Origin of the sequence: Enterobacter sp. FB, assembly GCF_000805795.1 — a bacterium.
Lineage (GTDB): Bacteria > Pseudomonadota > Gammaproteobacteria > Enterobacterales > Enterobacteriaceae > Enterobacter > Enterobacter roggenkampii.
This window is the reverse complement of record NZ_JSZC01000013.1, coordinates 968,951-1,080,492: the sequence shown is the minus strand read 5'-3', so window position 1 is coordinate 1,080,492 and position 111,542 is coordinate 968,951. Positions and strand designations below refer to the sequence as shown.

The window sequence follows — 111,542 nt, the reverse complement described above, 5'->3', positions numbered from 1 at the left end:
CCTGCTGCGCACCCTGGTGCTGCTGTCGCTGTTCAGTTTCGTGGTGAAGTTTGGCCTGATGGTGCAGATAAGCGATCTCTGGCAGTTCCTGCTGTTCCTCTTTCCGCTGTTGACCACCATGCAGCTACTCAAGCTGCAGATGCCGAAGCTGGCGGGCCTTTGGGGACAGCTGATTGTCTTTATGGGCTCGTTTATCTCCGTGACGAATCCACCGGTGTACGATTACGCCGATTTTCTCAATGACAACCTCGCAAAGATCCTTGGCGTGGGGCTGGCGTGGCTGGCCTTCGCGGTGCTGCGTCCCGGCTCCGATGCCCGCAAAAGCCGCAGGCATATCCGGGAGTTACGCCGGGGGTTTGTCGATCAGCTCAGCCGCAAACCGCATCTTCGTGAGAGTGAATATGAATCGCTGGTTTATCATCACGTCAGCCAGCTCAATAACAGCCAGGACGCGCTTTCCCGGCGCTGGCTGCTGCGCTGGGGCGTGGTGCTGCTGAACTGCTCGCACGTGGTCTGGCAGCTTCGCGGGTGGGAAACGCGTTCCGACCCGCTGTCGCAGGTGCGTGACGTTTGCATCTCCCTGCTGCGCGATGTCATGAGCGAACGCGGGGTCCAGCAGCGGCCGCTGGAAGCCACGCTGAATGAACTGCAGCGGATCTGCGATACGCTTGCACGACATCATCTCCCCGCCGCCCGCGATTTGGCCTCGATAATCTGGCGGCTGCACTGCTCGCTGTCGCAGCTGGAACAGGCACCACCGCCGGGTACGATTGGGGATCAGATCACGCCGCAGGCATAACGCGCCCCGCCGCCGCCAAGCGGTTTAGGCTGATCGGACATATTGTCGCCGCCGACGTGGATCATCAGCGCTTTGCCTTTCACCTCATCCAGCTTTTTCAGACGCGGCGCGACAACGGGATCGGTGGCTTTACCGTCGTTATTGACCACCAGCACGGGCAGATCGCCCAGATGTCCCATGCCTTCGGGGCCCTCATGCTTGCCGGAGTGCTGCGGGTCAAGGTGACCGCCTGCCGCTTCCGCAGCCGACGGTTTCCCCTCTTTTAACGCGGGCTGACAGCTTCCTTTGGCGTGAACATGAAAACCATGCTCACCGGGAGGGAGTGCTTTAAGATTCGGGGCGAACTCCAGTCCTTTATCGGTTTCCGTGATTTTCACCGTACCGATGGACTGACCCACACCCTGAGAGGTGACGAGATTCATTTCCACTTCGTCGCTGGCTGCCTGCGCCCCTGCGCAAACAACCAGCGCGACCATTGCCAGAGCAAAACGCTTCATATGACCTCCGCTGGTTATTTTTTGCCCCTTAAGTGTATACCAGGGGCAAAGATTTCACCGGAAAGTCATCTTCTGGCGGTTTATGGCACGTCGTAACCCAGCGCAGCCTTGCGGATGCGGAACCACTGCTGGCGGGTCATCTGCAGCTCTTCAGCGGCCAGTGCAGAACGCACGCGTTCAATTTTGCCAGAACCAATAATCGGCAGCGGTTTTGACGGCAGACGCAGGATCCAGGCGTAAACCACCTGTTCGATGCTCTCCGCGTTCAGCTCGCGGGCGATGGTGTCCAGCTCGTTACGCAGCGGCTGGAATTCATCATCATTGAGCAGGCGTCCGCCTCCCAGGCATGACCAGGCCATCGGGCGAATGCGCAGCTGCTGCAGCTGGTCAAGCGTACCGTCCAGCAGCAGCGGCTGGTGTACCGGGGAGATCTCCACCTGGTTGGTGGCCAGGGTAAACGGCAGACGAGACTGAAGCAGCGCAAACTGCGCCGGGGTAAAGTTGGAAACGCCAAAGTGACGCACTTTGCCGCTCTGATGCAGGTTCAGGAAGGCTTCTGCCACCTCATCGGCATCCATGAGCGGGTCCGGACGATGGATTAACAGCAGGTCGATACGGTCGGTCGCCAGATTGACCAGCGACTGCTCAGCGCTCTTGATGATATGCGCGCTGTCGGTGATGTAATGCCCAAGGGCGTGTTCCGGTTTTGCCGTGGTGGCAATCCCGCACTTCGTGACGATCTCCATGCGGTCGCGGAGTGCCGGAACCAGCTTGAGCGCCTCGCCGAATGCGGCTTCACACTGATAGCCACCGTAAATATCCGCATGGTCGACCGTGGTAACGCCCAGATCGATATGCTCTTCAATAAAGCTCGCCAGCTGGAGGGGGGACATATTCCAGTCCATCAGGCGCCAGTAGCCCATCACAAAACGGGAGAATTCTGGCCCCTGGGGGGCAAGGGTAATTCGCTGAACCATAACATTTTCCTCAAGGACGTGATGTCATGAGTATACGCAATTACCGTGTTAAAAAAGTGAAGGTTGCTGGGGTTCTTCGGTCTCACCGGCTTTGTTTGCGCGTATTTTGCGCAGAAGACGCTGACGGCAGAGGCGTAACACCTCCTGCTTTTGCGTGTCGCTAAAGTTTTGCCAGTTAAAACGCTCGTCGCGGGTACGCATGCACCCGCGGCAATATCCGCGTTCATCTACCTGACAAATCCCCCGGCACGGGCTCTGGATGGGGAAAAACTCCAGCTGCTCTGCCACACTCACCTCCGGATAACCACTCTCACCTACAGTGAAGACGCTAAACGCGCCACGTGCAAGGCCCATACCACAGATTTGTGGCATTAAGGTTTCACTAATCTTCCTTCTTTATACTCGGCCCATCATGACAATGACAGGTTTACCGATCGATGTGGTTAATCAAAAAGTTACAATGTAACGACATTAAATTTACTCTGGGCTGTGCACTCTTTTTTACGTTGATTAATGGGCTGTTTATCCAGCGCAGCTGGGCCATTATTGCCCCTGCGCACCTGCACGACATCCTCTTTGCCGCGTCCGTACCGCTGGTGCTGTTTTGCGGCTGGGTGATTGTCTTTAGCCTGCTGAATATCCCCTATATCCGTAAGCCGCTGCTGATCGTCTTAACGGTCGGATGCGCCGCGGCCACCTACTTTATGTACACCTACGGCGCGGTGATCGATCAGAATATGATTGTGAACGTGTTCGAAACCAACTCTCAGGAAGCGACAGCCCTGGTGACCCCGCAGATGATTCTGTGGATTGTTATCGCAGGCCTCGTTCCCTCCGTGGTGCTGGCGTTGACCCGCATTCGTACCGGGAAATGGTGGTATGCCCTGCTGACGCGCGTCGCCGCGATGCTCGGTGCCCTGCTGGTGATTATCCTGATTGCGGCGCTGTTTTATAAAGATTACGCGTCGCTGTTTCGCAACAACAAAAGCATCGTCAAAATGGTGACCCCGGCCAACTATGTCAGCGCCGTGGTGAAGTACAGCAAAATGCGCTGGTTTGCCGGCGATCAAACGCTGGTGCGGATTGGCGAAGATGCCCATAAAGGACCGTTGATTACCGGCCAGCAAAAGAAAACCGTTCTGGTGCTGGTCGTTGGGGAAGCCTCTCGCGCGGCGAACTACTCCCTGAATGGTTACGATCGTGAAACGAACCCGGAGCTGAAAAAGCAGGATGTGATTAACTTCCCGCAGGCCTCCTCTTGCGGCACCGAAACCGCCGTTTCCGTTCCGTGCATGTTCTCGGGCATGACGCGCAGCAAATACGATGCCGACCTGGCTCACCATCAGGAAGGTCTGCTCGATGTGCTGAAGCATGCGGGGATCAACCTGCTGTGGCGCGACAACGACGGCGGCTGTAAAGGCGCCTGCGATCGCGTACCGCATACCGATATGACGCAGTGGAATCTGGATCAGTTCTGCAAAGACAAATCCTGTATTGATGATGTGAATTTCTACCGTCTGGACAACGTGCTGGATGGTCTGAAGCAGGACACGGTGCTGGTTATCCACCTGATGGGGAGCCACGGTCCGGCATACTATCGCCGTTACCCGGACAATTTCCGGAAATTCACCCCAACCTGTGACACCAATGAAATTCAGGATTGCGACCATCAGGCGCTGATGAATACCTATGACAACACCATCCTGTATACCGACAGCATGGTCAGCAAAACCATTGATGCGCTGAAAGCGCGCCAGGCAAGCATGAACACCGCCCTGATTTATCTCTCGGATCACGGTGAGTCACTGGGTGAAAGCGGCATTTATCTGCACGGTACGCCGTACATGCTGGCACCGGAGCAGCAAACGCACATTCCGTTTATGTTCTGGCTGTCACCGGACTACGCGAAAAACTTTGGCATCAATGAACAGTGTTTACGCGACCACGCTGCAAAAAATGCGGTTTCCCAGGACAATTTGTTCTCGACCGTACTGGGTATGATGGACGTGAAATCAACGGTTTATCAACAGCAGCTGGATATTCTGAACGCATGTCGGCAATAAACTCGCTTGCATTAGACCGAACGGTCTATTAGAGTGCGGCCATGAGCAGAAATACTGAACACGATACCCGCGAACATCTCCTGGCAACCGGCGAGCGTCTTTGCATGCATCGCGGGTTTACCGGTATGGGGTTGAGCGAGTTATTAAAAACCGCTGAGGTACCGAAGGGGTCGTTTTATCACTACTTCCGGTCCAAAGAAGCCTTTGGCGTGGCAATGCTGGAGCGTCATTACGCGGGCTACCACCAGCGTCTGGCGACCCACTTTGCGTCGGGTGAAGGAAACTATCGGGATCGTGTTCTGAACTACTATCAGGAAACGCTGAACCAGTTCTGTCAGCAGGGCATTATCAGCGGATGCCTGACGGTCAAGCTGTCTGCCGAGGTGTGCGATCTTTCCGAAGATATGCGCTCGGCGATGGATAAGGGTGCCCGCGGCGTGATCGCCCTGCTGGCCCAGGCGCTGGAAAAAGGCCGCGACGAAAAAACGCTGGCCTTTACCGGCGACCCCTTAATGCAGTCTCAGGTGCTCTATTCCCTGTGGTTAGGGGCCAACCTGCAGGCAAAAATTTCGCGCAGTGCCTTGCCGCTGGAAAGCGCGCTGTCACATGTGAAAAACAGCATTACTGCGCCTGGCGTATAACGGGCGCTTTTTATTTATCTTATTACTAGTCGACTGGTCTACTCAGGAGTCTTTATGTCAGCTGAAAAACTGTTTACCCCATTGAAAGTGGGTGCCGTCACGGCGCCAAACCGCGTGTTCATGGCTCCGCTGACCCGTCTGCGCAGCATTGAGCCGGGTGACATCCCAACCCCGCTGATGGGCGAATACTACCGTCAACGCGCAAGCTCTGGCCTCATCATCACGGAAGCCACGCAGATCTCTGCTCAGGCGAAGGGTTACGCCGGTGCGCCGGGCCTTCACAGCCCGGAACAGATCGCGGCATGGCAGAAAATCACCGCGGGCGTTCACGCTGAAGAGGGTCGTATTGCAGTTCAGCTGTGGCACACCGGTCGTATCTCACACAGCAGCATCCAGCCTGGCGGTCAGGCACCGGTCTCCGCGTCGGCCCTGAGCGCCAATACCCGTACGTCCCTGCGCGATGAAAACGGCAACGCGATCCGCGTGGATACCTCTATGCCGCGCGCGCTGGAGCTGGACGAAATTCCGGGGATTGTTAACGACTTCCGTCAGGCCGTGGCCAACGCCCGTGAAGCCGGTTTTGACCTGATTGAGCTGCACTCCGCGCATGGCTATCTGCTGCACCAGTTCCTGTCACCGTCGTCAAACCATCGCACCGATCAGTACGGCGGCAGCGTCGAAAACCGCGCCCGTCTGGTGCTGGAAGTGGTGGATGCGGTATGCAAGGAGTGGAGCCCGGACCGTATCGGGATCCGCGTCTCCCCAATCGGGTCTTTCCAGAACGTAGACAACGGCCCGAACGAGGAAGCGGACGCGCTCTATCTGATTGAAGAGCTGGCCAAACGCGGTATTGCCTATCTGCACATGTCCGAGCCTGACTGGGCTGGCGGTAAGCCTTACACTGAAGCCTTCCGCCAGAAAGTGCGCGAGCGCTTCCACGGCGTGATCATCGGTGCAGGCGCCTATACCCCAGAGAAAGCCGAAGACCTGATCGGCAAAGGGCTGATTGATGCCGTCGCGTTTGGCCGCGACTACATCGCCAACCCGGATCTGGTTGCCCGTCTGCAGAAAAAAGCGGCGCTGAACCCGCAGCGTCCGGAAAGCTTTTACGGCGGCGGCGCGGAAGGCTACACCGACTACCCTTCTCTGTAATCTCGCCATTGTTCATTGATAGCGGCGACACTTCGCCGCTATACTAAAACATCGTTTCTGTTCAAAAAGCTTTTTTATTCCATTGGTTAATGAGGAAATTATGCGCCTACTTCACACCATGCTGCGCGTTGGCGACCTGCAACGTTCAATCGATTTCTACACTAACGTCCTGGGCATGAAGCTGCTGCGCACCAGCGAAAACCCGGAATACAAATACTCGCTGGCATTCGTGGGTTACGGCCCGGAAACGGATGAAGCGGTGATCGAGCTGACCTACAACTGGGGCGTTGACAGCTATGAGCTGGGCACGGCCTACGGCCATATCGCGCTGGAAGTGGACAACGCAGCCGACGCGTGCGAACGCATTCGCAAAAATGGCGGTAACGTTACGCGCGAAGCGGGCCCGGTAAAAGGCGGCACCACCGTGATTGCGTTTGTGGAAGATCCGGACGGTTACAAAATCGAGCTGATTGAAGCCAAAGACGCCGGTCGCGGTCTGGGCAATTGATCCCTCAGGGCGCAACGTGCGCCCGTAGTTTTACTGCATCACCCCGCAAAATTTGCCATAATGCGCTCTGCTTTTTCCCCATGTAAGAGACCCTGATGTCCGATAACGCTCAATTTAGCGGTCTGTGCGACCGTTTTCGTGGTTTTTATCCCGTTGTCATTGATGTAGAAACAGCCGGATTTAACGCTAAAACCGATGCGCTGCTCGAAATTGCCGCCATCACGCTGAAGATGGATGAACAGGGCTGGCTTACATCGGACACCACGCTGCATTTCCACGTTGAACCTTTCGAAGGGGCAAACTTACAGCCGGAAGCGCTGGCGTTTAACGGTATCGATCCGCATAACCCGTTGCGCGGTGCCGTCAGTGAATATGATGCGCTGCACGCCATTTTTAAAATGGTGCGCAAAGGCATGAAGGAGAGCAACTGCAGCCGCGCCATTATGGTGGCTCATAACGCCACCTTCGATCACAGCTTTACCATGGCCGCCGCCGAGCGGGCCGCGCTCAAGCGCAACCCCTTCCACCCGTTTGTGACCTTCGATACCGCCGCGCTGAGCGGCCTGGCGCTGGGACAAACGGTGTTATCAAAGGCCTGTATTACGGCTGGCATTCCGTTTGACGGCACGCAGGCGCACTCCGCGCTGTATGACACGGAGCGTACCGCAGAGCTGTTCTGTGAGATCGTCAACCGCTGGAAGCGTCTGGGCGGCTGGCCGCTGCCGATGGATGATGAGGCCGAGCGCCAATCGTAGGTCGGGTAAGCGCAGCGCCACCCGACAAAAAAAAAGCGACCACATAGCAGGTCGCTTTTTTATTTCCGCAGAAAATTACTCTGCGTCCGGCTCTTCCGTTTTGTACTTCGCCGCGGTTTCTTTGATCAGCTGCTGCAGTTCGCCGCGCTGATACATTTCAATCAGGATATCGCAGCCGCCAACCAGTTCACCGTCTACCCACAGCTGTGGGAAGGTAGGCCAGTTCGCGTACTTAGGCAGCTCAGCGCGGATGTCCGGGTTCTGCAGGATATCAACGTAAGCAAAACGCTCACCACAGGCAGACAGCGCCTGAACCGCTTGCGCGGAGAAGCCGCAGCTTGGCAGCTTTGGAGAACCTTTCATATACAGCAGAATCGGGTTTTCAGCGATCTGGCGCTGGATTTTTTCAATAGTGGTGCTCATGTCTTGCTTCCTTTAACTTCTGTTACGGCATTCGTCTGACATTGTAGCGGTTCAGACTGGCATCGGAAAATAACATTTTTGTCACGTATAGACATTCTACTCCGAGTGATGAAAAGTTGCATTGCAAATGGTGTTTACCCCTGCGTCAGTCAGGGTTTTGCTTATGGAATGGGCAAATGTACGACAGAACGATGAATTTTTTTGCACTTGCTAACGAAACAGGATCGTAGATTGAAAAATGCTATTAACTTTCTGGCTTTTTATGGATTAGAATCGACGGGCTTTGTAAATCACACGCGGGTATTATTGATGACCTGCATTTATCAGGGGACTGCCCAGTGGCGCGGATAAATAAAATCTCGATCACGCTCTGTGCTTTACTGTTTACTTCACTCACCTTCACGCCAGTGGCAAACGCCTCTCAGCAGGCGCGGCATTCTGCTGTACAAAAAAACCATCTGGTGAAAGCCACAGAACGTAAGAAAAAAACCACCGCTAAGAACGACAAGAAAAAGACAACCACACAGACTAAAAAAACCGCTTCCAGCAAGACGAAAACCACCTCTTCCCGCACTGCCCACACCGCCAAAAGTAAAGCTTCGCAAACCGCCGCTAACCTCGTGACTGAAAAATGCATCGCGCGTAAAGGCCATAAGGCGAAATGCACCAAGGTCACAAAAATAGCGGAAGTGCATAAAGTGCGCGTCCAGAAAGCGCAAAAAACCGCAATGAACAAGCTGATGGGGCAGATCGGCAAACCGTATCACTGGGGCGGGACTTCACCGCGTACCGGTTTTGACTGCAGCGGCCTCGTCTATTACGCCTATAAAGATCTGGTCAAGTTCCGCATTCCGCGTACCGCCAACGAGATGTACCACCTGCGCGATGCTTCCCCGGTCAACCGTGGAGAGTTGGAGAACGGCGATCTGGTCTTCTTCCGCACGCAGGGCCGCGGGACGGCTGACCACGTTGGCGTCTATGTCGGCAACGGAAAATTCATCCAGTCACCGCGTAGCGGCCAGGATATTCAGATCACCTCGCTCAGTGAAGACTACTGGGTGCGCCATTACGTCGGCGCGCGTCGCGTGATGACGCCGAAAACCATTCGCTAACCCCTGCCCTGCCACACCCGTGGCAGGGTAAGTTCCTCTTTTGCATACCCTTTCAATTTGCTATCCTGTCCTTGTTGTCTGTGTGGTTATTGGCAACACAAAATACAATAAGGAGAGAAGCAATGTCGTTCGAATTACCTGCACTACCGTATGCAAAAGACGCCCTGGCCCCGCACATTTCTGCGGAAACCCTGGAATATCACTACGGCAAGCATCACCAGACGTACGTCACCAACCTGAATAACCTGATCAAGGGCACCGATTTTGAAGGCAAAACGCTGGAAGAGATCGTCCGCAGCGCTGAGGGGGGCGTATTCAACAACGCCGCTCAGGTGTGGAACCACACCTTCTACTGGCACTGCCTGGCGCCGAATGCCGGTGGCGAACCTGCCGGTGAACTGGCTACCGCCATCAACGCTGCCTTTGGCAGCTTCGCGGAATTCAAAGCGAAATTCACCGATGCCGCCATCAAGAACTTCGGTTCAGGCTGGACGTGGCTGGTCAAAGAGGCGGATGGCAAACTGGCTATCGTGTCTACCTCTAACGCAGGCACCCCGCTGACCACCAGCGCGAAGCCGCTGATGACCGTGGACGTATGGGAACACGCTTACTACATCGATTACCGTAACGCGCGCCCTAACTACCTGGAGCACTTCTGGGCACTGGTTAACTGGGACTTTGTGGCGAAGAACTTCGCCGCGTAAGAGACACGCAGAAGGGTTCGCCCTTCTGCGTTTTTGGTTTATTCCGCAGCGCAGGCTGCTTCTGGCTGTTTACGACCCGACATCATCACCAGCAGCAGACCGAGCGCGGCAATAATCGCCCCCATCACCGGCACAAAACTGTACCCCAGCCCACCGGAAATCACGGCCCCACCGGCCGCCGCACCGAGCGCATTGCCCAGGTTAAAGGCGCCAATATTGACCGAAGATGAGAGGCCCGGCGCTTCATGCGCGACACGCATCACGCGCATCTGCAGCGGTGGCACCACCGCGAACGTTGCAGCCCCCCAGACGACCATTGCGATCGCGGCACCAAACTCGTTACGCGCCAGCCACGGAATGGCGATCATGATAACAATCAGCAGGGTTAAGAAGCCCTTCAGCGTTCCGCTCACGGAACGGTCGGCAAATTTCCCGCCGAGATAGTTGCCAATCGAGAAGCCCACGCCAATCAGCACCAGCATCGCGGTAACGAAGAGAGGCGTTGCGTGGGTGATGTCATGCAGGACCGGTGAAATGTAGGTATACAGGGTAAACATCGCCCCTGCCCCCAGCACGGTGGTCAGCAGCGCGGAGAGCACCTGCGGGCGCACCAGCACCGACAGCTCTCTGCGTACGTCAGGGCGTTCACCCGCGCTGCCTTTTGGCAGGGAGAAGAACAAGGCCACCATCGCGACTACGCCCAGTCCGGCCGTCGCCAGGAAGGACATCCGCCAGCCAATGACCTCGCCCAGCCAGGTTGCCGCAGGAACGCCGCCGATGTTAGCGATGGTCAGGCCCATAAACATGGTGGCCACGGCGCTGGCCTGCTTGTGTTTCGGCACCACGCTTGCCGCCACAACCGACCCCAGCCCAAAGAACGCGCCGTGGTTAAGGCTGGTCAGAATACGCGAAAGCATCAACGTGGTGTAGTCCGGCGAAATGGCCGAAAGCACGTTGCCGAGGGTGAAAATCGCCATCAGGAAAATCAGCGCATTGCGGCGCGCGCGGTGTGAAAGAAGAAGCGTCATCAGCGGCGCCCCCACCATCACGCCAATGGCGTAGGCGCTGATTAACATGCCGGCCGCAGGGATCGAGACGTCCACGCCGCGGGCGATAACGGGCAGTAACCCCATCGGGGAAAATTCAGTGGTGCCAATCCCAAAAGCGCCAATCGCCAGGGCCAGCAGGGGAAAATTGATTTTCATGCGTCAACTCCGGATGCCGTGTCATGTGGTGACACAGAACAAAGAAGCGGAAAGCATGACATCAATCACAAAAAATGAGAAGTTAACAAAATGGCAAAAGATTTTTGCCTTAGGAGTAACAATCGGGGGGAGCGGGAGGGAGAAGGCTCTCCCTCCGCGTAAATCAGTGCAGCGCGGCCGTCAGACCCGCCGCGACAATCAGAGCCAGCACAACCACGGTGGTGAACAGCGAAAACTTCAGATCGGAACTCATCAATTTTTCTCCTTTTAATCCCCCCACGAAAAGTGAGCCTGCTCATTTTTGCATAATTTACGTCAAAAATCTTCCTGGATTTAGGCTGATAAACACTTTACCTCTTCCCCTTTTCATCAAGATAGGACAAAATTCCACGCTAAATTTATTAGCGTACCGGCCATTGACCCCCTCCTGACGTCCCGTGTCGTTTTCCCGGCGTGCCGCAATTCAAGATTGCGTGATAAGGGTGAGAGAAGGCAAACGTTTACCTTCAAGTTTTTCAGGAGTTTAGGATATGGTCTGGAGTGACATTTAATGGCAACAATTAAAGACGTAGCAAAACGCGCAAACGTTTCCACTACAACCGTATCACATGTAATTAACAAAACCCGCTTCGTGGCGGAAGAGACGCGCAACGCCGTCTGGGCAGCGATCAAAGAGCTGCACTATTCGCCAAGTGCGGTTGCGCGCAGCCTCAAGGTTAATCACACCAAATCCATTGGATTGCTGGCCACCAGCAGTGAAGCGGCCTATTTTGCCGAGATCATTGAAGCGGTAGAGAAGAACTGCTTCCAGAAAGGCTATACCCTGATTCTGGGCAACGCGTGGAACAGCATAGAAAAACAGCGTGCCTACCTGTCGATGATGGCGCAGAAGCGCGTGGATGGCCTGCTGGTGATGTGTTCCGAGTACCCGGAATCCGTGCTGTCGATGCTCGAAGAGTATCGCCATATCCCCATGGTGGTCATGGACTGGGGCGAAGCGCGCGCGGACTTCACCGACTCCGTTATCGACAACGCCTTCGAAGGCGGTTACATGGCGGGTCGTTACCTGATCGAACGCGGTCACCGCGAGATCGGGGTGATCCCCGGTCCGCTGGAGCGTAACACCGGCGCGGGCCGTCTGGCCGGTTTTATGAAAGCGATGGAAGAAGCGCTGATCACCGTGCCGGAAAACTGGATCGTGCAGGGCGACTTTGAGCCGGAATCAGGCTACCGCGCAATGCAGCAGATCGTTTCCCAGCCGCACCGCCCGACCGCCGTTTTCTGCGGGGGTGACATCATGGCCATGGGTGCGCTCTGCGCCGCCGATGAGCTGGGTCTGCGCGTACCGCAGGATATTTCCGTGATCGGGTATGACAACGTGCGTAACGCGCGCTTCTTCACCCCGGCGCTGACAACCATTCACCAGCCAAAAGATTCGCTGGGCGAAACGGCCTTCAATATGCTGTTGGACAGAATCGTCAACAAACGCGAAGAGTCGCAGTCCATTGAAGTTCACCCGCGCCTGATTGAACGCCGTTCCGTTGCGGATGGTCCGTTCCGCGACTACCGTCGTTAATCCTTTGACGGGGCCAGCTACGCTGGCTCCCGTAACCATTCCCGGTTTAGCGTTTCGCTGTCTCCCAGATAATCCAGCAGCCAGGCCATGGCGGGCGAGACATCATTTTGTTGCCAGGTCAGGCAGCAGGCCGCGTCCGGGAACGGATTCTCCAGCGTCAGTTCAACCCATTCTCCGGTATCGATGCGCGGACGCGCAAAATGAACGGGCACCATCGCGACGCACAGCCCGGCGCTGAGGCACGTCGCCGATGATTCCCAGTCAGGAGCCACCACCCGCCGCTGGTTGTCCAGAAGCCAGGTGATACGCTTGGGCAGTGAACGGGACGTATCCTCCAGCACCAGCGAGGGCCAGTTACGCAGCGTATCGTCGCTCAGCGGCCCGTCCATCGCCGCCAGGGGATGATCGCGTGCCACCACGCATTTCCAGCTCAGCATACCCATGTCGCGAAAGGCGTAACGTCCCCCGACCGGGATCGCCTGCGTCGCGCCAATCGCCATCTCCGCCCTGCCGTCCGCCAGCGCATCCCAGACGCCGTTGAACACCTCCTGCGAGACCCGTAGCTCGACGTCAGAGAAATGACGATAGAAATCCACGATCATTTGTCGGGTGCGTTCCGGCTTCACGATGTTATCTACCGCGATGGCGAGATGTCCCCGCCAGCCGTTGGCGATCTGCTGACACTGTTCGCGGGTGATCTGCATTTTTTTGATAACAGAACGCCCTTCTTTCAAAAACCATGCTCCGGCGGGCGTTAATTCCACGTCGCGATGCCGCCGTTCAAACAGCGGAACCGCCAGCCACTCCTCAAGCTGACGCACCGTGTAGCTGATGGCCGAAGGGACGCGGTGCAGCTCCTGCGCTGCACCGCTAAAGCTGCCGTTACGCGCAACAGCATCGACCACTTCAAGAGAATAATCTGACCACATTTTCTGCCTGCAAAAAATTTGAATGCACCCGCCAAATATTAGCGTTTCACAAGCCGCTTTGCACTCCCTACACTCTGCGCCAACGTACACCTGCCTCCTCAGGAGAATAAAAGAATGCAACCCAGGAAAGGATTTTTAGTCTGGCTCGGCGGCTTAAGCGTGCTGGGCTTTTTGGCCACCGACATGTACCTGCCCGCGTTTGCCGCGATGCAGGAAGACCTGCAAACCCCTGCCGCGGCCATCAGCGCGAGCCTGAGCCTGTTCCTTGCCGGTTTTGCTTTCGCCCAGCTGCTCTGGGGACCGCTCTCGGATCGCTTCGGCCGTAAACCGGTGCTGCTGCTGGGTCTGGCCATTTTTGCCGTGGGCTGCCTGGGGATGCTGTGGGTGCGCGATGCTACCTGGCTGCTGGTGCTGCGCTTCGTTCAGGCCGTGGGCGTCTGTGCTGCGGCGGTGACCTGGCAGGCGCTGGTGACCGACTACTACCCGGCTAACCGCACAAACCGTATTTTCGCCACCATTATGCCGCTGGTGGGCCTCTCCCCTGCCCTGGCTCCGCTGCTGGGCAGCTGGATCCTCGCGCACTTTGACTGGCAGGCCATTTTTGCCACGCTGTTTGCCATCACGCTGGTGCTGATGCTGCCGGCGTTTGCCCTTAAGCCCGCGCATAAAAAAGAGGCGCATGCCGACGCGACGCCGATTACCTTCACCTCCCTGCTGAGCGCCAAAGCGTATCGCGGGAATGTCCTGATTTATGCCGCCTGTTCGGCCAGCTTCTTCGCGTGGCTCACCGGCTCGCCGTTTATTCTGCACGATATGGGCTACAGCCCGGCGGCCATCGGTCTGAGCTATGTTCCGCAGACCATCGCGTTCCTGGTGGGCGGGTACGGCTGCCGCGCGGCGCTGCAAAAATGGGAAGGTCAGCAGATGCTGCCATGGCTGATGGTGCTCTATGCGCTGAGCGTCATCGGTACCTGGGCCGTCGGGTTTATTCCGGGCGCGGGTCTGGCTGAAATTTTGGTCCCCTTCTGCGTGATGGCCGTGGCAAACGGAGCGATCTACCCGATCGTGGTGGCACAGGCATTACGTCCATTCCCGCAGGCGACAGGCCGCGCCGCCGCGCTGCAAAATACCCTGCAGCTGGGTCTCTGCTTCCTCGCAAGTCTGGTGGTCTCGGCGCTGATTGCCACGCCGCTGTTGACCACCACCAGCGTGATGCTGTTCACCGTAGCGCTGGCGGTATTGGGTTACCGCATGCAGGCGTCCGCGCAGCGCGAGCAGGATAACGGCGCGCAGGTGGAAACTTCGCATGCCTGATTGCGCCAGAAATCATGTTACATTTCAGTGATTAGGTTGCTAACAATTTTCTATTGAATCACCAAATTTTGAGGCCTATACTAAATTTGGTTCGATTAAATACGATAAATATTAAGTGTTAACGGGAGCCGGAGTGCTCCCGTTTTACCATGGAAGGCATTTCGGCAAGGGTTATCTCCCTTCCTCTGTTCTACGTCGGATACTAGCCTCGCGGTATTTACCGTGAGATTTCTCACAAACCAAAAAAAGCGTCTACGCTGTTTGAAGGTTCTGATCACATCAGGGTGATGGAGAAGCTATGAGTTCATCGTGTATAGAAGAAGTCAGCGTTCCGGACGACAACTGGTCCCGGATCGTCAGTGAACTGTTAGGTCGAGCAGGCATCACTATCAACGGATCTTCGCCATCCGATCCCCAGGTAAAACATCCCGACTTTTTTAAACGCGTGTTGCGGGAAGGATCGTTAGGCCTGGGAGAAAGTTATATGGACGGCTGGTGGGAGTGCGAACGTCTGGATATCTTTTTTGCCAGCGTGTTGCGCGCCGGTCTGGAAAATCAACTCCCCCGCAATCTGAAAGACACCCTGCGTGTCGCCTCTGCCCGACTGTTTAACTTGCAAAGTAAAAAACGCGCATGGATCGTCGGCAAAGAACATTACGATCTCGGCAACGACCTGTTCAGCCGCATGCTGGACCCTTTCATGCAATATTCCTGCGCCTACTGGAAAGACGCGTCGACGCTTGAGGAAGCACAGCAGGCCAAGCTGCGCCTGATCAGCGAGAAGCTGCAGCTACAGCCCGGCATGCGCGTGCTGGATATCGGCTGCGGCTGGGGCGGGCTGGCGTATTTTATGGCGAAGCACTACGGCGTCAGCGTGGTCGGCGTGACGATCTCAGCGGAACAGCAAAAAATGGCGCGGGAGCGCTGTCAGGGTCTTGATGTGGATATCCGGCTACAGGACTACCGTGACCTGAACGAGCAGTTCGACCGGATCGTTTCCGTCGGCATGTTCGAGCACGTGGGGCCAAAAAACTACGACACCTACTTTGAGGTGGTGGATCGTAATTTGAAACCGGACGGCCTCTTCCTGCTGCACACCATCGGCTCTAAGCGGACCGACAACAACGTTGACCCGTGGATCAATAAATACATCTTTCCGAATGGTTGTTTACCGTCCGTTCGCCAGATTGCCAACGCCAGTGAATCCCATTTCGTGATGGAAGACTGGCATAACTTTGGCGCGGACTACGACACCACCTTAATGGCATGGCATGAACGTTTCCAGAAAGCCTGGCCCGAGATTGCGGACAACTATTCAGAACGATTTAAACGGATGTTTAGCTATTATCTGAATGCCTGCGCGGGGGCGTTTCGCGCACGGGATATTCAGCTCTGGCAGGTGGTATTCAGCCGGGGGATTGAACACGGACTGCGTGTCGCACGCTAAAAAAATAACCCCGGATAGCCGGGGTTATTTTTTATTCTTCTTCTGCGGTCTTTATTATTGCGGCTTCTTTTGCTGCCAGCACGCGCTCCACCGTATCAACCACGGCCTGGGTTTGCGGATCGATTTCGATATTCACGCGATGCCCCAATTTTTTCGCGCCCAGCGTGGTGCGCTGCAGCGTTTCAGGAATTAAATGCACGCAAAAACGCGTTGGCGTCACTTCTCCCACCGTCAGGCTAATCCCGTCAATGCCAATAAATCCTTTATAGAGGATGTATTTCATTAATGACGGGTCCTGCATTTTAAACCAGATTTGACGGTTATTTTCCGAGGTCACGATTTTCGCCACTTCGGCAGTGGTCATGATGTGCCCGGACATCAAATGGCCGCCAATCTCATCGCTGAACTTCGCCGCGCGCTCAACGTTGACGGTATCGCCTACCACCAGCTCGCCCAGGTTAGTGATCCGCAGCGTCTCTTTCATTAAATCAAAGCTAATCTGGTTGCCGTTAATTTCTGTCACGGTCAGGCAGCAGCCGTTATGGGCAATCGAGGCGCCGGTTTCGATGCCCTCAAGCATATATTCCGGCAGCTCAACAACATGAGTACGGAAATTAGGTTTTTCATCAATGGACACCACTTTGGCAGTGCCCTGCACAATACCAGTAAACATGCTTACAACTCCTGTTTTTTCCGAACGGTGATGACACCGTTTAATCCCTCCACAATAACAGTTGGAAAAACAGGTTGCCAGCGGAGCGCATTTTCTGGCGATTTTTTCACTAGATAAATAGCTAAAGCCCGCTACAATAGCTGGCACCCCCCTGCATTTTCTTCTTGCTGCCCGTTTCGGCGGCTTTTTTAGTCTCTCATATAACTACAAAATAAAGGTGTTCACGTGCAGAAGTACATGAATGAAGCGCGCCAGCTATTGGCACTGGCTATACCCGTGATCGTCGCGCAGGTGGCCCAGACCGCAATGGGATTTGTGGATACGGTAATGGCAGGTGGCTACAGCGCCACCGACATGGCGGCCGTTGCTATCGGCACGTCAATCTGGCTTCCGGCCATCCTGTTCGGCCACGGTCTGCTGCTCGCGCTCACGCCTGTTATCGCTCAGCTCAATGGCTCGGGGCGCCGCGAGCGCATTGCCCATCAGGTCCGCCAGGGTTTCTGGCTGGCCGGGTTTGTCTCTGTGCTGATCATGGTCGTGCTCTGGAACGCGGGCCATATCATTCGCGCTATGCATAACATTGACCCGGCCCTGGCGGACAAAGCCGTGGGCTATCTGCGCGCCCTGCTCTGGGGGGCGCCTGGATATCTCTTCTTCCAGGTGGCGCGTAACCAGTGTGAAGGTCTGGCGAAAACCAAGCCCGGCATGGTGATGGGCTTTATCGGGTTGCTGGTCAACATTCCCGTTAACTATGTTTTTATTTACGGTCATTTCGGGATGCCGGAGCTGGGCGGCGTCGGCTGCGGCGTGGCGACGGCCGCCGTTTACTGGGTCATGTTCTTCTCAATGCTTACCTTCGTGAAGCGCGCCCGCTCCATGCGTGATATTCGTAACGAGAACAGATTCAGCACGCCGGACTGGAACATCATGACGCGCCTGGTGCAGTTAGGGTTGCCGATTGCCCTTGCGCTGTTCTTTGAGGTGACCCTGTTTGCCGTGGTCGCCCTGCTGGTCTCCCCGCTGGGCATTGTGAACGTCGCCGGGCATCAGATTGCGCTCAACTTCAGCTCCCTGATGTTTGTCCTGCCGATGTCGCTGGCCGCAGCAGTGACGATTCGCGTGGGCTTCCGCCTGGGGCAAGGCTTGACGCTCGATGCGCAAACCGCCGCGCGCACCGGACTGGGCGTCGGCGTCTGCATGGCCATTTGCACGGCGCTTTTTACCGTGGCGCTGCGCGAGCAGATTGCCCTGCTCTACAACGACAATCCGGAAGTCGTCGCGCTGGCCTCGCACCTGATGCTGCTGGCCGCGATTTACCAGATTTCGGACTCCATCCAGGTGATTGGCAGCGGGGTGCTGCGCGGCTATAAAGACACGCGTTCCATTTTCTTTATCACCTTCATCGCCTACTGGGTGCTGGGTCTGCCGTGTGGGTATATTCTGGCCCTGACCGACCTGGTGGTTGACCGCATGGGACCGGCGGGGTTCTGGATGGGCTTTATCATCGGCCTGACGTCGGCGGCAATTATGATGATGTTGCGCATGCGCTTCCTGCAGCGCCAGCCATCAACGATCATTTTGCAACGCGCTGCACGTTAAATACGCAGTAGCCGCCGCCCGGCGGCTACTTTCTCTTCACTTTGCGCGGTAATACAGCAATCGCGTGAAATCAGAGAGAAAATTGCATTTTCCCTCTTGCCACCTCGGTGCTGTGCCGCTAATATTCGTCCCCGTTGTCACCGACAACACGTTGCGTTCATAGCTCAGTTGGTTAGAGCACCACCTTGACATGGTGGGGGTCGTTGGTTCGAGTCCAATTGAACGCACCATTCTGCGTCCGTAGCTCAGTTGGTTAGAGCACCACCTTGACATGGTGGGGGTCGGTGGTTCGAGTCCACTCGGACGCACCATTTCAGTCCTGAAATGGTGCAAATTCTCCTCAGTTATCCTGAATTTTCTTAATCCCTTATTTTCATCATTATTCTCCTGCTACGCTTTTCCTATGGAAAGAAACACAGGAAACGTGTTGATGAAGAAGATCGCGATTATCGGCTCCGGCCCCACGGGAATTTACACCTTTTATCATCTGCTTAATAACAATACCCCACTCTCCGTTTCCGTCTTTGAACAGGCCGATGAAGCTGGCGTGGGCATGCCCTATAACGATGACGATAATTCCCGGCTGATGCTGGCGAACATTGCGAGCATTGAAATCCCGCCCATTTTTATGACCTACCTCGACTGGCTTAAGGAGCAAAGCGACGACCATCTGGCGCACTTTAAAGTTGATAAAGCGAGCCTGCACGATCGGCAGTTCCTGCCCAGGATCCTGTTGGGAGAGTATTTTCGCGACAGCTTTCGTTCAATCGTAAAAGAGGCGAAAAAGCTGGGGTTCCAGGTTGAGGTCCATGAATCCGCGAAGGTCACCGACATCATCCCTTCGACAACCGGCGTGACGATTTCGGTCAACGACCGCACATTAGCGGATAAATTCGACCTGGCGGTTATTGCCACCGGCCACGTCTGGCCAGAGGAGGATGAAGCCACGCGCACGTTCTTCCCAAGCCCGTGGTCCGGCCTGATGGACGCCCGCATTCCCCCTTGCCGCGTGGGCATTATGGGCACCTCATTGAGTGGCCTGGACGCGGCTATGGCGGTGGTGATGCAGCACGGCGAGTTTCGTGACGGTAAATTCATCCTCGACAGCGGCAGCGAAGGGTTAAACATTACGCTGATGTCCCGGACGGGCATTCTCCCGGAAGCCGATTTTTACTGCCCCATCCCTTATGAACCGCTGTCGGTATTGACCGAATTCGTAGTGGAAAGCGAGATAGCCAAAGGACCGGATGGCCTGCTTGACCGAGTCTTTGCCCTGATGGTGAAAGAGCTTGAACTCGCCGACCCGGCGTGGTGCGAGAAAATGTCTCTGTATACGCTGAATGCGGACACCATTCGTGAGGCCTGGTTTGAGGATCGTAAGCGCCACGGGCCCTTTACCTGGGCGGAAGAGAATCTCAACGAGGTTGAACGCAATAAACGCGAACGGCGCACCGTGGCCTGGCGCTATACCGTCCTTCGACTGCATGAGGTGGTTCAGGAGATTGTGCCCCACCTCAACGAAGAGGACAGAGAGCGCTTTAAGCAGGGCCTCACCCGCGTGTTTATCGACAACTATGCCGCCATCCCGCCGCAGTCTATCCGCAGGCTGCTTGCGCTTCGCGAGGCCGGCATCATTAGCGTGGCGGCGCTCGGCGATGATTACACGCTTGATGCCGGCAGCGATCGGACAGTCATCACCACACAAGAGACCGTTTATCGTTTCGACGTCTTTATTGATGCGCGCGGGCAAAAGCCGCTTAAAACAAACGATCTGCCTTTCCCATCGCTGCGCGGACAGCTTGAGGAGACGGGCGATGAGATCCCCGACATCGGCGAGGATTACACGTTAAAAGCGCCAGAAACGGTTCGTGGGCGCATCGCCTTCGGCGCAATACCGTGGCTGATGCACGATCGTCCCTTCGTTCAGGGGCTGGCAGAGTGTGCGGAGATTGCAGAAGCGATGGCGAAGGCGGCTGAAAAACCGGCCTCAGGTATACGGCGTCGGTTACCGTACGTGGAGAACTGACAGGGCTTCCATGCCCTGCAACGCGAGATTATTCGAAGAACACTTCCGGGTTTTCCGACAGCGAGACGAAGCTTTTCGTCGCTTTATCCAGGGCGAGAATTTTGCCGCTTTCAATGTCGTATACCCAGCCGTGCAGGCGAAGCGAGTTATTACGCAGGCCCACCGCGACGGACGGGTGGGTCTTGATGTTGCTGAGCTGCGCAAAGACGTTTTCCTGCACCATCGCATTCACTTTATCGATCGGCTTATCCCAGCTTTTCTTCTCTACCACGGCTTTTGCCGCGTCGGAATAGCGCAGCCAGTGCGATACAGCAGGCATCGGCTCCAGGTTCGCGTTATCGGCAATCGCCTTCATCGCGCCGCAGTTGGAGTGACCGCAGATCACGATGTCGGTCACGCCCAGCGCCACTACCGCGTACTCGATAGTGGCAGAGACGCCGCCTGGCTCCGGCCCGAACGGTGGAACAATGTTGCCAGCATTACGAATAACAAAGAGTTGTCCCGGCTCTTGCTGGGTGACCAGTTCAGGGACCAGACGGCTGTCGGAGCAGGAGATAAACAGCGCTTTGGGATTCTGGCTGGACGCTAAACTGCGAAAGAGCTCTTTACGTTGCGGGAAAATCTCTTTTTGAAAGCTGAGAAAACCTTCAATGATATGTTGCATAGCAATTTCTCTTTTATCTGTTTTCGTTTAGGCATGATCGAGATCACACTCGCAAAGTTTACCCACCGTGCTTCACTTGAGACAAGCAATATATTTCTGGCCCGACCGCTGCACGATGTCATCGGCGTTTGCCGGAATGTTCTGCCCTTCGAACGCGCCGTAAAGACGGGCGAACGATTTTCCCGCCAGGCGCCGGGTCACGTCCTCAACCGTACGGGCAGGCAGCGGAAGCATATTCGGGTAGCTCCACATGAACGACACGGCCTCTTTCCCTGGGGTCACCTGCAAAATGTCTCCCGCCAGTAAAACGCCCTCGCCCTCCTGCCAGTGCAGTACCGTTCCGCCCGCAAAATGCCCGCCGAGACGCAGCAGCGTAACCGACGGTACTATCTCCAGCGCATCGCCATCCCAGAAATAAATCGCCGGGCTGTCGCGCATCACCCACTCGCTATCGCTTATGTGCAGATAGACCGGCGCGTCGAAAGCCGCGGCCCACTCCTGCATCGTGGTGTAATAGTGCGGATGAGAAATCGCAATCGCGCGAAGGCCGCCGAGTGCGGCGATGAGCGTTTGGGTTGCAGGATCAAGGTTGGCGATGCAGTCCCAGAGAATGTTACCGTGGGGGTACGCAGGAGGAGTGCCCGCTGGTTAATGGCAAAAGCGGGTACCGTCTTGATACTGAATAACTGCGGCTCCAGCTGCTGCCATTTGTTGGCGTGTGTCGCCGTTACCGTCGCGTAATCGATCCACGCCTGGCCGCTGGCCGGAACATACTGACGTTCATCCTCGCAAATGGCACATCTCTCCGGCGTTCCCTCATAAGAAGTACCGCAGGTTCTACAGAGTGTAATCATGAGCGCTCCTCAGTGATAAAGCACTGAGTATGGCAGGGATTATCCTTATGTGCTGCGAGGTACATTGCTGGCGTTTTTTACCCTATACTGTGCCAGTATCAAAAACCGAACAGAGCAGGTGCAAGATGGAAATTGATCTCGATAACTTAGTTTTTAACGGTCTGGATGAAGCGGAAGAGCGTAACGCAGAACGTCTGGACGATGCGGATAAAAAAGCGCAGGCGATTATTGCCGACGACGACTGCGGCGACGCCTGCAAGATCTGATAAAAAAGCACCGGAAAACCGGTGCTTTTTTCATTGCGGGTAAGATTACAGCTCAGGCGTCTTTTTAAACCCCGTTAGCATCAGAACCAGGCTTTCTGATGAAGACGCCGGTTCGAACTGGTAATGATTCCCCTGGCGGTCACCGCCGATATACCACGAGATTTCGGTTTTTCCTTCCGCCAGCGCCTTGCGCACGGCTTTGTCCACGTTCACCATCCGGTATTCACGAGAATGGTTCAGATAGAGCACTGCGTCGGAGCGATAGTTACAGGCCGGACGCGAGGCCCATCTTACGGTAGCAGGATCCCAGTCATTGCTGGCCGGATAGAAGAAGATCTGATCGGCACCGTTAGTTTCCACTTTGCCGCCATAAATCCGCACGCGGTATGTAAACTGCGAAGGATCCTGCCCGGCAGGCAGAGGGGGAATGTGGAACTTCACCAGCGACAGCGTTTCGCTGTTTTTCGTGCGCCCCCCGTTCTGCCAGTTATCCTGCACCAGTAAAACCTGCGGTTCGGGCTGGGAGAGGTCTGGCTCCAGGCTGCTGAGCCAGACGTTGGCCTTCGCTCTGGAATAACCATACGGGACGGTGGTGCCACAATCTAACCCGCGGTTCATGCACAGGTCCGTCATAAAGCGCGCGGCGTCTTCCGTCCAGCCGTTCATAAAATCTGCATGCGCCGTATACAGGCTACCCCACCGCTCTTCTCGCTCATCGCCGTGCATGATGGGGTCCATGGAGAGCTGCACTTTGCTGGTATCAAGCGAGCTAATCGTCGGGAGTACGTAAGCAATGTTCATGTTCACGGTGGGAATTTTCACCGGGAAGGTGGACGGGCACTGCCCCTTGACGTCGTAGGTGGCGTTAATCAGACCATGGGCAGGCTTCAGGTTCACTCCATCCCAGCAGTTAGGAAACTGAATGCCGATATTAAACTGCACGGCATCGTTCGCCTTGCGCAAGCCGCAGACCTCACCGGTTTTGGTGGTGTAACCCTTGCCGTTGGCACATAAAAAGGTGATATGTGGATTCGGCGCACTACCGTGATGGTCGCCCGCCAGCAGCGACAGCCCCGCCGGGAAAGGGTGTAGCGGCCAGGCGTCCACGTTCGATGCCTGATAATAGGTTTTTTGATACGCCGGTTTGACGACCGTGCCGTCAGGCAGGCGAAGCGAAGGTGCCCAGTAGGCAGAGCTGTCGGCTTTGTTATCGCAGGTGGTCTTTTCATCCCGGCGCAGGGATTCACGGCTGGAGTCAGCATCCGTTTGCACGTTGCCGAAGAAGTCGTGCAGCATGGCCTCGTTGGGCATGCCGTACATCATAATGGCGTCATCGCCAAGGGTATGGGAATAGCCGCAAACAACATGCGCCTGCGGTGCGGCGTGTGCCGCATGAATTGTGAAAAGTAGCGCAGGGACAGAAAGCGCGCGTGTTAACGTGGTCCGTTTCATCATTTTCTCCATGACTGAAAGGACACATTGGTAACAAAAGCGGGCTAATTAACCGAATGATTCAGCGCGTACTTTTCCGTCTTTTGAGGCTTTACAGACGTCACGCACACCTCATTCCAGTACGTTTCGCGCGTGCGGCGCAGTTCAGCGTGGCGTTTTATCATGGAACCACTCCGGGTCAATGTTGGCAACGTCTACGCCATACAGGCTGGCGACAGGCAGTATCGACTCAAGAACACGTTGCGCGCTGTTCTCCGCATTCGCTGGTCGGGTCGCAAAAAACCGCCGTAACGTGCTGATCCATTTTTTCATCGTTTTACCCTCTCTCGCCGTATCTGCCTTCAGTTAAGCACCCCACTCCCGTGCAGGGGAAATACCAAAATCCACTGTCGATGTGCAGGATCTGCAAATAGCGCCCCGTCCTTTTCACGCTTCATTAACACCTTGTTCACTAATGCTTTTTTGCTCATAGCAAAGAACGATTTCTTATTTGGCGATAGCTTTCCCTTATGGGAGCGTAACGGGGTAAAACAAAAACAACGGGATGGCGTATGACTATGGCAGCAAAAATGAAAGGGTTTAAAAAACGGACGCTGGTTCTGGGCGTAGTGGCAGCCTGGGGCCTGTTTTCAGCGCAGGCGCAGGCCGATCAGCTGGCGGATATCAAGGCAGCAGGGGTGGTGAAAGTCGCCACGTTTGATGCCAACCCGCCGTTTGGCTCGATTGATGCCAAAACGCATGAGATCGTGGGTTACGACGTGGACTTCGCCAAAGCGCTGGCAACATCGCTCGGCGTGAAGCTTGAACTGGTTGCCACCAATCCGGCCAACCGCATTCCGCTGCTGCAGTCCGGCAAAGCCGACCTGATCGTGGCGGATATTACTATCACCCCAGAACGCGCACAGGTCATTGATTTCTCGACGCCTTACTTCGTTACCGGCCAGCAGTTCCTCGTTCCGGCGAAATCTCCGGACAAGCTCGATGACTACAGCCGGGCGCGCATTGGCGCGGTCAAAGGCACGACGGGCGAGCAGGCGCTGCACCAGCGCTTCCCGCAGTCCCGCGTCCTCTCTTATGACGATATTCCGCTGGCGCTGACCGCGCTGCGCAACGGCAACGTACAGGCCATCACTCAGGACAGCACCATTCTGGCCGGTCTGCTGGCGCAGGCGCCGGATAAAGCCAACTTCAAAATCCTGCCCGACCTGCTGAGCAAAGAAGAGATTGGCGTCGGGGTGAAAAAAGGTGAAACGGCGCTGCTGAAAGCCGTCAACGATGAGCTGGTCAATCTCGAGAAGAACGGCCAGGCGGCAAAAATCTACGACGTCTGGTTTGGTCCAGGCACCCCAGCCCCACAGCCTCGCGCCTTTAAAATAGAAGCTAAGTAATATGCTCTCAGGTTTATTTTCACACTCCGCGGCCGGTGCCGCGGATTTTTCACATCTGGAACAGGCCAGCGTCGAGTTTCGCCACGTGGACAAACGCTACGGTGACCATCAGGTTTTAAACGACATTAACCTCACCATCACGCCCGGTGAAGTGGTTGCCATCCTCGGCCCGTCGGGTTCCGGTAAATCCACCCTGATTCGTCTTATCAACCAGCTTGAACCCCTGAGCGGCGGGGAGATCCTGGTCGACAACAAGCCTACCGGCAGGCTCTCCGGTAGCGGGCTGCGCCAGCTGCGAAGCCGCGTGGGGTTTGTGTTTCAGCAGTTCAATCTTTATGCCCACCTCACCGCCAGCCAGAACATCACCCTGGCGCTTGAGCACGTCCACGGCTGGAAGCCGCTCCCCGCTCAGGCGCGCGCGCTGGCCCTGCTGGAGAAAGTCGGGATGCTGGAAAAAGCCCACCATTACCCGGCTGAGCTTTCCGGTGGACAGCAGCAGCGGGTCGCGATTGCCCGCGCCCTGGCCTCGTCACCGCAAATCATTCTCTTTGACGAGCCGACGTCGGCACTCGATCCCGAGATGATTGGTGAAGTGCTGTTTGTGATGAAAGCCCTCGCCCACAGCGGGATCACGATGATCGTGGTGACCCATGAGATGCAGTTTGCCCGGGAAATTGCCGACCGGATTGTCTTTATCGACGGCGGGCAAATTCTGGAAACCGCGCCGCCGGCACAGTTTTTCAGCCAGCCAGCGCATCCGCGCGCGCAGCGGTTCCTGCAAAAGGTGCTGGACCCGCTGCATCAGGAGCATCTGTAATGCCCGCGCTCGACTGGCAGGGAGTACTGACCGGACAGCCTCTGCAGTGGATACTTTCCGGATTTCTCACCACCCTGTGGGTGACGCTGGCGGGGATCGCGCTGGCCAGCCTGCTCGCACTGCTCTTTATGCTCCTGCGCCTGTCCGGTGGACGCGTCGGGAAAGCGATCGTCAGCGGCTGGGTATCGATGTTTCGCAATACCCCGCTGCTGGTGCAGCTGCTGTTCTGGTATTTTGCCGCCTGGAACGGGCTGCCGCAGGCGTTTCGCGACGCGGTCAACGCCGATCACAGCTGGTCCATTCTGCCCGGCGACGTCTGGTGGTTTACGCCCGAATTTTTATGCTCTGCCTGGGGGCTGGGCGTTTTTACCTCGGCGTTTTTGATCGAAGAAGTGGAAGCCGGGTTGCGTTCTGTGCCAGTCGGGCAACGGGAGGCGGCGCTGGCCCAGGGATTCTCAGTATGGCGCGTGTTTCGCTACATCCTGCTGCCGCAGGGACTGGCTAACGCCTGGCAGCCCGTTGTGGGCCAGTATCTCAACCTGATGAAGCTCTCCTCGCTCGCCAGCGGGATTGGCTTCGCCGAGCTCACCTATCAGGTCAGGCAGATTGAAAGCTATAACGCGCACGCGCTGGAGGCATTTACCCTCGGTACCGCACTCTATCTCCTGACCGGTCTGGTCATGGGAATGGTGCTGGTTCGCCTTGGGCCGCAGGCGAAACGTAAACGTCCGATCGTCGTCACCGCAGGGAGTGAAAAACATGATTGCCGGACTTAATGTCATCACCGATAACCTCGATTATCTGCTGTGGGGACGCGCGGCAGCCGGTGAACCGGGGGGCGTGTTGCTCTCGCTGATGATGGCGACTGGAGCAGCCGTTATCGCCCTGCCCGCGGGGATTGCGCTCGCGTGCCTGGCCTGGCGCTTTACCGGGCTCGTGCGCAAAGCCCTCTTTTTATGGGCAGAGCTGATTCGCGGGATCCCGCTCATCTTCGTGATTTTCTGGATGTGGTATCTCCTGCCGCTCATCACCGGGGGCGATCTGCCGGGAGCGCTGACCGTCACGCTGGCGCTGGCCTGGTTTACTGCGGCCACCGTGATGCACTCGGTGCTGGCCGGGCTGAGCGCGCTGCCGACCGGGCAGTACGAAGCCGCGCTGTCACAGGGATTCAGCACGCAGCAAACCCTGTGGCGCGTGCTGCTGCCGCAGGCGCTGGGGAATATTTTGCCGTCGCTGGTGGGGATTTTTATCAGCCTGCTGAAGGATACGTCGCTGGCGTTTATCGTGAACGTCCCGGAGCTGACCACGGTGGCGGGACAGGTCAACAACCGGGTGCAAATCTACCCGGCGGCCATTTTTATCTTTACGGGCGTGGTCTATTACCTGCTCTGCTGCTCGCTTGAGCAGATTGCGAAGCGCTGGCGCCTTACCCGGCCAGCGCTTTAACCACCGTTTCCATCGCTTCGGTTGTCAATTCACTGCGTTTCACGCGCTGGTTCGCCAGCGCGGTACGCAGAACACCGGCAATGACAATATGCTTTGGCTCCTGCCCTAAATCACGCATCTCAAGCACCACCTTTCCGACCACCCGGCACATCTCCTGGTACAGCGCTTCATCTTTGGTCACGTTACCCATCGTCATCACTCCATTGCCTGTTAAACGTTGAGCTTAAATGATTATCCTGCCGGATACAAAAAAGAAGCCCGGCGAGAGACTCACCGGGCTTCATCTGTAAAATCAGTCAATTAGTTGTTTACTGGAATGACCGCGCCTTTGTACTTGGTGCGGATCCAGTCCTGAATCTCTTTCGAGTGCAGCACGTTCACCAGCGCGACGATATCTTTCTTCTTCTCGTCACCGCGATGCACGGTAATGATGTTAGCGTACGGGTTGTTTTCACCGCTCTCAACCGCAATCGGGTCATGAACCGGATCCAGACCCGCGTCAATCGCGTAGTTGGCGTTAATCACCACCGCGTCGCCTTCGTTGTTGTTGTACATCTGCGGCAGCAGAGACGCTTCAACGTTAGGCGTGAACTTCAGCTTTTTCGGGTTCTCGACGATGTCGCTGATGCGCGCGGTGACTTTATCGATGCCCGGCTTCAGCTTGATCACGCCCTCTTTCTCGAAGATGGAGAGAATACGGCCCTCTTCCGAAACCGCGTCACGCATGATGATCTTGCCACCTTCCGGCAGGTCTTTCAGCGACTTGTATTTTTTGGAGTAGATGCCGATTGGCTCAATGTGGATCGCGCCCGCACTGACAAAATCGTAGTCTTTATCGCCCGCATGATCTTTCAGCACGCTGTTCAGGTAAGGAATGTGCTGGAAATAGTTCGCGTCGATGTCATGACCCGCCAGCGCGGTGTTCGGCAGAATGTAGTCCTGGAACGGTTTAATCTCCAGGTCGATACCCTGCTTCGCCAGAATCGGCTTTGCCTGCTCCAGAATTTCCGCATGCGGCGTGTTGGATGCCCCCACGGTCAGGGTGTCGGCCCAGGAGGCGAAGCTCAGGGCGCTCAGGGTTGCAGCGGCGATCAGTGTCAGTGTCTTTTTCATGATGTGGTTCCTGTGTGTTGTTGTTACCCTAAATAGTTCGAGTCACAGGAAGGCGGCAAGTGAGTGAATCCCCAGGAGCTTACATACAGTAAGTGACTGGGGTGAACGAATGCAGCCAACGCGCCTGAGGCTCGAAATATGACGGGTATTAGCGTTTATCTAACAGTGAAGTAATGACATCGCCGCAGAACTGGATAATGAAAACGATGATCAGAATGGTCACCGTTGCCACCAGCGTGACGTCACCATGGTTGCGCTGGAATCCTTCCAGATAAGCCAGATTTCCCAAACCACCGGCGCCAATCACCCCCGCCATCGCGCTGTAGCTCACCAGCGCAATCAGCGTCACCGTAATACCCGAGACCAGTGCGGGTGATGATTCCGGCAGTAAAACCCGAAACACGAGCGTGCTCAGTCGTGCGCCCATCGAGCGTGTGGCTTCGATGACGCCTTTATCCACTTCACGCAGGGCGATCTCCACCAGGCGTGCGTAGAACGGTGCGGCACCCACAATCAGGGCCGGCAGCGCCGCGTTGGCGCCAAGAATGGTGCCGACAACGGTCTTGGTGAACGGGATCAGCAGCACAATCAAAATGATGAACGGAATCGAGCGGAACACGTTCACCACAATCGAAATGACGCTATATACCGTGCGGTTGTGGAACAGTCCGCCGCGCGCGGTTAAAAACAGCGCCAGGCCCAGCACGATGCCCAGGACGAAAGTTGCCACGCCGGACAGCGCAGTCATGTACAGCGTCTCCAGCGTCGCCGCCCAGAGCTGATCCCACTTGAGATGCGGAAAGAAATTCTCAGCCATGTTTAATCACCTCGCCTTCAATATCGCTGTGCTGCAGGTCGGCGAGGATATTGTTCAGTTGTTCATCAGATGCCACGACGTGCACCCAGAGCTGACCAAACACGCCGTGAGCGGTTTGGGTCATTTTTCCGTGCAGAATGTTAAACGGCAGGCCGTAGCGCAGCGTGAGCTCACCCACAATCGGTTTATGCGTGCTGTGCCCGGTAAAGGTCAGCCTGATCACCGTCCCTTCCAGATCGTTTGCCAGTTCGGTATTGAAGGTTTCTTCTTCAGCGTACTGGCTCACCTGACGGACAAACTGCTGCGTAATCGGCTGCTGCGGATGGGTAAAGACGCTCAGCACGTCTCCCTCTTCAACCACCTTACCGTTCTCCATCACCGCCACGCGGTCGCAGATTTTGCGCACCACGTGCATCTCGTGCGTGATCAGCACGATGGTCAGCCTGAAACGACGGTTAATATCCAGCAGCAGATCGAGGATCTGATCGGTGGTCTGCGGGTCAAGCGCGGAGGTGGCTTCATCGCAGAGCAGCACATCCGGGCGATTAGCCAGCGCACGCGCAATGCCCACGCGCTGCTTTTGCCCACCGCTCAGCTGTGATGGATAGGCATGCTCGCGACCTTTCAGGCCAACGAGTTCAATAAGCTCGGCCACGCGGGCCTTAATGTCGGCTTTCGGTACGCCGGCAATTTGCATCGAGAACGCAATATTCTCGCTGACCGTGCGCGACCACAGCAGGTTGAAGTGCTGAAACACCATGCTGATCTTCAGACGCGCCTGGCGCAGGGCTTCACCTTTTGCGGCAGAAATGTTCTGCCCGTTGATGGTTACGCTGCCGCTGCTCGGTTTTTCCAGACCATTCAGCAAGCGAATAAGCGTACTTTTACCTGCGCCGCTGTAACCGATGATCCCGTATATCTGTCCCTGTGCTATCGTCAAATTGACATTATCAACGGCCGTGAGCGCCACCTTTCCGTTATCAAAAACCTTCGAAATATTGCTGAGAACTATCATTCTTATTCGTTATCCGTGCCGCCCGCGGCGGTTTAGCAGTATGGATGTCCAAACGATAGTAAACAGGCGTTATCAGCTTTTAAATGAACAAAAAAGAATGTGTTATAACTTTGGGGAATAAATAGCGGATTTACCGGGTGGGAAGCATTTAGATGAATTTCAGCAATGATTATCTGCCTGATGTATATCTGCTGGCTGACACCCTGCAAAAACGCTCATTTTTGCAGCATTTTATGCGGATATAGCCATCCTCACATCCAGACAACTTTACGTCTTGCTGTCCTGACATCCAAAAACATCATTTATATTCCTTTCTGTTCTAAAAGGCAGTGAATGGTTCTTTCTTGAGAAAATTTCACCGCCCTATCATCCCGTCATGACATCCAGAAAGGAAAACATCATGACGATTTATCACTCCGTCACCGAACTGATTGGTCGTACCCCGCTGATCCAGCTGCATAAGCTTGATACCGGGCCCTGCTCGCTGTTCCTGAAGCTGGAAAACCAAAATCCGGGCGGGTCGATTAAGGATCGCGTTGCGCTGTCGATGATTAACGAAGCGGAACGTACCGGCCAGCTGCAGCCAGGCGGCACGATTATCGAGGCCACGGCGGGCAATACCGGTCTCGGCCTGGCCCTGATCGCCGCCCAGAAAGGCTACTCGCTGATCCTGGTGGTGCCGGACAAAATGAGCCGCGAGAAGATTTTCCACCTGCGCGCGCTGGGTGCCCAAGTGGTGCTGACCCGCTCCGACGTCAACAAGGGCCATCCTGCCTATTACCAGGATTACGCCCAGCGTCTGGCGAACGAACTGCCCGGCGCGTTTTACATCGACCAGTTCAACAACGAAGCCAACCCGTTGGCGCACCGCACCACCACGGCGCCTGAGCTGTATGAACAGCTTGACGGCAAAATCGACGCCATCGTGGTGGGCGTCGGCTCAGGCGGCACGCTGGGCGGCCTGCAGGCGTGGTTCGCCGAGCACTCTCCGCACACGGAATTTGTCCTGGCTGACCCGGCCGGATCCGTTCTCGCCGACCAGGTGGAAACCGGACGCTACCACGACGCGGGCTCCTGGCTGGTTGAGGGAATTGGCGAAGACTTTATTCCTCCGCTGGCCCACATTGAAGGGGTGAATCGCGCCTGGCGCATCACCGACCGCGAAGCCTTCACCACCGCGCGCGAGCTGCTGAAAACGGAGGGCATTCTGGCGGGCTCCTCCAGCGGTACGCTGCTGGCGGCCGCGCTGAAGTATTGCCAGGCGCAAACCACGCCGAAGCGGGTGGTGACCTTCGCCTGCGACAGCGGCAATAAATATCTCTCGAAGATGTTCAACGACGACTGGATGCGACAGCAGGGGCTCATCACGCGTCCTCAGGCCGGCGATCTCTCCGACTACATCGCCCTGCGCCACGACGAAGGTGCCACCGTCACCGCGGCCCCGGACGACACGCTTTCCACCGTCCTGGCGCGCATGCGTCTGTATGACATCTCCCAGCTGCCGGTGCTGGAGAACGGCAAGGTGGTGGGCATTATCGACGAGTGGGATCTCCTGCGGCATATCGGCGGCGACGGCGATCGCTTCGCGCTGCCGGTGACGGCAGCCATGACGCGTCAGGTCGAGTTCCTTGACAAGCACGCGCCGGAAAGCGCCCTGCACGCCATCTTCGACCGCGGCCTTGTGGCCGTCATTAATGACAACGACCGTTTTCTCGGTCTGATTACGCGCAGCGACGTTCTGACCGCCTGGCGCAACCGTCTACAGCAATAAAGGAATCAATGATGAAAAATTTGGCCACCCTCAGCGTCCACAGCGGCGAATTTAACGACCAGCACGGCGCCGTTATGCCGCCAATTTATGCCACCTCGACGTTTGCGCAACCCGCGCCCGGGGAGCATACCGGCTATGAGTACTCCCGCAGCGGCAACCCTACCCGCCATGCGCTGGAAACGGCGATTGCCGAACTGGAAGGCGGCACGCGGGGCTACGCTTTTGCCTCCGGTCTGGCGGCCATCTCCACGGTGCTCGAACTGCTGGATAAAGACAGCCATATTGTCGCCATTGATGACGTTTACGGCGGGACGTACCGCCTGATTGAAAACGTGCGCAAGCGCAGCACCGGGCTACAGGTCAGCTGGATCAAACCGGACGACCTGGCCGGGCTCGAGGCCGCCATTCGCCCGGAAACGCGTATGGTCTGGGTCGAAACGCCAACCAACCCGCTGCTGAAGCTGGCCGATCTGGCGGCCATCGCGGCGATCGCCCGTCGTCATAACGTCATCAGCGTGGCGGATAACACCTTCGCGTCGCCGGTGATCCACCGTCCGCTGGAGTCCGGGTTCGATATCGTGGTGCACTCGGCCACTAAATACCTTAACGGCCACTCTGACGTGGTGGCCGGGCTGGCGGTGGTGGGCGATAACAAGGCGCTGGCGGACAAGCTCGGCTATCTGCAGAACGCGGTGGGCGGCGTTCTGGATCCGTTCAGCAGCTTCCTGACGCTGCGCGGTATTCGCACGCTCGCGCTGAGGGTCGAAAAGCACAGCACCAACGCGCTGGCGATTGCGCAATGGCTGGAGCAGCATCCGCTGGTCGAAAACGTGTACTATCCAGGGCTGGAATCGCATCCGCAGTACCAGCTTGCCCGCACGCAGATGGCGCTGCCCGGTGGCATGATTTCCGTCGTGGTAAAAGGCGATGCGCAACGCGCCACCGAGGTGATTCGCAACCTGAAGTTGTTCACCCTTGCGGAAAGCCTGGGCGGCGTGGAAAGTCTGGTGAGCCAGCCTTACAGCATGACCCACGCCTCAATTCCGCTTGAGCAACGTCTGGCGAACGGCATTGTGCCGCAGCTGATCCGCCTGTCGGTGGGGATTGAAGATCCAAAAGACCTGATTGCCGACCTCAGCCAGGCGCTGCAAAAATAAGCAAAGTGCGGCAGGTCCCTCACCTGCCGCGATAAGTTGTCATCATGGCTTAACGCCTTGATAACAATATTATGTGAAACAGCACAGATTATTTCTGAAACACCGTTTCCATTTTCCTTTTATCTTAAAATCAGCGTATAATGCGCGCCTAATCCCTGGTGAATGGTTTCAGCGCTTGGAATACAAAAAACTACGTACAACTTCTCCTCTCCTTCGTTGGGCTGTCACTCAGGCACACTTTCTTCTGCACGCTCATTTGATGTCTCCTATCCTTAGTGCGTGTCATATACTCTTTTGCAACACAGGTTTGACTCCGCGGCGGTGCGCCCCCGGAGCGAGATTTCCATATCCTTCCCAACTTAAAGACTAAGACTGTCATGAAAAAGACGAAAATTGTTTGTACTATCGGCCCGAAAACCGAATCTGAAGAGATGCTGAGCAAAATGTTGGACGCCGGCATGAACGTGATGCGTCTGAACTTCTCCCACGGCGACTACGCTGAGCACGGCCAGCGCATCCAGAACTTGCGCAACGTGATGAGCAAGACCGGTAAAAAAGCGGCCATCCTGCTGGATACCAAAGGTCCAGAAATCCGTACCATCAAGCTGGAAGGCGGTAACGACGTCTCTCTGAAAGCGGGCCAGACCTTCACCTTCACCACCGACAAATCCGTTATCGGCAACAGCGAAATCGTTGCAGTGACCTACGAAGGCTTCACCAGCGATCTGTCCGTTGGTAACACCGTGCTGGTCGACGATGGCCTGATCGGTATGGAAGTCACCGCTATCGAAGGCAACAAAGTTATCTGTAAAGTGCTGAACAACGGCGACCTGGGCGAAAACAAAGGAGTTAACCTGCCGGGCGTCTCCATCGCGCTGCCAGCCCTGGCTGAAAAAGACAAACAGGACCTGATCTTCGGCTGCGAGCAAGGCGTTGACTTCGTCGCGGCCTCCTTCATCCGTAAGCGTTCCGACGTGGTTGAAATCCGTGAGCACCTGAAAGCACACGGCGGCGAGAAGATCCAGATCATCTCCAAAATCGAAAACCAGGAAGGCCTGAACAACTTCGACGAAATCCTCGAAGCGTCTGACGGCATCATGGTTGCACGTGGTGACCTGGGCGTTGAAATCCCGGTTGAAGAAGTGATCTTCGCGCAGAAGATGATGATCGAGAAGTGTGTGCGCGCGCGTAAAGTGGTTATCACCGCCACGCAGATGCTGGACTCCATGATCAAAAACCCACGCCCAACCCGCGCTGAAGCTGGCGACGTGGCAAACGCCATCCTCGACGGTACTGATGCGGTTATGCTGTCCGGCGAATCCGCGAAAGGTAAATACCCGCTGGAAGCGGTCGGCATCATGGCGACCATCTGTGAACGTACTGACCGCGTGATGACCAGCCGTCTGGACTTCAATAACGACAGCCGCAAGCTGCGTATCACCGAAGCAGTATGCCGCGGTGCAGTAGAAACTGCTGAGAAACTGGAAGCACCACTGATTGTGGTTGCTACTCAGGGCGGTAAATCTGCGCGCGCCGTGCGTAAATACTTCCCGGATGCGACCATCCTGGCCCTGACCACCAACGAAACCACCGCTCGTCAGCTGGTGCTGAGCAAAGGCGTCGTTGCGCACCTGGTTAAAGAGATCGCCTCTACTGACGATTTCTACATTCAGGGTAAAGCACTGGCTCTGGAAAGCGGTCTGGCACAGAAAGGCGACGTTGTGGTCATGGTTTCTGGCGCCCTGGTACCAAGCGGCACCACCAATACCGCATCTGTTCACGTGCTGTAATAATTCCCGAACGAATTAATTTGGATAAAAAGCGCCCATTGGGCGCTTTTTTTATTCCCGGCATTAGCCAAACGCATTCAAAATGCAAATCGGGTTTTTCTATTTAATTGCGAATTATCTAAGATGAATCCGATGATAAATGCCTTTTTTTCCTTAGATTTTTGCCCGAAAAGGGCTGATTCGGTGCTTCTTTGAGCGAACGATCAAAAATAGGTGTATTCCCATCAAAAAAATATTCTCAACCCAAAAAACTTTGTGTAATACTTGTAACGCTACATGGAGATTAACTCAATCTAGAGGGTATTAATAATGAATCGTACTAAACTGGTACTGGGCGCGGTAATCCTGGGTTCTACTCTGCTGGCTGGTTGCTCCAGCAACGCTAAAATCGATCAGCTGTCTTCTGACGTTCAGACTCTGAACGCTAAAGTTGACCAGCTGAGCAACGACGTGAACGCAATGCGTTCCGACGTTCAGGCTGCTAAAGACGACGCAGCTCGCGCTAACCAGCGTCTGGACAACCAGGCTACTAAATACCGTAAGTAATAGTACCTGTTAATAAAATGGCGCACATTGTGCGCCATTTTTTTTGCCTGCGTCAAACGCCTACTGCGTCACCCTCTCCCCTTCATTTTCCGCCACCGCAGCAGACACCCGGCTGTTCTGCACCGACAACACGCTATTGCTGGCTGACGGGCCGCTACCGGACGACACGATAACCGGGATCCCGGCACGACGTGACAGCGCTTTATCAATCAGCGCCTTATCGCTTCCTGCCTGAGAAACAAAGGCCGCAAAGTCGGCAGAATGGGTAATGGGCGAGACCTGCGGATTTTCCCCTTCTACCTGCGCCAGCGGACGGTGGACCTCAATATAGCGTTTACCATCCGGCTCCACGGAAAACTTCACGGGTTCATTAATAATCTGCACCCGCGTGCCCACTCGCACCTGTTCGAACAGCGCCTTAATGTCCGGGGCGTTCATCCGCATACAGCCAGAGCTGACACGCAGGCCAACGCTGTCCGGCGCGCTGGTACCGTGGATAAGATATTCCCCATTCCCCACGCCTAAACGCAGCGCGAAGCGTCCTAGCGGGTTATTTGGCCCGGCAGGGACCACCGGAGGCAGTTTAATGCCCTGCTCCAGAGAGCGTGCTCTGATACCCGGCGTGGGCGTCCAGGTAGGATTCGGGATCTTCTGGCTCACCCGCGTGGTCGTCACCGGCGTTTCCAGCCCCAGTTGCCCAATACCCAGAGGATAAACCTGAACAATATTTTGCCCCGGCGGGAAGTAGTAGAGCCGAAGCTCAGCAAGATTCACCACAATCCCCTCGCGGGGCGTATCCGGCAACAGCATTTGCGACGGAATGGTAATCACGGTGCCCGGCGCAGGGTTTACCGGCGCAATGGTATTGTTGGTTTCCAGGAGCACCTGCGCCGCCGTATTAAACCGGCGGGCGATGGTCTGCAGCTTATTATCCCCTTCCTGTATCGTGTAGGTTTGATTTTGCCCAATCAGACGACTGCCTGCGGGCGGCAACGGATAGTCCATCGCGCGGGCCGAATGAAGGGCTCCGAGCGAACTGAGGAGTAATAGAGTAATGAGAGACGCGCGCTTCATGCTGAGATTCCTTATTCACTGACAGAACGCCAGAAAGCTGAAAAACCAGCGAGGCGGGAACCACCTCGCGAAACAGAATGAATGCAGTTCTATAAGTCTAGCTAAGGATTGCAGCTTTGGCGCGGATGGCGCGAATCATCGCTTCCAGTCCCTGAGAGCGGGACGGGGTGAGGTGTTGGGTTAAGGCCATTTTTTCAAACCACGGACGAACATCGAACGCGACGATATCCTGCGCAGACATCTGCTGGTAAAGGCTAAAGACGACCGCAATAAGCCCTTTTACAATGGCGGCATCGCTGTCGCCGCGCAATTCGATCGTGCCGTCATCCGACTGCGCCATCACAATCCACACCTGGCTCTGGCAGCCCTGAATACTGTTCTCCGGGCTGTGCGCCTCTTCACCGAGCGGCGGCAAACGCTGTCCCAGCTCGATGATATAGAGATACTTCTCTTCCCAGTTTGCGCAACGCGAGAAGTTGCGCAGTAATTTATCTTTGTCCGGCAGCTCTGCCATCTTTCGCCTCTCCGTTAGCCCAGCAGCTGATGAATGCGCTTCAGCCCCGCCACCAGCCTGTCGACCTCTTCCGTCGTGTTGTACATCACCAGCGATGCGCGGCACATTGCCGGTACCTGGTAAAACGCCATCAGCGGCATGGCGCAGTGGTGCCCGGTGCGGACCGCCACGCCGTAGTTATCGAGGAAGCTGCCCACGTCATAGGCGTGGTGTTTCCCAAGATTAAACGCGATTACCCCTTGCCGATCGGCAGGCCCGTAGAGGGTCAAATCCGGCACGCTGGCAAGCTCTGCAAGCGCGTAGTGCATCAGCAGCTGTTCATACTCCTGAATGGCATCAAGACCGATGGCAGAGACGTAAGAGACCGCCGCCCCCAGCCCGATAATGCCCCCGGTGTTGGGCGTGCCCGCCTCAAAACGCCACGGGGCGCGCGCGTAGGTTGTGCCTTCCGTCAGGCTAACGGTGGCGATCATCGACCCGCCCCCTTCCCACGGCGGCATCGCCTGCAGGATCTCTTCTTTCACATACAGCACGCCAATCCCGGTCGGCCCGTAGAGCTTGTGGCCTGAAAAGACGTAGAAATCACACTCCAGCGCCTGGACGTCAACCGCGTGGTGCATCACCGCCTGCGCGCCGTCAATCAGGACCTTTGCGCCCGCCTGATGGGCCTTCTCGACGATCTCTGCCACCGGGTTTTCTGTCCCCAGCACGTTGGAGACCTGGGTAACCGCCACCAGCCGCGTGCGGTCGTCCAGCAAGAGGTCAAGCTGCTCAAGCTGAAGCGTCCCGTCAGCGTTTAGCGGGATCACCCGCAGCTGCGCCCCTACGCGCTCGCAGAGCATCTGCCACGGCACGATATTGGCGTGGTGCTCCATCTGGGTGATGATGATGTTATCCCCCGCGTGGACCTGCGCGTTGCCCCAGCTGTTAGCGACAAGGTTGATCCCTTCGGTGGTCCCGCGAACAAAGACCAGTTCTTCCGGCGAGCGGGCGTTAAGGAAGGCAGCAAGCTGCGTGCGCACGTTTTCCATCCGCTGGGTCGCCTCGGCGCTCAGGGTATGGATACCACGATGCACGGCGGCATAGCCGTGGCGATAGAACTCGGCTTCGGCATCCACCACCTGATTCGGCTTCTGCGCGCTGGCCGCGCTGTCCAGGTAGGCCAGCGGCAGACCGTTTACTTCACGGGTCAGAACCGGGAAATCTGCCCGTACTTTTTCGACGGGAAAACTCATGCTTCGCCTCCAGGCAGGCGCTGACCGATCCGATCCAGCACCTGCAGTTTTAACTGACCATCGTGCAGCGCTTCCGTCAGTTCGGCGGCAAACGCGTAGATAATCATTTTCTGCGCCGCCTGCTGGTCGATGCCGCGAGAGCGCAGGTAGAACATCTGCTCGTCGTCGATCCTTCCGACCGTGGCGCCATGGCTGCATTTCACGTCGTCGGCATAGATCTCCAGCTGCGGTTTGGTGTCCACCTCCGCCAGGCGGCCCAGGAGCAGGTTATTATTGGTCATCTGCCCGTCGGTTTTAATGGCGTGCTGCGCCACGTTAATCAGGCCGTTAAACACCGCGCGCCCTTTGTCACTGACGATGGTTTTGTGCAGCTGGCGGCTGTTGCAGTAGCCCTTGTTGTGCTCAAGCCAGGTGCGCGTATCGCACACTTCTGATTTAACCGGCATCGCCAGGCTGTTGATGCGCAGCGTGGTGTTTTCACCGTTGAGCTGGGTGCTGGTGTTGTGGCGCAGCACCGCCCCGCCGAGCAGGAAGCTGTGGCTGAAAGCTGCGGCATCCTGAGCCAGCACAATATCGTTATGGGCAAAGTGGTGACTCTGCCCATTCTCAAACGCCAGCTTGATGTGGTGAAGTCGTGCATTAGCGGCGACATTCATCGTCAGACGCGATCCGGTAAAGTGCCTGACCTCGTTAAGGCTGACGTAATGTTCGATTACCGTGGCCTCGGCCCCCTCCGCCAGTTCAAGATGATGGCGATAGTGAGCGGTATTGATTTCGTCACCGTCGAGCCCCTGGGTGATATGCAGCAGTAACAGCGGTTTTGCCGGGCGCTGGTTACGCTTAACGTGGATATGCGTCACGCTCTGCGCCAGGCTCTCGGTAAGATGCAGAAACACCTCCGGCTGCACGGGAGCCGCCAGGCTCTGGCGTTCATCATCGAGGGTAATCGTATAACCGCTCTCTTCAGTACTGTCGCTCAGCTCAGGACGGAACTGCCCGTCAACAAACACCAGACGCAGGGCATCAACGTTCAGCGCCAGCACATCACACTGGGCCGGGCTGATATCCGCCAGCCGCGAAACAAATTCGCCGTTCAGCAGGCCATCAAGCGGGGTGTATTTCCAGTTCTCATGCTTACGCGTCGGCAGGCCGAGGCGCAGCATCTGCTGCAGATGCTGCTGCGCCTGCTCGGAGCGCGTATTACCCTGCGCCTCAAACAGCCGGTGCCACTGCTGGAGCGCATTACTGCTGTTCGGTAAGCCAGCCATAACCCTGCTCCTCCAGTTGTTTAACCAGCGTGAAATCACCGGATTTCACAATGCGTCCCTGGTAAAGCACATGGACGTAATCCGGCTTGATGTAGTCCAGAATGCGCTGGTAGTGGGTGACGATAATAAACGAGCGCTTGCCGTCGCGCAGGGCGTTCACCCCGTCGGCGACAATCTTCAGGGCGTCAATATCCAGACCGGAGTCGGTCTCATCCAGAATGCACAGCTCGGGCTCCAGCACCGCCATCTGCAGAATGTCGTTACGCTTTTTCTCGCCGCCGGAAAAACCGACGTTCACCGAGCGGGTGAGCAAATCTTCCGGCATTTTCAGCAGCTTGATTTTCTCTTCCATTAAATCCTGGAAGTCGAAGCGGTCGAGCGCCTCCAGCCCCCGGTATTTCCGCACCGCGTTGAGCGCGGTTTGCAGGAAGAACTGGTTGCTGACGCCGGGGATTTCTACCGGATACTGGAAGGCCATAAAGATGCCCTCGCCCGCGCGGTCTTCCGGCGACATCTCCAGCAGATCTTTGCCGTTAAATTCGACCGAGCCGTGGGTCACCTCATAATCTTCGCGTCCCGCCAGCGTCGCAGAAAGCGTACTTTTCCCGGAACCGTTCGGCCCCATGATGGCGTGGACTTCGCCCGGCTTGACGTCAAAATTGAGGCCACGCAGGATGGCTTTATCTTCTACGCTGACCTGTAAATCTTTAATGCTTAACATGTGCTTTCCTTAACCGACGCTGTGTTCAAGACTAATGGCGAGGAGTTTCTGGGCTTCAACGGCAAATTCCAGCGGCAGTTCAGAGAACACGTCCTTACAGAAGCCGTTGACAATCATCGAGATGGCATCCTCTTCGCTGATCCCGCGCTGCAGGCAGTAGAAGAGCTGATCTTCACCAATCCGTGACGTGGTCGCCTCGTGCTCCAGCTGGGCCGTGTTATTACGGCATTCGACGTATGGGAAGGTATGCGCCCCGCAGTCAGCGCCAATCAGCATCGAGTCACACTGGGTGAAGTTTCGCGCATTGGTCGCCGTCGGCATGATTTTCACCAGCCCGCGATAGCTGTTCTGGCTGTGTCCGGCGGAGATACCTTTCGAGATAATGGTCGATCTGGTGTTTTTACCAATGTGGATCATCTTGGTGCCGGTATCCGCCTGCTGATGGCCGCTGGTAAGCGCCACCGAGTAGAACTCGCCGATGGAGTTATCCCCGCGCAGGATGCAGCTCGGGTATTTCCAGGTGATGGCCGAGCCGGTTTCAGACTGGGTCCACGACATTTTGCTGTTTTCCCCTTCGCACAGCGCACGCTTGGTGACGAAGTTCAGGATGCCGCCGGTATTGCCGTCGCCCGGGAACCAGTTTTGCACCGTCGAGTATTTCACCTCGGCGTCTTTATGGATGATGACCTCCACCACCGCCGCGTGCAGCTGATAGCTGTCGCGCACAGGTGCGGAACACCCTTCGATGTAGCTGACGTAGCTGCCTTCATCCGCGACCAGAATGGTACGTTCAAACTGGCCGGTTTTTTCGGCATTAATGCGGAAATAGGTGGAAAGCTCCATCGGACAGCGCACGCCTTTCGGCACGTAAATAAAGGTGCCGTCCGAGGCTACCGCTGCGTTAAGCGCCGCAAAGAAGTTGTCGTTAGAGGGCACCACGGTTCCGATGTACTTTTTCACCAGTTCAGGATGATCGTGAATCGCTTCGCCGAAGGAGCAGAAAATGATCCCCTGCTCTGCCAGCTTCTCGCGGTAGGTGGTGGCCACCGAGACCGAGTCAAAGATAGCGTCCACCGCCACCTCTTTCCCTTCGCGCACCGGTACGCCCAGTTGGTTAAAGGCTTCTTCCACCTCTTTGCTGAGGAAACTGTTCTCCGCGCCGGTTTGCTGCACCGCGCCGGGCTGCGAGGCGCAGGTGTCATCGCAGCTGCCGCAGGAGGGCGCGGAGTAGTAGCTGTAGTCCTGATAATTAAGCTTATCGTAGCGGGCTTTCAGCCAGTGCGGCTCTTCCATCTCCAGCCAGGCGCGGTAGGCGCTCAGGCGAAACTCCAGCATCCACTCGGGCTCGTTACGTTTCGCCGAGATCGCCCGCACGACATCCTCGTTGATGCCTTTTGCCAGCTCATCGGTCTGCAGCTGGGTGAAGAACCCCTCTTTATAGTTGAGGTGCCCGCCGCTCCAGGTATTTACTTCACTCGTTGCTTCAGTATTACGCGACATAGTTCCGCCTATACCCCAAAGCTTTCGCCGCAGCCGCATTCGTTCTGGGCTTTCGGGTTATGAAATTTGAATAACTGGTTTAAGCCTTCGCGGACGTAGTCCACTTCGGTGCCGTCGATAAAGGGCATGGCCTGCAGCGCGACGTACAGTTTTGCGCCGTCGGTCTCGAACACCAGGTCATCTTTCTTGGGTTCGGTGACGGTATCAAGCACGTAACCGAAACCTGCGCAGCCGGTCTGTTTGACACCTAAACGCACGCCGAGGATCTCGGGCTTTTTCGCCACCAGCTCGTGAATATGTGCCGCCGCCGCTGGCGTGAGCGTTAACCCGCGCCAGGCGAAATCGGCAGGATTAAAGGTTTCTGAATGCAGTTCCATAGGTCCACCTCATCTGATAAGCCATCAGGGCATAACACCATGTTAGTGATAACGATTATCACTTCAACCCTCTGTCAGCAGGGGCATTCGGCTAAACCGCCCTTTTTGCCTACTTTTATTAAGCATAGACCCTGTGGCAGGATGCAGGCAGGATGGATTTAATTGTTCAATACATTGATTAATAATGCATTTCGTTGTGGCATTTGGGCAGGAGAGGAGAAACGTAAAATATGCATTGGAAATGCCTATTTTTGAGATAGCTTTTGCATGGAAAGTGACAAAAATAAAAAAAGGCCCTCAAGGCCTCTTACACTTAATGATGAAATGAGACAGCAAACCCCTGTTCACGCCAGTGGTCGAGCTGTTCCTGCTGTCGAGGCGTTGGCGATTTCCCCGTCCAGACGAAGATTTTCTGCCCCGGGAAAAGCTCGGGACGCGGCGAATCAATCGGTTCTGCCAGGACATCAATGTGCCAACCCTTCTGCGATAAGCGCGCGGCTTCAAGCCACAGATGGGTGCGGTCATCACACTCCCAGCCAATCAGGAGCGCATCTTTACCGGCTTTTTTGCGAGACTCCGCCAGGCTTGCGATCGCGAATTCGATCAGGACCCCGTCAAACAGGCTCGCCATGTGACGCACGGTATTTTGGTCCTGGTTCATCCGCTGACGGACGGGAGAAATAATATTGTCAATCAGGGCATCTATCGGGTGATCGCGGCGGAACTCACCGACTTTGGCGCGCAGCTTTGCCGGGCTGGCATAGCGCAGAACGGTCATCATCTCTTCCTGGAACGAGACCCAGTTACCCTGAGTCAAAACTTCCTTGTTTTCCAGCAAGGCTTTTACTTTCCCGACCGAAACGCCGCTCTTCATCAGGCGTTTGATCTCTTCGATACGCAGGATATCTTCATCGTCAAACTGACGATGACCCCCTTCGCTGCGCTGCGGCTTCAACAATCCATAACGGCGCTGCCAGGCACGCAGCGTAACGGGGTTGATACCGCATCGTTCGGCCACTTCGCCGATACTGTAATAGGCCATTAACTCCCTCACGCTCAGAACTTCCATACCTAACTGCACCAACCTTATCAGATTGTACACACCATTTGTATAACTAAGACCGCATTTTGAACGGGTGAATGGCTTACGACGCCATTCACCTGTTAATACATTGTTGTATAAAATTTACCGTTCGTACAGTTACGTCTGTCCGATTGTGTACAGCTTTATCACAATTCGAACTTTTTCTCCGGCCACGCAATGGCTGGAATCCCGCCGTGCCGGGGGCTGGCAAAAAGATGCCCCTGGAACTGGGAAATCCCCGCAGATTCCAGCCACATCCACTCTTCCGCCTTCTCTACTCCAACCGCGCAGAACTGGATTTCAAGCGAGGAACAGCATTTGATGATGGCCTGAATAATGGCCTGTCGGGGGCCACTTTTATGCACGTTCGCGACCAAATCACGATTAATCTTAATTCTGTCAGGCTGGAAGTGGGCCAGTAGCTGCAGCCCGGCAAAACCGGCACCAAAGTGATCGATCGTCACGCTGATACCCGCGCTTTTTAACTGCCTGACCGAATCCGTGAACTCATCAAAGCGGGAAATGGCTTCGCTCTCGGTGAACTCCACCACGATTTGTTCAGGTACAAAACCGTTTGCTTCGATCGCGGTAAGCAGAAAATCCACGGCATTGGGAATGTTAACCAGCGTCATAGGAAGCAGGTTAAGGGATAACGTCTGGTCCTGTAACCCCAGCGCGCTGGCCATGGAGAGCGCCACCTGCTTGCTTTGCAAATCAGACGCGTACACTTCCTCATGCGGAAGGCTGGCGAAATAAGCTCCCGGCGAGTCGCCGGACGGGGTGCGGAGAAGCGCCTCCCAGGAGACAACCTGCTGCATAAATGGATCGACTATCGGCTGGAACGCGAAGCTGCAATCCGCCCCCTTCGCGACCACCTCAGGTTGCGCGGACAAGCGCGTTTCTTCGCGAACGAATTCCCATGAGTCCGCAGGCGGCAGTTCAAAATAGTTCGCTTTTTCCGTGGCCTCGACAAAGGTGCGGAAAAACTGCAGAGGGCGGTCGTTATATGTCAGCTGGTAGCGTGTCGTCCCCTTATTGAGCACCTGCTGCAGTACCTCGTCCCTGTCGAAGTGGCGCAAATCAAAAAGCTCCATACCCACGTTGCCAAAACGCCGGACAGGCCCGTGATCGCGCATTAACTCGACCACGTTATGGTGGCGCGGGTCGTTGCAGATCTGCTCATAGATAGCCGAAACCTGCTCAACCGGCCCCTCCAGCAGTTGAAAAAAATGTGTGCCGTTAAACAGCAAGATCCCCGTGACATTGGATTGCCGATTTTTACGATTTGCAGCAGCGACCATTGCTTCCAGCGCTTTCACTGGAACGTCCTCGCAGATATGACTGCGGTAAATGATGGTTGTGAGCATGCTATTCCTGGGGGTTAGGGTTTTGGCCACGAAAGACGTGGGTAATGTTCATTTATAGCACATTAATTGCCTGACAAATAATTTACATCTCAACCATTTACGGCAGTTAATGAGACCTTTTGACTCGGCTGTACAACTTACCAGCACCTGCGCTTTTTGTACAATATATCCTGCACTCGCCCCCCATCACAACGCCAACCCAACGCAATGAAAAATAAATGATTTATAAGATGTATCGTAAAAAATCTAAAAAATTGTACATTTTAGATGTACAGATTTGGAAATTATGTATACCTTAAATGTAACGTTACTGATTACAAAATTTTACAGGAGCGAAACATGCAGCAGAAAGGTTACGTCGCAGATTCCGCAGCAGCAATCGCACAGTACTTCGAAAAAGCCGCGCTTCCTACCCAGCAGGAAACGCTGGGCCAGGTGGTTGTTGAAATTCTCAGCGACGGGCGAAACCTTAATCGCAAATCGCTTTGTACAAAATTGCTGAGTCGCCTCGAAAAGGCCGATGGGCCGGAAGAGGAAGAGCATTACCACATGCTGCTTGGTCTGCTCTTCGAACGGTAAGGATATGAATCGCAGTAACGCAGACCGATTGATAGACCAGCTTATCGGTGAAGCCGTTCTCTCTCTTCTGAAAGAGCGGGGGCCGGTGACAACAGAAGGCTTGCTACAGCGTCTGCGGGTCATGAAAGAACATGAAAAGGATCCCCAGCGGCGGGAGACACTTGCGATGGTGATTGCCGAGATCGGCTCAAACAGCATCGCCTTTACACGTCGCAGAACCGCGCAAGGACGAACAAAAAGAGAGGGATCTCTCAACGATAACCGAGACAATGTAGTGCCGTTATTTGGAAGTGGAAAACCGTCCGATCCCAAAAAAATACATTGACTGCAATTTAACAGCTACGGTGAGAACAAATGAGACAAAATATTCAGCTTCAACCCGAATATCACTCTGCTTTTTTAGACAGTGCGCTGGCGGAGTATTTCCGCCATGCAGGCGATCGTTTTGCTGAAGAGTCCGCTATTTTTTCTACTGCAGTACGCTGTGTTCTGGCCTCTGAAGGCCATCTTTCCAATAAAGCGATCATCCTCTGGCTCATTCAGACGCTGGAATCCACCAACGACGTGGTTCAGGCGGATGTGATTCGTAAGACGCTGGAAATCGTGGTGGGTTACACCATGGACGATCTCTGAGTTCCTGCTCGCCGCGCCCCCTAACGTGTCATCGTCAAAACTGACGATCGGCCTGACGATGACACGCGCCCTCCCCCATAACACCCTGTAATACACGCAAAGCCAACCTGGCACGCTTTCTGCTTATCTCCGCATACGGGACTGGTTTTTCCAGTCAACTTTGCTTCATTTCTTAACAGGTCTGTTATTGATGAAAAAGATCGCCAGCGTCTGCCCGTACTGCGGTGCAGGCTGTAAATTGAACCTTGTCGTTGAAAATAACCGTATCATCCGTGCCGAAGCGGCAGAGGGGGTCACAAACCAGGGCACCTTATGTCTGAAAGGGTTTTACGGCTGGGACTTCCTCAACGACACCCGTCTTCTCACCCCCCGCCTTACCCAGCCCATGATCCGCTACCGCAAAGGCGAAGCCTTCACCCCCGTTACCTGGGAAGAGGCGATCCGCTACACCGCCCACAGGCTCAGCAGCATTAAAGCGCAGCACGGGCCGCGGTCGATCATGACCACCGGCTCCTCTCGCGGCACCGGCAATGAAACCAACTACGTGATGCAAAAGTTTGCCCGCGCGGTGCTGAACACCAACAACGTGGACTGCTGCGCGCGCGTCTGTCATGGCCCGTCCGTGGCGGGTTTACAGGAAACGCTCGGCAACGGCGCGATGAGCAACGCCATTAACGATATTGAAAACTCAAAATGCCTGCTGGTGTTTGGCTATAACTGCGCGGACTCCCACCCTATCGTTGCCCGCCGCGTGCTGAAAGCGCGTGAAAACGGCGCAAAAATTATTGTCTGCGATCCGCGCCGTATTGAAACGGCGCGTATTGCCGACCAACATCTTCAGCTGAAAAACGGCAGCAACATGGCGCTGGTGAACGCCTTTGGCTATGTGCTGCTGGAAGAGGAGCTGTACGATAAAAGCTACGTGGCGCGTTTTACGGAAGGGCTTGAGGCCTACCGGCAAACGGTAAAAGACTATGCGCCGGAAAAGGTCGAACATCTTACCGGCATCCCCGCCCGTGACGTCCGCCAGGCAATGCGCACCTTCGCAGCGGCCCCTTCCGCCACCGTGATGTGGGGGATGGGCGTGACCCAGTTTGGACAGGCTGTGGATGTGGTCAAAGGGCTGTCCAGCCTGGCGCTGCTGACCGGGAATCTCGGTCGCCCTGCCGTCGGCGTCGGGCCGGTGCGCGGTCAGAACAACGTCCAGGGTGCCTGCGATATGGGCGTTCTGCCGAATATGTTCCCCGGCTATCAGGATGTGACCGATCCGGCGGTCAGGCAGAAGTTCGCCGACGCCTGGGGAATTGACGTCAATGAGATGGACGATCGCGTCGGGACGCGCATTACCGAAGTGCCGCACCTTGCGCTGGAAGGCAAGGTTAAGGCCTATTACATCATGGGAGAAGATCCGCTTCAGACCGAAGCCGATCTTGGCCTGGTGCGCAGCGGTTTTGAGGCGCTCGATTTTGTCGTGGTTCAGGACATCTTTATGACCAAAACGGCAGAGGTGGCGGACGTTCTGCTCCCGGCCACGTCCTGGGGTGAACACGGCGGCGTCTTTACCTGTGCCGATCGCGGCTTCCAGCGTTTTGGCAAAGCCATCGACGCCAGCGGCAACGTGAAGCGCGACTGGGAGATCATCAGCCTGCTCGCCACCGAGATGGGCTACCCGATGCATTATGACTCCAACCAGCAGATCTGGGACGAGATGCGCGCGCTGTGCCCGCTCTTCTACGGCGTGACGTATGAAAAAATGGGCGAGATGGGCCACGTGCAGTGGCCCTGCCCGACGCTGGATCACCCCGGAACGCCGTACCTGTACAAAGACAATCAGTTCGACACGCCGAGCGGTAAAGGGCAACTCTTTGCCGCACCGTGGCGCGCGCCGGCGGAAACCCCGGATGCGGATTTCCCGCTGGTGCTGTGTACGGTACGCGAGGTGGGACACTACTCCTGCCGCTCCATGACCGGGAACTGCGCCGCGCTGCAAAGCCTGGCCGACGAGCCGGGTCGGGTGCAAATGAACCCTGCCGATGCAGAAAAGCTGGGCATTACTGACAGGCAGCTGGTCTGGGTACGTTCACGTCGCGGGAAAGTGATTACCCGCGCCAGCATCAGCGAGCGTATCAACGCCGGGGCCGTCTATATGACCTATCAGTGGTGGATTGGCGCCTGCAACGAGCTGACCCAGGACAACCTCGATCCCATCTCCAAAACCCCGGAAACGAAGTACTGCGCGGTGCAGCTGGAGGCGATTGAGGACCAGCGCTGGGCGGAGGACTATGCCGCGTCGGCGTATCAGTCCATGAAGTCGCGGCTGATGAGTGCGGCGAACGTCTGAGGAAAACAGGAATTAGCAAAAGTTTTACCCGGCACTGGGATGATCATCTTTTTGGCCGGGTAATTCCCTAACGAAATTGATCTAATGCTTCGCGAAACAAATTCGGGTTACAGCGTTTTTCCAGTAAGCTGTTCAGGAGTTCAAGCAACTCGTGCTCATTGCTCAGGTTGTACTTATGCATAACAGCATACTTATGGGCATAGACCGTCTTTGGCGTGAGCATCATCTCCCTGGCTATGTTTTTGACGGATTCCCCCTTGTAAATCCCGGCCATTATATTTAATTCGCGCTGTGATAACGTTTTATGCTTACAGCTTTCGCAGGCTTTTGAAAAGAAAGGGAGAGCGGAAGCACTGTATGCACCCCATGCCTGACGGAATACCCTTTTCAACAGATAGAGTGGCGCTGAGCGTGACACAAAGAAAGTCTGCTGAATGCAGAACGGTAAAAACGATGATGACGGTTCTTCCGCTTCTATAATACCAATGATGGCGCATTTAGGCGCACACTTTAATTCTGGGAAACAGGTATAATGCTCACCTTTGCTGAACGCATAAACGATTATTTCCGCCCGAGCAATATTCTCCACCTCATAGCCTTTGAGAAAATTGACGTTTTTTGCATATTCATTGTTAAAAAAATCTTCAACAAATGACCTGAGGCTATGGTGATATAAAAAGTCATCTTCTTTAATTAAAACATTTATCATTTATTAGACCGAGACATAATCAATATTCAACCTTTTTTCAGGCCAAAGAAATCCCTGCATTAAATTGCACCCTGAACCCTGAGCCAAAGCAAAGAGCTCGTTATCTTCGATGCCTTCAATAAGTACTTGCTCTACCATTACTGAGCAGTAAGCTATCATTGATTGTAAGACCCAGGGGGTACATCTATTTTCCCATAAGCTTTTTTTATCTACTTTAACGCCATCAAATACGCTAATACGTTCACCCAGCAGCGCTAAATGCTCGCTTTTAACATCATCTAACCATATCTTTGCACCTGTTTTTTTTATCTTCTGATGCAATGTATTAAAACTGTCTCGCTCTTCATTTGTTAGCAAAATGAAATTACATGGATCTTGCACCTCAATAACGATACCAGAACGCAGGCTGGGCAATATTTCACTGACCAATTCGGATTGGCATAATAACCTTGCGGGGACGTTAATAAAATAGTCACCGGCCTCTTCACACAGAGAAATTATACGCAACTGCCAGCGCAGCAAACGAGAGCTTGCATTTAAAGACATCTTTTCAAAAAACGTTTCGCAGTCAATTCCCTGACGTAAGGTACTTAGCATCTCCCATGCCTTTATCTTGTTTTCCTGTGAAGAATAGATAGGCTGGAACCGAACACCACATATAGCATGCCCAAGCAAGGAATTAATCAACATGGAGGTCTCAAACATATTATTTTGAAAAAGATATTTCAGCCGTTATTGATAGGTAAAATCAACGTTCATTACTGACTGGAACGTTCCGGCAGTGGAATTTCCCTGCGGCGTAAACATTCTCGCTGACAGCGGGAATGTCGAACTGCGCGTGCTGCTGTCGACATTCACCTGCATTGTGCTGTTCACGCTATATGTTGTCGCATGATCCCTGCTGGCAATACGTAATGCCACATTGTTACTGGTTCCGCTGTTTTTCCATGCCGTGGGATCTTGCGTATCGGCATTACCGGTAAATTTGGCCGTTACGCTGCTGGTGCCAGCTGGGCAACTTTGCACCAGCAGATCAAAATCAGACCAGACGCCCCCATCACCGGCATTAATGAGATTCTGCTTTGTATCTTCCCCCAGATTGACCACTTTCGAAACGGTGCCCGTGTCAACGACACACGGGCTGGCAATAACCTGGCCTGTAACGTTGATATTGGTATCAGCGCAGGTAATTAACGGGGCTGAACTCAAGAGGAAGGCAGATAAAAAGAGTTTAGTATTCATATAATTTTACTTTCACTGATAACTCATTGTAACAATTATAACCGAATTAATCGTACCAGGTGTCGTATTGCCATAAAGAGAATATGCGCCAGCTTTAAGTGCCATCGATGCTGTACGGTCGCTCTGCACTGGTAAAAATACTGTAGAACCAGGACCTAAAGAATCACCCGTCACGCCATTATACAAAAGAACATAAACATTCCCTGCCGTACCTGAATTCTCATAAAGATTAGGCGCATCATGTGATGCAGAACCCCCTATATCAGCTCGGACAGTACTGGTGCCTGTTGGGCAATTTGTGACTGTCAGTGTAAACGGTACCGCAGTAGATGATGAGTCAGGAGCTGCCAGTGCTGTTGCCTGAATATTACCTAAATCAACATTAAGGCTGCTTGCTCCTCCGTTGACAATACAGGGTGATGCCACGATATTACCTGTCACGTTAATATTTACCGTATCTGCTGAATAAGACAAAAACGGTATCATTGCGGACAAGCTCAGGACTAAACATTTAATATTCATATCTTCCCCCTTATTGATAGGTAATGTTCAACGTTGCTGTTGTGTTCGCTGTCCCAGGTAAAACAACAGATTTAGTCTGATAATAACGGGCCACGATTGGGAATGACGCCAACCCACCGCCAGATTGCTGCAGGAAAACGGTATTATTAAGATTAAGAGGTGTACCACCATATAATATTTGTACACCTACTCCCTGCGCTACCCCCGGGCCACCCTGACCCGATAACGCTAAAACGCTGGTATTGGCCACATCAGGGTTTTGCTGTCCACTCAAAGAAATGTTGATATTTGCGCCAGGATTGCAGGTTAAGCCGAGAGTCTGCGAAACCTGAGTATTAACTGGCGTTGTACCCACTGTTGAGCCAAAGCTTGTCGCAGGGATATTACCTATCGGAAAACTCAGCGATCCAGAAGAAAGACTACAGGCAAGTGTCGTAATGCTTCCGCCAGTGATGTTCCATGTCGCAATGAAAAATTGGTTTGAAATAGATACGTTAGCAATTTGACCGCTGCGTAGCGATCCGGATGCAGCAGGATCAGATGTCCTGACCAACTCAACTTTATACATATATGACGCGCTATAAGTACCAAGAGCAAATGCCATAGGAAAGTAGTGGTGGAACCCGCCGCCTGAATCATTTTCTGACACACGTATGCCGTACCCACTTACGCCTATATCATAAAGGTTATTTCCCAGAGAGGTACCGTTCATCGCTTCCTGATAGGTATTCGAGGAATCAGTACATGAGAAATTCACATTGTAAATACCCGACTGTGCAGCGACAACCGTTCCTGGCGCCACGTCCCGCTGCGCAGTAATTGTATTAAAATTTAAATTAAAGTTTTGCGTAGCGATATTGTTCGTACAGCCTGCAAAGCTTTCTACGGATATTAACGTCAAAAGCAACAGCAAAAAATATTTAAATGCATTCATTTTCTTTCCTATCGACAGACAGTACTGACAACCGCAATGTTATTTTTAACATCGGTAGGTTTTAACACGTATGAGGCTTTACACTGCTTATCACTACCCTCACCCCATTGCGCGATAAGGTCGACATTCTCGCCTAGGCCTGTGAGATAAACCTGTCCATTATCGCCGACAATAAAGCCGCTGTTTTTAATACCACCTACGCTGACAATCGCCCCAAAGGGAATGGGCTGTCCGTTACCACGCAATAACGTAAATAATGCACGTTGACCGACGTTGGCAGTGTATTCAGCGCGAACAACAGCCCCACGCGTTGGCACAACGGTTCGGGTCGTGAGATCCAGTTCTACATCATCGGACATACTTTCTGGGTCGATTACGATATCGTTTTTACGGTAGACGTTGACGTTATTTACCGTGGTATATCCCCGATAGTCCGTTTTCGCGCCCGTTTGGTTTCGCACCGTCAGACCTTTCGCTCCCGGCACTTTTACCAGAACGTTCGTTTCGCCCAGCGGTTGCGATAACGTCACGCCGTCAGCATGCGCGATGACCCCGCCCTGGATACCGTAGTTCAGACGCTCATTGTTCTGGTCGTAGCTGTATCCGGCCGTCACCTCAGCATAGGTCCCCTTGTAATCACCGTTCACGTTGCCGCTGTATCCGACATTATTGCTGCCATATCCCTGCTGAACGTTCCAGTTCAGGGCATTGTTTTCCAGCGCGGTGCCGTTGATGCCAACCGTATGGGTCGTTCCGCTATTTTTACTGTTATTGACGCTGTAGTTTGCCCACGTCTGCGGCAGGAATTTATCCAGCGGCACGCTGATGTTAAACGCCACCATCCGGTCTTTGTCATAGCTCGTCGGGTTACCGTAGGTACCAGGCGTCCCGTTACGCGTTGAGGTATACGTCAAACCGTAGCTGATGCCGTTCCAGAAATTGTTATATCCCAGACTCCAGGACTCCATCGCTCGCCCGGAGTTCCAGTAATCTTCCCGGACAGCGCTCACCATGATCGAGCCTAATGAACCGCCCAGAGACTGGTTCATCGTCAGCTCCATACGGTTACGACGTCTGTTTTGCATCACACCGTTATCGCCATAGGAATCAAGCACTTCCTGCATACCGTAAAAGCCTTTAGTCGAATAGCGGTAGCCTGCAATAGCAAAGTTAGTGCCGGTGTTGACAAAGTTCTTACTGTAGCGTGCTCGCCAGGACTGGCCGCTATCGCTCGGCAGATTTTGTGGGGTGGACCATGCCTGAATGACGTCGACAGAAACTGCGCCGAGATCTCCCATGTTCTTACCCATACCGGCAGCGACCGACTGGTAGCGGCTGGACGTTTGACCACCGCCGTATGCCGTTAAGCCATACGGTAAGCCATAGATGCCCGTAATTTGCGCAAACGGCGTCTTATCTACACTACTGTTGTAGGAACGATATTGCCCACCCGTGACGGCGTACTTAAATCGCCCTTCTCGCTGCAGTACAGGCAATGACGCAAAGGGAACGGTGAATTGTTGAATGCTACCGTCAGCCTCTTTTATCGTGACCTGCAGATCGCCTGCTCCCCCTGTCGGATACATATCCGTAATCTCGAAGGCACCAGGCGCAACGTAGGTCTGGTAAATCTCATACCCATTCTGACGGACAATGACCTGCGCATTGGTACGCGCGATACCGCGGACGACGGGTGCGTACCCTTTGAGGGAGTCGGGTTGCATATCATCATCGGAGGCCAGCTGCGCACCGCGGAACGGCATGCTGTCGAAGACATCAGCGGGCGCAGTGCTATCGCCAAGGGTCATCTGCGCTTTTAGCGGAACGATCGCGCGCTGGGCGTAGGTATAAACGCTATCCCATTTGTCCTTGCCATCTTCATCCCGTGACCAGGTCGTGTAATTGCGCAGACGCCATGGCCCGATATTGATTCCCGGACGCAAATTAGCGTACTGCGTGTTGCTGGTATCACTGCTCCCGTTGCGCGAGCGGTTGTTGGCGCCACTCAGGCTGTAGTTGAGCAGCGCAGCCGTGATACCGTCATCCCACTGTTCTGGTGGAACGTATCCACGCGCCTGACGAGAAATGGCCGCCTGCGGGATGCTGATGAGCAGACGCTGTGCGCCAAACTGGAATTCAGTGGATCCGGATGGTATCGCGTGCAGGTTCGCACAACGCTCGTTGTCCACCGCCAGCGCCGGGAATAGATCGGTTTTTACGCCCCACTCTTTAAGCTGCTCCACGGTCAGACAAGGTTCTAATTTCCCCTCATCATTGGGAGCACCAGAGGTTTTGAATTCGATATCACGCGTATCAACAAGTTCGTTATCCAGCATCACATCGACGTGATAGGTTCCCGGCGCCTGCGAGCCCGCTTCAAACGCAGCGAGATCGGCTTTACCTCCATTTTGCGGATTATCGAGTTCAACCAGGTCCGGGTTGAAGTAATCACGCGCCATGGCATTCTGCATTGAACCCGCGAGGGCAAATGCAATTAATAAAGCCAATCGCGCAGGTTTAAAATTATTATATTCCCTTACTATCATCATTCACGTCACCTTGGAAACGACATTCCAAAACCAATTATTTTCACAAGCTTGCGCTTTGCACGTCACTCACCGCCCCATAATCATTAATGACTTTATAATTAATAGAGGTTGAGTTAGCGCCAGCAGGCAGCGTGAAATTCATTGATTCCCCAGGAAGTACATACGAAACATTTTCAATTTTTTTACCGCCCAGACTGATTTCATTGAAGTTAATGACATAGCTGGTTGGGTTGGTAACCTGAAGTTGATTTCCATTCCGGCGCCAGGTTAACTGATGACTCAACTCCTGCGGCTGCTGAGACTTTAAGCCTGCCGGACGGTATATCAGCTTAATGCGCGTTTTAATCGCAATTTGCAGCGTATTATCTTTTTTGGGCGCTGACGGTATCGCTTTAATATTTAGCCAGTAGAGACTTTCTTTATCCTGTGGCAAATTGCCGGTCACAACGACACGCTCAATGTTTTGCTGTCCACCATCGAGACGATAAAGTGGAGGGGTAATAATAAAAGGAGCTTTCTCAGCGCCACCATTTAATGTCTCAACCCATGACTGAATAAGGTACGGCGTCTTATCCGGGTTGTTAACATCAATGGAAGCTTCTTTTTTATTGCCATCATAGACGACACGCGTTCCGCCAATAATAACACCCGCATTGGCGGCGGACACGCTTGCTGAAATCACTGCGCAGGCAATTAAAGTTTTGCTAAGAAAATTCATTTTACACCTCGATAAAAAAGGGCCGTATACCGGCCCTCATATATTTTTCCGGTCAGGAAGATTACTGGTAGCTAACGGAGAAGTTAGCTACACCGTTTGCTGGACCTACGCCAACAGTTGCAGACGTTGCTTCGTACTGAGCAAAGAAGTCCAGCGTGTTTGGTACAGTTTCAGCCAGGCTGTATACGTGGCTGTTAACACCCGCCAGCGGCAGATCCTGGCTATCAGCCGTCATCAGGTTAATAGCAACACCCGTTGCGCCACCGGTTACAGCCAGCAGGTTAGAGTTTGCTGGATCTGCAGAACCGTCAAACTTGATGGTTGCGCCAGTTACGGTTGCCGGGCAGTTGGTCAGAACGATTGAGAATTTAGTCGCAGCGGTTTTATCGCCAGCAGCGGTAAATTCAGATTTGCTGTAACGGCCCAGATCAACGGTCTGGTTTACAGAACCCGCATCAACGGTGCACGCTGCATCGATGATTTCGCCGGTAAAATTAACGGTACCAGCAGAAGCGAATGCATTAGACATGGTCAGAGCAGCAGTCGCAGCGAAAGCAGCAGCAATAATCGTCTTTTTCATGATTTATATCCTTAGTAACTTTATTTATAACTATCATTTCGGCAACATCATCCCTATGGTTTATTCGACCATTTATATGTGCCGGTTTTAAAAGTGCCGTAAGCATAACGTTGAACCCTCTCCCTTTAAATAACAGACAACGTCTGCAAACAAGACAGGAGCTTCAATGCTGTTCACTGGCTGAAACGAAATTTATTAAAATGCCCGATAAAAGACAATTTAATTTTCAGTCCAACTGTAGACCTTAACCCTATAAAGAAAACATTAACCTTTTAATAACTTCACATACAGAATCAAAGCCCAAGAAAATTCTTACATTCAAATAAAAAACCAGTCCAAACATAGACCAGTCACTCGCTAATAAATAAATCAAGAACTTATAATAACTATTACTTTAACGGTCTACATTTAGACCGGTAGGGTATATTTCCCTGGTGCTTAACGTTTTAGATAATGCGGCTATGTGCGCATGCTCAACTGCACCGGTTAAAACAGAGGTTAACTATGAATACCAGGCTAGAGACGTTATCCCCTCAGGCGCGGATCTCCGCCTTAGCGACAAAACCTTTCTCCGCAATTGAATTACTCATTAATCACATGGTGCCATTCTCAGAGCGGATGGTAATCGAGAAAGGTGAGGTTATGCACTATTATCGCGACGAAGCACGCTATTGCTTTTTATTGTTAAGCGGCAGCGTTGCCCTGCACCGTCGAGGGGATGGCATCATTCTCAACTCTGAGTCGGCTCCCTTTGTTCTGGGCGTCAGTAACCAGCATACCAACGGCCATATGTACGTCAGGGCGTTAGAAACATCTGAGATTGGTATGCTGGCGCTCGCCAGCTTCAATCAGATCATTGCGAATGACAATTTGTGGGAACACTTCGCCAGGCTGCTAATGTATTCGGCTTCCCGGGTATACGAGCATTGCGCGATGATATCGCAGCTGTCCGCGTACGATATTATCTGCACTCAGCTCGTGGAGCTTATGCAGGAACCCGAGTCCATTCGGGAACATACTACTGCGGCAAATTACATTAAGAGCCGTACATGGCTTTCACGTAGCGGCATCATGCGGATCCTCTCCGAACTCAGAACAGGCGGATACATTACGATGCAGCGTGGGGTTCTACAGGAGATAAATCATTTACCGTTAAAGTATTGATAACACCTTGCTGAGTTAGAGCCTGAAAGCCCTGTCGGCGCTATAATGTTTCGATAATACAATGAAACAGTAAGGTCGTTATCTATGCCAGATTTTGAGGACATCGCAGATGATCGTTATCGCTCATCACCTTTCGCGAGTGAACTAATTGCACATCTGCGTCCCTTTGCTGTCTTTCATACGACAGTCGTCGGAGAACGTTTAGAGCATACAATTCATGGTGAGGCCATGTGCTACCTCATACTGGAGGGAAGCGTGGCCTCCTACCGCCGGGATGATGAGACCCTGTTGTTCACCGTGCAGGCCCCCGCTTTGTTTGGGATAGGCAATGTGACGGACGTCTTTTTTGATGAGTATTGTAAAGTCATTACACCAGGGCTGACGGGTGTTATCTCGGTAGAAAAAGCGCGGGAAGTTGTGGAAACCCACAATCTCTGGAACATTCTATCTCAACATATTATGCATGTTACCAATCGCCTCTATAAAAACATGCTTCATCGAATTGCGCCCTCTGCCTATGAGATTATTCGTGGACAGTTAATCGATTTGATGCGCGAAGAAGACACTTTTCGCAAATCGATAACCGCTGAACGCTATATTCGCGATAAAACCCACCTCTCCCGCAGCGGCGTGATGCGCATTCTGGCGGATTTGAAAACCGGCGGATTTATCGAAATGGAAGAAGGCAGGCTTATCAAAATCAACAAGCTCCCCGCTAAATACTGAATCTCAGGCACAAAAAAGGCCGCAGTTGCGGCCTTTTCAACATTACTCTCTCAATGGACGTGAACGCCCAACCGCCAGGCAAAGTAGATCTCTTCTTTCAGCTCATTCGAAGAGAGCGCCAGCAAATCTGTAAATTCCAGCTCAAGCTGTTTCAGCTTTTTCAGGTACTGCGCCGGGGACAGATTGCTCTTATCGCGACGTAAATATTCAATTGCCAGCTGTGTTGGGGTTATTTCAGTATCCATGATGTCCTCGCTTATGTACAAAACCTGACCAGTATATCACAACCCGCTGGCTAGTTTTTGACCAAAGGCAAAACATCTGAAAACTTTACACGACCGCTGTCGTCAACCTTGAAGAGCAGCACAGGCGATCCTGCTCGTCGAGAATGTCAATCTGCCACACCTGGTGGCGACTACCGGCGTGCAGCGCGCGGCACACGCCGCGCACGCGCCCGCTGCGTACCGAGCGGATATGATTAGCATTCACCTCGAGTCCGACCACCTTCTGCTCCCCTTCGGTACAGAGATATCCCGCCACCGAGCCCAGGGTTTCGGCCAGCACGACGGACGCCCCGCCGTGCAATAAACCAAACGGCTGGTGGGTGCGATGATCGACAGGCATGGTGGCCTCAATGTCATCGTCGCCAATGCGGGTGAACTGGATATCCAGCAGCCCCACCATATTCCCCTCGCCCATGGCGTTCAGCGCCTGCAGCGTCACGGCACGTTTCCAGATCATCCAATTATCTCCAGTAAAGCCTGCAATGGGTGGCGTACGCCGTTACCCTCTACCCGTTTCACCTGGCTGCGGCAGGAGTATCCCGTCGCCAGACAGCGGTTTCGCGGCAAGCGCTGCATCGCCTGATGCCAGGACAGCTCATAAATGCCGAGCGAGTTGGCGTGGTTTTTCACTTCGTGTCCGTACGTGCCGGCCATGCCGCAGCAGCCCACGCTAACGCTCTCCAGCTTCGCGCCGAAGCGGGCAAAGACGGACGCCCACTGCGCGGGGGCGCCAGGCAGCGCGGTGACTTCCGTGCAGTGTCCGAACAGATACCACGGCTCACCGCTGACGTCCTGAACCGCTTTGTCTTCCAGGGCCGTCGGCAGCCACTCGTGCACCAGCATGACGTGGAAATCACCGCGCTTATCGCCCAGCGTCTGCCTGTATTCATCGCGGTAGCACAGCACCAGCGCCGGGTCGACGCCGACCATCGGTATCCCGAGTTGCGCCACGCGGTTTAAGAAGTCAGATGTTTTCTGCGCGGTCTTCGCAAAGCGCGTCAGGAAGCCTTTAATGTGCTGCGCCTTGCCGTTGGGCGAGAACGGCAGCACAACCGGCTGATAGCCCAGCTTTTCCGACAGGCGGATAAAGTCCGCAACCACCTGGGCATCGTAGTAGCTGGTAAACGGATCCTGCACCACCAGCACCACCTTCGCTTTTTGCTCGGGCGTGAGCGCCTCCAACTGCTCCAGGGTCATGTTCGCCGAACGATGCCCGACGAGCTGGCGCTGCAGAGACGGCACCGACAGCAGCGGCAGATCGACCATGCCGATATGCTTTTCGGAAAGCTTGCGCACCAGCGGCTGGTTGATAAAGAAGTTGAAGGTCTTCGGCGCGCGCGCCATCAGCGGCGCATAGCTCTCTACCGTCGCCACCAGATGGTCGCGTACCGGACGCAGATAGCGCGTGTGGTAAAGCTGCAGGAAGCGCGAGCGGAATTCCGGGACGTCGATTTTAATCGGGCACTGGGTCGAGCAGGCTTTACAGGCCAGACAGCCGGACATCGCCTCTTTCACCTCATGGGAGAAATCATACTCGCCCTTGTTGGCATGCCAGCTGTTGCGGGTGCGCTCAATCAGCGAGCGCAGGCTGGCCCGTTTTTCCGGCAGCTCCTGCTCCAGCCTGAGAGGATCGACGCCACGGTCCGCCAGCAGACGCAGCCACTCGCGCACCAGCGTCGCCCTCCCTTTCGGCGAATGAATGCGGTTGCTGGTGATTTTCATTGACGGACACATCGGGCTTTTCACGTCAAAGTTAAAGCACAGGCCGTTGCCGTTGCACTCCATCGCGCCGCGCCAGGAGGAGCGCACCGCAATCGGGATCTGTCTGTCGTAGGTGCCGCGCTTGACGGCATCCACCTGCAGCATGGGGGCGTCCACGCCTTCTGGCGGGCAGATTTTACCCGGGTTGAGGCGGTTATGCGGGTCGAAAGCCGCTTTCACCTTGCGCAGCTCCGCATAGAGCTGTTCGCCGAAGAACGCCGGACTGTATTCTGCGCGGAACCCTTTCCCGTGCTCGCCCCAAAGCAGACCGCCGTATTTAGCGGTTAAGGCCACCACGTCGTCGGAGATCTGCTTCATCAGGATCTCCTGCTGCGGGTCGCACATATCCAGCGCCGGACGCACGTGCAGCACCCCGGCATCGACGTGGCCAAACATGCCGTAGCTCAGGCCGTGGCTGTCCAGCAGGGCGCGAAACTCGACGATATAATCCGCCAGATGCTCAGGCGGCACGCAGGTATCTTCGGCAAAGGGAATCGGCTTCGCCGCCCCTTTCGCATTGCCGAGCAGACCCACGGCTTTTTTACGCATCGCATAGATACGCTCAATCCCGGCCAGATCGTTACAGAGTTGCCAGCCGATCACGCCGCCTTCGCCCTGCGAAATCAGCTCATCCAGCCGCTGGCAGAGCGTGGTGACCTGGCTCTCAATCAGCGCCGCGTCGTCGCCAGCAAATTCCACGATGTTAAGACCGAGCATCTCTTTGTCCGGCACGTCGGTAATGAGATCGCTGACGGAGTGCCAGACAATATCTTCCCGGGCCAGGTTGAGCACTTTGGAGTCGACCGTCTCAACCGACAGCGCTTTCGCCTCCACCATAAACGGCGCATTGCGCAGGGCGGAGTCGAAAGAGTCATATTTGACGTTCACCAGACGACGCACCTTCGGCAGGCGGGTGATATCCAGCCGCGCCTCGGTGATAAACGCCAGCGTCCCTTCGGAACCGGTGAGCACGCGGGTTAAATCGAACTGGGTCAGGTCGTCGTTAAAGACGTGGCGCAGGTCGTAGCCCGTTAAGAAGCGGTTCAGTTTGGGGAATTTGTCGAGAATAAGCTGGCGGTTGTCGCGGCAGCGCTCCAGCACGGTACGGTAGATGCGTCCGCTGGCGGTGTTATCTTTCCCCAGCGTTTCCGCCAGTTCGACCGGCATCGGCTGCGTATCGAGAATATCGCCGCCCAGCAGAACCGCACGCACGCCCAGCACGTGATCGGAGGTTTTGCCGTAGACCAGCGAGCCCTGACCGGAGGCATCCGTGTTGATCATCCCGCCGAGGGTCGCGCGGTTACTGGTGGAAAGTTCCGGGGCAAAAAAGTAGCCGTAAGGCTTGAGGTACTGGTTAAGCTGATCTTTGATAACGCCCGCTTCGACCCGCACCCACCCCTCTTCCGGGTTGATCTCAATGATGCGGTTCATATAGCGCGACATATCAACAATGATGCCCTGGTTCAGCGCCTGACCGTTGGTCCCGGTGCCGCCGCCGCGCGGCGTAAAGACCAGCGAGGCAAAGCGCTCCTGCGTGGCGAGTCGGGCAATCAGCGCCACGTCGGCCGTAGAACGAGGGAAAACGACGGCATCGGGAAGAAGCTGGTAAATACTGTTATCGGTTGCCATCGTCAGCCTGTCGGCATAGTTCGTGGCGGTATCACCTGTAAAACCCTGTTGCTCCAGTGCCTGCAAAAAATTAAGCACCAGCTGAACGACGCCGGGTGCCTGGGAAATCTGTGGGATCATGACTGTCGACCCTAATTAGAGTAATGTGAAATCGTTTGCGTTGTGTCCGGAAAGTTTTATCACATTTTTTTCTTATGTGCTTCGTAGAATTACGGGCAAAATCCGCCTGTCAAAAACCGCTGAGATCATTAATGATTAAAGAGATGCGGTTTTCCGTTCCCGCCAGCCGCGCTGGCGTTCTTTTAAGGAAAGTTTCATTTATGGTCAATCTTCGCCAGCCCAGGGATGTTGCGCAAATTTTGCTGTCGGTGCTGTTCCTGGCCCTCATGATTATTGCGTGTCTGTGGATTGTTCAACCCTTTATTCTTGGCTTCGCCTGGGCCGCGACCGTTGTCGTTGCCACGTGGCCTCTGCTGCTGCGCTTGCAGAAGCTGCTGTTCGGCCGCCGCGGGTTAGCGGTGCTGGTCATGACGCTGCTGCTGTTCCTGCTGTTTATTATTCCCATTGCGCTGCTGGTAAACAGTCTCGTCGACTCCAGCGGCCCGGTGATCCGCGCCGTGACCAGCGGCGATCTCACGCTGCCGGATCTCACCTGGCTGAACAGCATTCCGGTCGTGGGCACCAAGCTCTACAGCGGCTGGCACAGCCTGCTGGAGATGGGCGGCAGCGCGCTGATGGCAAAAGTGCGCCCGTATATTGGCACCACCACCACCTGGTTTGTGGGTCAGGCGGCGCATATTGGCCGCTTTATGATGCACTGTACCCTGATGCTGCTCTTCAGCGCCCTGCTTTACTGGCGCGGTGAGCAGGTGGCTTTGGGCGTTCGTCACTTTGCCACCCGCCTGGCGGGCAAACGCGGTGACGCGGCGGTACTGCTGGCAGCGCAGGCCGTACGCGCGGTAGCGCTGGGCGTGGTGGTCACCGCGCTGGTGCAGGCGGTGCTGGGCGGTATTGGTCTGGCGATTTCCGGCGTACCGTATGCCACGATATTCACCGTTGTCATGCTGATGACCTGTCTTGCACAACTGGGGCCGCTGCTGGTGCTGGTGCCCTGCATTATCTGGCTCTACTGGACGGGAGATACCACATGGGGAACGGTGCTGCTGGTCTGGAGCTGCGTGGTCGGCACCATGGATAACGTCATTCGCCCGATTCTTATCCGTATGGGCGCAGACCTGCCGCTGATCCTGATCCTCTCCGGGGTTATTGGCGGCTTGATTGCCTTCGGCATGATTGGCCTGTTTATCGGCCCGGTGCTGCTCGCCGTTACCTGGCGTCTGTTCTCCGCCTGGGTGCATGAAATTCCGCCGCCGGGAACCGACCCGGACGTGATTTTGAGCGAACTGGAAGAGCTGGAAGAGAAGAACACGCATTAAGTTTTTGCCGGGTGGCGCTAACGCTTACCCGGCCTACATCCCCCCACCCAATACTTTAACGCTGCTAAAGTATTTATTCGTTGCACACTGGTCAGACCCGCAATTTCTGCACTCAATCTGCTCATAACCTCAAGAAATCTTTATATCTCTTTAACTATTGAGACGAATCCGATCGACGCTAAAAGCGGACATGCCTACTATTAGCACACGGTTATAAATCAACACCTTGATTTATAAGCATGGAAATCCCCTGAGTGAAACAACGAATTGCTGTGTGTAGTCTTTGCCCATCTCCCACGATGGGCTTTTTTTTATCCTGACTACGCGCGCGTAACCTCACAGGTACTGAGCATCCGCCACTCGGCAGGCAGCACCCGCGTTTCCCCGGTCACATTGACCGTCACCACCTGGCGGATATCCGCCGACGATGCGCCAACCTGCAGTTCAAACTCGCCCGGCTCAACGATGCGTTTCCCGTCGCGACGGGTGAAGTTGAACATCTCCACCGGCAGCGTAAAGCTGAGCGTGGCGGTTTCGCCCGGCGAGAGCGTGACGCGCTGGAAGGCCTTCAGCTCCTGGAGCGGCCGAACCTGGGTGGCGACCTTATCCCTGACGTAAACCTGCACCACCTCGCTGCCGCTGCGTTCCCCGGTATTGGTGATATCCACGCTCAGCGTCACCTCGCCGTCGACCGGCACGCTGCTTGCAGCGACGCGGGCAGCATTCCAGCGAAACGTCGTCCAGCCGAGGCCGAAGCCAAACGGATAACGTGAACCGAAGTGGAACGCAAACGGCGTGCCCCCGCTTTTAAGCTTGTGATTGTAGTAATACGGCATGGCCCCGGCGCTTTTCGGCACGCTCACCACCAGACGCCCCTGCGGCTCTGCACGTCCCGTTAACACGTCCGCAATGGCCCAGCCCCCTTCCTGCCCCGGTGCCCAGGCCACGATCAGCGCGGCCACCTTGTCCTCCAGGCCCTGAAGAGTGTAAGGACGCCCGCCGGTCATCACGACAATCACCGGTTTGCCCGTCGCCACCAGCGCCTCCAGCAGCTGTTGCTGCACGCCCGGCAGATTCAGTGAGTCGGTGTCGGAACCTTCCCCCACGGTACCGCTCTGGAACAGCCCGGCGAGATCGCCCACGCAGGCCACCACCACGTCACTCTCCTGCGCGGCGTTGACAGCCTCGGGGATAAGGGCGGTGCTTTGCGACACGGGAGACTGCTGCATCGGTTTACCGCCGCTGTCGCCCGGGAAGACCGGCGCACCCGCCATCCGTTTCTCGATGATGTGACACCCTTTGGCGTAACGGACCTGAGACGCGCCGAGGTAGTGCTCCAGCGCCGCGCGCGGGGTCGTCACCTGCGAGGTCTCCTCCACCATATCGCTGATGATCAGATGCACCGGAAAGCTGTAGCCGCTGAGCAACGCCAGCGGATCGTCTGCCGTCGGCCCCACCAGCACCACGCGGGGTTTACCATTCAGCGGCAGAATGCCGTTGTTTTCCAGCAGCGTGACCGATTTTGTCGCCACCTCCCGCGCCACCTGGCGGGTCATCTCATTTTGCAGATCGATGCCGTTTTCATCGGCATACGGGTTCTCAAACAGGCCGAGACGGAATTTTTCGGTCAGCACACGGCCCACAATCTCATCCACTTTCGCCATAGAGATCAGCCCGCGCTCAACGGCGTCTGCCAGATGGCGTGCGCAGTCATCTTTCGGCAGCTCAACGTCCAGCCCGGCGTTGAAGGCCAGCGCGGCGGATTCGGCCGCATCGTGGGAAATGCCGTGATGCTGGTGCAGCAGGCTGACGCCGCCGTAGTCCGCCACAATAATGCCGTCGAAGCCCCACTGTTCGCGCAGGACGGTGGTCAGCAGGAAGCTGTCGCTGTGCCCCGGCTGATTGTCGATATCGTGGTAGGCGGGCATGACCGAACCGGCGTTTGCCAGCTTAACCGCCATTTCAAACGGCAGCAGGAAGGTGTCGTTCAGTTCGCTAAAGCCCAGATGTACCGGCGCATGGTTGCGCGCTCCTTCGCTGAACGAGTGGCCCACGTAGTGCTTGAGCGTCGCCAGCAGGTCGCGCCTATCGCCCTGTAAGCCCTTCACGTAGGCGGTCGCCATCACGCCCACCAGCCAGGGATCTTCCCCGAAGGTCTCTTCGGTTCGCCCCCAGCGCACGTCGCGGGAAACGTCCAGCACCGGCGCCAGCCCCTGCTGGCAGCCGACGGATCGCGCCTCTTTGCCAATCTGCTCTGCCGCGCGCTGCACCAGTTCCGGATCCCAGGTCGAACCGTAGTTCAGCGACGACGGGAACAGCGTGGCGTCTTTGCACAGCAGCCCCACCAGGCACTCTTCATGGAACAGGGCCGGAATGCCGAGGCGCGTCTCCTCCATCATCAAGCGCTGCAGGCGGTTGGCGGCGCGCACGCCGGTTTTCGCGTCAACGATATGGGTACCCAGCGGACGGGTGAGCTGCCCGACGCCCAACTTCAGCCGTTCGCTCAGCGCGGCCTGCTCGCTCACGCCGGCGAATTCGTCGCTGAGGTCGCTGCGCTCGCGGTGGTTGCCGTTTTCATCGAGGATCAGCCAGTACGCATGCATCTGGGCGAACTTCTCTTCCGGGGTCATACGCGCCAGTAAATCGGCGACGCGCTCGTGCACGGGACGTCCCGCGTCCTTATAGATAGCTTTCATGTTTTACTCCTGTAGTGCGGAAGGGGTTGCCGGGCTGAGCGGCCCTGCTTCGGGTCTCACCTCACGCTTGCTGGCCAGCTCCCGGGCGATGGAATCCACCAGCCGACTGTTAAGCTTGTAGATTGAAAGCAGCGCGACCATGCAGAGGAACAGCGCGCAAGGGATAAGGGTGAACAGGGCGTTGATCGTAGAGAGCACGTGCGGCGCCTGGGCTGCCTGTCCCGGGGCGTAATCCACCATGCCAAGCACCCAGCCGACGACTGCCCCACCCAGCGCCAGCCCAAATTTGATGGCAAACAGCGCGGTAGAGAAAACCAGCCCGTCCAGGCGGCGGCCGCTGCGATGCTCTTCGTAGTCGACCACATCGGAGAACATGGTCCACTGCAGCGGCGTGGTGAGGTTTTGCACAAAGCTAAAGACAATGTTGAGGCCAAAAATCAGCCACACCTGCGAAGGCGGCAGGAAGAAAATCAGCGCCCCGAAAATGACGAAGGAAATAATGGTCCACTGGTAGGCGCGCACGCGGTCAAACTTCCCCAGCAGCCGTTCAGATAATAGTGCGCCGCTTAAGGAGGCGACCATTCCGGAAACAATAAAGGCAAAAACCAGTTCCGGGCGCAACAGCACGTAGTTCACGTAATACATCGTGGCGGAACCGCGCGTTACCACCGCCGTTAACAGCAAAATATTAAACAGGAACACAATGCGCCACTGGCTGTTTCCGGCCAGCAGTTTTAAATCGGTGAGCATCGAGCCGGAAGTATCACTGCGCGGAGAATAACGCTCGCGGGTCATCAGGAAGCAGCAGAAAAACAGCACAATGCCCAGCAGCCCCATCAGGCTCATGGCATAGAAATAGCCTTTCTGCACGTTGCCCTGTCCTAACAATGAGACCAGCGGCAGGGCAATCACCGTCACAATCAATCCGCCGATAAACGACAGGCCAAAGCGCCACGACTGCAGGGAGTGACGCTCGCGGGGATCCAGCGTCAGCGCACCGGGCATAGCGCAGTAAGGCACGTTAATCGCGGAGTAAATCAGGCTTAAGATCGCGTAGGTCAGGCAGGCATAAACGATTTTCGCCGTCGGCCCCACGTCCGGTACATAGAAGGTGATGAGGCAGCTCACGCCAAACGGAATGGCGAACCACAGCAGCCAGGGACGGAAACGGCCGTGGCGCGTTTGAGTGCGATCCACCAGCGCGCCAATGCACGGGTCGACAAACGCATCGACCACGCGCACCACTAAAAACATGGTGCCCATGATTGCGGCGGGCAGCCCAAAAACGTCCGTATAGAAATAGGCGAGAAATAACGTTGCCGTTTGCCAGACCAGCGCGCTGGCCATATCACCTAAGCCATAACCTATTTTATCTTTGGTACGCAATACAGAGGAGAGTGTCATTGTTATTTGCCTTTTTATCAGGTTAAAACGTATTTCAACCAGTTGCGCATCATCTGAAGGGAAATGCGCATGTAAGGCTCAAGTATTAGCAACGGTTTGCGCGCTAACAATTGTCTAAATTGACAGGCAAATTATGATATTTAGTTTTTTACTTTATTTGTGATGGGGAGCATATTCGGGCGGAAATAAAAAAGGCGAGGAATAATATCCTCGCCTTTTCGGGTCAGCGTGGCGTTACTTGTTCAGTTCCGCCAGGCTCAGCCAGGTTTGCACCACGGTGTCCGGGTTCAGGGACAGGCTATCAATCCCCTCCTCCATCAGCCAGGCGGCAAAGTCTTCATGGTCGGATGGCCCCTGACCACAAATCCCGACGTATTTGCCCTGCTTCTTCGCCGCGCGGATGGACAGGGAGAGCAATGCTTTGACCGCCTCGTTGCGCTCGTCGAACAGCTCGGAGACCACGCCGGAGTCGCGGTCCAGACCCAGCGTCAGCTGCGTCATGTCGTTCGAGCCGATAGAGAAGCCGTCGAAGTGCTCCAGGAACTGCTCGGCCAGCAGGGCGTTGGACGGGATTTCGCACATCATGATGATCTTCAGCCCGTTCTCGCCGCGCTTCAGACCCTGACGCGCCAGCTCGTCAACAACCGCTTTCGCCTGATCGACGGTACGCACGAACGGGATCATGATTTCGACGTTGGTCAGCCCCATGTCGTTGCGCACGCGCTTCACCGCCTCACACTCCAGCGCGAAGCAGTCGCGGAAGCTGTCGGACACGTAGCGTCCGGCCCCGCGGAAGCCCAGCATCGGGTTCTCTTCTTCCGGCTCGTAGCGCTCGCCGCCGACCAGGTTGGCGTATTCGTTAGACTTAAAGTCAGACAGACGCACAATCACGCGTTTCGGATAGAAAGCGGCACCCAGCGTCGCGATCCCTTCGCTCAGACGGCCGACGTAGAACTCTTTCGGCGAGTCGTAGCCTTTCATCATCTCGCGGATTTCGTTCTGCAGCTTCGGCTCCTGGTCGTCAAACTCCAGCAGCGCGCGCGGGTGAACGCCGATCATACGGTTAATGATAAATTCCAGACGCGCCAGGCCTACGCCTTCGTTCGGCAGGCAGGCGAAGTCGAACGCGCGGTCCGGGTTGCCGACGTTCATCATGATCTTCAGCGGCAGGTCCGGCATGGTATCCACGCTGGAGCTCTTCACGCTGAAGTCGAGAATATCGGCATACACGTAGCCGGTATCGCCTTCGGCACAGGAGACGGTCACGTTCTGTCCGTCCTTCATGCGCTCGGTGGCATCACCGCAGCCGACAACCGCAGGAATCCCCAGCTCACGGGCGATGATCGCCGCATGACAGGTACGGCCGCCGCGGTTGGTGACGATAGCCGCCGCTTTCTTCATGATCGGTTCCCAGTCCGGGTCGGTCATATCGGTCACCAGCACGTCGCCGGGCTCAATACGGTTCATCTCGCTGATGTCGTGGATCACCTTCACCGGACCGGCACCGATGCGGTGACCGATAGCACGGCCTTCCGCCACGATTTTGCCCTGGGCGTGCAGCGTGTAACGCTCCATCACTTGGCCGCGTGAGCGAACGGTTTCCGGACGCGCCTGCACGATAAACAGCTTGCCGGTGTTCCCGTCTTTCGCCCATTCGATATCCATCGGACGGCCGTAGTGTTTTTCAATCTGCACCGCCTGCTTCGCCAGCTCCTGCACTTCGGCGTCGGTCAGGGAGAAGCGGTCGCGCTGCTCCTGCGGTACATCTTCAATTTTGACCTGCTTGCCATGCTCCTGGGTCGGGGCATAGATCATGCGGATTTTTTTCGAGCCCATGGTGCGGCGCACCACCGCCGGACGGCCAGCGGCCAGCGTAGGCTTGTGAACGTAGAATTCGTCAGGGTTTACCGCACCCTGCACAACCATCTCACCCAGACCCCACGCGGAGGTGATGAACACCACCTGGTCGAAGCCGGATTCGGTATCAATGGAGAACATCACGCCGGATGAGCCCACGTCCGAGCGCACCATGCGCTGTACGCCAGCGGAGAGCGCCACGCCGCGATGGTCGTAGCCCTGGTGCACGCGATAGGAGATGGCGCGGTCGTTGAACAGGGAAGCAAACACGTGCTTCACCGCCACCAGCACCGCATCGTAACCCTGGACGTTCAGGAAAGTTTCCTGCTGCCCGGCAAACGAGGCGTCCGGCATGTCTTCTGCGGTGGCTGAAGAGCGCACGGCAAAGGAGGCCTGCGCGTCGTCAGCGGAGAGCTGGTTGTACGCGTCGTGAATGGCTTTTTCCAGTTCCGGCTGGAAAGGTGTGTCGATGATCCACTGGCGGATCTGCGCCCCGGCTTTGGCAAGCTCGGTCACGTCATCAATATCCGTTTTATCCAGCAGGTCGTAAATGCGCTGGTTAACACCGCTCTGGTCTAAAAACAGGTTAAAGGCATCGGCGGTGGTGGCAAACCCGTTCGGTACGGAGACACCCATACCCGACAGGTTTGTAATCATTTCACCCAGGGAGGCATTTTTGCCCCCAACTCTGTCTACATCATTCATGCCGAGTTGGTTATACCAAAGCACCAGCGGTGACGAGCCATTGTTGGACATCGAAACAATCCTTTTGTGATATTTGATCGGAGTAAGAAACACCTGACTACGTATTTATACTGGCATAATTATTTCCGCTAAAAAAACGGTGAATCGTGTAAGCAATTTAAATTTTCAACTTTTCGGATACTTTCCCATCAACGATTAACCCGATGATTCCTCTATATTCAGCCAGAAACCCCAAAAATAAAGTCGCTATTTGAAAAATGAAATCCACTTTTCAGGAAAATCAAAAACAGCGTTTCATTCATAATTAGGATAAGTTCTTTGCTGTGTAAATTACTTTTTTAATTTATGCTTTCAGACAATTACGTCTGATATTCAGGGTGGGTAAAATGGATAGTGCTGTCGATCGTCACGTTTTTTATATTTCTGATGGTACGGCGATCACCGCCGAGGTGCTGGGCCACGCGGTGATGTCGCAGTTTCCCGTATCGATCAACAGCATTACGCTGCCGTTTGTCGAAAATGAGAGCCGCGCCAAAGCGGTGAAGGACCAGATCGACGCCATTTACCAGCAGACCGGCGTCCGCCCGCTGGTGTTCTACTCCATTGTGATCCCCGAGATTCGCGCCATCATTCTGCAGAGTGAAGGCTTCTGCCAGGATATCGTGCAGGCGCTGGTGGCTCCGCTGCAAAGCGAGCTGAAGCTCGACCCAACGCCTATCGCCCACCGTACCCACGGGCTGAACCCCGGCAACCTGACCAAGTACGATGCCCGTATCGCCGCCATTGACTATACCCTCGCGCACGACGACGGCATCTCGCTGCGTAATCTCGACCAGGCGCAGGTGATCCTGCTTGGCGTGTCGCGCTGCGGCAAAACGCCGACCAGCCTCTACCTGGCGATGCAGTTCGGCATTCGCGCCGCCAACTACCCGTTCATCGCTGACGATATGGATAACCTGGTGCTGCCCGCCGCCCTGAAGCCGCTGCAGCACAAGCTGTTCGGGCTGACCATTAATCCGGAGCGCCTTGCCGCCATCCGCGAAGAGCGCCGCGAGAACAGCCGCTACGCCTCCATGCGCCAGTGCCGGATGGAGGTCTCCGAAGTGGAAGCCCTGTACCGCAAAAATCAGATCCCGTGGCTGAACAGCACCAACTACTCTGTGGAAGAAATTGCCACCAAAATTCTCGACATCATGGGGCTTAATCGCCGCATGTACTAATATGCTAGTACATTAGCTCAGATTCAGGTATCATCATCGGCAACCACGGGGCGGTGTCGCCCCGAACTTGAAATCAGCAGGGATTGGTTTAAGGTGATGCCCATCACTTCCCGGTAGTCTGCCGATGAAGCAAAAATTTTCTGAGACATTCCATGAATAAAACCGATGAACTCCGCACTGCGCGCATTGACAGCCTGGTCACGCCGGCTGAACTGGCCCAGCGGCATCCTGTTTCCGCGGCCGTTGCGGAACACGTGACGGCCTCCCGCCGCCGCATTGAAAAAATCCTCAATGGTGAAGACAAGCGTCTTCTGGTGGTGATTGGTCCCTGCTCCATCCACGATCTGGATGCCGCGATGGATTATGCAAAACGGCTTCAGGGCCTGCGGGATAAGTATCAGCACCGCCTTGAGATTGTGATGCGAACCTACTTTGAAAAACCGCGGACCGTGGTGGGCTGGAAAGGGCTGATTTCCGACCCTGACCTCAACGGCAGCTATCGCGTGAACCACGGCATCGAGCTGGCGCGGAAGCTGCTTTTGCAGGTCAACGAGCTGGGCGTGCCGACCGCCACCGAGTTCCTTGATATGGTGACCGGGCAGTTTATCGCCGATCTGATCAGCTGGGGCGCGATTGGCGCACGCACCACCGAGAGCCAAATCCACCGCGAGATGGCCTCCGCCCTCTCCTGTCCGGTCGGCTTTAAAAACGGGACCGACGGCAACACCCGTATTGCGGTTGATGCCATCCGCGCGGCCCGTGCCAGCCACATGTTCCTGTCGCCGGACAAGAGCGGTCACATGACCATCTACCAGACCAGCGGTAACCCGTACGGGCATATCATCATGCGCGGCGGGAAGAAGCCCAATTATCATGCACAAGATATTGCTGCGGCCTGTGAAACGCTGGCGGAATTCGACCTGCCGGAACATCTGGTGGTGGACTTCAGCCACGGCAACTGCCAGAAGCAGCATCGCCGCCAGCTGGACGTCTGCGATGAGATCTGCCAGCAGATCCGCAGCGGTTCAACCGCCGTTGCAGGGATTATGGCGGAGAGCTTTATCAAAGAAGGCACGCAGAAAATCGTTGCTGGCCAGCAGATGGTGTACGGCCAGTCGATCACCGACCCGTGCCTGAGCTGGGAAGACAGCGAGCTGCTGCTGGAGAAGCTGGCTGCAGCCGTGGACACGCGCTTTTAACATCCTGCCGGGGGGCGGCTTCGCCTTACCCGGCCTACGATTCGTGCCGTTGTACGCCCGGTAAGGCGAAGCCGCCACCGGGCTTTTGATTGCACAATATTGATCCTCTCACCCTTTTTTCACAAAAACGCTTGCCGTAAATTTGCAGTTTATTGATAATGATTATCATTGTTACATTGATTGTTATTTATAAACATTATGTCACGTACGGATAACAGCGCGGCAACGCCAGCAAAAACAGACACAGCACCAGCCCCTACCGAGCGTCGAATTGACAGCAAAACCCTGCTCGGCGATGCGGGGCGGGTCATTATCGAGCATGACGGCCAGCGCTATCTGCTGCGCCAGACCCATGCCGGAAAACTGATCCTCACAAAATAAACCAAAAACTTCGCCAGCCACCCAGGTGATCCCCAGGCAGCCAGCGCTTTCGATTCTTTATGGAGAGTTGCTATGCCACACCTGCCTTCCGCGTCTTTACGCCCGTCACTTCTGGCGCTGGCGATTGTCAGCACCCTGCCGGGCGTCGCGTTTGCTGCCGCAGATGAAATGACCGTCACCGCCACGGGCAACGCCCGCAGCGCCTTTGAAGCCCCCATGATGGTGAGCGTGATTGATGCCACCGCCCCGGAGAAACAAACCGCCAGCTCGGCGGCCGACCTGCTGCGTAACGTTCCCGGCCTGACGCTGGACGGCACCGGGCGCACCAACGGGCAGGACGTGAACCTGCGCGGCTACGATCGTCGCGGCGTGCTGGTGCTGGTTGACGGCGTGCGTCAGGGCACCGACACCGGCCACCTGAACAGCACGTTCCTCGATCCGGCGCTGATTAAACGTATTGAAGTGGTTCGCGGCCCGTCGGCCCTGCTGTACGGCAGCGGCGCGCTGGGCGGCGTGATTTCCTATGACACCGTCGATGCAAAAGACCTGCTGGAAACGGGTAAAAACAGCGGTTATCGTGTGTTTGGTACGGGGGCGACAGGCGATCACAGTCTTGGGATGGGGGCCAGCGCCTATGGCCGCACCGACACGCTGGACGGTCTGGTGGCCTGGTCCAGCCGGGATCGCGGTGATATCCGCCAGAGCGACGGAGCAACCGCCCCTAACGACGAGTCCATCAATAACATGCTGGCGAAAGGCAGCTGGAAAATCGACCCGGCCCAGACCCTGAGCGGCGCCCTGCGCTACTACAACAATGATGCTCAGGAACCAAAAAACCCGCAAACCACTGGGGCGGACAGCAGTAACCCGATGACCGATCGCTCCACCATCCAGCGTGACGCGCAGGTGGGCTACCGCATCGCCCCGGAAGGTAACGACTGGCTGAACGCCGACGCGAAGGTCTACTGGTCCGAAGCGCGCATTAATGCCCAGAATATCGACAACAGCGGTGAGTTCCGCAAGCAGACCACCAAAGGCGGCAAGGTGGAAAACCGCACCCGCCTGTTCAGCGACACGTTTGCAGCACATCTGCTGACCTACGGTGGGGAATACTACCGTCAGGAGCAGCATCCGGGCGGCGCGACCACCGGCTTCCCGGAGGCGAAAATCGACTTCAGCTCCGGCTGGCTGCAGGACGAAATCACCCTGCGCGATCTGCCGGTCACCTTGCTGGGCGGTACGCGCTATGTCAACTACCGCGGCAGCAGCAATGGCTACGACGACGTGGATGCTGATAAATGGTCCTCCCGCGCCGGGTTGACCGTCAGCCCGACCGACTGGCTGATGCTGTTTGGCTCATACGCGCAGGCGTTCCGCGCGCCCACCATGGGCGAGATGTACAACGACGCCAAACACTTCTCTATTGGCCGCTTCTATACCAACTACTGGGTGCCAAACCCGAACCTGCGCCCGGAAACCAACGAAACGCAGGAGTTTGGGTTCGGTCTGCGCTTTGACGATCTGCTGCTTGCCAACGATGCGCTGGAGTTTAAAGCCAGCTATTTCGATACCAAAGCTAAAGACTATATCTCCACCACTGTCAATTTTGCCGCCGCGACCACCATGTCTTATAACGTTCCGAACGCCAAAATCTGGGGCTGGGACATGATGGCAAAATACTCTGCCGACCTCTTCAACCTCGACCTGGCCTATAACCGCACGCGCGGGAAAGACACCGATACGGGCGAGTACATCTCCAGCATCAACCCAGATACCGTCACCAGCAAGCTGGACATTCCGGTGGCGGAGAGCGGTTTTTCCGTCGGCTGGGTTGGCACCTTTGTCGATCGCTCAACGCATATCAGCAGCAGCTACAGCAAGCAGCCGGGCTACGCGGTCAATGACTTCTACGTCAGCTATAAGGGTCAGGAGCAGCTCAAAGGCGTGACCACGACGCTGGTGCTCGGCAACGCCTTTGACAAAGAATACTGGTCACCTCAGGGCATTCCGCAGGACGGCCGTAACGGCAAGATTTTCGTAAGCTATCAGTGGTAATTCCCGTCGGGGCAACTCTTCAGAAGGATAAGAAAATGAATCACTACACGCGCTGGCTTGAGCTGAAAGAAGACAATCCGGGTAAGTACGCGCGCGACATCGCAGGGTTAATGAACATCAGCGAAGCAGAGCTGACCTTTGCCCGCGTGGGTCACGACGCCTGGCGACTGCGCGGTGAAATCCGCGAGATCCTGGGCGCGCTGGAGGCGGTGGGCGAAACCAAATGCATCTGCCGCAACGACTACGCCGTTCACGAGCAGGTCGGAAGCTTCACCAACCAGCACCTGAACGGCCATGCCGGGCTGGTGCTGAACCCGCGCGCGCTGGATCTGCGCCTGTTCCTCAACCAGTGGGCAAGCGCGTTTCACATCAGTGAAGCCACCGCCCGCGGCGAGCGGCAGAGCATTCAGTTCTTCGACCACCAGGGCGATGCCCTGCTGAAGGTCTACGCCACGGATAACACCGACGTTTCCGCCTGGGGCGACGTGCTGACTCGCTTTATCATTGCCGATAATCCATCGCTGGCGTTGAAGAAGCCCGATATGCCTGCTCACGCGGAAAATGCGCAAGCTGCGCTCGTGGACAACGAGTGGCGCGCCATGACCGACGTGCACCAGTTCTTCAACCTCCTCAAACGCCATAACCTCAGCCGCCAGCAGGCGTTTCGCCTGGTCGGGGACGATCTGGCCTGCCGGGTAGAGAACAGCGCGCTGGCGCAACTGCTGGAGACGGCGCGCCGGGACGGCAATGAAATCATGGTCTTCGTCGGCAACCGCGGCTGCGTACAGATTTTCACCGGCGTGGTGGAAAAGCTGGCGCCGATGAAAGGCTGGCTGAACATCTTCAACTCAACCTTTACCCTGCACCTGCTTGAAGACGCCATTGCGGAGACGTGGGTCACGCGCAAACCAACCGCTGACGGGCACGTCACCAGCCTGGAGCTGTTTGCCGCCGACGGGACGCAAATCGCCCAGCTGTACGGCCAGCGCACCGAAGGCGAGCCGGAGCAAAGCCAGTGGCGCAGCCAGATAGACGCCCTGACGGCGAAAGGGCTGGCCGCATGAAACGGTGGCTTGTCCTGGTCAGCGCCCTGCCCCTGCTGGCGTTTGCTGCGCCGCAGGAGAAAATCGTCACGCTCGGCGGCGACGTCACCGAGATTGTCTACGCCCTCGGCGCGTCGTCTTCCCTGGTGGCCCGCGACAGCACCAGCCAGTGGCCGCAGGCGGCGAACGTGCTGCCGGACGTGGGCTATCTGCGCCAGCTCAATGCGGAAGGGATCTTATCCATGCGCCCCACGCTGGTGCTGGCCAGCGCTCAGGCGCAGCCGTCTCTGGCGCTAAAGCAGGTTGAGCAAAGCCACGTCAGGGTGATCGCTGTTCCTGCCGGTAACGACCTGAACGTCATTGACGAAAAGGTGCGGATTGTCGCTGAAGCGACGCACCGCGAGGCCGAGGGGGAAGCCCTGCGCGGCAAGCTGCGTCAGGCGCTGTCAACCCTGCCCACATCGCCACTCAACAAACGGGTGCTGTTTATTCTCAACCACGGCGGGATGACCGCGATGGCTGCCGGACAACAGACCGGCGCGGACGCGGCCATTCGCGCGGCAGGGCTGCAGAATGCGATGCAGGGGTTCACCCGCTATCAGCCGCTGTCTCAGGAAGGGGTGATTGCCAGCCGGCCCGATCTGGTGGTGATTTCGCAGGACGGCATCAACGCCCTGGGTGGGGAAGCGAATCTGTGGACGCTGCCCGGGCTGGCGCAAACCCCGGCAGGACGCAATAAGCAGGTGCTAGCGATTGATGATATGGCGCTGCTGGGCTTTAGCGTGCGAACGCCGGAAGCCATCCGGCAGCTGCGTACCAAAGCGGAGCAACTGCCCTGATGTCCCGGCGAGTCGCCCTGTCATTGTGGATGCTGGCCGCGCTGCTGGTCGTCACGACGCTGACGGCCAGCGGTATTGGCGCGCTGCGCCTGCCGGTCAGCCTGCTGTGGAACGGCACCGACGAGGCCCTGCGTCAGATCTGGCTGACGATCCGCCTGCCACGCGTGCTGCTGGCGCTGGCGATCGGCGGTTCGCTGGCGCTCGCGGGCTGCGTGATGCAGGGGCTGTTCCGCAACCCGCTGGCGGACCCGGGCCTGCTCGGCATCAGCAGCGGCGCGGCACTTGCCGTCGCGCTGTGGGTGGTGCTTCCGCTCTCGCTGCCTGCACTGGTGATGCTGTATGCCCCGATGCTGGCGGCGTTTCTCGGCGCGCTGGCCGCCACCTCCGTGATTTTCCTGCTCAGCCGTCAGCGTGACGCTTCCCTGTCGCGCCTGCTGCTGGTGGGCATTGCCATCAACGCCCTGTGCGGTGCGGCCGTCGGCGTGCTGTCATGGCTCAGCAATGATGCCCAGCTTCGCCAGCTTTCACTCTGGGGAATGGGCAGCCTCGGCCAGGCGCAGTGGTCGACGCTGCTGGCCGTCGCGTCGCTGATGATCCCCACCGTACTGATTATCTGGCGCCTGGCAGGGCCCCTCAACCTGCTGCAGCTGGGCGACGAAGAGGCGCACTATCTCGGCGTGGAGGTGGCCGCCGTGCAGCGGATCCTGCTGCTGTGCAGCGCCCTGCTGGTGGCTGCCGCCGTTGCGATCAGCGGCGTGATCGGTTTTGTTGGCCTGGTGGTGCCGCACCTGGTGCGCATGTGGCTGGGAGCCGACCATCGGGCCACGCTCCCCGGCTCGGTGCTGGCCGGTGCGCTGCTCCTGCTGATGGCCGACACGCTGGCGCGCAGCGTGGTCGCTCCGGCGGAAATGCCGGTTGGCTTATTGACCAGCCTTCTCGGCGCGCCGTGGTTCCTGTGGCTGATCTTTCGTCGTGGAGGTACGCATGGCTGAACGCTATTGTGCAGAAAACCTTGTTTTTCGCGCCGGGCAACGCACGCTGATTAACGACGTGTCGCTGACCTTATCTCAGGGCGAGCTGGTGGCGTTGATTGGCCCAAACGGCGCCGGGAAATCGACGCTGTTGCGACTGCTTACCGGCTATCTTAAACCTGCTGGGGGACGGTGTAGCCTGGCGGGCACACCGCTTGCGGCCTGGCAGCCGGAAAGGCTCTCCCGCTACCGGGCGGTGATGCGCCAGAGCACGCAGCTCGGATTTGACTGGCCGGTTGAGGCGGTGGTCGGTATGGGGCGTGCGCCCTGGACCCGCACGCCAGAAGCGTCGGTGATCGAGGAGGTGATGGCCATCACCGGCTGTTTACCGCTGGCGGGCAGGCAGTTTGCCGCGCTCTCCGGCGGCGAGCAGCAGCGCGTTCAGCTCGCCCGCGCGCTGGCTCAGCTCTGGTGCGACGGTGCGCCGCGCGGCTGGCTGTTTCTTGATGAACCGACGTCCGCGCTGGATCTCTATCACCAGCAGCATCTGCTGCGCCTGCTGAAATCCCTGACCAGCCGGGGACATCTGCACGTGTGCGCGGTGCTGCACGACCTCAACCTGGCAGCGCTGTGGGCGGATCGCATCCTGCTCCTGCACAGCGGCAGGATCGTGTCCCGGGGAGAACCGGAAACCGTTTTGCAGGCCGATGCGCTGGCGCGCTGGTACGGCGCACAGGTTCACGTCGGCAGGCATCCCGCTCACGCCGTGCCGCAGGTGTTTCTCGCCCCCTGACCGGTCCGGATTCTGACGACGCCGACTCCGGCCAGACACTAGCTTGAGCAACTGACCTCCAGCCGCTTGCCCCACTCAGGCGGGCGGCTGACGTAATCATCATCCCGGTCGGCAAACGGCGTGCGCAACGCCACGTGCAGACGGTGTAACTCGTCGTACTCGCCCTGCTCGGCCTGCTCAATCGCCCGCTGCGCCAGCCAGTTGCGCAACACCATCGCCGGGTTCGTAGCGTTCATCTGCGCCTGGCGGGTCGCATCATCCACCTGCTCCTGCTGCAGCCGCGCGCGGTACGATGCAAACCAGTCGTCAAACGCCTGTCTGTCAATAAACTCATCGCGCAGCGGCGAGGCGGCACTGTGCTGCTCCGTCTGGCCCAGCATCCGGAAGGTGCGCGTGTAATCGCTGCCCTCGCGCGCCATCAGGGCAAACAGGCCATTGAGGATGTCGTTATCGCCCTTCTCCTGCGTGACTAGCCCCAGCTTGTTGCGCATCAGCGAGCCATACTCTCGCAGTAAGATCGCCTGATAGCTGTCGAGCGCATCATTGAGGGCATCAACGTCGATGAACGGCGACAGGGTTTGCGCAAGCCGCTGCAGGTTCCACAGGCCCACCGCGGGCTGATTGTCAAAACTGTAGCGCCCCTGATAGTCGGAGTGGTTACAGATGTACCCTGGCTGATAATCATCCAGGAAACCAAACGGACCGTAGTCAAAGGTCAACCCGAGAAGCGACATGTTGTCCGTATTCATGACGCCATGGGCAAAACCTACCGTTTGCCAGCGGGCAATCAGGGCTGCGGTACGGGCCACCACGTCCCTGAACCAGAGAACGTATTTATCCGCGTCGTCCTGCAACTGCGCCCAGTGGTGACGAATGGCAAAGTCAGCCAGCTGGCGCACCTTGTCCGGCTCGCGGCGATAGTAAAAGTGCTCAAAATGACCGAAGCGCAGATGGCTTTGCGCAATGCGCATCAGCATTGCGCCCTTTTCCACGGTTTCGCGCGCAACCGGCGTGTCGCTGGTCACGATCGACAGCGCACGGGTGGTGGGGATACCGAGGGCATGCATCGCTTCGGAGCCCAGGCATTCGCGAATCGTTGAACGCAGAACCGCACGCCCGTCGCCCATCCGCGAATAGGGCGTCAGGCCCGCACCTTTCAGGTGCCAGTCAACCGTCTCCCCGTTGGGAAGCTGTTGTTCACCGAGCAGGATCCCCCTGCCGTCGCCCAGTTGCCCAGCCCAGACGCCAAACTGATGCCCGCTATAGACCTGAGCAAGGGGTTGCATACCGGCGAGCAGCGTTTCGCCTCCCCAGACGCCAGCGCTCCCTGAACTCTGAAACAGCTCAGGCGGAATGGCCAGCTCTTCTGCCAGCCGATCGTTATGCCAGATAAGGCGTGAATTTTGTAACGGTGTGGGTTTGAGTGCGGTATAAAATCCCGGCAACTCGTCATGCCAGTGAGCAGTAAAAGACAGGGTCATAAGTCCTCCTGCTTTTAGTGTAGAGGGTTTACCCGGACTTAAACACGGGCGAAAGCAAGGGTTATCGCTGCTGAACCAGCGTAGTGACGTGTTCCGCCGAGACGGCAGGCCAGAGTGTTCCCTGCATGGCGCCAAAATTAAAGGACAACACGCGCTGCAACAGACCGTGGTCGTCAATGCCCGAGACAATCACAGACTGGCAGTGCGGCGTGATTTGCCAGAGGATGGCGCGCATAAATGGCTCAAAAGAGAGCTCTGAAGCACGCTGCTGAATGAAGCCTTTATCGAGAATAACCCGTTTAAATAATCCATCATACACCGCTTTGAGCGATGCAGCGCCTGCACCAAAGTTTGCCAGCACCAATGGGAAATGGATTGCCATTCTCGCCAGCTGAAGATCGTCCTTTCCGTTATTTAAACCTGGATAATTCTCATTAACAGTAAACTCAAGAAACGGATAACGCTCAAGAATTGAAACAGCGTTTCCATTACTTAATAAAAATTCAACTATTGCAGGTGTAATATTGATCCATGCAATTAACTGATGCTGAATAAAAAACAGTTTGCAGGTATCAAGCAATTGCAGTTTTTCGTTAAACAGCGCTAACTCTTCAGCCGCTGAAAGTCGTGGGATAACAAGCTCAGTGGGGATCCGCACATCGCTGTCGACGCCAGTAAAGTTAACCAGAATTTCTAAACCTTTAAGCTCCCCTGCGCTATTACGGGCAGGCAAAAGCAGCAGTTCAGACTGGTAAGCATTATCTAGCGTAATTATCATTGCACTCGCCCCGCATTAAAGATGAGAGAGGACATCCTGGAGCAATTGCCGACACAATTCCACTGTCTTGATTTTAATAAGATTAATTTCATTAGTTCCGTATTAATTTTCAGATTTTTCCCTGAATCTAAAATAATCTTATCCTGGTTGCAAAATAATAGCCAGTTTTAGATAAAACAGATACATGAGGGATTCGCTAATTTTAGGTAAATTTAACTTTAATCATCTTATTTGAGAAAAAACGGCATGTTTATTCGCTACCATGCCGTCATAAGAGAGGTATACGACGAAGATTATATACGTCGTGCCTGCCAGAAATTTTTACGCCAGTAAACATTATCAAGAGAAGAGCGCATCACGCCGCGGCTCGTCGAGGCGTGAATGAACTGGTTGTCAGTATCATAAATGCCCACATGAAGTCCGCTTTCCCCCGATCCGGTTTTGAAGAAAACCAGGTCCCCGGGCAGGAGGTCGTCTTTATCAATTTCCGTGCCGATTTCTGCCTGTTTACGCGTTTCACGCGGCAGCTGTAAATCAAACTTGTCGCGAAACGTCATCAGAACGAAGCCGGAGCAATCTACACCGCCACGGCTCATGCCGCCGTAGCGATAAGGCGTGCCGCGCCAGTTGCTCAGCTGATCGTTGAGGCTGGCAATGACGGTGATCGAATCTGAAAGCCGTGGGTTAGGCGGCGGTGCACGATGGCTACTGCATCCCGCAAGAAAAAGTGCGGCCATCAGGAGAAACCAGAATCGCATTTTCAGACGAATCCTCTGCTTTTTTTGTTCTTTTCGTAATTTAGCGTGCAATTGTGCTCACAGGCAAGAAACGCTTACTCCTGCCCGGTCGAAATCAGCATCTTATGGCCCTCAATATCCAGCCTGCGGAACGACATGTTGTACGCGCGGGCAAGATTGGGCGGCGTAAGAACCTGATCCCGCGTACCGCTGGCGATCATCCTCCCCTGCGACAGCAGCCACACCCGGTGGGCATGACGCAAGGTGTGGTTGAGGTCATGACTGCTCATCACCACGGCGATGCCTTTTCTACTGAGCGCACTTAGCAGGGTATCCAGGGCCGCCTGCTGCGCCACATCCAGACCGCTCATCGGTTCATCGAGAAGCAGCATCCGCCCATGAGGATTACCGGCCGGGTGGATCTGAACAATGACAGCCGCCAGACGCACCCGCTGCCATTCGCCACCGGATAGCTGGCTGACATGCCGGGAGAGTTTATCCTCCAGCCCCAGCGCCGCGGCCACGTCCGTCAGCAGTGCCGTAGAATGTTTGTCGTGCAAATGCAGCATCAGATAGTGCCAGACCGGCATCGCAAAGGGGGGTACCTGCTGCTGCACGAGATAGCTGCGCCGATGCGCCAGCGAGACCGGCGACCACTCGGCCAGCGTATGCTCCAGCAACATTATCTGCCCTTCTCCGGCAGTCATGCCTGCCATCCGTGCCAGCAGCGTGCTCTTTCCTGCGCCGTTTGGCCCGACAAGATGCAGGATTTCTCCCGCATTGACGGCGCCGGTTATCGGCTCCAGACGTCCCTTCTCGGCAACGTCCGTGAGCTGCATCAGCAGCGACATTATTTCGCCAGCGCCAGCTTGATCGATTCCATAACGATCGGATCTTCAGGGGTCATATCCGGTGAAAAACGCTGTACGACCTGGCCGTCGCGACCTATCAGGAATTTTTCAAAGTTCCACAGAATATCGTCCGGATAAAGCGGCGCGCGGCCTTTGCTGGCCATGCGTTCATAAAAACCGCTGCCTTCCGGCGCGACGGCTTTCGGTGCGGCAGCGATCAGCTTCGCATACAGCGGATGGCGGTCTTCACCGTTGACATCGATTTTGCTGAACAGCGGGAACGTTACGCCGTAGGTAGTGCTGCAGAAGGTTTTAATCTCCTCTTCGCTGCCCGGCTCCTGCCCCAGGAATTGGTTGCAGGGGAAGCCCAGCACGGTAAAACCGTCTTTCTCCCAGGCCTTCTGAATGTTTTCAAGCTGCTCGTACTGCGGCGTCAGGCCGCATTTGGATGCCACGTTGACGATCAGCAACACATTGCCTTTGTAGCCTTCCAGCGTGGTTTTATCGCCATCAATGGTGGACACTTCAGTATTCAGGATATCTGACTGCATAGCATTTCCTCAGGTTGTCGATTTAACGTCCAGCTTTTAATAGTAGCCAGATAAAGACCGGCGCGCCCAGCGTGGCGGTCACCACGCCAATGGGCAGCTCTGCGGCCGTCAGGGCAAGCCTGGCGATGATGTCGGCCACCAGCAGCGTGACGGCCCCGGCAACCGCCGAGGCCGGAAGCAAGGTTCGATGGTCCGTGATTCCGCACAGTCGAAGCATATGCGGAATCACCAGACCGATAAAGCCAATCGCGCCCGCCAGAGCCACGCTGACGCCGACCAGCCAGCCAATGGCGATGACCAGCACATTACGCCAGAACCCAATCGGCATGCCCAGCTGGCGGGCTGAGGTTTCACCCAGCGCGAGCATATTCAACGGCTGCGCCTGCAGGGCAGCCCACACGATGACCGGCACCAGCAGCGCCATCAGCCAGCCCTGCTGCCAGTCGACGCCGCCAAAGCCGCCCATCATCCAGTACATGAGCTGCCGAAGGTCAAAAGAGGTCGAGAAGTAGACCGCCCAGGTCATCAGCGCGCTACAGATGATCCCCAGCGCCACGCCGGCAAGCAGCAGACGGCTGGTCGATAAGTGCCGTCTGGCAAAACGAAGAAGGATGAGCGTTATCAGTAATGCGCCAAGGATCGCGCTCAGGCTAATGCTCCAGCCGGAGAGTTCTCCTCCGCCCAGCATCACCGCTGCAATCAGCCCCACGCCCGCACCGTTAGACACGCCGAGCAGCCCGGGCTCCGCCAGAGGATTCTCAAACAACGCCTGCATAATGGTGCCGCACAGCGCCAGCGCGGCCCCCACCAGCATCACCGCGACGGTACGCGGCAGACGAATTTGCCAGACGAAGAGCTGTCCGTCAGGTCCCCACCAGCTTTCGGGCCCTATCCACCGGTCACCGGCGCAGAGGCTAACGCCTGCGGCGACAATGAGCAGCAGCACCAGAAAAAGCAGGTGACGCCGATCGGAACGGTGCTGGAGATGGACATAATCAAGCATGTTTACGGTTTTCGTAGCGAGAGATGTAATTGATTTTACGGCGGGTTTGCCTGAGAGCGCAAAGAAAAAAGGCCGCGTGGGCGGCCTTTTTAGTTAGTTCATATTACTCTGCTTTGGGCGTTGCGTTTTCGACACGGCTTTTTAACTTCTGGCCGGGTCTGAAGGTCACCACGCGGCGGGCTGTAATGGGAATATCTTCCCCCGTCTTCGGGTTGCGGCCCGGACGTTGGTTTTTGTCTCGCAAATCAAAATTGCCAAAGCCGGAGAGTTTTACCTGCTCACCATTTTCCAGAGCACGACGGATCTCTTCGAAAAACAGCTCTACCAGCTCTTTGGCATCCCGTTTGCTAAGCCCAAGCTTATCAAACAGATATTCTGACATTTCAGCTTTTGTAAGCGCCATAGGTTCAATCCCTCAATGATGCCTGGAATCGCTCTTTTAATGCCTCTACACATTTGGCGACGGTAGCGGCAATCTCCTCTTCTTCGAGTGTACGGCTGGTATCCTGAAGGATCAGGCTGATAGCCAGGCTCTTAAAGCCCTCTGCTACGCCCTTGCCGCGGTACACGTCAAATAAGTTTACGCCAACTACCTGATTTACGCCAACTTTCTTACATTCGGCCAAAATATCTGCTGCGGGCACATTTTCCGCGACCACAACCGCGATATCACGGCGGTTTGCCGGGAAGCGGGAGACGTCCTGAGCCTGAGGAATCACGCGGTCTGCCACCAGGTTCCATTCCAGCTCAAACACGATGGTACGGCCATTCAGGTCCAGTTTACGCTCCAGCTCAGGGTGAACAACCCCAATGAAACCAATGCGTTTGCCGTCTAAATAGAGGGCAGCGCTCTGGCCTGGATGCAGGGCCGGGATGGCTTCTGCGCGGAATTCAATTTCAGATAATTTACCGGTCAGATCCAGAATCGCTTCCAGATCGCCCTTCATATCGTAGAAATCAACCGTGCCTTTTGCCAGGTCCCAGTGCTCTTCATAACGGTTACCGCTGATGGCGCCAGCCAGCATGAGATCCTGACGGATGCCTAAATTTGCCTGATTATCCGGTACAAAGCGCAAACCGCTTTCGAAAATTCGCACGCGGTTTTGCTGGCGATTCTGGTTGTAAACGATAGTGCCCAGCAGGCCCGTCCACAGGGACAGACGCATCGCGGACATTTCGCTGGAAATTGGGCTTGGCAGGATCAGCGCTTCCTGACCCGGGTGGATCAGCTGCTGCAGCTTTGGATCAACAAAGCTGTAGGTGATCACTTCCTGATAGCCTTTGTCGTTCAGCATGGTTTTTACACGCTTCAGGGACAGGTCGGCTTCACGGTGGGTGCCCATCACCAGACCGGCCTGTACAGGCTCGTCAGGGATGTTGTTGTAGCCATAAACACGGGCCACTTCTTCCACCAGATCTTCTTCAATTTCCATGTCGAAACGCCATGACGGCGCAACGGCTTTCCACTCGTCCTGACCTTCGGTTACGTCGCAACCCAGACGCTTCAGAATATCGGTCACCTGCGCGTCGGCAACGTGGTGCCCAATCAGGCGATCCAGCTTACTGCGACGCAGGGTGATGGTCGCACGCTTCGGCAGCGTGGCTTCGTTGGTGACGTCGATAACCGGGCCCGCTTCGCCGCCGCAGATGTCGATCAGCAGGCGAGTCGCACGCTCCATCGCTTTGTATTGCAGCGCAGGATCCACGCCGCGCTCGTAGCGGTGGGACGCATCGGTGTGCAGGCCGTGACGGCGTGCGCGACCAGTGATGGAAAGCGGGCTGAAGAACGCGCACTCCAGCAGGACGTTTTGCGTTTCGTCGTTGACGCCTGAATGCTCGCCTCCGAAGATACCGCCCATTGCCAGCGCTTTGCTGTGGTCAGCAATCACCAGGGTGTCGGCGTTCAGTTTCGCTTCGGTGCCGTCCAGCAGAACCAGGGTTTCGCCCTCTTTCGCCATGCGCACCACAATACCGCCTTCGATACGATCTTTATCGAAGGCGTGCATTGGCTGGCCCAGTTCCAGCAGAACGTAGTTAGTCACGTCAACCACGGCGTCGATAGAGCGGATACCGCAGCGGCGCAGCTTCTCTTTCATCCACAGCGGGGTTGGCGCTTTCACGTTGATGCCTTTCACCACGCGACCGAGATAGCGCGGGCAGGCATCCGCAGCGTCAACCTGGATAGGCAGCACGTCACTGATGGTCGCTTCAACCGGGGCGATCTCCGGCGCGTTCAGCTCGGTCTGGTTCAGCACGGCAACGTCGCGCGCCACGCCGATGATCCCTAAGCAGTCAGCGCGGTTTGGCGTGACGCTGATTTCGATGGTGTTGTCATCAAGCTTCAGGTATTCGCGGATGTCGGTGCCGATTGGCGCATCCAGCGGCAGCTCAATGATGCCGTTGTGATCGTCGGAAATACCCAGCTCGGAGAAGGAACACAGCATGCCTTCAGACGGCTCGCCGCGCAGCTTAGCCGCTTTGATTTTGAAATCGCCCGGCAGTACCGCACCGACGGTCGCCACGGCCACTTTCAGCCCCTGGCGGCAGTTTGGCGCACCGCAGACGATATCCAGCAGACGGTCACCGCCTACGTTTACTTTTGTTACGCGTAGTTTGTCCGCGTTAGGGTGCTGACCGCACTCTACCACTTCACCGACGACCACGCCGTTGAATGCCCCTGAAACCGGCTCAACGCCGTCCACTTCCAGACCTGCCATGGTAATCTGATTAGAAAGCGCGTCGCTGTCCAGCGTGGTGTTCACCCACTCGCGTAACCACAGTTCACTGAATTTCATTGTTCTGTCCTGCCCTTATTTAAACTGTTTGAGGAAACGCAGATCGTTTTCGAAGAATGCACGTAAGTCGGTGACGCCATAGCGCAGCATGGTCAGACGCTCCATGCCCATACCGAAGGCGAAGCCGGAGTAAACTTCCGGATCGATACCCACGTTGCGCAGGACGTTTGGATGCACCATGCCGCAGCCCAGCACTTCCAGCCATTTGCCGTTTTTGCCCATCACGTCAACTTCCGCAGACGGTTCGGTGAACGGGAAGTAGGACGGACGGAAACGAACCTGCAGATCTTCCTCAAAGAAGTTGTTCAGGAAATCGTGCAGCGTGCCTTTCAGGTTGGTGAAGCTGATGTTTTTATCAACAATCAGGCCTTCCATCTGGTGGAACATTGGGGTGTGGGTCTGATCGTAGTCGTTACGATAGACGCGGCCCGGCGCGATAATACGGATTGGCGGCTCCTGATCCTTCATGGTGCGGATCTGAACGCCGGAGGTCTGGGTACGCAGCAGACGCGTCGCGTCGAACCAGAAAGTGTCGTGGTCAGCGCGTGCCGGATGATGGCCAGGAATGTTCAGGGCATCGAAGTTGTGGTAATCATCTTCGATTTCCGGGCCAGTCGCCACGGTAAAGCCGAGCTCACCGAAGAAACTTTCAATGCGATCGATGGTACGGGTAACCGGGTGCAGACCGCCGTTCTCGATGCGGCGACCCGGCAGAGAGACGTCGATCGTCTCTGCGGCCAGACGCGCATTCAGCACCGCGCTTTCCAGCTCGGCTTTGCGTGCGTTCAGCGCCTGCTGTACCTGCTCTTTGGCTTCGTTAATCACCGCCCCCGCTGCCGGGCGCTCTTCTGGCGGCAGCTCACGCAGGGTTGTCATTTGAAGGGTCAGGTGCCCTTTCTTCCCAAGATATTCGACGCGGACATTGTCTAACGCGGCAACATCTGAGGCCTGATTAATGGCGGCTGTTGCACTGGCAACCAGCTCTGCGAGATGTGACATGATTTTCCTCATTATGTCGGTGCAGACACCGATTTGGTGGAGTTATTCTCTCAAATTCAGGCACAAAAAAAGCCTCCATCGGGAGGCTTATCTGGCGCTGTTTTTCGTTTCATCTTTCACGCGCTAGCCTCCTGAAGTCAGGTGCTAAAGTAAAAGAAGAAGCGGAAAATAGCAGCATTCATGCTTGCGTTACCTTGTTGGGTAAAAACCGTTGAGACCTTATTGAAAAGCCTGCACGGGTAAATGTCAATCTTCTTACAGGGTTATATGAAAAGAGGGAGCCAGGCCCCCTCTCTCAACTGGCTTATGCCAGTGCTGCTTTCGCTTTTTCGACCAGAGCGGTGAACGCTACTTTGTCGAATACTGCGATGTCAGCCAGGATCTTACGGTCGATTTCAACAGAGGCTTTTTTCAGGCCGTTGATGAATTTGCTGTAAGAAATACCGTTCTGACGTGCTGCTGCGTTGATACGCGCAATCCACAGTTGACGGAACTGACGCTTACGCTGACGACGGTCACGGTAAGCGTACTGACCTGCTTTGATAACAGCCTGGAAGGCAACGCGGTATACGCGTGAACGCGCACCGTAGTAGCCTTTAGCTTGTTTCAAAATTTTCTTGTGACGTGCACGTGCAATTACACCACGTTTTACGCGAGCCATGTGTGCTCTCCTGTATCTATTCTAAGTTAAAAAAGTTAAACGAAACGACTTATGCGTACGGCAGGCACGCGATGACCAGGCCCAGATCGCCTTTAGAAACCATGGCTTTTGGACGCAGGTGACGTTTACGCTTGGTAGCTTTCTTAGTCAGAATGTGACGCAGGTTAGCGTGCTTGTGCTTAAAACCACCTTTACCGGTTTTTTTGAAGCGCTTAGCAGCACCGCGTACGGTCTTAATTTTTGGCATTTTAATAACTTCCACTTCGCATTGTTAAATAAACGAAACATAGGCGAACAAAACCTATGAAACCCGAAGGCTCCACAGATTTTGCTGCTTGAAGGCCTTACTGTTTCTTCTTAGGAGCGAGCACCATGATCATCTGGCGGCCTTCGATCTTCGTAGGGAAGGATTCGACTACTGCCAGTTCACTCAGATCGTCACGGACGCGGTTAAGCACTTCCATACCAATCTGTTGGTGGGCCATCTCACGACCGCGGAAACGCAGTGTGATCTTGGCCTTATCGCCATCTTCCAGAAAGCGAATCAGGCTGCGGAGTTTTACCTGATAATCGCCATCGTCGGTACCAGGACGGAATTTGATTTCCTTAACCTGGATAACTTTTTGCTTCTTCTTCTGTTCCTTAGAAGACTTACTCTTTTCATAAAGGAACTTGCCGTAGTCCATGATACGACAAACTGGCGGTTCGGCGTTAGGGCTGATTTCAACTAAATCTACTCCAGCTTCTTCAGCCTTTTCGATTGCTTCTCTCAGACTCACAATCCCCAGCTGCTCGCCTTCCAGACCTGTTAAGCGAACTTCCTGGGCGCGAATCTCGCCATTGATACGATTCGGACGTGCCGTTTGAACTCGTTTTCCGCCTTTAATACCTTATTCCTCCAGTTGTTGAAGACTGCGGCTGCGAATCTCTTGTTGCAGCTTCTCAATCACTTCACTTACGTCCAGGCTGCCCAGGTCTTTACCACGGCGGGTGCGAACGGCAACTTTGCCTGCTTCCACCTCTTTATCACCACAGACCAACATATACGGGACACGACGTAAAGTGTGCTCGCGGATTTTAAAGCCAATCTTCTCATTTCTCAAGTCTGCTTTTACGCGAATGCCCGCATTTTGTAGTTTCTGCGTCAATTCTTTAACGTAATCTGCCTGAGAATCGGTAATGTTCATCACCACCACCTGCACCGGCGCAAGCCAGGTTGGGAAGAAGCCGGCGAACTCTTCGGTCAGGATGCCGATGAAGCGCTCCAGAGAACCGAGAATTGCGCGGTGAATCATTACCGGCACCTGACGCTCGTTGTCTTCGCCAACATAAGAGGCGCTTAAACGCTGCGGCAGGGAGAAGTCCAGCTGTACAGTACCGCACTGCCATGCGCGATCGAGGCAGTCATACAGGGTAAATTCAATTTTCGGACCGTAGAATGCGCCCTCGCCCAGCTGGTATTCGAACGGAATGCCGTTCTCTTCCAGCGCCACGGCGAGATCCGCTTCTGCGCGATCCCAGGTCTCATCGCTACCGATACGTTTTTCCGGACGCGTTGAGAGTTTGACCACGATCTTCTCGAAGCCAAAGGTGCTGTACATATCGTAGACCATACGAATACAGGCGTTAACTTCATCACGGACCTGATCTTCGGTACAGAAGATATGCGCATCATCCTGCGTAAAGCCACGCACGCGCATCAGACCGTGCAGCGCACCTGATGGCTCGTTACGGTGGCAGCTACCGAACTCCGCCATACGCAGCGGCAGGTCGCGGTAGGATTTCAGACCCTGATTGAAGATCTGAACGTGGCCCGGGCAGTTCATTGGCTTGATGCAGTATTCACGGTTCTCAGAGGAGGTGGTGAACATCGCATCCTTGTAGTTGTCCCAGTGGCCAGTTTTTTCCCACAGCACACGGTCCATCATGAACGGGCCTTTCACTTCCTGATACTGGTACTCTTTCAGCTTGGAGCGTACGAAGGTTTCCAGTTCACGGAAGATGGTCCAGCCGTCGTTATGCCAGAACACCATGCCCGGCGCTTCTTCCTGCATATGGTACAGGTCGAGCTGCTTGCCGATTTTACGGTGGTCACGCTTCGCCGCCTCTTCCAGGCGCAGCAGGTACGCGTTCAGGGCTTTTTTATCGGCCCATGCGGTACCATAGATACGCTGCAACATCTTGTTGTTGCTGTCGCCGCGCCAGTAGGCGCCTGCGATCTTCATCAGCTTAAAGTGATGACAGAAGCGCATGTTTGGCACGTGCGGTCCACGGCACATGTCGACGTATTCTTCGTGATGGTACAAGCCAGGCTTGTCATCATGCGAAATGTTTTCGTCAAGAATCGAGACCTTATAGCTCTCGCCGCGCTTCACGAAGGTTTCACGCGCTTCGTGCCAGCTGACTTTCTTCTTGATGACGTCATAGTTCGTTTCGGCGAGCTCGTGCATACGTTTTTCGAGCGCGTCGATATCTTCCTGAGTCAGGGTATGGTCAAGGTCAACGTCGTAGTAGAAACCATTATCGATAACCGGACCGATCGCCATTTTGGTGTTTGGCCACAGCTGTTTGATGGCATGGCCCAACAGGTGCGCGCAGGAGTGACGAATGATCTCCAGACCTTCTTCATCTTTTGCGGTGATGATCGCCAGTGTCGCATCGTTTTCGATCAGATCGGAGGCATCCACCAGCTCACCGTTGACACGGCCGGCGATGGTCGCTTTCGCGAGACCAGGACCGATGTCCAGGGCAACATCCATTGGGCTAACAGCGCGGTCGAAATGGCGTTGGCTGCCATCAGGAAGAGTAATTACAGGCATTTTATATCCTTATTTGCAGTGATGCCCCACACATAAGAGCATATACAAAGAAAATAATCGTGATTTGACAATAGATTACGACACCATCTGACCAACAATCGTCAAATTGGTTCGTCATCATTCACCTGCCGGAAAATCAGACAACGCCGGATATACGGCAAGCCTTGCAATGTTAACACTAACAAAAGGGAGATTGCACCCTCTGCTGGCAGATTGATGTGCTGGCACTTTCGCATGAATTTGCAGGTTGCATATTCCCGGCGCTCGCAATTTAGAAATGCAGGGCTACTCTTGAACAGGTCTTTAAACCCAAAGGTGCATACCATGAACGTATCCAGTAGAACGGTTGTGATATTGAACATCCTTTCCGCCACAGGTTTATTGTTGATTCTCGCCGAACGATTCCACTGGTTCTGAACCGCCCCCTACGCTGGCATAACCCAATCGTTCCTGCGAAGGGGCATATTCAGGCCCTGTTTGGTAGACTGTGGATATCAACGAACAAGGATTAGGTTATGCCAACAAAACGATTTGCCGTAAAACACTGGAAAATGGTGCTGGTGCTGATTGCCATCTGCGGCGCAATGCTGTTACTCCGTTGGGCGGCGATGATTTGGGGTTAGGGGCGAGTAGAGCTCATCAGAAGGGACGTCACAAGATCAGAGAGAATAAACGGGCCGACATGATCATCGGCCCGTCTTTATTACATTCTATAACCCAGTGAAACCGTGGTTCTGCGGTCGGTATGATCCGGCGCAGACTCTGGTGGTGAAGAGTTCCAGGTCACGTTGTAGGCGACTTTCAGACCAAAGTGTTCGTTGATGGCCACGTTGAGCGCCGTCTCAGAGTTCAGCGTCGTGTCGTCGGCACCAAATACAGAAACACCCTGTGTAAATTTGGTGTTATCAGTCATCTGCCAGGCATAGGTACCAGAAGCGTAACCGAGCGGTTGGGTTTTGGTATCGCCATTGGTGTACTCGTCGTAACGCACACCGGGACCGAATTCAAAACGGAGGCTGTGTACCGGACCGTTCAGGAACTGACGACCATAACCCGCCGTGAACACGTCACGCTGGCGATAACCGTTGTAACGGTCGGTTAACCAGCTTGCCTGACCAAACAGGTAGTCATAGTCGGTCATGTTGTAACGGCTACGTCCGCCTACCGCATATTTCTCGGAAGAGCGTTCGTCATTAGCGGACGTATTGCTGGCATTACCCCACAGAGACCAGGCGGTGGTATTACCGTACCAGGTGAGCGTACTGTCCGCCGTCAGAGAAGAGCTTTTGGTGTTACCGGATTGTGCCAGGTACCCCGCGTTCAGGTTACCTTCAAACGGTTTTTTCGCGGTGGAGGGATCGTCCATGACAGTAAAAACGGAATCATCGGCGGTCGCGTTCATAGCCGCAAACACGCCACCCGCCAGCATCAGTGCAGCGGGCACTGTCTTTAAAAGCTTCATTTTATTAAGGAGTCCGTACAACAAAAAAAGAGACCACACGGTCCCGGAATCTTTCTTGAGGATCAATGACAAGGCGTCCAGAGAAAGGTAACAAATTATAAAAAGCCGCAAATAACATAGCAATGTTTTCTTATTTCATTTTTTGAATAAGAACGATCCCAAAAAGCGTTTTATTTTATATGTCTCCGGCCTCACTTTTATTCACTATTCATATTTAAAATCATACTGTTATTTACATTGCCTTCCTGACAAATGGTGCCAGACTAAAAGGAACCCATGCTAAAAGGAGGTAATGATGGTTCCTATCTACACCCTGACGCTCTCCCCTTCCCTTGATTCCGCCACCCTGACGCCGCAGATTTATCCGGAAGGTAAATTGCGCTGTAGCGCCCCGGTCTTTGAGCCCGGCAGTGGCGGTATCAACGTGGCGCGCGCCATTACCCACCTCGGCGGCAAAGCCACGGCCATTTTCCCCGCAGGCGGTGCTACCGGTGAACACCTGGTCTCCCTGCTGGCAGATGAACAGGTGGCCGTAGAGACCGTCGAGGCGAAAGACTGGACGCGGCAAAACCTGCATGTCCACGTGGAATCCAGCGGCGAGCAGTACCGGTTTGTCATGCCGGGCGCGAAACTCACCGATGACGAGTTTCGTCAGCTTGAAGAGAAAGTGCTGACGATAGAAAGCGGCGCGCTGCTGGTGGTCAGCGGCAGCCTGCCGCCCGGCGTCAGCACGGAAAAATTAACCGCGCTGATTCAGGCGGCGCAGCAACGCGGTATCCGCTGCATCGTCGACAGCAGCGGCGAGGCTCTGCAGGCGGCCTTAGTGCCGGGCAATCTTGAGCTGGTCAAACCCAACCAGAAAGAGTTAAGCGCGCTGGTCAACCGAGACTTGACGCAGCCTGACGATGTGCGCACCGCCGCGCAGGAGCTGGTACGCAGCGGCAAAGCGCGACGCGTGGTGGTTTCCCTCGGTCCGCAGGGGGCGCTGGCCGTCGATGAAACGTCGTCCGTTCAGGTTGTTCCACCGCCGATGAAGAGCCAGAGCACGGTTGGCGCGGGTGACAGCATGGTGGGTGCGATGACGCTTAAGCTTGCGCAGGGTGCGTCACTGCTGGAGATGACGCGCTACGGCGTGGCGGCGGGTAGCGCCGCCACCATCAACCAGGGCACGCGCCTCTGTTCGCTGGCCGATACGCAAAAAATCGTCGATTACCTGTCCCGAAATTAACGTCTGTTCCCCTTCATCTGCATGGAGGGGAACGTCATCCCCGAGTCGCCAAACGCAAACTATCGACTATGCTAAGAAAACTTCCATGATAACAATGAGGTGAATTATGAGCAGTGGTGACATCACTCGTTATGTCGTAACCGTCAACCTTCATGAAGCATCGCTTACCGAGCTAAATGAGCTCAACAATGCCTTCACCCGGGCTAATTTTCTCCTCACCCTGACGGATGACGAAGGCAATATTCATGATTTAGGCACTCTGGCATTTGGCCTGATCGGCGCGCTTAATAAAGAAGAGGTCCATGCGCTGGCCGCCAGCCTGGTGGAAAGTGTGACCGACAAGCCAGCCGAAATTGACGTCGACACCTGGGAAAGCTGGCAGAAAAAAGAACAATAAGTGCCCTGTATGAAATTAAACCGCTCAGGTGTGCGTTAGTTCGTATTTTTTTACCGCAATAATGCGCTAACTTTATGATCTGGCAGACAACATGGGAGAGTCAACATGTGGCAGGCTATCAGTCATCTTTTAAGTGAGCAGCTGGGTGAAGGTGAAATTGAACTGCGTAACGAACTGCCAGGCGGAGAGATCCACGCCGCGTGGCATTTACGCTACGCAGGGCGCGATCTCTTCGTAAAATGCGATGAACGCGAGCTGCTTCCGATTTTTACCGCCGAAGCCGATCAGCTGGAGCTGTTGTCGCGCAGTAAAACGGTGACGGTCCCGCAGGTTCTGGCCGTCGGTAGCGACCGCGATTACAGTTTTCTGGTCATGGAATATCTCCCCGCCCGTCCGCTGGATGCCCATAACGCTTTCATTCTTGGCCAGCAGCTAGCTCGCCTCCATCAGTGGAGCGACCAGCCGCAGTTTGGCCTTGATTTTGACAACGATCTCTCCACCACGCCGCAGCCCAATGCCTGGCAGCGTCGCTGGTCGACGTTTTTTGCCGAGCAGCGCATTGGCTGGCAGCTAGAGCTTGCCGCCGAAAAAGGGCTGGAGTTTGGCAATATTGATGCCATCGTCGAACACGTGCAGCAGCGTCTGGCCTCCCACCAGCCTCAGGCGTCTCTGCTCCACGGTGATTTGTGGTCCGATAACTGCGCGCTGGGGCCCAACGGCCCCTATATCTTCGACCCGGCCTGCTACTGGGGTGACCGAGAGTGCGACCTTGCCATGCTGCCGCTGCACCCAGAACAACCGCCGCAGATATACGACGGGTATCAGTCGGTTTCGCCCCTGCCGCCCGGCTTCCTCGATCGTCAACCGGTGTATCAGCTTTATACGCTGATGAACCGCGCCATACTTTTTGGTGGGGAACACCTGGTTAACGCCCAGCGGGCGCTTGAGCGCATGCTTGCCGCCTGAGACGCGAACGGGTGGCTTTGCCGCCACCCGTATCGGTTACAGAAAACCGAGCAGTGAGAAGAAGAAGTATCCTGCCACAATGATAATCACGGGAAGGATATAGAGCGGAAAAATTTGCAGGAAAATGGTGTGGCGCGGCACAACAATGCGGGATTCAATCTGCTCCCGGCTCATGCCTTCCGGGCCTTTGGCCTGCTCCAGAATGAGCTGGTCCTCGACGCCCTCGCGTAAGAAGCGCATCTGACGGCTCATTCGCGCGCCAGAGGCCTGCAGCGCCAGCGCAACAAAGATCAGGGCGTAGATCACCCAAAAGCCGATATTCAGCTGATGCTGAAAATCCGGGGTGGGTGAGTTAAACCAGAAGACATTCAAGAATGGCGTATTAAAACGCATCATCTCAATCATAACATGCGCAAAATCAAGCATAACCGCATTGATACCCGGCTGTTTTTCGCTGTGCTCGTACATAAATTTGAGTACAGAAATCAGCGTAGAAATGACGGCAGGAATAAAAATCACCCAGCCAGCAATACGTTTTAAGACCGCAATGCGTCCAGCTTGTTGATACGTCATCAGTTCCTCTTCATAAAGACGCGTTATTTGTGCCTAAGTCTACCTGCTGGTCATCAATTTCGCCCGCTCTTTAAAAGCAATATGCTAAATTGCAGAGTGTGCTTAGCACTTATTGTCTGTCGAACACCCTGGATAAGGAGACGTTGTGATGTCGACACCGCGCCAAATTCTTGCCGCAATTTTTGACATGGATGGATTACTGATCGATTCCGAACCGTTGTGGGATCGCGCCGAACTGGAGGTCATGGCCAGCCTGGGCGTGGACATCAGCCGCCGTAATGAACTTCCCGATACGCTGGGCCTGCGCATCGATATGGTGGTTGACCTGTGGTTTGCCCAACAGCCGTGGGCTGGACCGGGTCGTGATGAAGTGACCGCGCGCATTATCAGCCGCGCCATTTCGCTGGTAGAAGAGAGCAAGCCGCTGCTGCCCGGCGTACGTGAGGCCGTCGCGCTGTGTAAAGCCCAGGGGCTCAAGGTCGGCCTGGCCTCGGCGTCACCGCTGCATATGCTGGAAAAAGTGCTCATCATGTTTGAACTGCGCGACAGTTTCGGCGCGCTGGCGTCCGCTGAGAAATTGCCTTACAGCAAGCCGCACCCGCAGGTCTATCTCGACTGTGCCGCTAAGCTCGGCGTGGATCCCCTCAACTGCGTTGCGCTGGAAGATTCCGTTAACGGCATGATAGCGTCTAAAGCCGCGCGGATGCGCTCCATTGTGGTGCCTGCGGAAGAAGGCCGCCACGATCCCCGGTTTGCCCTTGCCGATGCGAAGCTGATTTCACTGGCAGAACTCACGGCGCATCACCTGCGGGGCGGTTAAGACCCTCCTGCAGTTTGTGACAAACAGTTACACCGTCACCTCTTCCGCCTACTGTATAAAAACCCTATACTGTATGAATTGACAGTTTTATGGGTTTTATCATGACGGCGGAAGGCCACCTGCTTTTTTCTATCGCGTGCGCAGTATTTGCCAAAAACGCTGAACTCACCCCCGTGCTGGCACAGGGGGACTGGTGGCATATCGTCCCTTCCGCCGTTTTGACCTGTCTGCTGCCCGATATTGACCATCCCAAGTCCTTCCTCGGTCAGCGCCTGAAGTGGGTGTCAAAACCCATCGCCCGCGCGTTCGGCCACCGGGGGTTTACGCACAGCCTGCTGGCCGTGTTTGGCCTGCTGACGCTTTTCTATTTAAAAGTGCCCGAAAGCTGGATCGTCCCCGGTGATGCCATCCAGGGGATGGTGCTGGGCTATCTGAGCCATATTCTGGCCGATATGCTGACGCCCGCGGGCGTACCGCTGCTGTGGCCCTGCCGCTGGCGCTTCCGTTTTCCCATCCTCGCACCGCAGAAAGGGAACCAGCTGGAGCGCGTCTTGTGCATGGCGCTGTTTGCTTACGCCGTCTGGATGCCGCAAACGTTGCCCGAAAACAGTGCAGTCCGCTGGTCTTCCCAGATGATTAATTCGCTACAATTTCAGTTCAATCGCTTTATTCATCACCAGATTGAACAGTAAACCAACAAAACTATCCCATTTGTCATAACCCATTCCATTTGGATATAAGCGCGACATCACACTTCTGCTAACCTTCCGCCAACAGGATCGGTAAAAACCGACCCGATAATAAATCAGGAGAACGGGGATGAATTTTCCACTCATCGCGAACGTCGTTGTGTTCGTTGTATTGCTATTGCTTCTCGCGCAGGCGCGCCATAAACAGTGGAGCCTGGCGAAAAAGGTGCTGGTTGGTCTGGCCATGGGTGTCGTATTTGGTCTGGCATTACAGGCTATTTATGGCTCCGATAATCCAGTACTGAAAGATTCCATTCAGTGGTTCAACATTGTCGGTAACGGCTATGTTCAGCTGCTGCAGATGATCGTTATGCCGCTGGTGTTCGCCTCTATTCTGAGCGCCGTTGCCCGTCTGCATAACGCGACCCAGTTGGGAAAAATCAGTTTCCTGACCATTGGTACGCTACTGTTCACCACGCTGATTGCCGCGCTGGTGGGTGTGCTGGTCACTAACCTGTTTGGCCTGACCGCAGAAGGTCTGGTTCAGGGGACCGCTGAAACGGCGCGTCTGACTGCGATTCAGACCAACTACGTCGGTAAAGTGGCTGACCTGACCGTGCCGCAGATGGTGCTCTCCTTCATTCCGAAGAACCCGTTTGCTGACCTGACCGGTGCGAGCCCAACCTCCATCATCAGCGTGGTTATTTTCGCCGCGTTCCTGGGCGTGGCGGCGCTGAAGCTGCTGAAAGACGATGCGCCAAAAGGCGAACGCGTGCTGACCGCGATTGATACCCTGCAAAGCTGGGTGATGAAGCTGGTTCGTCTGGTCATGCAGCTCACCCCTTACGGCGTGCTGGCGCTGATGACCAAAGTGGTTGCCGGCTCTAACCTGCAGGACATCATTAAGCTGGGCAGCTTCGTTGTCGCCTCTTACCTGGGCCTTGGCATTATGTTCGTGGTGCACGGCATCCTGCTGGGCGTGAACGGCGTCAGCCCGCTGAAATACTTCCGTAAGGTCTGGCCGGTACTGACCTTTGCCTTCACCAGCCGTTCCAGCGCCGCGTCTATTCCGCTGAACGTTGAAGCACAGACTCGTCGTCTGGGCGTGCCTGAATCCATCGCCAGCTTCTCTGCCTCCTTTGGTGCCACCATTGGTCAGAACGGCTGTGCGGGTCTGTACCCGGCGATGCTGGCGGTAATGGTTGCTCCTACAGTCGGCATTAACCCGCTGGATCCGGTCTGGATCGCCACGCTGGTCGGGATTGTTACCGTAAGCTCCGCAGGCGTTGCGGGCGTTGGCGGCGGCGCAACCTTCGCCGCGCTGATTGTGCTGCCTGCGCTGGGCCTGCCCGTGACGCTGGTTGCCCTGCTGATCTCCGTTGAGCCGCTGATCGACATGGGCCGTACCGCGCTGAACGTCAGCGGCTCCATGACCGCCGGTACGCTGACCAGCCAGTGGCTGAAGCAGACCGACAAAGCGATTCTGGAAAGTGAAGACGACGCCGAACTGGCGCATCGTTAATCGCTGTAGAAATAAAAAAACCGCCAACAGGCGGTTTTTTTATGGATGTTATTCTTCAACCTCTTCATCCTGGCGGATCTGCATCGCCCACCGCTGTGCGGACTCCGGCACCGTAAAGGTGGGAGAGCGACGGAAATGCTCGCCGATCAGCACAAAGGCCACGTATTTCCCCCGTAACTGCCACACATCGCGAAAACCCTCCACTTTCAGGGCATGGTCTGGCGGCGCGGGCTCAACGCGGGGCACATAGCTAATAACCTGGCGGTTTTGTTGACGAAGAGGTTTCATAAGCGACGGATTCACTAAAGCAAATTCTTGAAGCAGGAAAATTCTATGATAGCCGATCCTGCTGCCTTCCGTCGCGCTCCGAGTGGGTGAGATGGCTCCTTTCGTTAATGATGGCATGTGAAAACTCTTAGTTCGCGAGCCATCTTACGACATTGTTCTATCCTTAATAGGGTTTTTAGCAATGGATAAAGGAGAAGCGTGCAATGTCGAACAAAGATAAAACACATCAATCACCGATTCATGGCACTGAAGAATCTCAACCGGGCATGGACTCTCTCGCCCCTGCAGACGGCTCTCACCGCCCCTCCCCGGGCCCTTCCGCACCAGGCGAACAGCCTACCGCACCGGGAAGCATGAAATCCCCGGATACGGGAAACGACAAGCTGAAATCGCTTGAGCCACACCGTAAAGGCGGCGAAGGTTTTGCGCTCACCACCAATCAGGGCGTGCGCATTGCTGACGATCAGAACTCACTTCGCGCAGGCTCGCGCGGGCCAACCCTGCTGGAAGACTTCATTCTGCGGGAAAAAATCACCCATTTTGACCACGAGCGGATACCGGAACGCATCGTCCACGCACGCGGTTCCGCTGCGCACGGCTACTTTCAGCCCTACAAGAGCCTGAAGGCGATCACCAAAGCGGACTTCCTCTCCGACCCGGATAAAATTACCCCGGTATTTGTGCGTTTCTCCACCGTGCAGGGCGGCGCAGGTTCGGCAGACACCGTCCGGGATATCCGCGGCTTTGCCACCAAGTTTTATACCGAAGAGGGGATTTTCGATCTGGTCGGCAATAACACGCCGGTGTTTTTCATTCAGGACGCGCATAAATTTCCTGACTTTGTCCATGCGGTAAAACCGGAGCCCCACTGGGCCATACCGCAGGGACAAAGTGCGCATGACACCTTCTGGGACTATGTCTCCCTGCAGCCTGAAACCTTACACAACGTGATGTGGGCGATGTCAGACCGCGGGATCCCCCGCAGCTACCGCACCATGGAGGGGTTCGGCATCCATACCTTCCGTCTGATCAATGCCGAGGGGAAAGCCACGTTTGTCCGTTTCCACTGGAAGCCGGTGGCGGGTAAAGCCTCGCTGGTGTGGGACGAGGCGCAGAAGCTGACCGGGCGCGATCCGGACTTCCATCGCCGCGAGCTCTGGGAATCCATTGAAGCGGGCGACTTCCCGGAATACGAGCTCGGCCTGCAGCTCATCCCGGAAGAGGACGAATTTAAGTTCGATTTCGACCTTCTGGACCCGACGAAGCTGATCCCGGAAGAGCTGGTACCGGTGCAGCTGGTGGGTAAAATGGTGCTCAACCGCAACCCGGATAACTTCTTTGCCGAAAACGAGCAGGCCGCGTTCCACCCGGGGCATATCGTGCCGGGGCTGGACTTCACCAACGATCCGCTCCTGCAGGGACGCCTGTTCTCCTATACCGATACGCAGATCAGCCGTCTTGGCGGGCCGAACTTCCACGAAATTCCGATTAACCGCCCAACCTGCCCGTACCACAACTTCCAGCGCGACGGGATGCACCGTCAGGATATTGATACCAACCCGGCAAACTATGAGCCGAACTCCATCAACGATAACTGGCCGCGTGAAACGCCTCCCGGACCGAAACGCGGTGGATTCGAATCCTATCAGGAGCGTATCGATGGCAATAAAATTCGCGAGCGCAGCCCCTCGTTCGGCGAGTATTACGCCCACCCTCGCCTGTTCTGGAACAGCCAGACGCCGATTGAGCAACAGCACATCATCGGCGGCTTCAGCTTTGAGCTGAGTAAAGTGGTGCGCACCTACATCCGCGAGCGCGTGGTCGATCAGCTGGCGCATATTGATGTTCAGCTTGCCCAGAGCGTTGCGGATAACCTGGGCATTACGCTGACCGACGAGCAGCGTAACCTCGCTCCGCCGAAAGAGGTTAACGGCGTGAAGAAAGATCCGTCGCTGAGCCTGTATGCAGTGCTGGGCGGCTCGATTAAAGGCCGCGTGGTTGCCATTCTGCTTAACGACAAAACCCGCGCCAGCGACGTGCTGGGGATCATGCAGGCGCTAAAAACCCAGGGCGTGCATGCCAAACTGCTCTATTCCCGCATGGGTGAAGTGACGGCCGACGATGGCTCTGTGCTGCCGGTCGCGGCGACCTTTGCCGGTGCGCCATCGCTCACCGTCGATGCGGTGATTGTGCCGGGCGGAGATCTTGCCAGTCTGCTGACCAACGGCGACGCCGTCTATTATCTGCTGGAAGCCTATAAGCACCTGAAACCGATCGCGCTGTCCGGCGATGCGCGACAGTTTAAAGCGCAGCTGAAGGTGGCCGATCAGGGTGAGGACGGCATTGTCGAGGGAGATAACATTGACGATGCCTTCATGACGAAGCTGTTTGATTTGCTCGCCGCGCACCGCGTCTGGTCGCGAAGCAGCAAGGTCGATCAGATTCCGGCGTGAAAAAAGCCGGGTGGCGCTTACGCTTACCCGGCTTGCATGTCGATTGCTTTTGTAGGCCCGGTAAGGCGAAGCCGCCACCGGGCTTTATCTCAAAGATCCCCAAAAGTCCCCAACCGGTACCCGCGCTCGGCAATCGCGTATTTCAGCGAGGCCGACGTCAGCACGTCCAGCTCCGCCAGCCGCGGCCAGCAGTAGGCGCTTTTACGCACGGTGTTATCGACAAAGGCAGGATGCGCCATCACTTCCACCGAGGTTTCCCCGCGGGCAGCGGAATCATCCAGCACCTTCAGGAACAGCGCTTCGCTGATCGCTTCTCCGTAAAACGCGCTGCTGAACCCCTCAGTGGATGTAAAAGCGCAGTCCGGCAATCCGTGCACCTCGCGATCCACGCGCATCGCCACGCCTTTGCGCTGCGCAAACCCGGCGACAACAGGGAAAATTGTCGGGATCATATGCACGTGGTGATGGCTGTCGATATGCGTCGGCGCTTTACCAAACACATCAACGAAGCGGTTGAACTGGCACTCCAGCTCGCGGGCAATCTCTTCGAGCGGCAGAGCACCCTGCTCCGCCCGTTCCCAAATCCATTTACCCAGCTGGCCGTCGCGCGTCAGGCCCGGCATTGGCGAAAGCGGCATCCCGAGCGTCAGCACAAAATGCATGCCGACGCCCAGCTCTGGCACCTCGCGGCTCAGCTGCGCCGCGTGTTCAACCGCCTCACCATTTACCAGCGCCGTTGTAGAGGTCACAACCCCCCGGCGACAGGCTTCAATAATGCCGTAGTTCTGGCCTTTCGAGAGGCCAAAATCATCAGCATTAACGATCAGCAGGTTTTCCATTGTGCGTCCTCTTATTGCTGTTTGAACTTCAGCTTCTCGATCGTGGCGACAAAGTTCGGCAACCACTTTTCATGCGCCAGGATCATCTCGCTGGCCAGCTGCTCCGCGTCGCGGTCAGAATGCACCAGCGGGCTGAGGTTCAGGGCCAGCAGCACGTCATTGAGCTCCCCGCTCAGCGCCGCGTTGCTTGCTGCCACTTCAAAGCCTTTGATGGTATGAATCAGCCCCATGACCTTGTCATCGAAGTGGGTGATACGCGGATGCGGTTTAGCCCCCTCGCGCCCCAGGATGCAGGTCATTTCAACGGCCCAGTCAGCCGGAATATTGTCGACATGGCCGTGATGCGGGACGTTAACATAGTGCTCCGCCTGCTTATCGTTGTAGATGGCGTTGATCACTTCACACGCCGCATCGGAGTAATAGGCCCCGCCGCGCTGCTCCAGCTCTTTCGGTTTGACGTTCAGGTTCGGGTCTTTATACAAATCGAACAGCTGCTTTTCGACCTTCTGAACGATCTGCGCACGCGCGCCGCCCTTATAATACTCGCCCATTTCGATGGCCAGCATCTCTTTCTGCTTGAAGTAGTAAAGCAGGTACGAGCAAGGCAGCAGATTCAGCGAGCGGATCAGCCCTTCGCTGAACGGCAGGTCAAAGATGTTTTTCACCGATGCCGCCGTCAGACGACCGGAGGCTACGCCGTCGAGGAGCTCGGCAAAGCGCGATTCTCCGTTCACGATGACATCTTTAATAAACACCATGTGGTTCAGGCCGAACAGATCGATGGAGAGATCGTCGTTGTCGGTCAGCGCCAGCACGTCGCGGATGAACATCTTCATGCCGATCGGAATATTACAGACGCCGATAAAGCGCTTGAAGTTCGTATGACGATAGACCGCCTCGGTCACCATACCGGCCGGGTTGGTGAAGTTAATGACCCACGCGTTCGGGCAGATCTCCTGCACGTCTTTGACGATGTCGAAAATCACCGGGATGGTGCGCAGGCCTTTAAACAGGCCGCCCGCGCCGTTGGTCTCCTGCCCCAGATACCCGTGGCTCAGGGGAATACGCTCGTCCAGCTCACGCGCCTTCAGCTGGCCGACGCGCAGCTGGGTGGTGACAAAATCCGCATCTTTCAGCGCCAGACGACGATCGAGGGTTTTATGCACGGTCAGAGGCACGCCTGCTTTTTCCACCATGCGCTTGCACAGGTCGAAAATAATATTCAGCTTCTCCTGACCTTCCTCAACGTCTACCAGCCATAATTCGCTGACCGGTAATTCATGATAACGTTTCAGGAAACCTTCGAGTAATTCCGGGGTATAGCTGCTGCCGCCACCAATGGTTACGACTTTTAATTTCTTCTGCATAATATCTCCCTTAGCGTATCAGGTTAATCGCCTGCAAGGTATAGCGTGCTCTTCCCGCTATTTGGGCAAGCCATTAAAGCAATATTCGTGGCGGGTAATCCGCCGACAGTTAATTAATTACCGTCAAATTTTTCCGGTAACTGTTCGGTGTGAATGACGTCAATTTCTTAAAGGTTTTAATAAACAGGCTGGGGCTGCTGTATCCTGACTCGTATGCAATATCGGTAACAGAATAGTTGGTAATTTCCAGCTGTTTTTTAGCAAAATTAATGCGGATTTCATTAATAATTTGCACGGGCGTTTTACGGTAATAACGCTGCGTCGCGCGGGTCAGATATTCCTGGGATTTGCCCGACAGGGAGACCATATTTTCCAGCGCATTTTCGCTGAACTGGCTTTTATCGTGCATCAGCTCAACGGTGCTGCGCAGCCATTGCGGAATATCATCCGTCACCTGCTGCTCTTCACGATGATGGCGCAGCCGGTTCATCACGTAGAAGGTCACCGTTTCAATAAACTCATCAAATTCATTGTCGCGGAAGTTAAGCGAGGCGATAACCGTTTCAATCCAGGTCATGAACTCGTTTTTGACGCGATAAACCTGGGAGGCCACAAAGCAGAACGGCGCCAGCGGCAGATAGTGCTTCTCGAAGAAACGTCTGCTGACGCCCACATTCAGAATGCGGGTGGCACCAAATTCGTAAAAGCTCTGGTGATAAGACCCCATCGGCAGGAAGACAAAATCCCCTCGTTCAAGCAGAACGCGCTTACCGTTGATCTCCTGGTAGTAGCGGCCGGTCAGAACAATCGTGAACTCGTAGTAGTCATGCTGATGCAGACCGCTGGCGCTCTCCGTCTTGTTGTAGATAACCACGTGAAAATTTTTGCCATTAAACAGCTGCTGTTCAAGTGCGGTTTTAATTTCCATCGTGCTGACCTCCTGCTACTCAGTCTGACTTACTGCATCTTCTCGTGAAGCTCAATAAGCTCCGCCACCAGCTCGCGTGCCAGCATCGAGGTCATCAGGTGATCCTGCGCGTGGACCAGCACCAGGCTGACCTTCATCTTCCCTTCGCCCTGATCGCTTTCAATCAGCTTTGTCTGCACCAGGTGCGCTTCGTTCAGCGCCGTGCGGGACTGTTCCATCATGGTTTTCGCGGCGGCGAAATCCCCCTGCTTGGCCTGCTTCAGCGCGGCGTAGGCCAGGCTGCGGGCCTGCCCGGAGTTGATGATAAGCCCCATCACCACTTCTTCGAGATCGTTCTCGACGGCTTCGTCTGCGACAATATTATCCAAATCTAACATCTTTAAGCTCCTTGTGGCTGGCGCGGGTTTCCCCGCGCCGTCAATCTTAGAATTTCAGTGAGAGGGCGATATCCTCTTCGCTCTCTTCTTCATCAATGATGGTGGCGGCTTTGTTCGCAATCGCCACGAACGGCATGTACAACAGGGTGGCAATCCCGAGGTTAAATATCGCCAGCAGGAAGGCTGCGACGCTGCCGTTGGTGTTGAAGAAGGCGCCCAGACCCGCTGGCATGGTCCACGGTGCAATGTTGGTGACCGGTGGAATGATGCCCATGTAATACGCCGTCAGGGTGATAGCGGCCAGCAGCGGCTGAACCAGGATGAACGGAATGAACATGACCGGGTTCATGATGATTGGCAGACCGAACAGAATCGGTTCGTTAATCTGGAAGATGCCTGATGGCAGCGCCAGCTTCGCGACCTGACGGTAGTCTGCGCGACGAGAGACAATAAAGACCGCGATGATCAGACCCAAGGTTGCCCCGGTACCGCCCAGGAAGATATAGGAGTCAAGCATCGGCTTCGCCCACACATGGAAGGTTTTACCCGCTGCCAGCGCCGCGTCAACGGAGCCGTACTGCTGATAAAGTGCAACGTTTTCCAGTGCCCACGGGGTCATAATTCCGCTGTCCAGCGCGGCCAGTGCCAGTGAACCATGCACGCCAAAGAACCACAGCAGAGAGGTGAAAATTACGTACGCCCAACCGACCACGCCACCCATTGACGCCAGCGGCGTAGAGATAGAGTCCATGATGATCTGGTGGAAGTTTGTGCCCCAGTGGGAGAGCGCCCAGGCGATAATCCCCATGATAGAGAGAATAATGAAACCTGGAATCAACGCGGAAAATGAACGGGAAACGGAGGCCGGTACGCTATCCGGCAGGCGGATCACCCAGTTGCGACGGATAATAAAGGTGAACATCTCTGCCACCACCAGGCCGATAACAATACCGGAGATGATGTTAGCCCCACCCAGCCAGTTGGCGCCCACAGCATAGGCTTCACCGACGCTGTACGGGGTCACTGTCATAAAGGCGGCGACGGATAATAACCCGGCGGCCAGCGGGTCCACCTTACGCTCTTCTGCCAGCGCCATCCCAATAAAGAAAGGCGCCATCAGCGACATAATCCCCAACGTACCGTTATAGACGTTGCCGCCGATGGCTTTAAAACCATTAAGGGTTTCAATTGTGGAAGCGTCTAACCGAATTCCTAATGAATAAAAGAAGGAACCTTCACCAAAGCTCAGAAAAACGTTGTTAATTAAAACGAACATGGCCCCGGCCAGCGTCAACGGCATTAATTTAATAAAGCCGTTTTTGATGGCATTAACGTGAGGCTGCTTTCCTATTTTAACAGCAAAAGGAAGGAGTACCTTTTCAAGTGAAGCGATGACTTTACTCATAGGAAAATACCCTTAAATGCCGTAACGCATGTTACGGCGTATTGTGTGTGAAATAACTCTTTGACGGGAAAAATAAAAATTAATTAGCAGCTTTTTTAATCGCTGCCACAGCAGCTTTAAGAACACCTAAACCATCAATCTTGCCGTACAGCCCCGAGTCGATCACTTCGACCGGTTTATTGGGTAACAGTCGTTGAATTTCGGGCAACATATAGGCAATTTGCGGTCCCAGTAAAACAACATCGGCTGTCTGACCTTTTTCGCCCGCCAGCGTTTCCGGGAACGCTTCGATCACCACAGGGACTTCATACTTTTCAGCCTGCGCACGCATCTTTGACACCAGAAGCGAGGTTGACATGCCCGCTGAGCAGAACAGGTAGATATGTTTCTTTTCCATCGTAATTTCCCTCTTGTATGACTACCTGCCGTCGCGTTCTCACTCGACTCGCTGTCCCGGCAGACAGGTAGTTTGCGTACTGTTGTTTATCGTTGGAGTGAGTATACGCAATGGTACAGACAGGGGATAATTCTGAACAGACTCAAATTGTCTCTCATTGACCTGGCTTGTTGACTACCCTCACATTTCGGGCAAATAATTCGCGAAAAGAAATAAGATTTTCCGATGCATAAAAAAACCGGCCTCAGGGCCGGTTTGTTAACATCCTCAGGCAAGCAGGGTGACTACGCCTTAGGTGCCTGCGGGTCAGTATCGTATTCAGCACAGGTCTGATAGCCGGAGTTGATCACATGACCGGTATCATCCAGGGCGACAAAGTAGGTTTCTGCCTTACCATCACGTTGACCCAGAATGTAGGTCTGGCAGGTCCCTTTCGCATGAATCATGGTGACTTCGGAAGAAGGTTTACCGGCAATCGCAGCGACCTGCGAACGGGTCATCCCTTTTTTGACATCTTTTACTACGGGCTGCGTAAATTGATCCTTGGTGCGATCGTAAGCCGTACACCCTGCCAGCATAGTCAGTACCGCCGCTGCGCTAAGAATTCCTGCTACGTTCTTGTTCATATTCCGTCCTCTTGTTTATCAGCGTGTTATCTAAGCATGGGATAAAAAGTACTATTGTTCAACTTTGTGCGTTACGCCAGACGAATTTCGGAAAATTCTAATAAAACAACGATAACCTGCTAAAACGGCGTAAATTAGCGCACTCGAAACTGTGATCCTTGTCGTTTTACGTCCAAAGGGTTAGTTTTAACAGTTAACACATTCTGTTTATGGAGAGCGTGATGACTCTGCAACAAGAGATTATCCAGGCGCTGGGCGCGAAGCCTGCGGTAGATGCACATGAAGAGATCCGCCGCAGCGTGGATTTTTTAAAAGCGTATTTAAAGAAGAACTCTTTCCTGAAATCTCTGGTGCTGGGCATCAGCGGCGGCCAGGATTCAACGCTGACCGGTAAGCTCTGCCAGATGGCCATTTCAGAGCTCCGCGAAGAGACGGGCGATGAGACGCTGCAGTTTATCGCTGTGCGCCTTCCTTACGGCGTACAGGCAGACGAGCAGGATTGCCAGGATGCAATCGCCTTCATTCAGCCTGACCGCGTGCTGACCGTGAATATTAAAGGCTCGGTGCTGGCAAGCGAGCAGGCGTTACGCGAAGCGGGCATTGAGCTGAGCGATTTCGTTCGCGGCAATGAAAAAGCCCGCGAGCGCATGAAAGCGCAGTACAGCATCGCCGGGATGACCAAAGGCGTCGTGGTCGGCACCGACCATGCGGCCGAAGCGATCACCGGCTTCTTCACCAAGTACGGCGACGGCGGCACCGACATCAACCCGATCTTCCGCCTGAACAAGCGTCAGGGCAAGCAGCTGCTGGCCGCGCTGGGCTGCCCTGAGCATCTGTATAAGAAAGCGCCGACAGCTGACCTTGAAGACGATCGCCCTTCCCTGCCGGATGAAGCGGCCCTTGGCGTCACCTACGACAACATTGATGATTATCTGGAAGGCAAAAAGCTGGATGAAGGCACCGCGAAGATCATCGAAGGCTGGTATCTGAAAACCGAGCACAAGCGTCGCCCACCGATTACGGTGTTTGACGACTTCTGGAAATAAATGCAAAACGGTAACCCCGTTTTGTAGGCCGGGTAAGGCGTCGCCGCCACCCGGCTCTTTTTTAACCACCACACTCCTGCTACACTGTATACCTGAACAGTATATGGAGCAGTATGTGAGCAGGCGTCAATCCGCCCCGCGTCTTGAGTTTGAAGCGGCGGCTATCTACGAATATCCCGAGCACCTTCGCCCCTGGCTTGAAGCATTGCCTAAACAGCCGGGCGTGTACATCTTTCACGGCGAAAGCGACACCCTGCCGCTCTACATCGGCAAGAGCGTTAACATTCGCAGTCGGGTGTTATCCCATCTGCGTACCCCGGACGAGGCCGCCATGCTGCGCCAGTCGCGACGCATTACCTGGTTCCAGACGGCAGGAGAAATGGGTGCGCTATTGCTGGAAGCGCGTTTGATTAAAGAGCAGCAGCCGCTGTTCAACAAGCGCCTGCGCCGCAACCGTCAGCTCTGCTCCCTGCAGATCAACGAAGGCAAGCCGCAGGTCGTCTACGCGCGCGACGTCGATTTTTCTCATGCCCCGAATCTCTATGGACTGTTCGCCAATAAACGTGCGGCACTTCAGGCGCTGCAGACGCTGGCGGACGAGCTCCAGCTTTGCTACAGCCTTTTGGGCCTGGAGGCGACCACGCGCGGACGCGCCTGTTTTCGATCCGCGCTGAAGCGCTGTGCCGGTGCCTGCTGTGGGAAAGAGAGCGTTGAGGCGCACCACGCCCGGCTCCTCGCCGGTCTGGCGGCCATCAGCGTGAAGTGCTGGCCCTGGGAAAGCGCCGTTGCGCTAAAAGAAGTGGGTGACGCGATGACCCAATATCACATCGTCAATAACTGGCTCTGGCTGGGCGCTGTCGAAGATATCAACGACGCGGCAACCCTGCTGCGCACGCCCGCCGGATTTGACCACGATGGCTACAAAATTCTCTGTAAACCTGTCCTGGCCGGTAAGTTTGAAATCATTGAGCTCAATGGCCTGGCAGCCACGTGATTTCGCTGAACAATAAGGTACCCTGAGCCTCCAGCAGACGCAGCGTATGGGTACCCTCCTCCCAGCTGGCGCCCTGATCGGCCGTCAGCAATTTATCACCCAGCTGCCACGCCCCGCTTAACACAAACACCACGCCCCCGCGTGTGCCAAAGGTGGTAAAGGTACGGTCAGCCACGCGCACCTTCGCCCGGCAGCAGTCGCGACGGGTCATGATGTTGAAGTCCATCGCCATCCGCCCATCGGACAGCAGCGCTTTCACCGGCAGGTCGCCGGCAAAGCTGTAGGGCTGATGGTGCTTCAGGGTATGGAAGAACGCCTGACCGGCATCCAGCGTCACCTCCCCGCCTTCCAGCAAGGTAATTACCCGATCGACGCCGGGAAAAGAGGAAAATTCGCCGTTGCTGGCGATAGTTGCGATACTGGCGCGCCAGTGAAAATCGCGCGTTGCGGGAGGGAAACAACAAATCTCACGCGTTTCACCCGCACCATTGCGCCAGAGGCTGACCGGCATCTTACGGATATCAAAGAACTCCATCACCACTCCTGAATGGCACAACCCGTGCCAGGGCAAGGATATTGCTATCGTTGCTGTCTTGTTTGTTATCGTTAGGTATTCACAACACAGTATCGGCAGCAGAGCGGGCAGGCCTTAGCGGAACGTTAATAAAAATTCTAACGCCATGACTCTACAAACATTCTCTGATGCGACTACAGGAGCATACCGCGCTGGCGGCGGCAGACAAGAGGGCAGGAAAGAAAAACCGCCGGTCCTGTCCACAGCGATTGCGCTTTTGTGGACAGGATCCCGGCGGTCTTAAGAGAGTGAACCGATTATTCGGTTGGTGCTGGCATTTTACCTTCCATCGCCGGACGTTCTGTCAGACGCTTCTCAAAATTCGCATTAAATTGTTTTTTCTGTTCCGGGGTCAGAATGTTGTAGATCTTGTTCTGGGTTTCCAGGTGAGCCAGCATACGGGCTTTGTGCTGCTCGGCCATTTTGTCGATCTGCGCTTCGGCTTTCGCCTTGTCGAAGCTGTCGCTGGCGATGATGTCATGCATGGCACGACGCTCTTCCATCGGCGGACGTTTCATCTGGTCGCGTTCGCTTTTCCGGATATCGCGGATCTGCTGTTTCTGCGCATCCGTCAGGTTGAGATCCTTAAACATCATCATCTCGTTGTGCATACCCGGGCCTTTATGATGCATCATCATTTTGCCTTCAGCAGGCGCGGCAGCGGTGGTGGCCGCAGTATCTGCGGCGAACGCCATGCTGGTAGCGCCCAGAGCCAGGGTAGAAGCAACAAACAGTGCAGTAAACTTACGCATAATTTATTTCCTTTCTTTCAGTTATTCTTCGGCGCTATGCCGTGTTGACGAGATTAACTTTACGGGGTTTATCGTCAATTAGTCAGAGCAACGGTAAAACAATGAAAGTGTAAAAAACAAATTTTCGCCAAATGTGGAGGAAATAAGGATAAAGCGTGGAGAGTTGCAACCAAAAATATTCAATACGATGATTTTAAAGCGATTTAGCAAAAGTATAACGGAGTGAAGGTGAATAATAAAGCAATTCACCAGGAATATTCTGCAAAACACGTTCACGCGCTTTAATTGCTAAGAAAAGGTATTTAACTTCCCCTCCCGGATGATGAGAGGGGAAAGGTTCAGGATATTTTTTCCAGCATCAGCCCGGCCCGCAGGCCAAACGCGACGGTTGGGTTAGGGAATAAAACATACTCGGTGGTTTTCTGCACCTCGTAACGTTCCTCGCCATCCTCGGCCAGCAGCGCCCCTTTGCGGAACGGGGTGAAGTTGAGGGTGTGTGCGGCCATGTGGAGCAGGAAGGCGTCGCTGCGGCGCGTGATCTGCTGTACGACCCGGTACCGCTCAACGGTCTGGTGCGTAGGCTCGGGAGCCGACCCGCCCAGCAGCGCCCGCAGGGCGAGATGCGTTGGCGCAAAGCGGGTGAGATCGTTTTCCCCAAACGGCAGCGCTTTCCCCAACTCCAGCGTACAGGACAACGCACCAAAGTGCTCACAGGTGAAGTGCGTAAAGGTTCCGCCCGGCGACTGGTGAAACACCAGCGCCTCCAGCCCGGCATCTCCCAGCCAGCTCAGGAAATCTTCCTCCCACGGCTGATTGCGCTGCGGCAGCACGCCGAAGCGGACATGGTAGGACGCGCGGATGGCCGTATGCAGATCCAGATGCCAGCGCACGGGACCCGCAGCGGCAAAGAACGCGGTCACCACATTCTCCAGCCACGCCGCCCGCGCCGTTTCGTCACTCTGCGGAAACTGCGACCAGCGCCCGCCGAACATGCGGTTAATGTCGCTCACCAGATACCGTTTGTTTTGCGCCAGCGCAGGGGGATTGCCGAGCACCACCAGCACGCGGCACTTCAGGGCAATTTCATTGCGATACAGCGCGTGCAGCAGCAGATCGACAATCTCAACGGGCGCCGTTTCATTCCCGTGAATGCCTGTTGAAAGCAGCAGCGAGAGATCGCTCTTTGCGGTCGGCGTCAGCTCAAGCACCCCGCGCCCCAGCCACCGCCAGCGAAATGAGGGGCCATCCCCCTCTTTCTGTTCCGGCGTTTCATCGGCCAGGGTCAGCGCCAGTAAATTTTCCATACCCACTCCTTTAGCGCTGGAACGGATAAACCGATCCCAGCTGCAGGATTGTCGACAACGCGTCCAGCGCCTCGCGACCTTCGCGCAGAAGCTGCGGGTCAACCAGATCGGCCTGCATTAGACGGTCGCGATAGTAGCGATCGACCCAGTCATTCAGGCGCGTAAAGAGCGTATCGTTCATCATGACCGCCGGATTAACCGCCTGCATTTCGTCCTGAGTCAAGACCACGCGCAGACGTAAACAGGCTGGACCA

The 111,542-nt window shown here is 55.5% G+C and carries 114 protein-coding genes, 2 tRNA genes, 1 other RNA gene, 1 pseudogene and 1 other annotated feature (2 of these 119 running past the window's edge); of the genes and pseudogenes, 51 read left to right on the top strand and 67 right to left on the bottom strand.

The features are described 5' to 3' along the window. On the top strand, window positions 1–799 hold the end of the coding sequence (locus tag PI91_RS12075; protein ID WP_023292628.1) for an FUSC family protein. It extends 1,235 nt beyond the left edge of the window; the window shows 799 of its 2,034 coding nt (coding positions 1,236–2,034); its start codon lies beyond the left edge, outside the window; it ends in the stop codon at window positions 797–799. Here the strand turns inward: PI91_RS12075 and sodC are convergent. The 3 genes from sodC to PI91_RS12060 form a co-directional block, all read right to left on the bottom strand. Then, the gene (gene sodC / locus PI91_RS12070) at window positions 778–1,296 is read right to left on the bottom strand and encodes a superoxide dismutase [Cu-Zn] SodC (protein WP_008500584.1); all 519 of its coding nucleotides are present in this window, start codon (window positions 1,294–1,296) and stop codon (window positions 778–780) included. The genes PI91_RS12075 and sodC overlap by 22 nt on opposite strands. An 80-nt stretch (window positions 1,297–1,376) precedes the next feature. Further along, entirely contained in the window at window positions 1,377–2,273 is an 897-nt protein-coding gene (locus tag PI91_RS12065; RefSeq protein WP_039266198.1) for an aldo/keto reductase family oxidoreductase, read from the bottom strand. 48 nt (window positions 2,274–2,321) lie between these two features. Beyond that, window positions 2,322–2,561 carry a DUF1289 domain-containing protein gene (locus PI91_RS12060; protein WP_008500587.1) on the bottom strand — a complete coding sequence of 80 codons (240 nt, stop codon included), beginning with the start codon at window positions 2,559–2,561 and terminating at the stop codon, window positions 2,322–2,324. 149 nt (window positions 2,562–2,710) lie between these two features. Here PI91_RS12060 and eptA point away from each other — a divergent pair, with 149 nt between their 5' ends. The 5 genes from eptA to rnt all read left to right on the top strand — a co-directional run bounded on the left by eptA (window position 2,711) and on the right by rnt (window position 7,392). Continuing rightward, on the top strand, window positions 2,711–4,336 hold the full coding sequence (gene eptA / locus PI91_RS12055) for a phosphoethanolamine transferase EptA (protein ID WP_039266197.1): 1,626 nt from the start codon (window positions 2,711–2,713) through the stop codon (window positions 4,334–4,336). Window positions 4,337–4,377: 41 nt separating this feature from the next. Beyond that, on the top strand, window positions 4,378–4,977 hold the full coding sequence (locus PI91_RS12050; RefSeq protein ID WP_039266196.1) for a TetR/AcrR family transcriptional regulator: 600 nt from the start codon (window positions 4,378–4,380) through the stop codon (window positions 4,975–4,977). A 54-nt stretch (window positions 4,978–5,031) separates the two neighbouring features. Next, a complete protein-coding gene (locus tag PI91_RS12045; RefSeq protein ID WP_008500590.1) occupies window positions 5,032–6,129 on the top strand; it encodes an alkene reductase in 1,098 nt (365 codons plus the stop codon). Window positions 6,130–6,229: 100 nt separating this feature from the next. After that, entirely contained in the window at window positions 6,230–6,637 is a 408-nt protein-coding gene (gene gloA, locus PI91_RS12040; RefSeq protein WP_008500591.1) for a lactoylglutathione lyase, read from the top strand. Window positions 6,638–6,732: 95 nt separating this feature from the next. Further along, window positions 6,733–7,392, top strand: a complete 660-nt coding sequence (gene rnt, locus PI91_RS12035) for a ribonuclease T (protein ID WP_039266195.1) — start codon at window positions 6,733–6,735, stop codon at window positions 7,390–7,392. Between the two features lie 75 nt (window positions 7,393–7,467). Here rnt and grxD read toward each other — a convergent pair whose 3' ends face one another. After that, entirely contained in the window at window positions 7,468–7,815 is a 348-nt protein-coding gene (gene grxD / locus PI91_RS12030) for a monothiol glutaredoxin 4 (protein ID WP_003832760.1), read from the bottom strand. A 338-nt stretch (window positions 7,816–8,153) separates the two neighbouring features. On the opposite strand from grxD, the gene PI91_RS12025 reads away from it, so the two are divergent. Then, window positions 8,154–8,927, top strand: a complete 774-nt coding sequence (locus tag PI91_RS12025) for a C40 family peptidase (protein WP_021241128.1) — start codon at window positions 8,154–8,156, stop codon at window positions 8,925–8,927. Window positions 8,928–9,049: 122 nt separating this feature from the next. Beyond that, window positions 9,050–9,631: a superoxide dismutase [Fe] gene (gene sodB / locus PI91_RS12020; RefSeq protein WP_039266194.1), complete on the top strand. Its 582-nt coding sequence runs from the start codon at window positions 9,050–9,052 to the stop codon at window positions 9,629–9,631. A gap of 38 nt (window positions 9,632–9,669) precedes the next feature. On the opposite strand, the gene PI91_RS12015 is transcribed toward sodB, so the two are convergent. Together PI91_RS12015 and PI91_RS25700 are read right to left on the bottom strand one after the other, a co-directional pair. After that, the gene (locus PI91_RS12015; RefSeq protein ID WP_039266193.1) at window positions 9,670–10,836 is read right to left on the bottom strand and encodes an MFS transporter; all 1,167 of its coding nucleotides are present in this window, start codon (window positions 10,834–10,836) and stop codon (window positions 9,670–9,672) included. 163 nt (window positions 10,837–10,999) lie between these two features. Next, window positions 11,000–11,089 (bottom strand): YnhF family membrane protein, encoded by a 90-nt coding sequence (locus PI91_RS25700; RefSeq protein WP_008500596.1) that lies wholly within the window; start codon window positions 11,087–11,089, stop codon window positions 11,000–11,002. 297 nt (window positions 11,090–11,386) lie between these two features. On the opposite strand from PI91_RS25700, the gene purR reads away from it, so the two are divergent. Beyond that, window positions 11,387–12,412 (top strand): HTH-type transcriptional repressor PurR, encoded by a 1,026-nt coding sequence (purR, locus tag PI91_RS12005; RefSeq protein ID WP_008500597.1) that lies wholly within the window; start codon window positions 11,387–11,389, stop codon window positions 12,410–12,412. 17 nt (window positions 12,413–12,429) lie between these two features. Here purR and punR read toward each other — a convergent pair whose 3' ends face one another. Then, window positions 12,430–13,341 carry a DNA-binding transcriptional activator PunR gene (punR, locus tag PI91_RS12000; RefSeq protein ID WP_039266192.1) on the bottom strand — a complete coding sequence of 304 codons (912 nt, stop codon included), beginning with the start codon at window positions 13,339–13,341 and terminating at the stop codon, window positions 12,430–12,432. Between the two features lie 114 nt (window positions 13,342–13,455). Between punR and punC the strand changes: the two genes are divergently transcribed. Beyond that, a complete protein-coding gene (gene punC / locus PI91_RS11995) occupies window positions 13,456–14,655 on the top strand; it encodes a purine nucleoside transporter PunC (protein ID WP_039266191.1) in 1,200 nt (399 codons plus the stop codon). A gap of 298 nt (window positions 14,656–14,953) precedes the next feature. Beyond that, a complete protein-coding gene (gene cfa / locus PI91_RS11990) occupies window positions 14,954–16,102 on the top strand; it encodes a cyclopropane fatty acyl phospholipid synthase (protein ID WP_008500601.1) in 1,149 nt (382 codons plus the stop codon). Window positions 16,103–16,133: 31 nt separating this feature from the next. Here cfa and PI91_RS11985 read toward each other — a convergent pair whose 3' ends face one another. Further along, on the bottom strand, window positions 16,134–16,775 hold the full coding sequence (locus tag PI91_RS11985) for a riboflavin synthase (RefSeq protein WP_008500602.1): 642 nt from the start codon (window positions 16,773–16,775) through the stop codon (window positions 16,134–16,136). Window positions 16,776–17,000: 225 nt separating this feature from the next. Between PI91_RS11985 and mdtK the strand changes: the two genes are divergently transcribed. From mdtK to PI91_RS11965, 4 genes are all read left to right on the top strand, one after another. After that, window positions 17,001–18,374 carry an MdtK family multidrug efflux MATE transporter gene (gene mdtK, locus PI91_RS11980; protein WP_039266190.1) on the top strand — a complete coding sequence of 458 codons (1,374 nt, stop codon included), beginning with the start codon at window positions 17,001–17,003 and terminating at the stop codon, window positions 18,372–18,374. Between the two features lie 153 nt (window positions 18,375–18,527). Then, window positions 18,528–18,604: transfer RNA gene (locus tag PI91_RS11975), tRNA-Val, on the top strand. 4 nt (window positions 18,605–18,608) lie between these two features. After that, a tRNA-Val gene (locus tag PI91_RS11970) sits at window positions 18,609–18,685 on the top strand. A gap of 119 nt (window positions 18,686–18,804) precedes the next feature. Next, window positions 18,805–20,400, top strand: a complete 1,596-nt coding sequence (locus PI91_RS11965; RefSeq protein WP_039266189.1) for an FAD-NAD(P)-binding protein — start codon at window positions 18,805–18,807, stop codon at window positions 20,398–20,400. A 28-nt stretch (window positions 20,401–20,428) separates the two neighbouring features. Here the strand turns inward: PI91_RS11965 and PI91_RS11960 are convergent, their stop codons facing one another. Beyond that, entirely contained in the window at window positions 20,429–21,064 is a 636-nt protein-coding gene (locus PI91_RS11960; protein ID WP_008500605.1) for a carbonic anhydrase, read from the bottom strand. A gap of 72 nt (window positions 21,065–21,136) precedes the next feature. Beyond that, window positions 21,137–21,918: pseudogene (locus PI91_RS11955) on the bottom strand (MBL fold metallo-hydrolase). A gap of 125 nt (window positions 21,919–22,043) precedes the next feature. Between PI91_RS11955 and PI91_RS25690 the strand changes: the two are divergent. Next, window positions 22,044–22,184, top strand: a complete 141-nt coding sequence (locus PI91_RS25690) for a hypothetical protein (RefSeq protein ID WP_008500607.1) — start codon at window positions 22,044–22,046, stop codon at window positions 22,182–22,184. Window positions 22,185–22,229: 45 nt separating this feature from the next. On the opposite strand, the gene PI91_RS11945 is transcribed toward PI91_RS25690, so the two are convergent. Then, complete coding sequence (locus PI91_RS11945; protein ID WP_021241120.1) at window positions 22,230–23,636, bottom strand: DUF1996 domain-containing protein; 1,407 nt, start codon at window positions 23,634–23,636, stop codon at window positions 22,230–22,232. A gap of 144 nt (window positions 23,637–23,780) precedes the next feature. Beyond that, window positions 23,781–23,948 (bottom strand): hypothetical protein, encoded by a 168-nt coding sequence (locus PI91_RS26150; RefSeq protein WP_008500610.1) that lies wholly within the window; start codon window positions 23,946–23,948, stop codon window positions 23,781–23,783. 245 nt (window positions 23,949–24,193) lie between these two features. Between PI91_RS26150 and PI91_RS11935 the strand changes: the two genes are divergently transcribed. Genes PI91_RS11935 through PI91_RS11920 form a run of 4 tightly spaced genes read left to right on the top strand, consistent with a single transcriptional unit; the run spans window position 24,194 to window position 27,287 of the window. Next, window positions 24,194–25,024: an ABC transporter substrate-binding protein gene (locus PI91_RS11935; protein ID WP_021241119.1), complete on the top strand. Its 831-nt coding sequence runs from the start codon at window positions 24,194–24,196 to the stop codon at window positions 25,022–25,024. Between the two features lies 1 nt (window position 25,025). Further along, window positions 25,026–25,841, top strand: a complete 816-nt coding sequence (locus PI91_RS11930; RefSeq protein WP_023327195.1) for an amino acid ABC transporter ATP-binding protein — start codon at window positions 25,026–25,028, stop codon at window positions 25,839–25,841. After that, a complete protein-coding gene (locus PI91_RS11925) occupies window positions 25,841–26,617 on the top strand; it encodes an amino acid ABC transporter permease (RefSeq protein WP_039266188.1) in 777 nt (258 codons plus the stop codon). The genes PI91_RS11930 and PI91_RS11925 overlap by 1 nt, the downstream gene beginning before the upstream one ends. Continuing rightward, window positions 26,601–27,287, top strand: a complete 687-nt coding sequence (locus PI91_RS11920) for an amino acid ABC transporter permease (RefSeq protein WP_039266187.1) — start codon at window positions 26,601–26,603, stop codon at window positions 27,285–27,287. The genes PI91_RS11925 and PI91_RS11920 overlap by 17 nt, the downstream gene beginning before the upstream one ends. Here PI91_RS11920 and fumD read toward each other — a convergent pair. The 4 genes from fumD to PI91_RS11900 form a co-directional block, all read right to left on the bottom strand. Continuing rightward, window positions 27,268–27,477: a fumarate hydratase FumD gene (gene fumD / locus PI91_RS11915; protein ID WP_008500615.1), complete on the bottom strand. Its 210-nt coding sequence runs from the start codon at window positions 27,475–27,477 to the stop codon at window positions 27,268–27,270. The genes PI91_RS11920 and fumD overlap by 20 nt on opposite strands. 110 nt (window positions 27,478–27,587) lie before the next feature. Continuing rightward, window positions 27,588–28,400, bottom strand: a complete 813-nt coding sequence (locus PI91_RS11910; protein WP_008500616.1) for a MetQ/NlpA family ABC transporter substrate-binding protein — start codon at window positions 28,398–28,400, stop codon at window positions 27,588–27,590. A gap of 148 nt (window positions 28,401–28,548) precedes the next feature. Further along, the gene (locus PI91_RS11905; RefSeq protein WP_039266186.1) at window positions 28,549–29,217 is read right to left on the bottom strand and encodes a methionine ABC transporter permease; all 669 of its coding nucleotides are present in this window, start codon (window positions 29,215–29,217) and stop codon (window positions 28,549–28,551) included. Beyond that, window positions 29,210–30,232, bottom strand: a complete 1,023-nt coding sequence (locus PI91_RS11900; protein ID WP_021241114.1) for a methionine ABC transporter ATP-binding protein — start codon at window positions 30,230–30,232, stop codon at window positions 29,210–29,212. The genes PI91_RS11905 and PI91_RS11900 overlap by 8 nt, the downstream gene beginning before the upstream one ends. Window positions 30,233–30,632: 400 nt before the next feature. Between PI91_RS11900 and PI91_RS11895 the strand changes: the two genes are divergently transcribed. From PI91_RS11895 to lpp, 4 genes are all read left to right on the top strand, one after another. Continuing rightward, window positions 30,633–32,003, top strand: coding sequence for a cystathionine beta-synthase (locus PI91_RS11895; protein WP_039266185.1), 1,371 nt, complete (start codon window positions 30,633–30,635; stop codon window positions 32,001–32,003). Between the two features lie 11 nt (window positions 32,004–32,014). After that, complete coding sequence (locus tag PI91_RS11890) at window positions 32,015–33,160, top strand: PLP-dependent aspartate aminotransferase family protein (RefSeq protein ID WP_023327190.1); 1,146 nt, start codon at window positions 32,015–32,017, stop codon at window positions 33,158–33,160. Window positions 33,161–33,537: 377 nt separating this feature from the next. Further along, window positions 33,538–34,950 (top strand): pyruvate kinase PykF, encoded by a 1,413-nt coding sequence (gene pykF / locus PI91_RS11885; RefSeq protein WP_008500621.1) that lies wholly within the window; start codon window positions 33,538–33,540, stop codon window positions 34,948–34,950. A gap of 309 nt (window positions 34,951–35,259) precedes the next feature. Beyond that, window positions 35,260–35,496 carry a murein lipoprotein Lpp gene (gene lpp / locus PI91_RS11880; RefSeq protein WP_001082307.1) on the top strand — a complete coding sequence of 79 codons (237 nt, stop codon included), beginning with the start codon at window positions 35,260–35,262 and terminating at the stop codon, window positions 35,494–35,496. Window positions 35,497–35,556: 60 nt separating this feature from the next. Here the strand turns inward: lpp and PI91_RS11875 are convergent, their stop codons facing one another. From PI91_RS11875 to PI91_RS11835, 9 genes are all read right to left on the bottom strand, one after another. Then, window positions 35,557–36,570, bottom strand: a complete 1,014-nt coding sequence (locus PI91_RS11875; RefSeq protein WP_039266184.1) for a L,D-transpeptidase family protein — start codon at window positions 36,568–36,570, stop codon at window positions 35,557–35,559. Between the two features lie 97 nt (window positions 36,571–36,667). Beyond that, window positions 36,668–37,084 (bottom strand): cysteine desulfuration protein SufE, encoded by a 417-nt coding sequence (gene sufE, locus PI91_RS11870; protein ID WP_008500626.1) that lies wholly within the window; start codon window positions 37,082–37,084, stop codon window positions 36,668–36,670. Between the two features lie 14 nt (window positions 37,085–37,098). Continuing rightward, window positions 37,099–38,319, bottom strand: coding sequence for a cysteine desulfurase SufS (gene sufS, locus PI91_RS11865; RefSeq protein WP_039023840.1), 1,221 nt, complete (start codon window positions 38,317–38,319; stop codon window positions 37,099–37,101). Then, window positions 38,316–39,587: a Fe-S cluster assembly protein SufD gene (gene sufD, locus PI91_RS11860; RefSeq protein ID WP_039266183.1), complete on the bottom strand. Its 1,272-nt coding sequence runs from the start codon at window positions 39,585–39,587 to the stop codon at window positions 38,316–38,318. Before sufD ends, sufS begins: the two co-directional genes overlap by 4 nt. Continuing rightward, window positions 39,562–40,308, bottom strand: coding sequence for a Fe-S cluster assembly ATPase SufC (gene sufC / locus PI91_RS11855; protein WP_008500629.1), 747 nt, complete (start codon window positions 40,306–40,308; stop codon window positions 39,562–39,564). The genes sufD and sufC overlap by 26 nt, the downstream gene beginning before the upstream one ends. 9 nt (window positions 40,309–40,317) lie before the next feature. Further along, the gene (gene sufB, locus PI91_RS11850; protein ID WP_039266182.1) at window positions 40,318–41,808 is read right to left on the bottom strand and encodes a Fe-S cluster assembly protein SufB; all 1,491 of its coding nucleotides are present in this window, start codon (window positions 41,806–41,808) and stop codon (window positions 40,318–40,320) included. 8 nt (window positions 41,809–41,816) lie between these two features. Continuing rightward, complete coding sequence (gene sufA, locus PI91_RS11845) at window positions 41,817–42,185, bottom strand: Fe-S cluster assembly scaffold SufA (RefSeq protein WP_039266181.1); 369 nt, start codon at window positions 42,183–42,185, stop codon at window positions 41,817–41,819. Between the two features lie 313 nt (window positions 42,186–42,498). Next, a complete protein-coding gene (locus PI91_RS11840) occupies window positions 42,499–43,227 on the bottom strand; it encodes a MerR family transcriptional regulator (RefSeq protein WP_039266180.1) in 729 nt (242 codons plus the stop codon). A 188-nt stretch (window positions 43,228–43,415) separates the two neighbouring features. Then, window positions 43,416–44,636: a diguanylate phosphodiesterase gene (locus PI91_RS11835; protein WP_039266179.1), complete on the bottom strand. Its 1,221-nt coding sequence runs from the start codon at window positions 44,634–44,636 to the stop codon at window positions 43,416–43,418. 339 nt (window positions 44,637–44,975) lie between these two features. On the opposite strand from PI91_RS11835, the gene ycgZ reads away from it, so the two are divergent. The 4 genes from ycgZ (at window position 44,976) to fdhF (ending at window position 48,189) form a co-directional block, all read left to right on the top strand. Further along, window positions 44,976–45,215, top strand: a complete 240-nt coding sequence (gene ycgZ / locus PI91_RS11830; protein WP_008500634.1) for a regulatory protein YcgZ — start codon at window positions 44,976–44,978, stop codon at window positions 45,213–45,215. A 4-nt stretch (window positions 45,216–45,219) separates the two neighbouring features. Further along, window positions 45,220–45,540 carry a hypothetical protein gene (locus PI91_RS11825; protein WP_021241105.1) on the top strand — a complete coding sequence of 107 codons (321 nt, stop codon included), beginning with the start codon at window positions 45,220–45,222 and terminating at the stop codon, window positions 45,538–45,540. A gap of 29 nt (window positions 45,541–45,569) precedes the next feature. Next, window positions 45,570–45,848 carry a biofilm/acid-resistance regulator YmgB/AriR gene (locus PI91_RS11820; protein ID WP_008500635.1) on the top strand — a complete coding sequence of 93 codons (279 nt, stop codon included), beginning with the start codon at window positions 45,570–45,572 and terminating at the stop codon, window positions 45,846–45,848. 190 nt (window positions 45,849–46,038) lie between these two features. Next, window positions 46,039–48,189 carry a formate dehydrogenase subunit alpha gene (gene fdhF, locus PI91_RS11815; RefSeq protein ID WP_039266178.1) on the top strand — a complete coding sequence of 717 codons (2,151 nt, stop codon included), beginning with the start codon at window positions 46,039–46,041 and terminating at the stop codon, window positions 48,187–48,189. A gap of 67 nt (window positions 48,190–48,256) precedes the next feature. Here the strand turns inward: fdhF and PI91_RS11810 are convergent, their stop codons facing one another. The 8 genes from PI91_RS11810 to PI91_RS11775 all read right to left on the bottom strand — a co-directional run bounded on the left by PI91_RS11810 (window position 48,257) and on the right by PI91_RS11775 (window position 55,443). Then, window positions 48,257–48,898 carry a LuxR C-terminal-related transcriptional regulator gene (locus PI91_RS11810; protein ID WP_032651576.1) on the bottom strand — a complete coding sequence of 214 codons (642 nt, stop codon included), beginning with the start codon at window positions 48,896–48,898 and terminating at the stop codon, window positions 48,257–48,259. A 3-nt stretch (window positions 48,899–48,901) separates the two neighbouring features. Beyond that, window positions 48,902–49,588 (bottom strand): EAL domain-containing protein, encoded by a 687-nt coding sequence (locus tag PI91_RS24155; protein WP_071993444.1) that lies wholly within the window; start codon window positions 49,586–49,588, stop codon window positions 48,902–48,904. Window positions 49,589–49,630: 42 nt separating this feature from the next. Next, window positions 49,631–50,140 carry a fimbrial protein gene (locus tag PI91_RS11800; protein WP_032674608.1) on the bottom strand — a complete coding sequence of 170 codons (510 nt, stop codon included), beginning with the start codon at window positions 50,138–50,140 and terminating at the stop codon, window positions 49,631–49,633. Between the two features lie 12 nt (window positions 50,141–50,152). Further along, window positions 50,153–50,662, bottom strand: a complete 510-nt coding sequence (locus tag PI91_RS26015) for a fimbrial protein (protein WP_039266177.1) — start codon at window positions 50,660–50,662, stop codon at window positions 50,153–50,155. A 10-nt stretch (window positions 50,663–50,672) separates the two neighbouring features. Beyond that, the gene (locus tag PI91_RS24705) at window positions 50,673–51,596 is read right to left on the bottom strand and encodes a spore coat protein U domain-containing protein (RefSeq protein WP_032674606.1); all 924 of its coding nucleotides are present in this window, start codon (window positions 51,594–51,596) and stop codon (window positions 50,673–50,675) included. Between the two features lie 8 nt (window positions 51,597–51,604). Further along, on the bottom strand, window positions 51,605–54,145 hold the full coding sequence (locus tag PI91_RS11785; protein ID WP_039266176.1) for a fimbria/pilus outer membrane usher protein: 2,541 nt from the start codon (window positions 54,143–54,145) through the stop codon (window positions 51,605–51,607). A 40-nt stretch (window positions 54,146–54,185) separates the two neighbouring features. Beyond that, window positions 54,186–54,863, bottom strand: a complete 678-nt coding sequence (locus tag PI91_RS11780) for a molecular chaperone (protein ID WP_032651564.1) — start codon at window positions 54,861–54,863, stop codon at window positions 54,186–54,188. A gap of 61 nt (window positions 54,864–54,924) precedes the next feature. After that, on the bottom strand, window positions 54,925–55,443 hold the full coding sequence (locus tag PI91_RS11775) for a fimbrial protein (protein WP_032651563.1): 519 nt from the start codon (window positions 55,441–55,443) through the stop codon (window positions 54,925–54,927). A gap of 504 nt (window positions 55,444–55,947) precedes the next feature. Here PI91_RS11775 and PI91_RS11770 point away from each other — a divergent pair. After that, on the top strand, window positions 55,948–56,607 hold the full coding sequence (locus tag PI91_RS11770; RefSeq protein ID WP_032651561.1) for a winged helix-turn-helix transcriptional regulator: 660 nt from the start codon (window positions 55,948–55,950) through the stop codon (window positions 56,605–56,607). A gap of 84 nt (window positions 56,608–56,691) precedes the next feature. Next, window positions 56,692–57,333 (top strand): winged helix-turn-helix transcriptional regulator, encoded by a 642-nt coding sequence (locus PI91_RS11765; protein ID WP_032651560.1) that lies wholly within the window; start codon window positions 56,692–56,694, stop codon window positions 57,331–57,333. Window positions 57,334–57,383: 50 nt separating this feature from the next. Here the strand turns inward: PI91_RS11765 and PI91_RS11760 are convergent, their stop codons facing one another. The 3 genes from PI91_RS11760 to PI91_RS11750 all read right to left on the bottom strand — a co-directional run bounded on the left by PI91_RS11760 (window position 57,384) and on the right by PI91_RS11750 (window position 61,127). Continuing rightward, window positions 57,384–57,578, bottom strand: coding sequence for a YdiH family protein (locus PI91_RS11760; RefSeq protein ID WP_003857766.1), 195 nt, complete (start codon window positions 57,576–57,578; stop codon window positions 57,384–57,386). An 85-nt stretch (window positions 57,579–57,663) separates the two neighbouring features. Further along, window positions 57,664–58,074: a 1,4-dihydroxy-2-naphthoyl-CoA hydrolase gene (menI, locus tag PI91_RS11755; protein ID WP_008500638.1), complete on the bottom strand. Its 411-nt coding sequence runs from the start codon at window positions 58,072–58,074 to the stop codon at window positions 57,664–57,666. Further along, window positions 58,071–61,127, bottom strand: a complete 3,057-nt coding sequence (locus PI91_RS11750) for an FAD-binding and (Fe-S)-binding domain-containing protein (protein WP_039266175.1) — start codon at window positions 61,125–61,127, stop codon at window positions 58,071–58,073. The genes menI and PI91_RS11750 overlap by 4 nt, the downstream gene beginning before the upstream one ends. Window positions 61,128–61,327: 200 nt before the next feature. On the opposite strand from PI91_RS11750, the gene ydiK reads away from it, so the two are divergent. After that, a complete protein-coding gene (gene ydiK / locus PI91_RS11745; protein ID WP_039266174.1) occupies window positions 61,328–62,443 on the top strand; it encodes an AI-2E family transporter YdiK in 1,116 nt (371 codons plus the stop codon). A 207-nt stretch (window positions 62,444–62,650) separates the two neighbouring features. Next, an RNA gene (rprA, locus tag PI91_RS24700) (antisense sRNA RprA) lies at window positions 62,651–62,758 on the top strand. A 5-nt stretch (window positions 62,759–62,763) separates the two neighbouring features. Here the strand turns inward: rprA and PI91_RS11740 are convergent. From PI91_RS11740 to ppsA, 3 genes are all read right to left on the bottom strand, one after another. Then, window positions 62,764–65,139 (bottom strand): glycoside hydrolase family 3 N-terminal domain-containing protein, encoded by a 2,376-nt coding sequence (locus tag PI91_RS11740; protein WP_039266173.1) that lies wholly within the window; start codon window positions 65,137–65,139, stop codon window positions 62,764–62,766. A 3-nt stretch (window positions 65,140–65,142) separates the two neighbouring features. Continuing rightward, complete coding sequence (locus tag PI91_RS11735) at window positions 65,143–66,543, bottom strand: MFS transporter (RefSeq protein ID WP_023292663.1); 1,401 nt, start codon at window positions 66,541–66,543, stop codon at window positions 65,143–65,145. Window positions 66,544–66,777: 234 nt separating this feature from the next. Then, window positions 66,778–69,156: a phosphoenolpyruvate synthase gene (gene ppsA, locus PI91_RS11730; protein ID WP_039266172.1), complete on the bottom strand. Its 2,379-nt coding sequence runs from the start codon at window positions 69,154–69,156 to the stop codon at window positions 66,778–66,780. Between the two features lie 335 nt (window positions 69,157–69,491). On the opposite strand from ppsA, the gene ppsR reads away from it, so the two are divergent. The 8 genes from ppsR (at window position 69,492) to PI91_RS11690 (ending at window position 77,606) form a co-directional block, all read left to right on the top strand. Continuing rightward, window positions 69,492–70,325 carry a posphoenolpyruvate synthetase regulatory kinase/phosphorylase PpsR gene (gene ppsR / locus PI91_RS11725; protein ID WP_008500644.1) on the top strand — a complete coding sequence of 278 codons (834 nt, stop codon included), beginning with the start codon at window positions 69,492–69,494 and terminating at the stop codon, window positions 70,323–70,325. Between the two features lie 152 nt (window positions 70,326–70,477). Further along, complete coding sequence (aroH, locus tag PI91_RS11720; RefSeq protein ID WP_008500645.1) at window positions 70,478–71,524, top strand: 3-deoxy-7-phosphoheptulonate synthase AroH; 1,047 nt, start codon at window positions 70,478–70,480, stop codon at window positions 71,522–71,524. 198 nt (window positions 71,525–71,722) lie between these two features. Continuing rightward, window positions 71,723–71,905 (top strand): hemin uptake protein HemP, encoded by a 183-nt coding sequence (gene hemP, locus PI91_RS11715; protein ID WP_021241095.1) that lies wholly within the window; start codon window positions 71,723–71,725, stop codon window positions 71,903–71,905. Window positions 71,906–71,977: 72 nt separating this feature from the next. Next, window positions 71,978–73,960 carry a TonB-dependent hemoglobin/transferrin/lactoferrin family receptor gene (locus tag PI91_RS11710; RefSeq protein ID WP_039266171.1) on the top strand — a complete coding sequence of 661 codons (1,983 nt, stop codon included), beginning with the start codon at window positions 71,978–71,980 and terminating at the stop codon, window positions 73,958–73,960. 35 nt (window positions 73,961–73,995) lie between these two features. Beyond that, complete coding sequence (gene chuS / locus PI91_RS11705; protein WP_039266170.1) at window positions 73,996–75,024, top strand: hematinate-forming heme oxygenase ChuS; 1,029 nt, start codon at window positions 73,996–73,998, stop codon at window positions 75,022–75,024. After that, entirely contained in the window at window positions 75,021–75,842 is an 822-nt protein-coding gene (locus tag PI91_RS11700) for a hemin ABC transporter substrate-binding protein (RefSeq protein WP_039266169.1), read from the top strand. Before chuS ends, PI91_RS11700 begins: the two co-directional genes overlap by 4 nt. Then, window positions 75,842–76,834 (top strand): iron ABC transporter permease, encoded by a 993-nt coding sequence (locus tag PI91_RS11695; protein ID WP_021241091.1) that lies wholly within the window; start codon window positions 75,842–75,844, stop codon window positions 76,832–76,834. The genes PI91_RS11700 and PI91_RS11695 overlap by 1 nt, the downstream gene beginning before the upstream one ends. Then, on the top strand, window positions 76,827–77,606 hold the full coding sequence (locus PI91_RS11690; RefSeq protein ID WP_021241090.1) for a heme ABC transporter ATP-binding protein: 780 nt from the start codon (window positions 76,827–76,829) through the stop codon (window positions 77,604–77,606). The genes PI91_RS11695 and PI91_RS11690 overlap by 8 nt, the downstream gene beginning before the upstream one ends. 38 nt (window positions 77,607–77,644) lie before the next feature. Here the strand turns inward: PI91_RS11690 and selO are convergent, their stop codons facing one another. From selO to thrS, 14 genes are all read right to left on the bottom strand, one after another. Then, the gene (gene selO / locus PI91_RS11685; protein ID WP_039266168.1) at window positions 77,645–79,087 is read right to left on the bottom strand and encodes a protein adenylyltransferase SelO; all 1,443 of its coding nucleotides are present in this window, start codon (window positions 79,085–79,087) and stop codon (window positions 77,645–77,647) included. Window positions 79,088–79,148: 61 nt separating this feature from the next. After that, entirely contained in the window at window positions 79,149–79,865 is a 717-nt protein-coding gene (locus PI91_RS11680; RefSeq protein WP_008500649.1) for an EAL domain-containing protein, read from the bottom strand. 293 nt (window positions 79,866–80,158) lie between these two features. Next, on the bottom strand, window positions 80,159–80,623 hold the full coding sequence (locus PI91_RS11675; RefSeq protein WP_008500650.1) for an NlpC/P60 family protein: 465 nt from the start codon (window positions 80,621–80,623) through the stop codon (window positions 80,159–80,161). Window positions 80,624–80,697: 74 nt separating this feature from the next. Beyond that, window positions 80,698–81,453 carry a vitamin B12 ABC transporter ATP-binding protein BtuD gene (gene btuD, locus PI91_RS11670; protein WP_039266167.1) on the bottom strand — a complete coding sequence of 252 codons (756 nt, stop codon included), beginning with the start codon at window positions 81,451–81,453 and terminating at the stop codon, window positions 80,698–80,700. Then, a complete protein-coding gene (locus PI91_RS11665; RefSeq protein ID WP_039266166.1) occupies window positions 81,453–82,004 on the bottom strand; it encodes a glutathione peroxidase in 552 nt (183 codons plus the stop codon). The genes btuD and PI91_RS11665 overlap by 1 nt, the downstream gene beginning before the upstream one ends. 22 nt (window positions 82,005–82,026) lie before the next feature. Further along, window positions 82,027–83,007 (bottom strand): vitamin B12 ABC transporter permease BtuC, encoded by a 981-nt coding sequence (gene btuC, locus PI91_RS11660; protein WP_021241086.1) that lies wholly within the window; start codon window positions 83,005–83,007, stop codon window positions 82,027–82,029. 103 nt (window positions 83,008–83,110) lie between these two features. Beyond that, window positions 83,111–83,410, bottom strand: a complete 300-nt coding sequence (gene ihfA / locus PI91_RS11655; protein ID WP_003857805.1) for an integration host factor subunit alpha — start codon at window positions 83,408–83,410, stop codon at window positions 83,111–83,113. A gap of 4 nt (window positions 83,411–83,414) precedes the next feature. Continuing rightward, window positions 83,415–85,802 (bottom strand): phenylalanine--tRNA ligase subunit beta, encoded by a 2,388-nt coding sequence (gene pheT, locus PI91_RS11650; RefSeq protein WP_008500654.1) that lies wholly within the window; start codon window positions 85,800–85,802, stop codon window positions 83,415–83,417. Between the two features lie 15 nt (window positions 85,803–85,817). Continuing rightward, window positions 85,818–86,801: a phenylalanine--tRNA ligase subunit alpha gene (gene pheS, locus PI91_RS11645; protein ID WP_010426091.1), complete on the bottom strand. Its 984-nt coding sequence runs from the start codon at window positions 86,799–86,801 to the stop codon at window positions 85,818–85,820. 62 nt (window positions 86,802–86,863) lie between these two features. Further along, window positions 86,864–86,988 (bottom strand) — a sequence feature (Phe leader region). Beyond that, a complete protein-coding gene (gene pheM, locus PI91_RS26010; RefSeq protein ID WP_001386830.1) occupies window positions 86,939–86,983 on the bottom strand; it encodes a pheST operon leader peptide PheM in 45 nt (14 codons plus the stop codon). (Overlaps the previous feature by 45 nt.) Before the next feature lie 117 nt (window positions 86,989–87,105). Beyond that, entirely contained in the window at window positions 87,106–87,462 is a 357-nt protein-coding gene (rplT, locus tag PI91_RS11640) for a 50S ribosomal protein L20 (RefSeq protein ID WP_000124850.1), read from the bottom strand. 49 nt (window positions 87,463–87,511) lie between these two features. Then, complete coding sequence (gene rpmI / locus PI91_RS11635; RefSeq protein WP_001124225.1) at window positions 87,512–87,709, bottom strand: 50S ribosomal protein L35; 198 nt, start codon at window positions 87,707–87,709, stop codon at window positions 87,512–87,514. 97 nt (window positions 87,710–87,806) lie between these two features. Then, complete coding sequence (gene infC / locus PI91_RS11630) at window positions 87,807–88,349, bottom strand: translation initiation factor IF-3 (RefSeq protein ID WP_023616141.1); 543 nt, start codon at window positions 88,347–88,349, stop codon at window positions 87,807–87,809. Between the two features lie 3 nt (window positions 88,350–88,352). Beyond that, window positions 88,353–90,281 (bottom strand): threonine--tRNA ligase, encoded by a 1,929-nt coding sequence (gene thrS / locus PI91_RS11625; RefSeq protein WP_008500657.1) that lies wholly within the window; start codon window positions 90,279–90,281, stop codon window positions 88,353–88,355. A gap of 216 nt (window positions 90,282–90,497) precedes the next feature. Between thrS and yncL the strand changes: the two genes are divergently transcribed. Next, entirely contained in the window at window positions 90,498–90,698 is a 201-nt protein-coding gene (yncL, locus tag PI91_RS26620) for a stress response membrane protein YncL (protein WP_084635613.1), read from the top strand. A gap of 98 nt (window positions 90,699–90,796) precedes the next feature. Then, window positions 90,797–90,904, top strand: a complete 108-nt coding sequence (yniD, locus tag PI91_RS25675; RefSeq protein WP_008500658.1) for a small membrane protein YniD — start codon at window positions 90,797–90,799, stop codon at window positions 90,902–90,904. Between the two features lie 80 nt (window positions 90,905–90,984). On the opposite strand, the gene PI91_RS11615 is transcribed toward yniD, so the two are convergent. Beyond that, window positions 90,985–91,743, bottom strand: a complete 759-nt coding sequence (locus PI91_RS11615; RefSeq protein ID WP_021241081.1) for a YdiY family protein — start codon at window positions 91,741–91,743, stop codon at window positions 90,985–90,987. A gap of 295 nt (window positions 91,744–92,038) precedes the next feature. Between PI91_RS11615 and pfkB the strand changes: the two genes are divergently transcribed. From pfkB to PI91_RS11600, 3 genes are all read left to right on the top strand, one after another. Continuing rightward, complete coding sequence (gene pfkB / locus PI91_RS11610) at window positions 92,039–92,971, top strand: 6-phosphofructokinase II (RefSeq protein WP_039266165.1); 933 nt, start codon at window positions 92,039–92,041, stop codon at window positions 92,969–92,971. A gap of 106 nt (window positions 92,972–93,077) precedes the next feature. Beyond that, on the top strand, window positions 93,078–93,368 hold the full coding sequence (ghoS, locus tag PI91_RS11605; protein WP_008500661.1) for a type V toxin-antitoxin system endoribonuclease antitoxin GhoS: 291 nt from the start codon (window positions 93,078–93,080) through the stop codon (window positions 93,366–93,368). A 105-nt stretch (window positions 93,369–93,473) separates the two neighbouring features. Beyond that, on the top strand, window positions 93,474–94,334 hold the full coding sequence (locus PI91_RS11600) for a fructosamine kinase family protein (RefSeq protein ID WP_008500662.1): 861 nt from the start codon (window positions 93,474–93,476) through the stop codon (window positions 94,332–94,334). A 36-nt stretch (window positions 94,335–94,370) separates the two neighbouring features. Here the strand turns inward: PI91_RS11600 and PI91_RS11595 are convergent, their stop codons facing one another. After that, window positions 94,371–94,907, bottom strand: coding sequence for a YniB family protein (locus PI91_RS11595; RefSeq protein WP_039266164.1), 537 nt, complete (start codon window positions 94,905–94,907; stop codon window positions 94,371–94,373). A gap of 148 nt (window positions 94,908–95,055) precedes the next feature. Here PI91_RS11595 and hxpB point away from each other — a divergent pair, with 148 nt between their 5' ends. The 3 genes from hxpB (at window position 95,056) to tcyP (ending at window position 97,938) form a co-directional block, all read left to right on the top strand. Next, entirely contained in the window at window positions 95,056–95,727 is a 672-nt protein-coding gene (hxpB, locus tag PI91_RS11590) for a hexitol phosphatase HxpB (RefSeq protein WP_039266163.1), read from the top strand. A 101-nt stretch (window positions 95,728–95,828) separates the two neighbouring features. Next, window positions 95,829–96,419 carry a metal-dependent hydrolase gene (locus PI91_RS11585; protein ID WP_032644865.1) on the top strand — a complete coding sequence of 197 codons (591 nt, stop codon included), beginning with the start codon at window positions 95,829–95,831 and terminating at the stop codon, window positions 96,417–96,419. Between the two features lie 127 nt (window positions 96,420–96,546). After that, on the top strand, window positions 96,547–97,938 hold the full coding sequence (gene tcyP / locus PI91_RS11580) for a cystine/sulfocysteine:cation symporter (RefSeq protein ID WP_008500667.1): 1,392 nt from the start codon (window positions 96,547–96,549) through the stop codon (window positions 97,936–97,938). 48 nt (window positions 97,939–97,986) lie between these two features. On the opposite strand, the gene cedA is transcribed toward tcyP, so the two are convergent. After that, window positions 97,987–98,262, bottom strand: a complete 276-nt coding sequence (gene cedA / locus PI91_RS11575) for a cell division activator CedA (protein ID WP_191091794.1) — start codon at window positions 98,260–98,262, stop codon at window positions 97,987–97,989. A 167-nt stretch (window positions 98,263–98,429) separates the two neighbouring features. Between cedA and katE the strand changes: the two genes are divergently transcribed. Continuing rightward, window positions 98,430–100,679, top strand: coding sequence for a catalase HPII (gene katE, locus PI91_RS11570; protein ID WP_039266162.1), 2,250 nt, complete (start codon window positions 98,430–98,432; stop codon window positions 100,677–100,679). A gap of 89 nt (window positions 100,680–100,768) precedes the next feature. On the opposite strand, the gene chbG is transcribed toward katE, so the two are convergent. The 7 genes from chbG to osmE form a co-directional block, all read right to left on the bottom strand. Then, window positions 100,769–101,518, bottom strand: a complete 750-nt coding sequence (gene chbG, locus PI91_RS11565; RefSeq protein ID WP_039266161.1) for a chitin disaccharide deacetylase — start codon at window positions 101,516–101,518, stop codon at window positions 100,769–100,771. A gap of 11 nt (window positions 101,519–101,529) precedes the next feature. Next, on the bottom strand, window positions 101,530–102,885 hold the full coding sequence (locus PI91_RS11560; protein WP_039266160.1) for a 6-phospho-beta-glucosidase: 1,356 nt from the start codon (window positions 102,883–102,885) through the stop codon (window positions 101,530–101,532). A gap of 109 nt (window positions 102,886–102,994) precedes the next feature. Continuing rightward, a complete protein-coding gene (gene chbR / locus PI91_RS11555) occupies window positions 102,995–103,813 on the bottom strand; it encodes a transcriptional regulator ChbR (protein ID WP_039266159.1) in 819 nt (272 codons plus the stop codon). A 29-nt stretch (window positions 103,814–103,842) separates the two neighbouring features. After that, a complete protein-coding gene (gene chbA / locus PI91_RS11550) occupies window positions 103,843–104,190 on the bottom strand; it encodes a PTS N,N'-diacetylchitobiose transporter subunit IIA (RefSeq protein ID WP_021241072.1) in 348 nt (115 codons plus the stop codon). A gap of 46 nt (window positions 104,191–104,236) precedes the next feature. After that, on the bottom strand, window positions 104,237–105,595 hold the full coding sequence (gene chbC / locus PI91_RS11545; RefSeq protein ID WP_008500675.1) for a PTS N,N'-diacetylchitobiose transporter subunit IIC: 1,359 nt from the start codon (window positions 105,593–105,595) through the stop codon (window positions 104,237–104,239). A gap of 79 nt (window positions 105,596–105,674) precedes the next feature. Continuing rightward, the gene (gene chbB, locus PI91_RS11540) at window positions 105,675–105,992 is read right to left on the bottom strand and encodes a PTS N,N'-diacetylchitobiose transporter subunit IIB (RefSeq protein WP_008500676.1); all 318 of its coding nucleotides are present in this window, start codon (window positions 105,990–105,992) and stop codon (window positions 105,675–105,677) included. A 284-nt stretch (window positions 105,993–106,276) separates the two neighbouring features. After that, a complete protein-coding gene (gene osmE, locus PI91_RS11535; protein WP_008500677.1) occupies window positions 106,277–106,618 on the bottom strand; it encodes an osmotically-inducible lipoprotein OsmE in 342 nt (113 codons plus the stop codon). 221 nt (window positions 106,619–106,839) lie between these two features. Between osmE and nadE the strand changes: the two genes are divergently transcribed. Continuing rightward, entirely contained in the window at window positions 106,840–107,664 is an 825-nt protein-coding gene (nadE, locus tag PI91_RS11530; protein ID WP_032651538.1) for an ammonia-dependent NAD(+) synthetase, read from the top strand. A gap of 115 nt (window positions 107,665–107,779) precedes the next feature. After that, a complete protein-coding gene (cho, locus tag PI91_RS11525) occupies window positions 107,780–108,658 on the top strand; it encodes an excinuclease Cho (protein ID WP_032655410.1) in 879 nt (292 codons plus the stop codon). On the opposite strand, the gene ves is transcribed toward cho, so the two are convergent. From ves to astB, 4 genes are all read right to left on the bottom strand, one after another. Beyond that, window positions 108,636–109,193 carry an environmental stress-induced protein Ves gene (ves, locus tag PI91_RS11520; RefSeq protein WP_021241069.1) on the bottom strand — a complete coding sequence of 186 codons (558 nt, stop codon included), beginning with the start codon at window positions 109,191–109,193 and terminating at the stop codon, window positions 108,636–108,638. The genes cho and ves overlap by 23 nt on opposite strands. Window positions 109,194–109,489: 296 nt before the next feature. Beyond that, window positions 109,490–109,984, bottom strand: a complete 495-nt coding sequence (gene spy / locus PI91_RS11515; RefSeq protein ID WP_032651537.1) for an ATP-independent periplasmic protein-refolding chaperone Spy — start codon at window positions 109,982–109,984, stop codon at window positions 109,490–109,492. Window positions 109,985–110,322: 338 nt separating this feature from the next. Next, a complete protein-coding gene (astE, locus tag PI91_RS11510) occupies window positions 110,323–111,288 on the bottom strand; it encodes a succinylglutamate desuccinylase (protein ID WP_032651536.1) in 966 nt (321 codons plus the stop codon). Window positions 111,289–111,298: 10 nt separating this feature from the next. After that, window positions 111,299–111,542 carry the 3' end of an N-succinylarginine dihydrolase gene (gene astB, locus PI91_RS11505; protein WP_032651535.1) on the bottom strand. The gene runs 1,082 nt beyond the window's last position, so only the last 244 of its 1,326 coding nucleotides appear in the window; its start codon lies beyond the right edge, outside the window; it ends in the stop codon at window positions 111,299–111,301.

Excerpts from the sequence above, each read along its gene's own strand:
- sodC (WP_008500584.1), bottom strand. The coding sequence starts at position 1,296 with ATGAAGCGTTTTGCTCTGGCAATGGTCGCGCTGGTTGTTTGCGCAGGG.
- PI91_RS12065 (WP_039266198.1), bottom strand. The coding sequence starts at position 2,273 with ATGGTTCAGCGAATTACCCTTGCCCCCCAGGGGCCAGAATTCTCCCGT.
- eptA (WP_039266197.1), top strand. The coding sequence starts at position 2,711 with ATGTGGTTAATCAAAAAGTTACAATGTAACGACATTAAATTTACTCTG.
- PI91_RS12050 (WP_039266196.1), top strand. The coding sequence starts at position 4,378 with ATGAGCAGAAATACTGAACACGATACCCGCGAACATCTCCTGGCAACC.
- PI91_RS12045 (WP_008500590.1), top strand. The coding sequence starts at position 5,032 with ATGTCAGCTGAAAAACTGTTTACCCCATTGAAAGTGGGTGCCGTCACG.
- gloA (WP_008500591.1), top strand. The coding sequence starts at position 6,230 with ATGCGCCTACTTCACACCATGCTGCGCGTTGGCGACCTGCAACGTTCA.
- rnt (WP_039266195.1), top strand. The coding sequence starts at position 6,733 with ATGTCCGATAACGCTCAATTTAGCGGTCTGTGCGACCGTTTTCGTGGT.
- grxD (WP_003832760.1), bottom strand. The coding sequence starts at position 7,815 with ATGAGCACCACTATTGAAAAAATCCAGCGCCAGATCGCTGAAAACCCG.
- sodB (WP_039266194.1), top strand. The coding sequence starts at position 9,050 with ATGTCGTTCGAATTACCTGCACTACCGTATGCAAAAGACGCCCTGGCC.
- PI91_RS12015 (WP_039266193.1), bottom strand. The coding sequence starts at position 10,836 with ATGAAAATCAATTTTCCCCTGCTGGCCCTGGCGATTGGCGCTTTTGGG.
- PI91_RS25700 (WP_008500596.1), bottom strand. The coding sequence starts at position 11,089 with ATGAGTTCCGATCTGAAGTTTTCGCTGTTCACCACCGTGGTTGTGCTG.
- purR (WP_008500597.1), top strand. The coding sequence starts at position 11,387 with ATGGCAACAATTAAAGACGTAGCAAAACGCGCAAACGTTTCCACTACA.
- punR (WP_039266192.1), bottom strand. The coding sequence starts at position 13,341 with ATGTGGTCAGATTATTCTCTTGAAGTGGTCGATGCTGTTGCGCGTAAC.
- punC (WP_039266191.1), top strand. The coding sequence starts at position 13,456 with ATGCAACCCAGGAAAGGATTTTTAGTCTGGCTCGGCGGCTTAAGCGTG.
- cfa (WP_008500601.1), top strand. The coding sequence starts at position 14,954 with ATGAGTTCATCGTGTATAGAAGAAGTCAGCGTTCCGGACGACAACTGG.
- PI91_RS11985 (WP_008500602.1), bottom strand. The coding sequence starts at position 16,775 with ATGTTTACTGGTATTGTGCAGGGCACTGCCAAAGTGGTGTCCATTGAT.
- PI91_RS11965 (WP_039266189.1), top strand. The coding sequence starts at position 18,805 with ATGAAGAAGATCGCGATTATCGGCTCCGGCCCCACGGGAATTTACACC.
- PI91_RS11960 (WP_008500605.1), bottom strand. The coding sequence starts at position 21,064 with ATGCAACATATCATTGAAGGTTTTCTCAGCTTTCAAAAAGAGATTTTC.
- PI91_RS25690 (WP_008500607.1), top strand. The coding sequence starts at position 22,044 with ATGGAAATTGATCTCGATAACTTAGTTTTTAACGGTCTGGATGAAGCG.
- PI91_RS11945 (WP_021241120.1), bottom strand. The coding sequence starts at position 23,636 with ATGAAACGGACCACGTTAACACGCGCGCTTTCTGTCCCTGCGCTACTT.
- PI91_RS26150 (WP_008500610.1), bottom strand. The coding sequence starts at position 23,948 with ATGAAAAAATGGATCAGCACGTTACGGCGGTTTTTTGCGACCCGACCA.
- PI91_RS11935 (WP_021241119.1), top strand. The coding sequence starts at position 24,194 with ATGGCAGCAAAAATGAAAGGGTTTAAAAAACGGACGCTGGTTCTGGGC.
- PI91_RS11930 (WP_023327195.1), top strand. The coding sequence starts at position 25,026 with ATGCTCTCAGGTTTATTTTCACACTCCGCGGCCGGTGCCGCGGATTTT.
- PI91_RS11925 (WP_039266188.1), top strand. The coding sequence starts at position 25,841 with ATGCCCGCGCTCGACTGGCAGGGAGTACTGACCGGACAGCCTCTGCAG.
- PI91_RS11920 (WP_039266187.1), top strand. The coding sequence starts at position 26,601 with ATGATTGCCGGACTTAATGTCATCACCGATAACCTCGATTATCTGCTG.
- fumD (WP_008500615.1), bottom strand. The coding sequence starts at position 27,477 with ATGGGTAACGTGACCAAAGATGAAGCGCTGTACCAGGAGATGTGCCGG.
- PI91_RS11910 (WP_008500616.1), bottom strand. The coding sequence starts at position 28,400 with ATGAAAAAGACACTGACACTGATCGCCGCTGCAACCCTGAGCGCCCTG.
- PI91_RS11905 (WP_039266186.1), bottom strand. The coding sequence starts at position 29,217 with ATGGCTGAGAATTTCTTTCCGCATCTCAAGTGGGATCAGCTCTGGGCG.
- PI91_RS11900 (WP_021241114.1), bottom strand. The coding sequence starts at position 30,232 with ATGATAGTTCTCAGCAATATTTCGAAGGTTTTTGATAACGGAAAGGTG.
- PI91_RS11895 (WP_039266185.1), top strand. The coding sequence starts at position 30,633 with ATGACGATTTATCACTCCGTCACCGAACTGATTGGTCGTACCCCGCTG.
- PI91_RS11890 (WP_023327190.1), top strand. The coding sequence starts at position 32,015 with ATGAAAAATTTGGCCACCCTCAGCGTCCACAGCGGCGAATTTAACGAC.
- pykF (WP_008500621.1), top strand. The coding sequence starts at position 33,538 with ATGAAAAAGACGAAAATTGTTTGTACTATCGGCCCGAAAACCGAATCT.
- lpp (WP_001082307.1), top strand. The coding sequence starts at position 35,260 with ATGAATCGTACTAAACTGGTACTGGGCGCGGTAATCCTGGGTTCTACT.
- PI91_RS11875 (WP_039266184.1), bottom strand. The coding sequence starts at position 36,570 with ATGAAGCGCGCGTCTCTCATTACTCTATTACTCCTCAGTTCGCTCGGA.
- sufE (WP_008500626.1), bottom strand. The coding sequence starts at position 37,084 with ATGGCAGAGCTGCCGGACAAAGATAAATTACTGCGCAACTTCTCGCGT.
- sufS (WP_039023840.1), bottom strand. The coding sequence starts at position 38,319 with ATGAGTTTTCCCGTCGAAAAAGTACGGGCAGATTTCCCGGTTCTGACC.
- sufD (WP_039266183.1), bottom strand. The coding sequence starts at position 39,587 with ATGGCTGGCTTACCGAACAGCAGTAATGCGCTCCAGCAGTGGCACCGG.
- sufC (WP_008500629.1), bottom strand. The coding sequence starts at position 40,308 with ATGTTAAGCATTAAAGATTTACAGGTCAGCGTAGAAGATAAAGCCATC.
- sufB (WP_039266182.1), bottom strand. The coding sequence starts at position 41,808 with ATGTCGCGTAATACTGAAGCAACGAGTGAAGTAAATACCTGGAGCGGC.
- sufA (WP_039266181.1), bottom strand. The coding sequence starts at position 42,185 with ATGGAACTGCATTCAGAAACCTTTAATCCTGCCGATTTCGCCTGGCGC.
- PI91_RS11840 (WP_039266180.1), bottom strand. The coding sequence starts at position 43,227 with ATGGCCTATTACAGTATCGGCGAAGTGGCCGAACGATGCGGTATCAAC.
- PI91_RS11835 (WP_039266179.1), bottom strand. The coding sequence starts at position 44,636 with ATGCTCACAACCATCATTTACCGCAGTCATATCTGCGAGGACGTTCCA.
- ycgZ (WP_008500634.1), top strand. The coding sequence starts at position 44,976 with ATGCAGCAGAAAGGTTACGTCGCAGATTCCGCAGCAGCAATCGCACAG.
- PI91_RS11825 (WP_021241105.1), top strand. The coding sequence starts at position 45,220 with ATGAATCGCAGTAACGCAGACCGATTGATAGACCAGCTTATCGGTGAA.
- PI91_RS11820 (WP_008500635.1), top strand. The coding sequence starts at position 45,570 with ATGAGACAAAATATTCAGCTTCAACCCGAATATCACTCTGCTTTTTTA.
- fdhF (WP_039266178.1), top strand. The coding sequence starts at position 46,039 with ATGAAAAAGATCGCCAGCGTCTGCCCGTACTGCGGTGCAGGCTGTAAA.
- PI91_RS11810 (WP_032651576.1), bottom strand. The coding sequence starts at position 48,898 with ATGATAAATGTTTTAATTAAAGAAGATGACTTTTTATATCACCATAGC.
- PI91_RS24155 (WP_071993444.1), bottom strand. The coding sequence starts at position 49,588 with ATGTTGATTAATTCCTTGCTTGGGCATGCTATATGTGGTGTTCGGTTC.
- PI91_RS11800 (WP_032674608.1), bottom strand. The coding sequence starts at position 50,140 with ATGAATACTAAACTCTTTTTATCTGCCTTCCTCTTGAGTTCAGCCCCG.
- PI91_RS26015 (WP_039266177.1), bottom strand. The coding sequence starts at position 50,662 with ATGAATATTAAATGTTTAGTCCTGAGCTTGTCCGCAATGATACCGTTT.
- PI91_RS24705 (WP_032674606.1), bottom strand. The coding sequence starts at position 51,596 with ATGAATGCATTTAAATATTTTTTGCTGTTGCTTTTGACGTTAATATCC.
- PI91_RS11785 (WP_039266176.1), bottom strand. The coding sequence starts at position 54,145 with ATGATGATAGTAAGGGAATATAATAATTTTAAACCTGCGCGATTGGCT.
- PI91_RS11780 (WP_032651564.1), bottom strand. The coding sequence starts at position 54,863 with ATGAATTTTCTTAGCAAAACTTTAATTGCCTGCGCAGTGATTTCAGCA.
- PI91_RS11775 (WP_032651563.1), bottom strand. The coding sequence starts at position 55,443 with ATGAAAAAGACGATTATTGCTGCTGCTTTCGCTGCGACTGCTGCTCTG.
- PI91_RS11770 (WP_032651561.1), top strand. The coding sequence starts at position 55,948 with ATGAATACCAGGCTAGAGACGTTATCCCCTCAGGCGCGGATCTCCGCC.
- PI91_RS11765 (WP_032651560.1), top strand. The coding sequence starts at position 56,692 with ATGCCAGATTTTGAGGACATCGCAGATGATCGTTATCGCTCATCACCT.
- PI91_RS11760 (WP_003857766.1), bottom strand. The coding sequence starts at position 57,578 with ATGGATACTGAAATAACCCCAACACAGCTGGCAATTGAATATTTACGT.
- menI (WP_008500638.1), bottom strand. The coding sequence starts at position 58,074 with ATGATCTGGAAACGTGCCGTGACGCTGCAGGCGCTGAACGCCATGGGC.
- PI91_RS11750 (WP_039266175.1), bottom strand. The coding sequence starts at position 61,127 with ATGATCCCACAGATTTCCCAGGCACCCGGCGTCGTTCAGCTGGTGCTT.
- ydiK (WP_039266174.1), top strand. The coding sequence starts at position 61,328 with ATGGTCAATCTTCGCCAGCCCAGGGATGTTGCGCAAATTTTGCTGTCG.
- PI91_RS11740 (WP_039266173.1), bottom strand. The coding sequence starts at position 65,139 with ATGAAAGCTATCTATAAGGACGCGGGACGTCCCGTGCACGAGCGCGTC.
- PI91_RS11735 (WP_023292663.1), bottom strand. The coding sequence starts at position 66,543 with ATGACACTCTCCTCTGTATTGCGTACCAAAGATAAAATAGGTTATGGC.
- ppsA (WP_039266172.1), bottom strand. The coding sequence starts at position 69,156 with ATGTCCAACAATGGCTCGTCACCGCTGGTGCTTTGGTATAACCAACTC.
- ppsR (WP_008500644.1), top strand. The coding sequence starts at position 69,492 with ATGGATAGTGCTGTCGATCGTCACGTTTTTTATATTTCTGATGGTACG.
- aroH (WP_008500645.1), top strand. The coding sequence starts at position 70,478 with ATGAATAAAACCGATGAACTCCGCACTGCGCGCATTGACAGCCTGGTC.
- hemP (WP_021241095.1), top strand. The coding sequence starts at position 71,723 with ATGTCACGTACGGATAACAGCGCGGCAACGCCAGCAAAAACAGACACA.
- PI91_RS11710 (WP_039266171.1), top strand. The coding sequence starts at position 71,978 with ATGCCACACCTGCCTTCCGCGTCTTTACGCCCGTCACTTCTGGCGCTG.
- chuS (WP_039266170.1), top strand. The coding sequence starts at position 73,996 with ATGAATCACTACACGCGCTGGCTTGAGCTGAAAGAAGACAATCCGGGT.
- PI91_RS11700 (WP_039266169.1), top strand. The coding sequence starts at position 75,021 with ATGAAACGGTGGCTTGTCCTGGTCAGCGCCCTGCCCCTGCTGGCGTTT.
- PI91_RS11695 (WP_021241091.1), top strand. The coding sequence starts at position 75,842 with ATGTCCCGGCGAGTCGCCCTGTCATTGTGGATGCTGGCCGCGCTGCTG.
- PI91_RS11690 (WP_021241090.1), top strand. The coding sequence starts at position 76,827 with ATGGCTGAACGCTATTGTGCAGAAAACCTTGTTTTTCGCGCCGGGCAA.
- selO (WP_039266168.1), bottom strand. The coding sequence starts at position 79,087 with ATGACCCTGTCTTTTACTGCTCACTGGCATGACGAGTTGCCGGGATTT.
- PI91_RS11680 (WP_008500649.1), bottom strand. The coding sequence starts at position 79,865 with ATGATAATTACGCTAGATAATGCTTACCAGTCTGAACTGCTGCTTTTG.
- PI91_RS11675 (WP_008500650.1), bottom strand. The coding sequence starts at position 80,623 with ATGCGATTCTGGTTTCTCCTGATGGCCGCACTTTTTCTTGCGGGATGC.
- btuD (WP_039266167.1), bottom strand. The coding sequence starts at position 81,453 with ATGTCGCTGCTGATGCAGCTCACGGACGTTGCCGAGAAGGGACGTCTG.
- PI91_RS11665 (WP_039266166.1), bottom strand. The coding sequence starts at position 82,004 with ATGCAGTCAGATATCCTGAATACTGAAGTGTCCACCATTGATGGCGAT.
- btuC (WP_021241086.1), bottom strand. The coding sequence starts at position 83,007 with ATGCTTGATTATGTCCATCTCCAGCACCGTTCCGATCGGCGTCACCTG.
- ihfA (WP_003857805.1), bottom strand. The coding sequence starts at position 83,410 with ATGGCGCTTACAAAAGCTGAAATGTCAGAATATCTGTTTGATAAGCTT.
- pheT (WP_008500654.1), bottom strand. The coding sequence starts at position 85,802 with ATGAAATTCAGTGAACTGTGGTTACGCGAGTGGGTGAACACCACGCTG.
- pheS (WP_010426091.1), bottom strand. The coding sequence starts at position 86,801 with ATGTCACATCTCGCAGAGCTGGTTGCCAGTGCAACAGCCGCCATTAAT.
- rplT (WP_000124850.1), bottom strand. The coding sequence starts at position 87,462 with ATGGCTCGCGTAAAACGTGGTGTAATTGCACGTGCACGTCACAAGAAA.
- rpmI (WP_001124225.1), bottom strand. The coding sequence starts at position 87,709 with ATGCCAAAAATTAAGACCGTACGCGGTGCTGCTAAGCGCTTCAAAAAA.
- thrS (WP_008500657.1), bottom strand. The coding sequence starts at position 90,281 with ATGCCTGTAATTACTCTTCCTGATGGCAGCCAACGCCATTTCGACCGC.
- yncL (WP_084635613.1), top strand. The coding sequence starts at position 90,498 with ATGTGCTGGCACTTTCGCATGAATTTGCAGGTTGCATATTCCCGGCGC.
- yniD (WP_008500658.1), top strand. The coding sequence starts at position 90,797 with ATGCCAACAAAACGATTTGCCGTAAAACACTGGAAAATGGTGCTGGTG.
- PI91_RS11615 (WP_021241081.1), bottom strand. The coding sequence starts at position 91,743 with ATGAAGCTTTTAAAGACAGTGCCCGCTGCACTGATGCTGGCGGGTGGC.
- pfkB (WP_039266165.1), top strand. The coding sequence starts at position 92,039 with ATGGTTCCTATCTACACCCTGACGCTCTCCCCTTCCCTTGATTCCGCC.
- ghoS (WP_008500661.1), top strand. The coding sequence starts at position 93,078 with ATGAGCAGTGGTGACATCACTCGTTATGTCGTAACCGTCAACCTTCAT.
- PI91_RS11600 (WP_008500662.1), top strand. The coding sequence starts at position 93,474 with ATGTGGCAGGCTATCAGTCATCTTTTAAGTGAGCAGCTGGGTGAAGGT.
- PI91_RS11595 (WP_039266164.1), bottom strand. The coding sequence starts at position 94,907 with ATGACGTATCAACAAGCTGGACGCATTGCGGTCTTAAAACGTATTGCT.
- hxpB (WP_039266163.1), top strand. The coding sequence starts at position 95,056 with ATGTCGACACCGCGCCAAATTCTTGCCGCAATTTTTGACATGGATGGA.
- PI91_RS11585 (WP_032644865.1), top strand. The coding sequence starts at position 95,829 with ATGACGGCGGAAGGCCACCTGCTTTTTTCTATCGCGTGCGCAGTATTT.
- tcyP (WP_008500667.1), top strand. The coding sequence starts at position 96,547 with ATGAATTTTCCACTCATCGCGAACGTCGTTGTGTTCGTTGTATTGCTA.
- katE (WP_039266162.1), top strand. The coding sequence starts at position 98,430 with ATGTCGAACAAAGATAAAACACATCAATCACCGATTCATGGCACTGAA.
- chbG (WP_039266161.1), bottom strand. The coding sequence starts at position 101,518 with ATGGAAAACCTGCTGATCGTTAATGCTGATGATTTTGGCCTCTCGAAA.
- PI91_RS11560 (WP_039266160.1), bottom strand. The coding sequence starts at position 102,885 with ATGCAGAAGAAATTAAAAGTCGTAACCATTGGTGGCGGCAGCAGCTAT.
- chbR (WP_039266159.1), bottom strand. The coding sequence starts at position 103,813 with ATGGAAATTAAAACCGCACTTGAACAGCAGCTGTTTAATGGCAAAAAT.
- chbA (WP_021241072.1), bottom strand. The coding sequence starts at position 104,190 with ATGTTAGATTTGGATAATATTGTCGCAGACGAAGCCGTCGAGAACGAT.
- chbC (WP_008500675.1), bottom strand. The coding sequence starts at position 105,595 with ATGAGTAAAGTCATCGCTTCACTTGAAAAGGTACTCCTTCCTTTTGCT.
- chbB (WP_008500676.1), bottom strand. The coding sequence starts at position 105,992 with ATGGAAAAGAAACATATCTACCTGTTCTGCTCAGCGGGCATGTCAACC.
- osmE (WP_008500677.1), bottom strand. The coding sequence starts at position 106,618 with ATGAACAAGAACGTAGCAGGAATTCTTAGCGCAGCGGCGGTACTGACT.
- nadE (WP_032651538.1), top strand. The coding sequence starts at position 106,840 with ATGACTCTGCAACAAGAGATTATCCAGGCGCTGGGCGCGAAGCCTGCG.
- ves (WP_021241069.1), bottom strand. The coding sequence starts at position 109,193 with ATGGAGTTCTTTGATATCCGTAAGATGCCGGTCAGCCTCTGGCGCAAT.
- spy (WP_032651537.1), bottom strand. The coding sequence starts at position 109,984 with ATGCGTAAGTTTACTGCACTGTTTGTTGCTTCTACCCTGGCTCTGGGC.
- astE (WP_032651536.1), bottom strand. The coding sequence starts at position 111,288 with ATGGAAAATTTACTGGCGCTGACCCTGGCCGATGAAACGCCGGAACAG.